This window comes from Gemmobacter nectariphilus DSM 15620, from assembly GCF_000429765.1.
In the GTDB taxonomy this organism is placed as follows: domain Bacteria; phylum Pseudomonadota; class Alphaproteobacteria; order Rhodobacterales; family Rhodobacteraceae; genus Wagnerdoeblera; species Wagnerdoeblera nectariphila.
Genome location: NZ_AUCM01000012.1, coordinates 1 through 100,603 on the forward strand (window position 1 = coordinate 1; position 100,603 = coordinate 100,603).

A 100,603-nucleotide genomic window follows, 5' to 3' on the forward strand; every position below is an offset into this window, starting at 1 on the left:
CTTCTGGCGCTTGACGTAGGGCTTCACGTAGGACGCGACCATCAATCGGACTTCGTGGCCTAGGGCAGAAAGTTCCCGCGCCCAATGGTGCGCGGAGGGGCACGCCTCCATGCCAACCAAGCACGGATCCAACCTCCCAAAGAACTCGAGCATCTGAGAGCGCCGCACCTTTCTGGTGATGACAACTTTTCCGTCAGCATCGACAGCGTGGACCTGGAAAACGCTCTTCGCGAGATCGAGGCCAATGATCATTCCGGACATATCCAACCACTCCTTCTTCTCGGGGAACCGTTGAAACCAGATTCGACGGTTGGGGTCGGGGTGTCCACATCATCAAATCAGGTAACCCTCGGCGATCAGCCGGCGAAGGTCTGCTAGCCAGGGACGACAACGCCTTCCTTGAAAGCAAGGAAGCACCTCGGTTCTGCGCCGCTTGCCTGCCCGCGCATTCCAAACAGGGGGCGTTCCCCGAAGCAGACGCTGATGGTCATGGACCGGGCACCATGGATCGCACATGCACACGCAGCCGCCACAGGCACCCTGGCATCATCTTGCCCCAAATACCCAAGCCCGGCCCCAAACCCCACGCGCCGGCAAGGGTGAAGCGAGGCTTGCCCCCGCTTTGCCTGACGCTTGACGCCAAAGCGCGCCCCCCGCGAGATCTCCGATGACTGCGCAAGGCCAACTGCTTCTCCCGCCATCCCCTACCACCAGCGGCCGGGGCATGGCGCAGGCGGCGCAGGCCGCGCCGCCGAGCGGGGGCTCGATGCCCCCCGAGGCGGCCCACCCGTCAGCGGCGCGGCTTGCCGCCCCAGGTGCCAAGCCAGGCGGTAAACCGCCCCCAGACACCGCGGGCACGGTCGCGGGCCTGATCGGCGCGGGCGTCGATCTCGTCGATCGTATCGCCCACCTCATCGACCAGCGGGTCGATCATGCGTTCGCGAAACTGCGCCAGCATCCGCCAGATCAGCACCACAAGCGCGGCCAGCAAGGACAGGATGATGATGCTCATCCAGGGGATGATCGTTGCATCCGGCCCCGAGACCTCACGCAGGCTGATCGCATTGGGGAAGATCGTGAAGAACTCGTTCCGCCAGCCGTAATGGGTGACCGCCACCCATTTCGGCGCCTCCTTGGTGGACACAAGTTCCGTCGCCGTGGTCTGCAGGTTGTAGCTGTTCAGCTTGAAATAGGGCGGCCAGCCCCAGCCGGTATCCTCGTTGCGATAGACCATCGGCTTGCCGTTCGGCTGCACGGTCTGGATGAAGAACACATCGCGCGTCAGCCCGTCGGTGCCGGCGCCCACATCGGGGCCCGCCCAGAAGAACGAATTCTCGCCAAAGTCCATGCGCTTGCTGTCGGTGCCGACAATGCGCACGATGTCATGTTGCGGCAGGTTATAGTGCAGCACGCTGCCAATCAGCAGCGCCACCATCGCCAGCACCCCCCACTTGACGAACCGCAGCTTGCCTTCGCGCTGCATCATCAGCCAGCCGAACAGCCCGACGACAGCAACCGCGACGACCAACCAGACCAACCACTGCATCCCACTCTCCGCTTTGCTGTCTGCGCCCGGCGCGCAGGCTCACCCGAAGTTCAGCACATAGACCAGAACTGAAATCACCACCACCGGCACGATATAGACGCCCCACAGCAGCCGACGGCGCAAGGATTTCTGGTATCGTGCCATCCCCTCCTCGATATAGGCATCGCGCTCGCCAGTCCCATGGCCGCTGTCCCAGCGTTTTTCCAGCCGCTCGCGTTCCAGCGAGCGGGCATAGACCGAGATCAGCACATACAGCACCGACAGAACGATCAGCAGAAAGAACCCCAGCCGGATGAAGCCGATCATGTCCGCCCTTTCCTCAAGGCGCCCCAGGGGCCGACCGCCTGGATCGGCGTGCCGGTCCAGGGCCCGGCGGGCCGCGGTGCGGGGCGCGGGGTTTCGTCCATCGCAGGTTCGGGGCCGAACAGCGCGGCCCGCGCCCCGGCCTTGTCGATCTTGTATTCCCGTTCCAGAAACTCGGCCACCCAGCCGCGCTTGGCATCGGACCACTGGGCATAGCTGTGATAGAACAGCTCCTTGTGGCAGATATACAGCTGGCGCACATCCAGCGGCGACAGCTCCGACAGCAGCATGTTGACCAGCCCCTTGTCTGGCCCCTGAGCGGCGCGCAGCAGGTAGAAATAGGCAGGGTGGTCCGATCGGATCTCGGGCCAGTCGCCCCCGGTCTCGGCCCAGCGCAGCACGGCGGCCAGGCCCTTGAACTCTTCGGGCAGCGCGGGGCCCAGCTTGCGGGCGATCTGGCGCAGATCGCCGCGGCTGGCCCCCGCCAGATCCAACCCCAGCTTGTCCGCCGCCGCGACCAGCACGAAATCCATCTTCTGGCGCAGCAGCGCGGCCGTATCGACGCCGCGCGCGGTGACGATGCTTTCGACAAGGCCGTTCTTGCCCAGCCAGTCGGCCAGCATGTTCCGTTGCCGCAGCCAGATCACTTGCCCGATCGGCAGCGGGCCAAGGCTTTCAGGCGGCGCCACGGTGATCGCCGCAGGCGCTGCGACCTTGCGGAAGATGTAGAGCCCGCCGAAATGGCTGGTCCAGTAATTCGGCTGCTCAAAGCTCATGGCCGGCAGCGCGATGGGCACCCGCGTCACATCGCCGGTCTTTTTCGCCAGCCCGATCATGTCGGCGATCAGCACATCGTCGCGCCAGCCATCGGGTTCGGTGCGGAACCGCTCGATCAATTTCGTCAGCTTGCCGGCATCCGCGACATGATGGCCAATGGTATCGGCCTCGACCGTGATACGGCGGATGTCGAACAGTTTCGCGGGGTTCGACAGCTCGTAGACCGAGTTTTGCAGCTCGCCCGCCACCGCATCCCGGGCGGTCAGGGCAAAGAGCTGCGATTCATTGGCATCGATGAACTGGCGCAGGATGCCGCGCGCGGTCGAGAACTTGGCATTCAGCAGCGGCGCATGTTTTTGCGCGGTGGTCAGCAAGATGAACTGCCGGTTGGCACCATCGGGGTTGAGATACAGATCATCGCCCAGCTCGTCCCCGACCTCGGGCGAATAGCCGGAAATGTCGATGTGGAAGTCCTGAAGCTGCGTCTCGCGCCCGGTCAGTGCCTTGAGCGCGCGGTTGTAGCGCGCGACGAGGGCGGGGCTGGCGATTTCCACCAGATTGCCGAACATCAGGCCTTTTTCGATGAGGCGTTTCATGGGCGGGCTCCGAAGCGGCGCGCAAGCCGGATTGTCATCAGGGCGGCCAAGGTCCAGACCATTGCCAGAATCGCGAGGTCGCCCAGCAGAAAGGGTAGCAGGTCGCCCCGCCACAACGCGCCAGCGGGCAGCGTCAGCACGACATCCTCGGACCAGAGCGCAAGGGCGCTGACCAGCGTGGCCAGCACCACGGCGACCGCTCCCATCTGGCGCACCCGTTTGCCATCGGGCCGCCGGGCGGCGCCGATCAGGGCGCGAAAGGCGGTCAGCACGATCAGGACCGGCGCCGCTATGGCCAGAAGGCCGGGGGTGGCGGCGGGATAGGCCATCAGGCGTTCCTTCCGTGTGGCCGTTGTGCTTTGGTCTCGGCCCGCCGTTCTCGGGCTGCGAGCACCAACACGAGGACTGTCACCGCTGCGAGGGGGAAGCCTATCACGGCGATGGCAGAGGCGCCCTCGAGCTCGGAGAGCATCACAATCGTTATCACGCTGGGAAAAAACGTGACGGCGCCACCTGCCTGCGTTGCCCAATGCCAGCGCAGCCATGTGCCGGAGGGCAGCCGCGTCCAGACGCGGCGCGCCGTCCACAGGGCCAGGGGCAACCCCGCCAGATTGACCGCGCAAAGCAATATCATGCCATTCACCCCCGCCCCTCCAGATACCGCCGTTTCGCTTCCTCGGCCCGCCCCATATCCCGCACCATATTGCTGATCGCCACCTCGTCCGACTTGTCGGCATAGCGGAATTCGCTGTCGGCGTAGCGGTTGATTTCCTGCACCACCATCTCGACGGTGATGGGCCGGATCATCTCGCGCAGCATCTGGACCTTGCGGTCATAGGGCTGGAACAGGAACAGGTCGGGCTTTTCCATCCACTCGTCCGGCAGGTCCACATCCATCGCCCGCACCTTGATGGCATCGGTGATGTTCTTGATCGCGCGGCCGGTAAAGCGGGGGTCGGCGGTCTGGATCGCCTTGAGGTAGCTGCCCAGCTTGGCCAGCGTGTCGAGCGGGCCATCGGCCGTCACACGATCCCAGACCTTGCGCAGCCCGTCCTCGTGCGGGCGGTTGTGCGAGGCAAAGCTGTCGGCCACTGCGCGCTGGATCGCCTGGGCGGCGTAAAGCTGATGCTCGCCCAAGGGGATCGCATGGTTCTTGCCCAGAAGCAGGGTCAGGATGTCGATGTAATCCGCGCGCGATTGCGGGCCATCGACCAGGAACCGGGCGCCGGCGCGCTGGCGCAGGGCATCGTCGACATTTTCCGGGAAATTCGAGAACATGCCAAAGGTGCAATTGCCGCGCACCACGGTATTGGCGCCGGCAAAGGCCTCCATGAACACCGCCGTGACCTCTTGTTGGCCGGCGGATGACTGGCGATCGCCGCGCTTGCCGGCGATCTGGTCGATATCGTCGATGGTGCCAAAGCCGATCACCGCAGGGTCAAGGATATTGGCGATGAAGGATTTCGCATTCTGGGCGGATTTGCCCTGATAGCTGTCGATCTGGTCGATGCTGAAATTCTGATAGCGGAACGGATAGCCCGCCGCCTTGCAATAATCGTTCAGCAGCCCCGCCATCATCTGGATCAGCGTCGTCTTGCCGGTGCCCGGCGCGCCATCGCCCATGAAGGTGAAGATGAAACCGCCCAGTTCCGCAAAGGGGTTGAGCTTGCGGTCGAAATCATAGGCCATCAGCATCTTGGCCAGTTTCATCGCCTGATATTTGGCGATGTGATTGCCGATCACCTCGGAGGGCTTTTTGAAAGCCATGGTCAGCACGGTGCCGCGCGTCTTGGCCGAAGGGGCGAATCCGGCGATGCTGAGCCCATCCGCCTCGATGTGCCAGCTGGCCCCGGTGAAGGCGCCAAGGCGGGGGGCGGTTTCGGCGCGGGCCTGGACCTTGGCCATCAGACCTTCGGCATAGGCGGCAAGCATGGCCAGAAGGCGCGCATCGTCGCTGGCAAAGGCTGCGATGTCCTGATCGAGCTCCCACAGGGCGCCATGGAGCGCAAGCACGGGATTGTCGGTCAGAACCTCGTCGACCCCGCCGATCTCGACGGTGGTTTCGCCCAGCTGCGGGGCGATCAGGAAGGCGAGGCTATTGGCAAAGGTCTGCAGCACGACGAGCGCCTCGGCCGCCAGCAGTTCGGTGAACTCGGCGCGGCGCGCATCGGGCAGCGGGCTGGCAAGGTTGGCCTTTTTCAGCTCGGTCAGCCCGGTGCGTTCGGCAAAGGTCTGGCCCATGGCAAGCGCGATGGCCAGCGCCCGGCGCAGCGACTGGGCGGCGGTGGCGATGGCGGGGGTGGGAAGGCCATCCTCGGCGGCAGCCTCGATCCGGTCGAGCAGGTGGACGCTGCCCGGCCGGGCCGTCGGGCGCGTCACAAGGCCCGGGGTGGTCGAGCGGAACCGCGCGCGCGCGGGAGTGCCGGGCGAGCGTTCGGGGGCGGTCTCAGGGCTGCGCGGCTGGGTCAAGCGCGGCGCGTGGTCGAACCCCTGAAGCAGCGCGAGCGCGGGGGCGTAATGGGCGCGGATCGCATCTTCGCGCAGTTCCATCGTGTCGCGGGGGCTGGACATGGCAAGCTCCGGTCTGGGGCGGAGAGGCCGGGGGTTTCACCCCCGGACCCCCAGGGTATTTGGAAAAAGGCAAAGCAGCCGGTCGGGGCATGGGGCGGCGGGCGGCGGCGCGACGGACGCGCGGGCGGGTGCCGTGGTTCGCGAGGCAGGGCAAGACTGCGGGGTGGCGGCCATCTAGCGCACCTTCATCACATGGCCGCTGGGAGAGACGACAAAGCGGGTGACATCGTGAAAGCCGGGCGGGTTGCGTTCGGCCAGCACCTGATAGGGAGTTTCGGGCAGGATGACGAAGCGGTCGGTCGCGCTGGCGCCGGTTTCCGCGCCGCGCCCCATGAAGGGGTCGAGCGCGAAGGTCTGGCGTTCGGCGGTGGAGAACCAGCCGGTCTTTTCCATCTGGCTGCCCGAGGAGACCAGCCGTTCCAGTGTCCAGACCAGGGCCCAGTCCTGGCCTGTGGGGGCCCTGGCCTCGGCCAGCACCTCGCCGATGGGGCCCGATTGCAAGGTGAAGACCGAGGAATACATCGGGCCAAGATGCAGCCGTTTCAGCACCTTGGGGTGCAGGTCGTCGAAATCGGTATCAAGACCCTGGGCGATGGTCAGCAGTTTCAGCCCGTTAAGCGATTGCGCCATCAGATGCGATTGCACCGCAGGCCAGCGGCGGTCATCGCGCGGCAAGGCGGTGCGGCCCGAATCCTCGATCTCCATCAGGTAGATCACCGGCAGGTTGACCAGCGTGTCATAGACCGCCCAGGACAAGAGCCAGGTGCGCCGGTGGCCATCGACGCCCGAAAGCCACTGGGCCTGGACATCGTTGCGGGCAAGGAACAGCCCGCCCTGCACCAGCATCTGATAATAGAGCCGCTGGGCCAGCGCATATTGCAACCCGGTCGGGATGGTCTGGTCCCCGACGATCTGGCGGACCATGCGGTCCTTCAATTCGTCCTCGGAGGGCATGTCGTTCAGATGGCCCATGGCCTGGGCGGCATCATTGGCCATGAACAGAAGTTCCGAGGCCACCGGAAAGCCGCTTTCATGGCGATCAAAGGCCAGGCGCTGGCGCAGGCCCGGCCCTTCGGCGCGGCCCGTCATCAGGTATTTCAGCGACAGCGCCTGAAAGCTGCGCTGAAGCGCCTCCATATAGGTCGCGATCTGGCGCAGCTCGGGCCGCGTCAGGTGGCCGTCGCGTTCAAGCTCGGCCGCGACCCGCGGCATATGGCCGGTGATGCGGTCGAACTTGGCGAAATAGCGCCGGGCGGTCAGATCGTCATAAAGCTCGGTATGGTCGGGGGCGGGCTCGGGCATCGCCGCGGATCACTCTTGCCCGTAGAGATTCTTGTCGTGCTTCTCGACGATCTTCGCAAAGCGGCGGGCAAAGCGTTCGTCGGCCTTGGCCTTCTGTTCCAGCACCTTGCGGGCAAAGACCATGTGATCCTCGTGCGCTTCCAGCATGTCGGCCATGCGCTGGTTGGTGGCGGTGCCGATGGCGGCCATGGCGGCCTGCGCCTCCTTGTCGGTCTGCACACCGATTTCGTTGATGCGGTGGGCGACGTCCTGCTGCTGCGCGGTCTTGAGCGACTTGACCAGCGCGTCATAGAGCACCACGCGCTGCTTGGTGTCGGTTTGCAGCTTGTTGATCAGCACCAGCTGGGTCGCCGCCTGGTTGGTCAGGCTGTCGACCCAGGTCTTGCCCTTTTCGATATAGCGCTCGAGCGTCTGGGACTTGGCCAGCATGACCTGTTCGTCCTGCACCAAGGCGTTGTGGCGCGCGTTCAGCGCCGCCAGATCGGTTTCCAGCTTGGTGCGGGCGGCCGCGTCCTGTTCCATCGAGATGCGATTTTCCAGCTCGATCAGCCGGGGGTCCATGGCCGCGATCTCCGCCCGCACGGCTTCCAGCTGGCCAACCACGGCCTCGCGCTCGGCCAGGGTTTCGCCCAGATTGCCCTCGACCTTGACCTTCTGGGTGTTCAGCAGGTCGAGCTGCGATTGCAAGAGGCGCACGATCACATCGGATTTTGCGATCAGATCCTGCAATTTCGTGTCGATCGAGGCCGAGCGCAGGCGTTCTTGCCGCATCGATTCGGATTTGCCGCTGGAAAAGACGCCGACAAAGCTTTCCCAGCCGGTCTTGCTGCGCATCTCGTCGAAATCCTTCGAGAAGGCGGCGGTCACATCGTCCAGCCCCATGATCAGCTCGGCGATGTTCGCGTTCATCAATTCGGTGTGCTGGTGGACATCTTGCAAGGTCGCCGTCTCGATGTCGATCTCGGGGCCGCCTTCGGCAATCTTGGCGCGCGCGGCCTCGACCTGAGCGGTGATGGCGGAAATGCGCGATTGAGCCTTGGCGATCTCCTGCTCGCTCTGGCGGATCGCTGCGTCGAAATCGGCCATGAGGCCCCCCTGTAAAAATATGTCAAACTGATCTGGGAACGGTTATGGCAAATTGCATCCCGACCGTCATCCGCTTTCGCACTCTTGCAGATGGCACCGCGCTGTCGCATCGTGCGAGCATCATGACCGAAGAACGCATCCTTGCCGAAATCACCGCGCGCCGCGACGATCTGATCGCGCTGACGCAAGACCTGATCCGCATCCCGACGCTGAACCCGCCGGGGCGCAACTACCGGGAAATCTGCGACTATCTGGCCGCAAGGCTGGAGCCGCAGGGGTTCACGGTGGAATTCATCCGCGCCCATGGCGCCCCTGGCGACAGCGAGACCTATCCGCGCTGGAACCTGCTCGCGCGGCGCGAGGGCGGGCTGGCCGGGGAATGCGTGCATTTCAACAGCCACCATGACGTGGTCGAGGTCGGCCACGGCTGGACCAAGGATCCCTTTGGGGGCGAGTTGGAAGATGGCAAGGTCTATGGCCGCGGCGCCTGCGACATGAAGGGCGGGCTGGCCGCCAGCATCATCGCCGCCGAAGCCTTCATCGCCGCCTGCCCCGAATTCAAGGGCGCCATCGAGATTTCCGCCACCGCCGACGAGGAATCGGGCGGTTATGGCGGCGTGGCCTACATGGCGCAAAAGGGCTATTTCAGCCCCGAGCGCGTCCAGCACGTCATCATCCCCGAGCCTCTGCACAAGGACCGCATCTGCCTGGGCCATCGCGGCGTGTGGTGGGCGGAAATCGAGACCAAGGGGCGAATTGCCCATGGGTCCATGCCGTTCCTGGGCGACAGCGCCATCCGCCACATGGGCGCGGTGCTCGAACAGATGGAACATCAGCTTTACCCGCTGCTGACCACCAAGCACACCGCCATGCCGGTGATCCCAGCCGGGGCGCGGCAATCGACGATGAACATCAACTCGATCCACGGCGGCGAGCCCGAACCCGAAGCGGGGTTCACCGGCCTGCCCGCGCCGTGCGTCGCCGACCGCTGCCGCATCATCATCGACCGCCGCTTTCTGATCGAGGAAGACATCCGCGACGTGAAGGGCGAAATCTCGGCCCTGCTGGAACGGGTCAAGGCAGAACGGCCGAACTTTGAATACGAGGTGCGCGATCTGTTCGAGGTCCAGCCCAGCATGACCGACGAATCCGCCCCCGTGGTGCGGACCGTGGCCGGCGCGATTGCCAAGGTGCTGGGGAAACATGCGGAATATGTCGTCTCGCCCGGCACCTACGACCAGAAGCACATCGACCGTATCGGCAAGTTGAAGAACTGCATCGCCTATGGGCCGGGCGTTCTGGATCTGGCGCACCAGCCCGACGAATGGGTCGGGGTCGATGACATGATGGACAGCGCCCGCGTCATGGCGCTGACCCTGAAAGAGTTGCTTTTGTAAGCGCGACATGGCGTGATCGCGCCATGACAACATCGGGGCGCAGACCCCGCGACAAGGAGGCTAACCTTATGTTCAACCGCCTGAAACTCTCGGTGGCGGCGCTGGCCCTGATGGCTGGCACGGCCATGGCGCAAGACAGCGTCACCGTGGGCCTGGTGCTCGAGCCGCCAAACCTCGACCCGACCTCGGGCGCGGCGGCCGCGATCCGCGAAGTCACCCAGATCAACATCTACGAAGGCCTCACCCGCTTTGGCCCCGATGGCGCGATCCAGCCGCTGCTGGCCAAAAGCTGGGACGTGACCGAGGGCGGCAAGGTCTGGACCTTTCACCTGCATGACGGCGTGAAGTTCCACGACGGCACCACGATGGACGCCGAAGACGTCAAGTTCAGCCTGGAACGCGCCACCGCCGAAGGCAGCACCAACGCGCAGAAGCAGCTGTTCGCCAATATCGAAAGCGTCGAGGTGGTGGACCCGCTAACCGTCAAGGTCACGATGAAATCGCCGACCGGCAATTTCGATTTCAACATGGCCTGGGGCGATGCGGTGATCCTGGGCCCGGAATCGGTGGCCAGCAATGCGACCAACCCGGTCGGCACCGGCGCGTTCAAGTTCGTGAAATGGACCAAGGGCGACAGCATCGAGCTGGCGGCGAACCCCGATTACTGGGGCACCAAGCCGGCGCTGACCTCGGCGACGTTCAAGATCATCGCGGACCCGACCGCCGCCTTCAACGCGATGATGACCGGCGAGGTGGATTATTTCCCGAACTTCCCGGCCCCCGAGACGCTGGCGCAATTCGTCGGCAACCCGGAATTCCAGGTGCTGGAAGGCTCGACCGAGGGTGAAACCATCCTCGCGATGAACAACAAGCAATCGCCGCTGGACAATGTGAAGGTCCGCGAAGCGGTTGCCCATGCGATCAACCGTCAGGAAATCATCGACGGCGCCATGTTCGGCTATGGCACGCCCATCGGCACCCATTTCGCGCCGCATAACCCCGATTACGTCGATCTGACCGGCCTGTCGGCCTATGATCCGGCAAAATCCAAGGCCCTGCTGGCCGAGGCGGGGGTGTCGAACCTGAAACTGCGTCTGGCCCTGCCGCCGCCGACCTATGCCCGCCGCGGGGGCGAGATCATCGCCGCCCAGCTGCGTGCCGTCGGCATCGAGACCGAAATCTCGAACCTCGAATGGGCGCAGTGGCTGGAACAGGTGTTCAAGGGCAAGGACTTTGACCTGACCATCATCAGCCATGTCGAGCCGATGGACATCGGGATCTATGCCCGGCCGGAGTATTACTTCCAGTATGGCAAGCCCGAGTTCAAGGCGATCATGGACGAGCTGGCCGTGACGGTGGATGGCGCGAAACGCTCCGAGCTGCTGAAGGCCGCCCAGGAAATGATCGCCAAGGACTATGTCAACGGCTATCTGTTCCAGTTGGCCAAGGCCGGTGTCGCCAAGGCGGGGCTGAAAGGCCTGTGGGAAAACTGGCCGGCGCCGATCGACGATCTGACGGCGATGAGCTGGGAAAAATAAGCCGGCGGGGCGAAAGTCCCCAAGGCGATGGCGGGGGGCTTCGGCCCCCCGTATTCATTTTGGCGCTTGCCTTCGGGGGGTCTGCACCCCGTTCGCGCGGCGGCGAGGGTCATCGGCGCTTCGGCGCCCCGTTCGCAGGTCTGGCACCTCATGGCGGTGGGGCGCGAGGTCGGGAGGACCTGCGCCCTGGGTCCAGGGTCGGGCAACGGCCCATCGAGCCGCCCGGATCGCAGGCGCCGCCGGATGTGCGGCCGGGCCAGGCCATTGGAACGGGGCGCATGCGGCCCTGGCGCGGCCCCTGGGTCGGAGGGGCCAGCGCCCCTTGGCAGACCGCTGGAGGGGTTTCACACCCCTCCGCGCCGGTTGGTTCTCGAACCAATGGCGCGACCTGCCGTCGCCTCCCCGTGGGGTATTTTCGGAAAGGTGATGGGGAAGCAGTGTGGCGAACCCACGCGCGCGGCAGGTGCGCCATGGCTCGGCCCGCCGCAGACGGCCGGGCCATCGGGGGCGCCGCCTGTCAGATCCGGCGCAGCGCGATCACCGCGTTCAGCCCGCCAAAGGCGAAGGCGTTCGACAGCACCGCATCCACCCGCGCCGTGCGGGCGACATTCGGCACCACGTCCAGCGCGCATTCCGGGTCCGGCTCTTCATAGCCGATGGTGGGCGCGATCACGCCCTCGTTCAGCGCCATCAGGCAGGCCAGCAGCTCCACCGCGCCGGTGCCGCCGATGCAATGACCGTGCATCGACTTGGTGGAGGAAATCATCAGCCGGTCGGCATGGGGGCCAAAGGCATGAGCCACGGCGGCGCATTCGGTCTTGTCATTGGCGGCGGTGCCGGTGCCATGGGCGTTGATATAGCCCACATCCGACGGGTTCAGCCCCGCATCGCGCAGCGCGCCGGAAATCGCGCGTTCTGCCCCCTGGGCCGAGGGCATCACGATATCGCCTGCATCCGAAGACATGGCAAAGCCCGCCACCTCGGCCAGGATATGCGCCCCACGCGCGCGGGCGTGGTCGTAATCCTCGAACACATAAACCCCGGCGCCTTCGCCCTGCACCATGCCATCGCGGGTCATGCTGAAGGGTCGGCAGGCGGTGCGCGACATCACGCGCAGGCCTTCCCAGGCCTTGATGCCGCCAAAGCACAGCATCGCCTCGGAGCCGCCGGTCACCATGGCGGTGGCGGCGCCCGAGCGCACCATCTGGAACGCGAGCCCCATGGCATGGTTCGAACTGGCGCAGGCCGTGGCCACGGTAAAGGTCGGGCCGCGCAGGTTCCATTCCATGCTGACATGGCTGGCGGCAGCATTGTTCATCAGCTTCGGGACCACAAAGGGATGAACGCGGTTCTTCCCGTCCTCATAGACCGCGCGGTAGTTTTCATCCCAGGTGTTCACCCCGCCCCCGGCCGTGCCCAGCACGACACCCGAGGTCAGCGACAGCTGGTCGTCGAACACCAGGCCCGACTGGGTGATCGCCTCGCGCGCGGCATGCAGGGTGAACTGAGTGAACCGGTCATAGAGCGCGATCTGCTGGCGGTTGAAATGGGCCTCGACCTCCCAGCCGCGCACCTGGCCGCCGATGCTGATCGACAGCCGCTCGCGGTCGCGGATGTCCAGCGGGCCGATGCCGCAGCGCCCCTCGCGCATCGCGGCCAGGGTGCCCGGCACATCCTGCGCCAGCGCATTCACCGTGCCCGCGCCGGTGATGACCACCCGTTTCATGCGTGCTGGTCCGCCACCAGCTTTTCCACCGCCGCAACGATCGAGGCAACGGACGAGATGTCGAAGTCGCTTTGCGAAGGGTCGTTCGCGTTGAAGGGCACGGACACATCGAACGCCTCTTCGATGGCGAAGATCGACTCGACCAGCCCGAGGCTGTCGATGCCCAGGCTTTCCAGCGTGCTGTCCATCGTCACATCCGCCACATCCAGAACCGCCTGTTCCGCGATGATGGCAATAACCCTGTCCTTGACGCTCATGTCCCCTCCGTATCGGCACCGTCCTTTTGCACGGATCCTGTAACAATTTTCCGAAGCTCTGCCACCGTCTGCATCAGGCGCGGCAGGCGGCGCAGCGCCTTGTTGATCTCGACCTGGGTTTCCATCTTGACCGCAGGGCTGCCAAGGATCACCCGCCCGGCAGGCACATTGGTGAAAATCTTGCTGGCGCCGCCGGCGATCACGTCATTGCCGACAAAGATATTGTCCGACACGCCGCATTGCCCGGCCAGAACCACCCGGTCGCCAATGCGCGAGGACCCGGCAATGCCGACCTGCCCGCATAACAGGCAATCCTGCCCGACCTGCACGTTGTGGCCAATATGGACCATGTTATCCAGCTTGGTGCCCCGCCCGATCCGGGTGGCGCGGATCGTGCCACGGTCGATGGTGGCATTGGCGCCCAGTTCCACATCGTCGCCAATCTCGACCCCGCCGACCGAATGGATGCGCAGCCAGCTTTGCGCGCGGATCTCCTCACGCTCGCCAAGGGTGGACCGGATTTCCTCGACCCCCGATTTCTCGGGGGTGACAAAGGAAAACCCGTCGGATCCGACAATCGCGCCGGGCTGGGCCACCAGCCGGTCCCCGATGGTGACATGGTGGCAGATGCGCACGCCCGAATGGATCAGCGCATCGTCCCCGATCACCGCGCCCCGGGCAATGCTGGCATGGCTGGCGATCCGCGCCCGCGCCCCGATGCGCACATCGCGCCCGATGACGACAAAGGGGCCGATCGCCGCCCCCTCGCCAATCATGGCCGAGGGATCGACCACCGCCAGCGGATGGATGCCCGGCGCCAGATCGGGGCCGGGATCGAAGGCGCGGGTGATCCCCGCCATGGCCAGACGCGGACGCGGCACGAAGATCGCGGCCTTCAGCCCCAGCGCCTGCCAGTCGGCGCCCGGCCACAGAACGGCGGCCTGCGCCGCGCCTGCCGCCAGCCCGTCTGCATATTTCGCATCCATCGCCAGCGCCAGATCCTGCGCCCCCGCCTGCGCCGGTTCGGCCGCGCGGGTAACGATCAGGTCAAGATCGCCCGCAGCTTCGGCGCCCAGCGCGGCGGCAATCTGGCGGATGGTATGGCCCATGGTCTTTCCTTATGGCCCGGAAGGGGCCTGCCCTTCGATGTAGGGCAGCCCCCGTCGCAAGGAAAGCCCCGTGCCCGCTCAGGCCACCGGCATCCGCGATTCCGCCATGCCGACATACCAGGAAGACCCTGCCGGAATGATGCTGTCGTCAAAGTCATAATCCGGGTGATGCACGCTGGCCGTATCGCCATTGCCGACCAGGATATAGGCGCCGGGGCGCTCTTCCAGCATATAGGCGAAATCCTCGCCCCCCATGGTGGGCGCGACCTCCAGCACCGGCTGGCCCGAGATCTCGGCGGCGACAGCGCGGGCGTGGTCGGTCTCGTCCGGGTGGTTGGCCATGACCGGATAGCCTTCGATATAGTCGATGTCCGCCGTGGCCCCATAGGCGGCGGCGGTATTGCCGACAATCGCGCGGATCCGCTGTTCCGCCTGGGCGCGGGTCTCCTTGAGCAGCGTGCGCACCGTGCCCTTCAGCTGCACCGATTGCGGGATCACGTTGAACGCCTGCGAGCTGGTGACAAAAGAGGTCACTGACACCACGATCGAATCCAGCGGATCGGCATTGCGCGAGGCGATGGATTGCAGCGCCAGCACGATCTGCGAGGCAACGACCGTCGGGTCCACCGTATCATGCGGCTTGGCAGCATGGCCGCCCCGGCCGGTGATCGTGATGGTGAAGGTGTTGGTCGCGGCAAAGAACGGGCCGGGGCGAATGGCGAACTGGCCCGCCGGAATGCCCGGCCAGTTGTGCATCCCGTACACCTCCTGCACGCCCCAGCGATCCATCATGCCGTCCTGGCACATGGCACGCGCGCCGGCCCCGCCTTCCTCGGCGGGCTGGAACATCACGACGACCGTGCCGTCGAAATTCCGCGTCTCGGCCAGATATTGCGCGGCGCCCAGCAGCATGGCGGTATGGCCGTCATGGCCGCAGGCATGCATCACGCCCGGCGTCTTCGAGGCATGGGGCAGCCCCGTGGTCTCGGTGATCGGCAGCGCATCCATATCGGCGCGCAGACCCACCACACGGCCAGATCCGGTCTGGCGGCCGCGGATCACCCCGACCACGCCGGTTCGGCCGATGCCGGTGACCACCTCGTCACAGCCAAAGGCGCGCAAGCGGTCGGCCACGACCCCCGCCGTGCGATGCACCTCATACAGAAGTTCGGGGTTTTCGTGGAAATCCCGGCGCCAGGCGGCGATCTCGGGCTGCATTTCGGCAATACGGTTCTTGACAGGCATGATGTCCTCCTCAGGCCGACAGGGGCATACGGCGTTCGACCAGCGTGGCGAACCAGCTGCAGCCATAGGGAATGGCCTCATCGGCGAAATCATAGGCAGGGTGGTGGCAGAATGCGCTGTCACCATTGCCGATCAGCATATAGGCGCCGGGCCGCGCTTCCAGCATATAGGCGAAATCCTCGGCCGGCATCTGCGGCGTCACATCGTTGGTCGGCTTGCCCGTCACCTCTTCGGCAATGGCTGCGGCAAAGGCGGTGTTTTCCGGCGTGTTCATCGTCACCGGATAGCCGCGCTTGTAATCGACCGTCGCGCGCGCCCCGAAGGCCTCGGCGATCGAGGCGGCAATCGCCGGGATCCGTGCCTCGGCCAGATCGCGCAAGCTGGGGTCCAGCGTGCGCACCGTGCCCTTCATCACAACGGTCTGCGGGATCACGTTATGCGCCGGGCTGTCGGTCTGAAAGGTGCAGACCGAGACCACGATGGAATGCAGCGGATCGGCATTGCGCGACACCACCGACTGCAGCGCCACCACGATATGGCTGGCGACCAGCGTGGTATCCACCGCCTTGTGCGGCATGGCCGCATGGCCGCCCTTGCCCATCACGGTGATCTCGATCTCGTCGGCCGAGGCCAGCAGCGCCCCCGGCTTGATCGCGAATTCCCCGACCGGCAGGCCAGGCGAATTGTGCATCCCATAGACCTCCTGGATGCCCCAGCGATCCATCAGCCCGTCCTCGACCATCGCAAGGCCACCGGCCCCGCCCTCTTCGGCCGGCTGAAAGACCAGAACGACGGTGCCATCGAAATTGCGCGTCTCGGCCAGGTATTTCGCCGCGCCCAGCAGCATGGCGGTATGGCCGTCATGGCCGCAAGCATGCATCAGGCCAGGGGTCTTCGAGGCATATTCCGCCCCGGTGATCTCGGTGATCGGCAGCGCGTCCATATCGGCCCGCAGCCCCACCACCTTGCCCGATCCGGTCTGACGGCCCCGGATCACGCCGACAACGCCGGTCTTGCCGATGCCGGTGACCACCTCGTCACAGCCGAACTCGCGCAGCTTGTCGGCCACCACCCCGGCAGTGCGATGCACATCATACAGCAGCTCGGGGTTCTCATGGAAATCGCGGCGCCAGGCCGTGATTTCGGGCAATAGCTCGGCGAAGCGGTTCTTGATCGGCATATCCGGGTTCCCTGTCGGTGCCGGGTTCGCCCCCGGCCTCTGATTGCGGAAAGGTGGCGCAACCGCCGATGGGTTGCAACCCCGGCCCCTGCGGCACCCTGCGCGGCGGCCACGGTCCACCGCCGCCGCCGTCAGGACCGCCCCGGCTTCATCTTGCCCCAAATACCCCCGCCGGAGGCACCGCGCGGAACGCGCGGCCCGGCCCAAAGGAAGGTGCACGCGCCTGCGCGGGCAACCGCCCTGCGGGAGCACCCTAGAGGATGATCGAGGCCCCCTCGGTCGCCGCCCCTGCCTCGGCCCGCAGCCGCGCGAACAGCTCGCGCCCGGTGCCATGGGCATTGCCCGACAAATCCGCCACCACTGGCGCCCGGTCCAGAACACCGGGGGTCAGCACCTCCAGCAGCCCTGCCCCGGCATCAAGCCGAATCACATCGCCATCGCGCAGCTTTGCCAGCGCCCCGCCATCGGCCGCCTCGGGGCAGACATGGATCGCCGCCGGCACCTTGCCGCTGGCCCCCGACATCCGCCCGTCGGTCACCAGCGCCACCCGCAGCCCGCGATCCTGCAGGACCGCCAATACCGGCGTCAGCGCGTGCAGCTCCGGCATTCCGTTGGCGCGCGGCCCCTGAAAGCGCACGACCACCACCACGTCATCGGTGAACTCGCCGCGCCGGAAGGCGGCCTTGACGGCCTCCTGATCGTGGAACACCCGAACCGGGGCCTCGATCACATGGCGATCTGCCGGCACCGCCGATACCTTGATCACCCCGCGCCCCAGATTGCCAGACAGCTGCGCCAGCCCCCCCGTCGGGGCAAAGGGATCGGCCGCCGGGCGCAGGATCCGCGTGTTCAGGCTCTCGCGCGGGGCGTCCTGCCAGGCCAGCTTGCCCCCGATCAGCTTGGGATCGCGGGCATACAACTCCAGCCCGTCGCCCGCCACGGTCACCACATCGTCATGCACCAGCCCGGCTGCCAGCAATTCGCCAATCAGCCAGCCCATCCCACCCGCCGCGTGGAAATGGTTCACATCGGCCAGCCCGTTCGGATAGACCCGCGCCAGCAACGGCACGGCAGCGGAAATATCCGCGAAATCCTGCACATCCAGCACGATGCCTGCCGCCCGCGCCATGGCCGGCAGATGCAGCACCAGATTGGTGGACCCGCCCGTCGCCATCAGCCCGACGATCCCGTTGACAAAGGCCCGCTCGTCCAGAATCCGTCCTGCGGGGCGGAAATCGTTCCCCAGCGCGGTGATCGCCGCCGCCCGCGCCACCGCCGCATCGGTCAGCGCCTCGCGCAGCGCCGTGCCCGGATTGACAAAGGCCGCCCCCGGCAGGTGCAGGCCCATGATCTCCATCAGCATCTGGTTGGAATTTGCCGTGCCATAGAACGTGCAGGTGCCCGGCCCGTGGTAGCTGGCCATCTCGGCCGCCAGCAATTCCTCACGCGTCGCATCCCCGGTGGCAAAGCGCTGGCGCACCTTGGCCTTTTCGTAGTTCGGCAGGCCCGATGGCATCGGCCCCGAGGGCACGAAGATCGCCGGCACATGGCCAAAGCTCGCCGCCGCCATCACCAGCCCCGGCACGATCTTGTCACAGATCCCCAGCCACAGCGCGGCGTCATAGCAATCGTGGCTCATTGCAACGCCGCCCGCCAGCGCGATCACATCGCGCGAGAACAGCGACAGCTCCATCCCCGGGCGGCTTTGGGTGACCCCGTCGCACATGGCCGGAACGCCCCCCGCCACCTGCGCCGTCGCGCCGGCCGCGCGGGCCGCCGCGCGAATCCGCTCGGGGTAATGCTCATAGGGCTGATGGGCCGACAGCATGTCGTTATAGGCGGTGACGATCCCGATATTCGGCGCCCGCCCGCCCGCCAGCGTCGCCTTGTCCGCCCCGCTGGCCGCAAAGGCATGGGCCGCGTTGGAACAGGCCAGATGCGCGCGCGCCGGACCCGCCTCGACCGCCTGCGCCAGCCGCTCCAGATAGGCCGCGCGCAGGGCTTCCGACCGTTTGCGGATACGGTCGGTCACGGCACGAATGCGAGGGTCGAGCGGCATGGCGCCTCCTGGCCGGACTGGATCGTCGGGGGTCCATGACACATACGCCGCTAGCGCTAACCTTTCAAGAACGCCCCTTGGCCCGGCACATCCGCGCCTGCGCCATGCACAGACAGCATGGCGGTTCTGCGGCGCAGCATATTGTGCAGCCGCAGCAATTCGCCCATCTTGGCACCAGCAAAATAGACATGAAACCCGGAGTTCACGCCATGAACGATCTGTCCCCCGAACGCCTGCAAGCCATCGAAGCCCAGGCCCGCGAAATGCGCGCCCGTGAAGTGCGCCGCCTTGCCGTCGCCTTTGTGGCGCTGGTGCGCCGCGCCTTTGGCCGCGACACGCAGACCCGCACCGCCTGAGACTGCCCCGGCCGTCTTGAGGAACGAAAGCCCCCGGCCAGCGCCGGGGGTTTTCGTTTTCGGGCCGCCAGTCATGTTTCCGCCGCGATCATGTTTTCGCCGCAAGGGCTTCTCAATCCTGACACTTTCTGCTAGGCTCGACCCTATCGAGCAGAATGGGGCGTCAGACCCCGGAAAGACATGATTATGAAAGCCATTCCGGTGACCGTGGCCGTCATGGGCCTCGTTTGCGTTGGTGCCTGCAAGGCACCGGAAACGACCAACCGCTTTGACAGCGGCGACCTTCTTCTTTCCACACCCTTCCAGATGTCCGCCACCCGCGAAGACCGGGAATTGACCCAGTCGCTTGGCGCCGTCTCGATGAAGGACCAGCTGCGACCCGGCCAGGAACTGCAGTTTTCCGACCACGCTCGCAGGATCATCGCGGCTTACGCCAACTGACCCCTTTTGCGGCGACGCGCGGCAAGGTAGACGGGGCCATGAGTGCCCCCAGCTACCCCCCCGTCCGCCTGCGGCCCAAGGCCGAAGCCCGTGCCATTCGTCACGGCTTCCCTTGGGTCTATTCCGATGAACTCGTGACCGACCGCCGCACCCAGGCGCTGCCCCCCGGCGCGCTCGCGGTGCTGGAAGACGCCGATCGCCGCCCGCTGGGGCTGGTCACGGTGAACGTCAAGTCCCGTATCATCGCCCGCATGCTCGACCGCGACCCCGAGGCCGTGCTGGACCAGGCCTGGTTCGCCGCCCGGCTGCGCCGCGCCCTTGCCCTGCGCGAGACATTGTATGACGCGCCGTTCTATCGACTGGTCCATGCCGAATCCGATGGGCTGCCCGGCGTGGTGATCGACCGCTTCGGCGATGCGGCGGTGATCCAGCCCAATGCTGCCTGGGCCGAGACCCATCTTGATGCGCTGCTGGCCGCGCTGGTCGAGGTGACGGGAGTGTCGACCGTCATCAAGAACGGCTCTGGCCGCGCGCGCGGCCTTGAAGGGCTGGCCGAGGAAACCGCCCTGCTGCGGGGCGCGCTGTCTGGTCCGGTGCCGGTGCCGATGAACGGGGCCATCTACATGGCCGACCTGCTGGGCGGGCAAAAGACCGGCCTGTTTTATGACCAGCGCCCGAACCATGCCTTTGCCGCCCGCCTTGCCCGCGGGCGCCGCGTGCTGGATGTCTTCAGCCATGTCGGCGGCTTCGGCCTTGCCGCTCTGGCGGCAGGGGCCGACCATGCGCTGGCGGTTGACGGATCGGCCCCCGCGCTGGACCTGGCCCGGCAAGGCGCCGAGGCGATGGGCGCCGCCGCCCGGTTCGAGACCCGTCAGGGCGATGCCTTTGACGTCCTCGAATCGCTGGGCACCGAGGGGCAGCAGTTCGGCCTTGTCGTCTGCGACCCGCCGGCCTTTGCCCCGGCGAAACCCGCCCTCGAAGCCGGCCTGCGCGCCTACGAACGCGTCGCCCGCCTTGCCGCCCCGCTGGTCGAACCGGGCGGCTATCTGGTGCTGTGTTCGTGCTCGCATGCGGCCGATCTGACCGCCTTTCGCAATGCAAGCGCCCGCGGCATCGGGCGCGGCGGTCGGCGCGGACAGATCCTGCACACCGGCTTTGCCGGGCCAGACCACCCGGTTCTGCCGCAACTGGCCGAAGGCGGCTATCTCAAGGCGCTGGCCTTCCGGCTGGACGGCTGATCCCACCCGCGCCGGCACACGACAGGCGGCTTCGGGCGCAGCGCCCCCTTGGTCCGTTGCGCCCGGTGGCATCGGTAGAGTGGGTATTTGTAGAAAGGTGAAAGGGAAAGCGCATCGCCTGCCCTTTCGCCTTGATGCAAATATCCCCGCCGGAGGCTCCGCACGCGCCGACACGCCGCGGCAGGGGATAAGGCGCCACCAGGCCAGCCGCCCCGGCTCAGCCCCCGGCCTTTTCTTCCAGCTCCAGCCATTCTTCCTCGGCCGCAGACAGGGCAGCCTGACGTTCTGCCAGCATGTCCGAGGCCTTGCGCGCCTTCACCGGCTCGGCGGTGAACAGATCGGGGGTGGCCAGCAGATCGGTCAGCTTGCCGATCTCGGCCTCCAGCCGCGCGATGATCGCGGGCAGATCGTCCAGCCGCTTGCGTTCGGTGAAGCTCAGCCCCGCTTTCGGGGCAGCCGGCGCGGGTTTCGGGGCTGGCGCAGCTTTGGCCGCCGCCACGGGCGCCACAACGGCTGCGGGGGCCGACAGCGCCCGCTGCGCCTGCATGTCGGTCCAGCCGCCGGCATAGACGATCGCGCGCCCCTGCCCTTCGAGCATCACGGTCTGGGTGGCCACCCGGTCGATGAAGTCCCGATCGTGGCTGACCAGCAGCACGGTGCCCGGATATTCGCCCAGGATGTCCTGCAACAGATCCAGCGTCTCGACGTCCAGATCGTTGGTAGGCTCGTCCAGGATCAGCAGGTTCGATTCCCGCGCCATCAGACGCGCCAGCAACAACCGCGCCTTTTCGCCGCCCGAAAGCGACTTGACCGGCGCCCGCGCCTGACGTTCGTCGAACAGGAAGTCCTTGAGATAGCCCACCACATGCTTCGGCACGCCCCGCACAAGCACCTGATCGGAACTGCCCGACACCCGCATCTGCGGATCGTTGGTCAGGCTGTCCCACAGGCTTGCCTCGGGATCCAGCTGCGCGCGGGTCTGATCGAACACCGCGATTTCAAGCCCGGTGCCCAGCGTGACCGATCCCGCATCGGGGGCCATCTCGCCGGTCAGCAGTTTCAGCAGCGTCGTCTTGCCCGCGCCGTTCGGGCCGACAAAGGCCACCCGATCGCCCCGCATCACCCGCAGGCTGAAATCGCGGATCACCGGGCCCTGACCAAAGTCCTTCGTGATCCCGACTGCCTCGATCACCCGCTTGCCCGATTGCGGCCCGGACTCCAGCTCCAGCGCGGCGGTGCCCTGACGGCGGATTTGCGCCGCGCGTTCGGCCCGCAAGGCCTCGAGCGCGCGCACCCGGCCCTGATTGCGCTTGCGGCGGGCCGAGATCCCCTCGACCGCCCATTTCGCCTCGGCCTTGATCTTGCGGTCCAGCTTGTGGCGGGCGGCATCCTCTTCGGCCCAGGTCTGCTCGCGCCATTCCTCGAATCCCTCGAAGCCCTGCTCGCGCCGGCGCGCCTCGCCCCGGTCCAGCCACAGCGTCGCGCGGGTCAGCCGGCGCAGAAAGGCCCGGTCGTGGCTAATCAGCACAAAGGCCGCGCGGGTTTCCAGCAGCTGGGTTTCCAGCCATTCGATCGCGGCAATGTCCAGATGGTTCGTCGGCTCGTCCAGCAGCATCAGCTCGGGCGCCTCGGCCATCAGCCGCGCCAGCGCCGCGCGGCGCCGCTCTCCGCCCGAGGCGGTGGCGACCGGCGTTGCCGGATCAAAGCGCAGCCCTTCGGCCGCTGCCTCGACCTTCCAGCCCTCGCCTTCGGGCAGGCCGGCTGCGGCGAAATCGCCAAGGGTGGCAAAGCCGGACAGATCGGGGTCCTGCTCCATATAGCCCACGGTCACACCGGGCGGGACCACCCGGCTGCCAGCATCGGGTTCGACGCTGCCGGCCATGATCTTCATCAGGGTCGATTTGCCCGATCCGTTGCGGCCCACAAGGGCGACCCTGTCGCCTTGCTGGACAACAAGATCGAGCCCGTCAAAGACAGGATTACCGCCGAAGGTCAGCGAGATACCGGAAAGTTGCAGAAGGGGTGCGCGTGCCATGGCCAAGCGGTTAGGGCCGCGCGCGACGAACGTCAAGCGCCTCGGATTTTCCTTGCACTATTGCCGAATCCTGCGATGCTGTCGGCCGCGACGTCTTTCTATTCGACCTCCTGTCTGCCCAAGGCCGCCAGCTATCGACCTGACATGACTGAGCCACGCCGTCGCAATTCCGTGGACGGCACAACGACAGGAGATATCACGATGGCCAAGGGCACCGTGAAATGGTTCAACACCACCAAGGGCTATGGCTTCATCGCCCCCGAAGGTGGCAGCAAGGACGTGTTCGTCCACATCACCGCGCTGGAGCGTGCGGGCATCCGCGGTCTGAAGGACGGCCAGCCGGTCACCTTCGACATCGAGAAAAGCCGTGACGGCCGCGAATCGGCGACCAATCTGGCGCTGGCATAAGCCGGCATCGCCTCGCGAAAGCCATACGGAACGGCCCCTGCACCGGCAGGGGCCGTTTTGCATTGAAGGGGCGGACTTCGCCGCGTGGCGCTGTCGCAATCGGCGTTGGGGGCGGCGGGCGCCGCAACGCGCGCCGCGGGGGATCACTGATCTGCCAGTTCCCAGGTCACGTTGACATTGACGGAATAGGTGACCTCACCGCCTTCGACCGGCACGGCCTCGGCCGCCATGGCGACCGCGCCCTTGCGATACATCGGGACCGGATCGGGGGCGCCGCCGCTTTCGCTCATCTCGACGATGCGGCCCAGCTTCACGCCAGCGGCGCCTGCCATCATCGTGGCCTTGCGCATTGCCTCTTGCACCGCCTTGACACGCGCCTCGTCCAGCGCGGCCGTCGCATCAGCAAGACCGAAGCTGAGCCCGTTGAAGGTGTTCGCCCCGTCCCCGACCGCCTTGTCCAGAACGCCCCCAAGCACCGCCAGATCGCGCACCCGGACGGTCAAGGTGTTCGACGCCTCATAGCCGACGACCTTGGGCGGCTGACCATCGCGCGAATAATCCATGCGCGGCCCAAGGTTCAGCCCCGAGGTCTGAAGGTCGCGATCCGCGATGCCGCTTGCCTTGAGCTGCGCCAGCACGGTGGCCAGCCGCGCGCTGTTCTCGGCCAATGCCTCGGCGGCCGTGGCGCCCTGGGTGGTCACGCCCAGCGTGATCACGGCCATGTCGGGGCGTGCATCCACCCGCCCCTCGCCGCTGACCGAAAGACGGCCCTTGGTCGCATCGGCCAGGGCGGGCATCGCCACCATCGCCGCCGCCAGAGTTGCCGCCAGCACCGTTACCTTTTTCAAACGCATATCGGTTCTCCTTCTAGGACCGATTTCGTGTTTGTGAGACCCTTCCACAAGGAATCACTGGCAGAATTCCTTTCTTTCGGCGATTTCCTGCTATAGGGAACTGGACGTGTGATGCCGCTCTGTCGCCGCGCCACCCGACCATGTAAACAGTGGACGCATGAAGCCATCTTTCGCCTTGACCTTCAGCCAGGACAGCGTCGGCCTGCTTCATCGCACGCCGTCGGGCTGGCATTCCATCGGAACCGTCGACCTGGCCGATCCGGATCTGGCCGGGGCGCTGGATTATCTGCGCCGCTCGGCGCTGGGGCTGGAGCCGCAGGGGTTCGCCACCAAGCTGGTGATCCCGAACGAGATGATCCTCTATTCCACGGTCGAGGCACCGGGCCCCAAGGCCGCACAGCGCCGGGCGCAGATCGCGGCCGCGCTGGACGGGCGCACACCCTATGACCTGGCCGACCTGGCCTTCGACTGGTCCGGCACGGGCGATACGGTGCAAGTCGCCGCCGTCGCCCGCGAAACCCTGGTCGAGGCCGAGGCATTTGCGGTCGAACACGGGTTCAACCCGGTGTCCTTTGTCGCCATCCCGGAGCCGGGCGGCTTTGCGGCCGAGCCGTGGTTCGGCCTGACCGCTGCCGCGCCGGGACTGCTGGCCGAAGGCGAAAAGGTGGTGCGCGATCAGGATCCGATCCGCATCGTTCAGCGCAAGGCCCGCACCAACGCCGTGCTCGAAGAGCCGGCCGCCGAAGACGCCGTGCAGGCGGTTCCCGAAGCCGATGCCCCCGCGCCGGTGGCCGAGGCCGCGACCGAACCTGCGCCGACCCCCGAAATCGCCCCGCCCAGCGAACCCGAGCTTGTGCCGCAGCCCGAGCCGGCGCCGGCGCCCGAGCCGCTGCCCGATCTGCCGCCCGCAGATCCCGCGCCGCAGCCCGAGCCCCTGCCGGTTCCCCCACAGCCCGATCCCACGCCCTCGCCTGCCCCCGCGCCCGAGATCGCGCCGGAACCCGAACCGCTGCCCGAGCCCGAGCCGCTGCCGGTTCCCCCGCAGCCCGAGCCCGTGCCGCCCGCCGAGCCGGTCATGGTGCCCCCCTATGCCGACCCGGCGCCCGCCGAAATCCCGCCAGAGCTGGGCGCGGATGATGGCGATCAGACCCAATCCTGGCCTGGCGAGGCTGACGCCGACCCGATGGCCGCGGCCAAGGCCGCGCTTGCCGCCTCGCTGACGCCCGCCGCGGTCCCCGAGGCCGCCCCGGCGCCCAAGGCACCGCGCCCGATGATGGCGCCTGTTGCTGCGGATGATGACCTGCCGCCAGCGCCCTCCAGCCAGATCCTGCGCGCGGTGACAGCCGCGCGGGCCGAGCCTGGCGCGCCCAAGCTGACCGACAAGGTGCAAAAGGCGCTTGGCAAGGCCTCGCGCAGCACCAAAGGCAAATCGAAGACCCCGGTTCAGCGCCCGATCGCAGCCCCGCCGCCGCCGCCTTTGCCGCCGTCGGCCACCCAGCCGAACGTGCCGCAGCCCAAATCCGAGGCCGAGGCGATGACCGTCTTTGGCCAGCGCCAGCAGAAGATCGGCGGCAAGCCGAAGTTCCTTGGCATCGCGCTGACGGGGGCGTTGCTGGCGCTCTTGCTGGTGATCGCCGTCTGGGCTGCGATGTTCCTCGACGCGCCGCAAGATGCGGCGGTCACGCCGGAAACGGCGGCCGAGGCGGTGGCCGCGGCCCTGCCACCGGCCGAGCCTGACGCGGGGGCCGAGGCCACGCCCGATGTGACCGAGCCGGGCACCGCCACCACCCCCACCGCCGAACCCGCGCCGGAAACGCTTGCCGCGACCGAAGAGCCCGAGGCGGTCAGCGCGCCAGAGCCTGCCCCGGCGCCGGCCGCCCTGTCCGAAACCGCCCCCGACACCTCGGCCTCTGCCAGCACGGCAACCGCGCCGGTGCGCGGCCTTGAAGGCGGGCGGATCGACGAACTGACCCTGCCGCTTCCCGATCAGGCTTTGGGGGCAACGCCGCAGGCCCGCCTGGCCGCAGCCCCGGGCAGCAGCAATGCCGACCTGCCGCCGTCGGCCCCGGTGGTGCTGCCGGCCTACGGCGCGCTGTATCAGTTCGATGCACAGGGCAATATCCTGCCGACCCCCGAAGGGGTGATCACCCCCGATGGCGTGCGCCTTGTGGCTGGACGGCCCGCGATCATTCCGCCGCGCAGCCCCTTTGCCTCGACGGCTGAACCGGCACCGCCTGCGGTCCCCGAAACCGCGACCGCGACGGCCCCCACCGCAGCCGCGCCAGGCGCGATTGCAATCCTGCCGACCGCCCCCGAAACCGTCAGCGCCTTCCAGCCCGATGCAGAGCTGTCGGGCAGCCGCCGTCCGCGCAGCCGGCCGGCCGGTCTGGCACCCGCCGCACCGACGCCCGCGCCAGCCGCCGAGGAAGGCGCGCTTCCGGCGTTTGACGCGGCCGATACCCGTCTTGCCAGCCGCCGCCCGCCCGTGCGCCCTGCGGCCATTGCCGCAGCGGCGACAGCAGCCGCAGCGGCCGAACAGACCCGCCGCCTTGCGGAGGCCGCCGCAGCCGCAGCTGCCGCCGCTTCGACCGCCGCCGCGCAGACCGAAACAACCGCCAGCCTTGCCCCGACCCGGCGCCCCCCGGTGCGCCCGGCCAGCCTGACCCGGTCGGTCGAAACGGCAGTCGCTGCCGTGCAGCCGCGCGTCGCCACGCCTGAACCCGCCGTCAGCCGCCAATCCCCGTCTGGCCGCAGCCGCGACGGGGACATGTTCGACGATGGCGAACCCGATACCCCGCAATCCGCGCCCAGCATTCCGACCCGCGCCTCGGTCGCGCGGCAGGCGACGGTGGCCGGGGCGCTGAACCTTGGGCGCACCAACCTGATCGGCGTGTTCGGCACCTCGAACAACCGCTATGCGCTGGTGCGCGAAAGCAGCGGCCGGCTGGTCAAGGTCAAGATCGGCGACCGGATCGACGGTGGCCGCGTCACCGCCATCAGCGCCAGTGAGCTGAGCTATCAGAAGGGCAGCAACACCGTCCGTCTGGCAATGCCGCGCACCTGAGCCCGGCCCATTGGGCCAGGCACGGCGTTCCATGGCATTCGGCCCGAACGCCCGCCCCCCTGAACTGTCCGTTATAGCGCGGCTGCAATCGCATCCAGCTGCGCCGCCAGCGCCCCCGGCATCGACAGGAACGGCGAATGCGAGGCCTCGAGGTGGCTGACCCGCCCCTCTGGCAACCCTTCGGCCATGGTGGCCTGATACTCGGGCGGGATCGCCCGGTCGCCCGCACAGCGAATGTAGAACTGCGGCACATCGCGTGAGCGGTCGGTCAGCACCAGCGGGGTTTCCTGCGGAGCAATCGGTTGCGGGGTCTGGCTGGCCAGCGCCCAGGCCACGGTGTCCGGCGCGCAATCGTGATAGAACAGATCCGCATGGGCGGGATCAAAGCGGAACACCTTGCCCTCGACCCGGATGGCCGGCAGCAGCGGCTGACGCGGCCCGGCGCGGCGCATGTCGCCCAGCGACAGGCTAGACACCGGACGATAGGCGCACAGATAGACCAGCGCCCGGATCTGCGCGGGATCGCGCTCGGCCGCGGCGGTGATCGGATAGCCCCCCATCGAATGACCAACCACGATGGCGGGCCGGTCCAGCGTGTCACAGATCGCGCAGGCATAATCGTCCAGCGTCACCCCGTCTCGCGGCGTCTGGTCCTGCCCGTGTCCCGGCAGGTCGATGGCCTGCGCCGTATGCCCCAGCGCCTCCAGCGCGGGAATGGTGTCGCGCCAGCACCAGGCGCCGTGACAAGAGCCATGAATCAGCAGGAAATGTGCCATCAGTGATGATGCCCGTGGTTGTGGGGGTGATCATGCCCGCAGCAGCCCTGCGCATGGCCAACCCGTTCAAGGAACTGCGCCAGCCGCGCGGCATAGGCCTCGGGGGCCTCGACGCAAGGCAGATGTCCGGCGCCGCGGATCAGGTGGAATTCGGACCCCCGGATCAGATCGGCCGTTTCGCGCACCAGATCGGGCGGGGTCGATCCATCCTCGGACCCCGCGATCGCCAGTGTGGGCAAGGTCAGGCCCGAGGTCGGGGTATAGAAATCGGTCCCGGCAATCGCCGCGCAGCAGCCGACATAGCCCTCCAGCGGGGTGCGGACCATCATGTTGCGCCAGCCTGCCAGCTCCGGCCCTTGCCGAAACGCGCGCGAGAACCAGCGCTCCATCACGGCATCGGCCATCGGCGCAAGCCCCCCGTCGCGGGCGGCAGCAATGCGCGTGTGCCACATCTCGGCGGTGCCGATCTTGGCCGCCGTGTTCGAGATCACCATCGCGCGCACCAGATCCAGCCGCTTGATGGCCAGACCCTGCGCGATCATCCCGCCGATGGACAGACCGACAAAGACGCAATCGCGCACCTCCAGCGCATCCAGCAGCCGCTCGGCATCGCGCACCAGCGCCCCCATGGAATAGGGGCCGGGCGGGCAGTCCGACAGGCCATGGCCACGCTTGTCGTACCGGATGTAGCGATAGCCTTGCGGCAACAGCGGGATCACCTTGTCCCACAGCCGCAGATCGGTGCCCAGCGAGTTCGCGAACACGACCGGGGCGCCCGCAGGATCGCCGTCTTCGCGCCAATGCAGGCGGATATCGCCCAGATCACAGATGTTCATGGACCCTCCCCGGAACAGGGCGCCAGTTCTGCGCAAATCCGCGCCGTGCGCAAGCCCCGGGATGGCCGCGCCCTGCCCTCAGCCCTCCAGCAGGGCAAGCGCGCGCTCAAAGACCGGCCTGTCGACATTGCCGCCTGATGCAGTGCAGATCACCGCATCGCCCTGCACCTGATCCGTGCAGAACAGCGCCGCCGCCAGCGCGACCGCCCCGCCCGGCTCCAGCACGATCTTCAGCCGCTGCCAGGCCAGTGCCATGGCGCGCAGGGCCTGTTCGTCGCTGACCACAAGGCCGGGACCGGCCAGACGTTGCAGGATGGGAAAGGTGATCTTGCCCGGCTCGGGCGTCACGATCGCGTCGCAGATCGACCCTTCCATCCGGGCATTGCGCTGCGGGCGACCTGCGGCCAGGCTGCGGGCAGTATCGTCAAACCCCTCCGGCTCGCAGGGCCGCACGCGCAGGCCGGGCGCCCGCGCCTCCAGCGCCAGCGCGATGCCGCTGGTCAGCCCGCCCCCGCCACAACAGACCAGAACATCCGCCTGCACCACGCCCGCCTCGGCCGCCTGTTCGGCAATCTCCAGCCCGCAGGTGCCCTGCCCGGCAATCACCATCGGCTCGTCATAGGGGCGCACCAGGGTCAGCCCGCGCTCGGCAGCGATACGCTGGCCGATCTCCTCGCGGCTTTCGCTGGCACGGTCATACAGCACCACCTCGCCCCCTAGGGCGCGGGTATTGGCGATCTTCAGCGCCGGGGCATCCTTGGGCATGATGATGACAGATGTCGTCCCGTGCAGCGCCGCCGCATGGGCCACGCCCTGCGCATGATTGCCGCTGGAATAGGCCAGAACGCCGCGCGCCCGCACCTCGGGCGCCAGGGCCGACAGCGCCGACCAGGCCCCGCGGAACTTGAAGCTGCCGGTATGCTGCAGGCACTCGGCCTTGACCAGCACCCGCCGCCCCGCAATCTCGTCCAGAAAGGGCGAGGACAGCAGCGGCGTGCGCCGCACATGGCCAGCAAGTCGGATGGCGGCGGCTTCGATGGCTGCAATATCGGTCATGGCGGGTTCCTTCGCACGAGTCGCCGCGCAGGCTACATCCGCGCCCTGCCGGGGACCAGACCCAAGCACACGGCCCCCATTCCCGAATACCACGCGCCCCTTTGCCTTTTCCAAATACCCCACGGGGAGGTCCGGAGGGGTGTGAAACCCCTCCGGGGCCTGCCACAGGCGCGCGATCACCGCACCAGGTGCAACCGCCCCTCAGGCCTGCAACAAGGCCCGCGCTGCCTCGCGTGCCGCGTCCGAGATATGGTCGCCCGAAATCATCCGCGCCACCTCGTCCACCCGCTCTAGCACCGACAGCGCCACCACGGTGGACAGGGTCATCTCGCCCTGCACCCGCTTTTCCACCCGCCAATGATGCGCGCCAAGGGCGGCCACCTGCGGCGAATGGGTGACGACCAGCACCTGCGCCTCGTCGGCCAGACGGCGCAGGCGGCGACCAACAGCATCGGCGGTCGCCCCGCCAACGCCGCGGTCGATCTCGTCAAAGATCAGCGTCAGGCCCGTCGCCCCTTGCGTCAGGCAAACCTTCAGCGCCAGCAGAAAGCGCGAAAGTTCCCCGCCCGAGGCAATACGGTTGAGCGGCCCCGAAGGCGCGCCCGGATTGGTCGCCACGGTAAAGGCCACGGCATCGGCGCCCTCGGCCCCCGGCGTGTCGGGGGTGATCACGGTGCGGAACACGGCGCGTTCCATCTTCAGCGGCGCAAGCTCGCCCGCCATGGCAGCATCCAGCCGCGTCGCCGCGCCGATCCGCAGATCGCTCAGCGCCTTGCAGGCGTCGCGGTGGGCGGCGCCGGCCTGGGCCTCGGCCGCCTCCAGCGCCGCCATGTCGCGGGCGGACCCGTCCAGCGCCGCCAGACGGCCGCGCAGCAGATTGGCCAGGTCACCCAGATCGTCCGCCGCCACCGAATGCTTGCGGGCCAGCGCGCGGATGGCGAACAGCCGTTCCTCGACCCGCTCCAGCTCGGCCGGATCCATGTCCAGCGCCTCAAGCGCGCGTTCGACCCCCGCCTGTGCCTCGGCCAGTTCGATCGTCGCGCGGGAGAGCGAGTCCAGCGGCGCATCCAGCCGCCCCTCCAGCGCCTCGGCGGCGCGCTCGGCCGCGCCTTCCAGCCAGCGCTGCGCATCGCGCACCGCGCCTTCGGCGCCCTGGATCGACAGGGCCTGAACGGCGCGGGCTACATCCTCGCGCACCTTGGCGGCGGCCTGAAGGGTGCGGCGGCGGATGTCGAGCAGCGCATCCTCGCCCGGCTCGGGGTTCAGCTTGTCCAGCTCGGCCACGGCATGGCGCAGGAATTCTTCCTCGGCCCGCAGCGCGGCAACACGGGACTCGGCCTCGGCCCGCGCCTTTCGGGCCTGGGACAGGGTGGACCAGGCCGCGCGCACCCGCGCCAGCAGATCGGCACTGCCGGCGAACTGGTCCAGCAACTGGCGGTGCCCGCGCGGGTCCAGAAGGCCGCGGTCATCATGCTGGCCATGCAGCTCGACCAAGCCGTCCGACAGGCTGCGCAGCAGCTCTGCCCCCGCACGGCGGTCATTGACCCAGGCCTGACGGCGCCCCTCGGGCGTCACGGTGCGGCGCAGGATCAGCCCGTCCTCGGCTGCGATCCCGGCCTCGGCCAGCACCTCATGCGCGGGGTGGCCAGGCGGCAGATCGAATTCCGCCACCACCTCGCCAAGGCTTGCGCCTTGACGCACCAGATCGGCCCGCCCGCGCCAGCCCAGCACAAAGCCCAGACAGTCCAGCAGGATCGACTTGCCCGCCCCCGTCTCGCCGGTCAGCACGTTCAGACCCGGCTGGAACGTCAAGTCCAGCCGGTCGATCAGCAGCATGTCGCGGATCATCAGCGAGCGCAGCATATCCCGTCAGCGCACGAGGGATCGCCCCGCGCCCTGCCCCATCAAAGCCATTTGCCCTGCACGGACTGGCGATAGACCGTCCGCAGCCAGCTTTGCCCCTTGGCCTCGGGGTTCAGCCCCTTGCCGGTCAACAGACGATAGCTGTCGTCATAGAAGGGCGAGCCCTTGAAGTTGTGCCCCAGGATCGCCGCCGCCGTCTGCGCCTCGTCGTTCAGACCCAGCGCAAGGTAGCTTTCCACCAGACGGTGCAGCGCCTCGGGCGTGTGGGTGGTGGTCTGGAACTGTTCGACCACGACGCGGAAGCGGTTGATGGCCGAGGTATAGTGCCCCTGACGCAGGTAGTAGCGCCCGATCTCCATTTCCTTGGCGGCCAGATGGTCGAAGGCCAGATCGAATTTCAGCATGGCCGACTTGGCATATTCGCTGTCGGGGTATTGCTCGATCACCGTGCGCAGCGACTGCAGCGCCTGGAAGGTCAGGCCCTGATCGCGGCCCACCTCGTCGATCTGGTCATAGTAGGAGATCGCCAGGATATACTGCGCCCAGGCCGCATCCTCATCGCCCGGATAAAGATCCAGATACCGCTGCGCCGCTGCCCGCGCCTCATCGTAGTTCTTGCGCTTGTGCTCGGCATAGGCCTGCATCACCACCGAACGCTTGGCCCATTCGGAATAGGGATACAGCCGTTCCACCTCGGCGAAATAGCGCCCGGCGTCCGGGCGGCGCGGGCTGGTCTCCAGCGCCTTTTCACCCAGCGCGAAGATATCCTTGGCCGACATTGATTCGAGATCGACCTGCCGCTGTTTCGACGATGCGCAGCCGGCAAGAACCGCCACCACCAGCACCGCACCGATCAGCCTTGCCTTGTTGGCCCGCCCTGTCATCGTTCCGTCTGCTCCTGCGGCCTGGCAACCCATTGGAATGCGCGGGTTGCACCGGGCCTGCCGCTGCCTCTTGCCGTTCCCTAGCACATAAAAATCCGGGGCGCAAAACGCCTTTCGCCCTGTCGGGGCGGTCAGATGGCGATGCGTGGCAGGTCGGCCCGGGTCACGCCCACGCCGGGCAGCTTGCCGCCCGAATGGCTGTTGCATTCCACCCAGGCAAAGGCGCCGCGGGTTGCAAACAGCGCGCGCAGCAGGCGGTTGGTCATGGCATGGCCGGCGCGGATGCCGACATAGCGGCCCAGAATCGGCCCGCCGGCCAGCGACAGATCGCCCATGGCGTCCAGCATCTTGTGGCGCACCGGCTCGTCCTGGTGGCGCAGACCGCCGGGCGACAGGATACGGTCACCCTCGACCACGACGGCATTGTCCAGCGTGCCGCCCAGGGCCAGCCCGTTGGCGCGCATCGCATCCACATCGGCCTGACGGCAGAAGGTGCGGCTGTCGCACAGCTCGCGCACGAAGGTGCCGTTCGACAGGTTCAGGTGCTTTTCCTGGCGCCCGATGGCCGCATCGGTGAAGTCGATGGTGAACTCCATCTCGATGGCATCCGAAGGCTCCAGCCGGGCGACCGCCTCGCCCTCGCGCACCTCGACGGGGCGCAGGATTTTCAGCGCCATCACCGGGGCCGCCTGTTCGACGATGCCGACGGCAAGAAAGCCGCGCACGAAGGGCGCCGACGAGCCGTCAAGGATCGGAACCTCGGGGCCGTCGATCTCGATGAGGGCATTGGAAATGCCGCAGCCGGCCAGCGCGGCCATCACATGCTCGATCGTCGAGACGCTGGAGCCTTGCGGGTTGGCCAGCAGGGTGCACAGCCTGGACTGCACCACCGCATCCCAGCGCGCGGGAATGCGGGCAATGTCGGCCGACAGGTCGGTGCGCAGGAAGACGATGCCGTGATCCACAGGCGCAGGTTTCACGATCATGCGGACCGCAGAACCCGAATGCAGGCCGACGCCGTCAAACACGACCGCCGAATGAAGGCTGCTCTGCACGTTTCACCCCATGTACGCCGTCTGACGCGGCGGATTGCTTGATGCGACAGGCCTTGGCCCGGCACCGCGCGGCGGATCGTCCCCACGACCTTTTCGCGCAAATGTTAAGTAATCGACAGGAGCGCGGTCAGCAACTCACGCTTTGCGACGGTGTGTAACAGGCTTGAAACATTTGGCAGCAAACCGACAAGGCATTGATAAAAAAGAAAAAGGCCGGGCGAGCCCGGCCTTGGTCAGGGGCGCGCGGCCTTAGTTGGCCTGTCTGCGCAGGAACGCCGGAATTTCGATCCGGTCCTGTTCGTGGTCCTGCTCGTCATCATAGGCGGCATGGGCCGGAGGCTGGGGCTGGGCACGCGCGGTCGCCTGGGCGGCCTGCGGCGCGGCATCGCCGTGACCCGACATCCTGCCGATCAGCGAGCCAAGACCAAAGCGCGAGCGCGCAGGCTCTTCGGCGCGCGGCTGGGCCGGCTGCGGCGCCGCGGCGCGCGGCTGATGCGCCGGGGCTGCTGCGGACGGGGTCTTGGCGACCGCATCGCGCAGACGCGCGAGCGCCTCGGGCGAGGGGGTGCCGGCCGGCGAGCGGCGCGGGGCGACAAAGGTGCTGGCATCGGCCTCGATCGAGGGCGGGGCCGGGCGGGCTGCCGGCTGGGGCTGCGGCGCGCGCGTCTGGTAGACCGGCGGCGGCACTTCGGGTTCGGCCTGCTGATAGGTCGGCTGGGCGCGCGGCGCGGGGGCGGGCTGGTGGAACAGATCCTGTTCCGGCAGCTCGGCCTCGACCGGGGCCTGCGGCTGGGCAGGCGCCGGCTGGAAGGCGGCGACCGGCGCGGGGGCGGGTTGCGGCGCGGGGGCAGGCGCGGCAGCGGCGGGCGCGACGAACCCCTGGGGGGCGCGGGGCTGGGCCTGCTGCGGCAACTGGCGCGAGGCGGGCGGCGCCATGTTGGCATGCGAGGCGTCGATGCCGGTGGCCACGACCGAGACGCGGATCTTGCCTTCCATCGTCGGGTCCATCGTCGAGCCGACGATGATGTTGGCGTCGGGATCGACCTTTTCGCGGATCAGGCCCGCGGCCTCGTCCAGCTCGAACAGGGTCAGGTCATAGCCGCCGGTGATGTTGATCAGCACACCCTTGGCGCCGTGCAGGCTGATTTCGTCCAAGAGCGGGTTGGCGATGGCCTTCTCGGCAGCCTCGACAGCGCGGTTCGCGCCCTCGGCCTCGCCGGTGCCCATCATGGCCTTGCCCATCTCGTCCATCACCGAGCGCACGTCGGCAAAGTCGAGGTTGATCAGGCCCGGCTTGACCATCAGATCGGTCACGCCCTTGACGCCCTGATAGAGCACGTCATCGGCCATGGCGAAGGCTTCGGTGAAGGTGGTCTTTTCATTCGCCAGCCGGAACAGGTTCTGGTTCGGAATGATGATCAGCGTATCGACGACCTTTTGCAGCGCCTCGACGCCTTCTTCGGCCTGACGCATCCGCTTGGCGCCTTCAAAGGCGAAAGGCTTGGTCACGACGCCGACGGTCAGCACGCCCAGCTCCCGCGCGGCCTGCGCGATGATCGGCGCCGCACCCGTGCCGGTGCCACCGCCCATGCCGGCGGTGATGAAGCACATGTGCACGCCTGCCAGATGGTCAACGATCTGCTCGATGGATTCTTCGGCGGCAGCGGCCCCGATCTGCGGCTTGGCGCCGGCACCCAGCCCTTCGGTGACGCGGGTGCCCAGCTGGACACGATGCGAGGCACGGCTTTGCGCCAGCGCCTGAGCATCGGTGTTGGCGACGACGAAATCGACACCCTCCAGCTGCTGGTCGATCATGTTGTTGACCGCATTGCCACCAGCACCGCCCACACCAAACACCGTGATCCGGGGTTTCAGCTCGGCGCTCTCGTCATTCACGATAAGATTCAAAGCCATTGTCCTGCCGCCTGCCCTTGTTTCGACTGTGTCAGTCCCGGCCCTGTCCCGAAGGCCGCATTTTCACTGATTCTATCCACAGCCAGCCCGCGCGTCACGCGAAAAACGACCACTTTGCCCCAAATATTGAGCCATTCGCGACCAGACCAGCGGGATTTCGCCACATCTACGTCATCTAGCGGTTACCAGTTATCCCGGAACCACCGCATGGCGCGCCGCAGCGAACGGGCAGGATAGCGCTCGGCCGGGATCTCGAAATCCCACCATTCGTCCTGCGGATGCGCGGCAAACAGGCAAAGGCCCACCGCACTGGCAAAGGTCGCCCCGGCGGCCGCCTGCGGCAGCCCCTGCACCCGCAGCGGACGGCCCAGCCGGACCCGTTGCCCCAGGATGCGGGCCGCCAGCCCGTCGATACCGGGGATCAGGCTGCCACCGCCGGTCAGCACGATCTGCTGGCTGGGCAGGTGTTCGAACCCCGCTGCATCCAGACGCGCGCGGACCTCTTCAAGGATTTCCTCGACCCGCGGGCGCATGATGCCGATCAGCTCGGTCCGGCTGATGCGGCGGCGATCCTTTTCCCAATCGCCGGTATCGGCGGTCAGCTCGATCATCTCGCGGTCGTCCATGCCGGTTGCATGAACCCCGCCGTGAAAGGTCTTGATCCGCTCGGCCATGGCCAGCGGGATTTGCAGACCCATGGCGATATCGCGGCTGACCAGATCGCCGCCCATGCGCACGGCATCGGCATAGATCATGTGCTTCTTCATGAAGATCGAAATGCCGGTCGCGCCGCCGCCCATGTCGATGCAGGCCGCGCCCAGTTCCTGTTCGTCCTCGACCAACGCGGCCAGCCCGGCGACATAGGCCGACGAGGCAATCCCCGCCACCTCGAGATCGCAACGTTTCAGGCAGTGCAGCAGGCATTCCACCGCCGCGCGCTCGACCGACAGCAGATGCATGTCGACCGACAGGTTGTGCCCGATCTGCCCGCGCGGATCGGCCAGACCCGAGCGGGTGTCGAGCTGGAAGTTCACCGGCTGGGCGTGCAGCACCTCGCGCCCTTCGCCAAGGTCGGGCATCTCGCACGAGGCAAGCACGCGGGCGATATCCTGTTCGGTGACCACATTGTCAGCCAGCCGCTGCGCCCCGGCCAGACCATAGCTGCGCGGCCCTGCCCCCGAGAAACAGGCGATCACATGGTCCACCCGCTGACCGGCGGCCTTTTGCGCCGATTGCACGACCGTGCGGATGGCCCGCTCGGCCTCTTGCAGCCCGTCGATTTCCCCGAACCGGATCCCGCGCGAGCGGGTGGTCGCAGCGCCGATCACCCGGAACTGCGATTGCCCCGCCATCGGGCCGACGCCATCGTCCGAGCGGAACTGGTCCGGCCCGTCAAAGCGCAGGATCAGGCAGGCGGTCTTGGAGGTGCCCACATCCAGCACGGCGATCACGCCGCGCTGCATCGCCGCCTTGCGCATCTGCCGCATCGCGCGCTGGGACTGGTAGAGATCGGTCACGGCACTCATCCTCCGGTTTGGGCAAGTCGGATCTGGCGCAGGGTATCGGCCCCTTCGGCAGACAGGCGCAGGGTGGGGCGGCGGTCGCTGCGCAGATCGACCGCCGTGATGTCTCGGGACAGGATGCCTTCGGCCTGATCGAGGGCGATCAGCCGCTCCAGCGCGCGGACCGGGTTGTCCTCGGGCAGCAAGATACGCTGGTCACGGTCCAGCACCAGATCCCAGCGGCGCTCGCCCATGCGCACGAGCCCGCGCAGGCGCGGCACCAGCGGCCCCGCGGCCTGCACCAGCGCCAAGGCCTCGGGGGCGGATGCGGCCGCACCCTCGCCCGCGATCAGCGGCAGATCGCCGCGCAAGCTGCGCGCCCCGATCCGCGCGACCCGGTGCCCGCCGGCATCCACCAGCCAGACCCCATCGGGCGCGCGCCAGACCAGCGCGGGCAAGCGTTCGGTCACGTTGATCTGCAAGACGCCGCCCGCGACGATGCGCAGATCGGCCCGTTCCACCGCATCAAAGGTCTCGACCAGCGCGCGCGTCTCGCCCAGGTCGATCCCGAACGAGGATTTCGGCAGATCGAACCCCAGCCCGGCGCGGATCGCCTCGGCCAAGAGGGGCGAGGCGCCTTCGATCGAGACAAGGTTCACCATGAACTCGGGGCGGTTCTGGAATTCGCTGCGCAGCTCGGCATAGGTGTCGAACAGCGCCTGGCGGCGGCCCGCATCGGCCATCCACAGCCCGGCCACCGCAGCGGTCAGCGCCAGCGGCAGCCCTGCCCGCACGGCCAGGCGAAAGGCGGGCGTCAGCCACATCCGGTTCAGGCGATAGGCCCAGCGGGACGGCGCCGGGTCGCGGCGCTGGGGCGTCTCTCTCAGCGCCCGCATGAGGCATCCTCCACCAGCCAGGCGCACAGATCGGGGAACGGGATCCCGCAATGCGCGGCCTGTTCGGGGGCCAGCGAGGTGGGCGTCATGCCCGGCTGGGTGTTGGTCTCCAGCACGATCAGCCCGGCGATGCCGCGCGCCTCGTCCCAGCGGAAATCGGTGCGGCTCAGCCCGCGGCACCCCAGCGCCCGATGCGCGCGCAGGGCATAGTCCATGCAGGCATCGTGGATCGCCGCCGGCACCTCGGCCGGGATCACATGGCGCGACCCGCCCGGCGTGTATTTCGCATCATAATCATACCAGCCATCGGTGATGATATCCGTCACCGCCAGCGGACGGTCGCCCAGCACGGCACAGGTCAGCTCGCGCCCCGGCACATAGGTTTCCACCATCACCTGCGCCGGCATCTCGGCGCCCAGCCTTGGCGGGCGGTTCGCGCCTTCGGGTACGATGTAGACACCGACCGACGACCCTTCGTTATAGGGTTTCACCACATAGGGGGTCGCCATCAGGTGCCGCGCCTCGACCTCGGCCTTGTCCGCGATCAGGCTTTCGACAACCGGCAGACCGGCCGCGCGATAGACATCCTTGGTGCGCTGCTTGTCCATCGCCAGCGCCGAGGCCAGCACCCCAGAATGGGTATAGGCAATGCCCAGCCATTCCAGCAGGCCCTGGACGCAGCCATCCTCGCCCCAGCGGCCATGCAGGGCGTTGAAGGCGACATCGGGCTTGATCTCGGCCAGCCGCATGGCCAGATCGGGGCCGCAATCGACCTCGATCACCTCATAGCCTGCCGCACGCAGAGCGGTGGCGCATTCGCGCCCGGACGACAGGGAAACCTCGCGCTCGGCCGAGGGTCCACCCATCAGAACTGCCACTCTGGCGGCTGTCCTGCCCGAACTGCCCGCCATCTTCTGCCTCTGGGGCCTTTTCGGCCCTTGTTATGCTGCCGGGGTCTTGGCCCCTTTGGTCGTTTTCAGGCGGCCGGTTCGCCGACGCGCATGATTTCCCATTCTAGCCAGATTCCGGCCGTCTGGAAAACCCTGTTTCGCACCTCTTCGCCAAGTGATTCGAGATCCGTGGCCGTCGCGCCACCCGTGTTGGTCAGAAAATTGGCATGTTTTTCCGACATCTGCGCCCCGCCGATCCGCGCGCCCTGCATGCCCGCGTCCTGGATCAGCTTCCAGGCCTTCAACTCGTGGGTGTCATCGGCCCTGCCCGTGCTGGAAAAACCGGCCGGATTTCGAAAGGTCGATCCGGCAGTGCGGTCCTTGACGGGCTGGCTGGCATCGCGCCGGGCCAGCTGATCCTCCATCCGCTGCTGCAATGCGGCAGGATCGCCCTCGCATGCGCGGAAAACCGCCGATACCACAATCGCGCCCTCGGGCAGATGCGATTGACGATAGCGCAGGTCCAGCGCGGCGGCGGGCAGAACCTCGACCTTGCCCTGCCGCGTGACCACGCGCACCTCTTCCAGCACATCGGTGACATAGCTGCCATAGCAGCCGGCATTCATCCGCACGGCGCCGCCGATGGTGCCGGGGATGGTGCGCAGAAAGGTCAGATCGCGCCCCGCTGCGGCCGCCAGCTGCGCGACCCGCGCATCCAGCGCCGCCGCCCCGGCGATCACCCGATCGCCCTGCACCTCGACCCCGGCAAAGGCGCGGCCCAGCCGGACGACCACCGCCCGCAGGCCGCCATCGCGCACGATCAGGTTGGACCCTGCGCCCAGCGGAAACACCGGAACGGCCGGGTCCAGCGCGGCCAGAAAGGCGCAAAGATCAGCCTCGTCCGCAGGCAGCACCACCGCATCCGCCGGCCCGCCAACCCGCAGCCAGGTCAGATCGGCCATCGCCTTGCCCTCGATCAGACTGCCCCGCAGCGACGGATAACCGGCCATAGCACACTCCTGCCCGCCCATCCCCGACAGGCGGCTTCATCTGTCCAAAAATATCCCGCGGGGGTGCGGGGGCGCGAAGCCCCCGCCGCAACGATAGCCACAGGGCGCAAGGCGCGGCAGACCTAGCCCCCGCAGCCGCCCGCGACAAGCCTTAGCAGCCCTGAAACCGCGCCGGGCGCTTTTGCAAGAAGGCCGCGACACCTTCGCGGAAATCCGCCGTGCGGGCGCATTCGCCTTGCAGCCGCGCCTCCAGCGCCAGTTGCCCGGCGTGGTCATTGTCCCCGGCGGCACGCAGCGCGGCCTTGGCCCGCACAAAGGCCTGGGTCGGCCCATCGGCCAGGAACCGCGCCCGCGCCTGCCAGACTTCGGCAAAGGCATCGTCCGCCGCCGCTTCCCAGATCAGCCCCCAGTCGGCGGCCTGCCGGGCGGTGATGCGGTCGGCGAACAGCGCCATCCCCATCGCGCGCGGCATGCCGATCTGGCGCGGCAGCCACCAGGTGCCGCCCGCATCCGGGATCAGGCCGATCCGGGTGAAGGCCTGCAGGAAATAGGCGCTTTCCGCCGCGATCACCACATCGGCCGTCAGCGCAAGGCTGGCCCCGGCCCCCGCTGCAGGACCGTTCACCGCAGCGATCACCGGCACGGGGCAGTCCATCAGGGCGCGCATCATCGGATCATAGGTCTCCTTGAGCCCCTGTTCCGCGTCGAACACCTCGGCTTGCGCCGCCTCGGACAGATCCTGCCCGGTGCAAAAGGCCCGCCCCTCGCCGGTCAGCACGACGGCGCGCGCCTTGCCCCCCGCGCGGTGCAGCGCATCGGCCAGTTCGGCGCACATCTGCCGGTTCAGCGCATTCATCACCTCGGGCCGGTTCAGCGTGATCCGCGCCAGCCCGCCATCGACCTCGTAGCGGATCGCCTGATAGTCCATCTTATGCCTCCCTGTTGCCGGGGGCATCATGCCGGTTTCCGCGCAGCGCGGAACCCCGACCTTGCGTCAGGTCTTGAGGATCTCGTCGAGCCGCGCCTTCTCGGCCTCGCTCAGGGCCTCGACCGGGGCGGTATCGGCCACCCGGCGGCGGCGCAGATACAGGGCAGCCGCCCCAAGCCCCAGAACCAGCATCGCCGGCCCCGCGATCCACAGCAGAAGGTTCGACCCCGAGGCGGTCGGCCGCAGCAGCACATATTCGCCGTAACGGTCGACGATGAATGCCACCACCTCGGTGTTGCTGTCGCCCGCGACCAGCCGCTCGCGCACCAGAAGCCGCAGATCGCGCGCCAGTTCAGCATTCGATTCGTCGATGCTTTCGTTGCGGCAGACCAGACAGCGCAGATCCTTGGAAATCTCGCGCGCCCGCGCCTCCATCGCCGGATCGGGCAGCACCTCGTCAGGCTGCACGGCCAGCGCGGGACTGGCCAGCAGCGTCAGGGCAAGGACAAGCCATTTCATTCCGCAGGCACCCCCTGCGGCGATTTGCGCGCCCCGGCAGCAATGCGATAGCGCCGGTCGGACAGGCTGATCAGCCCGCCAAGCGCCATGATGATGCACCCGCCCCACAACCAGTTGGCCAGCGGCTTGATATAGCTGCGCACCGCCCAGCCGCCACCATCCTGCGGATCGCCGATCACCAGATAGACATCGCGCAGGAAGCCGTAATCGATCGCGGCCTCGGTCGTCGGCATTCCGGCCACCGGATAGACCCGCTTTTCCGGGAACAGGGTAAAGGTCTTGTCGCCGTCCACCACGCGCATTTCGGCCATGGTGCTGCGATAGTTCGGCCCGCGTTCCTCGTGCACATCGACAAGGGTGATGGCATAGCCGGCCACGTCAAAGGTCTCGCCCTCCTTGACGACGCGAATATCCTCGACCTGCCAGGCGGTCAGGGCCGCAACGGCAAAGATCGTGATGCCAAGGCCACCATGCGCCACCGCCTTGCCCCAGTCGGCCCGCGGCAGACGCGTCAGGCGGCCCAGCCTGGCCCCCAGATCGCCGCGCCCGCAGCGCTGCCACAGATCGGCCGAGGCGCCCAGCACCACCCACAGCCCCAGCGCCAGCCCCACCGGCCCCAGCGCGCTGCGCCCGGTCTGCATGGCAAAGGCCAGCGCCCCACCCGCCAGCGACAGCGCCAGCACCCCCCACAGGGGGCGCATGGCCCGGCCCACATCGGCGCGCTTCCACGGCAGGATCGCCCCCAGCGGCAACAGCAGTGCCAGCGCCACCACAAAGGGCGTGAAGGCTGCGTTGAAGAACGGCGGGCCGACGGAAAGCTTGCGGTCCCACAGCATCTCGGCCACCAGCGGCCAGATCGTCCCGATAAACACCACAAAGGCAGACACGGCCAGCAGCACGTTGTTCATCACCAGCGCCGATTCGCGGCTGAAGGTGGCAAAGACCCCCTTGGCCTCCATGATGCCGGCCCGCGCGGCATAAAGCGTCAGCGCCCCGCCGACAAAGACCGCAAAGATCAGCAGCACGAAGATGCCCCGCTCGGGGTCATTGGCAAAGGCATGGACAGAGGTGATGATCCCCGAACGCACGATGAACGTGCCGATCAGGCTGAACCCGAAGGCCAGGATCGAAAGCAGGATGGTCCAGCTTTTCAGCGCCTCGCGCTTTTCGACCACGATGGCACTGTGCAGCAGCGCGGCAGCGATCAGCCAGGGCATGAAGCTGGCGTTTTCCACCGGATCCCAGAACCAGAACCCGCCCCAGCCCAGCTCGTAATAGGCCCACCACGACCCCAGCGCGATGCCGATGGTCAGGAAGACCCAGGCCGCCAGCGTCCAGGGCCGCACCCAGCGGCCCCAGGCGGCATCGACCCGCCCCTCGATCAGCGCAGCCACCGCAAAGCTGAACGCCATGCTCAGGCCGACATAGCCCAGATACAGGAACGGCGGGTGAAAGGCCAAACCGGGGTCTTGCAGCAGCGGGTTCAGATCCTGCCCGTCCAGCGGCGGAATGGCGATCCGGTCGAACGGGTTCGAGGTCAGCAGCATGAAGGCCAGGAACGCGACCCCGATGGACCCTTGCACCCCGATCACCCGCGCCTTCAGCGTCGGCGGCAGATTGCCCCCGAACCAGCTGGCACAGGCGCCGAACAGCGCCAGGATCAGCACCCACAGCAAGAGCGATCCTTCGTGATTCCCCCACACGCCCGAGACCTTGTAGATCATCGGTTTCAGCGTATGGGAATTCGCCACCACGATCCGCAAGGAAAAGTCCGAGGTGACAAAGGCATGGGTCAGCGCCGCAAAGGCAAAGCCCAGCAGCAGGAATTGCGTGACCGCCGCCGGATCGGCCACGGCCATCCAGCCCGGCCAGCCCTTCCAGGCCCCGATCAGCGGCATCACGGTCTGCACCAGCGCAATGGCCAGGGCAAGGGTCAGGGCGAAATGTCCGAGTTCTGCGATCATGGGCAGATCATAGCCGCAGCCGCCCGCCCCGCCAATGCCCTGCGCGCCCATGTCGCGGGGCGGGCGAAACAGCCCTGTCCGCGACGCGCCGCTCCCTTGCTTCCCCTTCATCTGTCTGGAAATATCCTGCGGGGGTCCGGGGGCGCAAAGCCCCCGGTGCCTCGGGTGCAGCATGGCAACCGCCGCGATAGAGCGGACGGGACACGGGGACGGATATGGCAAACGAATGGCTGGCACTGTCGGCAGCGGAACTGGGGCGCGGAATCGGGGATGGCTCGATCCACGCCGTCGAATTGACCGAGGCCTATCTGGATGCGCTGGCCAGCCATCCCGACACGCCGCGCATCTATGCCCGCCTTACCCCCGAACGCGCGCGGGCCGAGGCGATGGCCGCCCATGGCCGGGCCAAGGCCGGTCTGCGGCGCGGGCCGCTGGACGGGGTGCCGGTCAGCTGGAAGGATCTGTTCGACACTGCGGGCACGCTGACCGAGGCCGGATCGGCCCTGCTGGCGGGGCGCCGCCCCGAACGGGACGCGACCGTCCTGGAGCGCGCAACGCGCGCGGGCCTTGTGTGCCTTGGCAAGACGCACATGTCGGAACTGGCCTTCTCGGGCCTTGGGCTCAATCCGGTGACGGCGACGCCGCCCAATATCAACGATCCCGGCGCGGTGCCGGGCGGCTCGTCCTCGGGGGCCGCAGCCTCGGTCGCCTTCGGGCTGGCACCGGCCGCCATCGGGTCGGACACTGGCGGATCGGTGCGCATCCCCTCGGCCTGGAACGACCTTGTCGGGCTCAAGACCACCCATGGCCGCCTGCCGCTGACCGGGGTTGTGCCCCTGTGCGAAAGCTTCGACACCATCGGCCCGCTGTGCCGCACGGTCGAGGATTGCGCGCTGATCCTTGCCGCACTCGAGGGGGGCAAACCCGCCGACCTTGCCGGCACCAGCCTTGTCGGCACCCGGCTGGCCGTGCTGGAAACCGCCGCGCTGGACGATCTGCGCCCCGAGCCGGCCCGCGCCTTCGATGATGCGCTGGCCCGCCTGGCCGCCGCTGGCGCCAGGATCGAGCGGATCGCCGTGCCCGCCGTGACCGAGGCGCTTGGCCTGTCGCCCATCCTGTTCACCGGCGAGGCCTGGGGCATCTGGCGCGACACCATCGAGGCGGCACCGGACAAGATGTTCCCGCAGATTTACGAACGCTTCCGGGGCGGGGCCAGCGTGACGGCGGCCGATTTCGTGGCCGGCTGGCGGCGGCTGCGGGTGCTGCGCGCCCAATGGGCGGCCGCAGTCGCCGGGTTCGACGCCGTGCTGACCCCCACCTCGCCCATCCTGCCGCCCGATGCGGCGCGGCTGATGTCGGACAGCGCCTATTACGTCACCGAAAACCTGCTGGCGCTGCGCAACACCCGGATCGGCAACCTGATGGATTGCTGCGCGCTCAGCCTGCCGACCGCGGTTCCGTCCTGCGGGCTTCAGCTGCTTGCCCCGCCGCTGGCCGAGGAACGCCTGCTGCGGCTGGGGCTCGCGGCCGAAGCGGCACTGCGCTGATCTTGCGGCGGTGCAGCGATTGACTAACGCCTGCCCCCGCGTCACAACATCTCCAGCGAAATTGGGAGCGAGGACTTATGAACAAGGTCTATGCATCCGCGACCGAAGCCCTCGACGGGCTTCTGTTTGACGGGATGACAATCGCCGCGGGCGGCTTCGGCCTGTGCGGCATTCCTGAACTGCTGATCGCCGCGATCCGCGAAAATGGCGTCAAGGATCTGACGGTCGCCTCGAACAACTGCGGCGTCGATGGCTTTGGCCTGGGGATCTTGCTGGAATCGCGCCAGATCCGAAAGATGATCTCGTCCTATGTCGGCGAGAACGCGGAATTCATGCGCCAGTATCTCTCGGGCGAGCTGGAGCTGGAATTCAACCCGCAAGGCACGCTGGCCGAACGGATGCGCGCGGGCGGCGCCGGGATCCCCGGCTTCTACACCGCGACCGGCGTTGGCACCGTGATCGCCGAGGGCAAGGACCACAAGGATTTCAACGGCAAGACCTATATTCTTGAAACCGGCCTTGTGACCGACCTGTCCATCGTCAAGGCGTGGAAGGCCGATCCCTCGGGCAACCTCGTGTTCCGCAAGACCGCGCGCAACTTCAACCCGCCCGCCGCGACCTGCGGCAAGGTCTGCGTGGTCGAGGTCGAGGAAATCGTGCCGCTCGGCTCGATCGACCCCGACCATATCCACCTGCCGGGGATCTATGTGCACCGCATCATTCAGGGGCAGCACGAGAAACGCATCGAACAGCGCACCGTGCGCAAGCGGGAGGCCGTGTGATGGGCTGGGATCGGAACCAGATGGCGGCCCGCGCCGCCCAGGAACTGCAAGACGGCTGGTATGTGAACCTGGGGATCGGCATTCCGACCCTGGTGTCGAACTATATCCCCGAGGGGATCAGCGTGACGTTGCAATCGGAAAACGGGATGCTGGGCATGGGCCCCTTCCCGTTCGAAGGCGACGAGGATCCCGACCTGATCAACGCGGGCAAGCAGACCATCACCGAACTGCCGCAGACGGCGTTCTTCGACAGCGCCACCTCCTTCGCGATGATCCGCGGCGGCAAGATCGCCATGGCGATCCTGGGCGGCATGGAAGTGTCCGAGGAAGGTGACCTCGCAAACTGGATGGTGCCGGGCAAACTGGTCAAGGGCATGGGCGGCGCGATGGATCTGGTCGCCGGCGTCGGCCGCGTGGTGGTGGTGATGGACCACACCAACAAGGCGGGCGAGTCGAAAGTGCTGAAGTCCTGCACGCTGCCGCTGACCGGCAAGGGCGTGGTGGATCGCATCATCACCAACCTGGGCGTGCTGGACGTGGTGCCGGGCGGGCTGAAGATCGTCGAATGCGCCGATGGCGTGACCGAAGACGAACTGCGCAAGGCGACCGAGGCAACGATCGTCGGCTGAGCCGCAGTCCTTCCGCGATCCGAAGGGGCTGCAAATGCGGCCCCTTTTTCATTGTAACCCGGCCGTGTGCAGGCGGAGAGTGCGGAAGCCTCCGGCGGGGATATTTTTATCAAGGCGAAAGTGGCAGCGTCGCTTGCAAAAGTGAACACGACGGCACAGCCGGAAAGCGCGGCGCGTCCAGCTGACCCGGCTGCCGCGCGCGGGGTGGAGATCCCCGCGATGGCTTCGAGCGCGCCTTGAGGATTGGGCACGGCAGCTCGTCAGTCAGCGCGAGATCGCATTTCGTCGAACCTCACTGAACGAACGCGCCGGGCCGGGGCATCGACCGCGCGGCAGGCAAGATCGGGTAGCATGATCTGGCTGGTGCCGCACCGAAACAGGCAACGGTCTGGCGCCCTGCCTCGGGCCATGGCGGCCGTCCATGGGGGAGGCAGGGCGTTTCGCCTTGACGGTCATCGGCGTCCCCGCCTGCACCGCACCATCAGATTGGCAGAGCAAGGTTAACAAAGTCTTTTCGCCTTGATCCAAATATCCTCGGGGGGTGAATTGGCCCTTGGGCCAAGAGGGGGGCAGACAGCCCCCCTTCCTCGGCATCAGCTTGAAACGAGGCTGGGGGCTGCGGCCCGCTCGGCTCTCGGAAAAAGCCCCGCCATGGTCAGCCCGCGTGTCAGGTTCAGCACCATCAGGCCCGCCCAAAGCCCATGATTGCCCAGCATCGGCACAAGCAGCACCAATGCGCCCGCATAGCACACGACCGACAAGGCCATCGTGTTGCGCATCTCGCGTGTCAGGGTGGCACCGATGAAGATGCCGTCGAACATGTAGCTGGCCACCGCGATCACCGGCATGACGATCAGCCAGGGCAGATAGGTGCGCGCTGCGGACTGAACCTCTGGCGAGGTGGTCATCACATCCACGATCATCGGCCCTGCTCCAAGAAACACCAGCCCCAGCAGCAGGCTGCCGCCCACCGCCCATTGCGAGGCCCGGACCGCGCCCTGCCGGACCAGGCGCGGCTGGCGCGCGCCGACCGCTTGTCCGACCAGCGCCTCGGCGGCAAAGGCAAAGCCGTCCAGCGCATAGGCGGTGATCTCTGCGAATTGCAGCAGGATCTGGTTGGCCGCCAGCGTCACATCGCCAAAGCCCGCGCCCAGGAACAGGAAGGTGGTCATGCTGCCCTGCAGCAGCACCGAGCGCAGCATGATGTCGCCGTTGACCGCCAGCATGCGCCGCCAGGCCGCCCCCGCCATGAGGCGCGAGCGGTCGGCCCAGGCGCGCCCGGCAAAGGCACCCCGGCACAGCCACAGCCCCAGCGCAAGGCCGCTGTATTCCGCGATCAGCGTGGCGCTCGCCACCCCTGGCACGCCCCAGCCAAGACCCAGCACGAACCACAGATCCAGCCCGACGTTCAGCCCGTTCATCACCAGTTGCAGCACCAGAACCGCCCGCGTGCGTTCCTGCGCGATCAGCCAGCCGGTCACGGCATACAGCGAGATGGTGGCCGGCGCGCCCCAGATGCGGATGGCCAGATACTGCCGCGCCAAGCCCTCGACCTCGGCTGAGGCCGGGGCCAGGCGAAACGCTGCCCAGGCCAGCGGGGCCTGCAACAGGATCAGCATCAGCCCCGCCAGCGCCCCGATGCCAAGGCCCCGAAGCAGGATCGCGCCGGTTTCCGCGCTGTCGCCCGCCCCATGCGCCTGCGCTGCCAGCCCCGACGTGCCCATGCGCAGAAAGCCGAAGATCCAGTAGACCGAGGCAAGCACGATCGCCCCGACCCCGACCGCCCCGATCGGCGCCGCCTGCCCCAGCTGCCCGACGACGCCGGTATCGACAGCGCCAAGGATCGGCACTGTCGCGTTGGACAGCACGATGGGCAGCGCGATCGACAGCACGCGCCGGTGGGTGATGTCGCTCATTCGGCCGAGGTCCGCTCCGGCATCAGGAAATGCCCGGTCGCCTGGGCAAACAGGCGCGTGCGGTTGTCCTGCCAGGCCTCGACATGGACCGAGGCATAGCGCCGGCCCGAGCGGTTGACCCGCGCCCGCGCATAAGCATCGCGCGGCAAGCCCGAGCGCAGGTAGTCGACGGTGAAGTCGATGGTCTTGGGCAGGCGCGGCAGATGCGTGGGGTGCAGAGTGGTCGGATCAAGCCGGCCTTGCTCCATCTCTTCCCACAACGATTGCCAGGCCAGTTCGATGATCGCCGTGGTTTCCAGAAAGCCCGCTGTTGCCCCGCCATGCAGGGCGGGCAGCAAGGGATTGCCGATCAGGCTTTCGTCAAAGGGCATGATCGCTGTCAGCTCGTCGCCGCGGCGGTCGAACTGAAAGCCCATGAACTGGATATAGGGCACACCATTGACCAGCGCGCGCAGCGCGGCATCGCGGCGTTGCTTGACGATCTGGACGGGTTCGGGACGGGGGCGTTCGGTCATTTTGCGGCGGCCCGGCTGGCTTCGTTGGTGAAGGCGCCGTTGGCCGTGGCCACGGGGCGCGAGCCGTCATCGTCGGTCGCGACGGCGCGGATGAAGGCGACCGAGCGGGTCATGTTGTAGCAATAGGCCTCGGCCCGGATGCGCTGGCCGGGGGTCGCGGGGCGCATGTAGTCGATCCGCAGGTCGAGTGTCGCCGTTCCCCCGGCGCTGCCGGGGTTCAGCGTGGCGGCAATGCCCGATGCGGTATCAAGCAGCGCATAGACGGCGCCGCCATGCACCACCCCGGTGGCCGGATCCCCGACCAGCCGTGCATCCCACGGCATGGACAAGGTGACGCGCCCGTCGTCGGACACAGAGTCAAGGCGCATCGACAGTGCGCGGGCATGGGGCAGCAGGTCTAGAAACTGCTGAGGGGTGAAGGGGCTGGCCATCGTCGGGGCTCCTGCTGGTCTGATTGCCAGTTGGCACCGCAGCGCCGGCCTGCGCAAGCCCCCATTGCCGCGCCGCCATGCCCCGAACGCGCGATTGCGCAGGCGCAGCAATCGGCCTAACGTGCCGGACGGGGGGAAGGAGACCGGCATGTCCGACACGCGTTTGAGCTTCAAGGAGATGTGCGCCCGTTTCGACGTGACGCCACGCACCCTGAGATATTACGAGTATATCGAATTGCTGGCCCCGCAAAAGGAAGGTCGCGCCCGGTTCTATGGCCCGCGCGAAATTGCGCGCATGACGCTGATCCTGCGCGGACGCCGCTTCGGCTTTGGCCTGGAAGAAATCCGGCAATGGCTGGAAATCTATCAGAAAAAGGGCACTGCGGCCCAGTTCCGCGCCTTTGTCGCCATGGCCGACCGCCAGATGCTGGAAATCGACCGCCAGATTGCCGAACTGGGCGTTGCCCGCGACGATCTGGCAGCGCTGAGGGCCGAAACACTGCGTGAACTCGACGCAATTTCGGGGGCCGAGGCTTGATCGCCATGCAGGCCCCCCATACTGTGCCGCAAGACACCCCCGCGCCTGCATCGGACCAGATGACCCAATCCGCAGACCAAGCCCCCCCGCCGGCTCCGCCGCAGGACGACATGCGCCGTCTTCAGGTATGGTTTCTTGGTATCATCGCCTTTGCGGTGATCCTGTTCCTGCTGGTGCAGGCCAAGTTCCTGCTGATCTCGCTGGCCATCGCGATCATGCTGTTCTCGCTGACCTCGGATGCCATCAGCTATATCCAGCACCTGCGCTTTGGCGAGGCGCGGTTTTCCGTCTGGGTCGCCAGCCTGCTGGCGGTGCTGCTGATCGCCTCGGTGCTGATCTCGCTCTCGGCACTGATCCTGACTCAGGCCAACACGGTGGTGTTCACCGTGATGCAATATGCCGATCCGGCACAAAAGGCGGTGGCCACGATGTTTTCGTGGATGGGCGCCGATGTGGAACAGGCGGTGCTGAACTGGCTGAAAGGTGTGCAGATCGGCCCCTGGCTGGCCACCATGGCAGGCCAGGCCGGCAACATCGCCTCGGGCGCCGTGCTGGTCACGCTGTTCGTGGGCTTCCTGTTCCTGGAACGGCTGTGGTTCCGGCCCAAGCTGGTCAGCCTGATGGGCGATGCCGAACGCGCCCGGCGGGTCGAGCGGATCATCTCGTCCATCGTGCACCGCGTGAACCGCTATCTGATCGTCAAGACAGTGGTCAGCCTGGTGACCGGCGCGCTGGTCTATGCCGTGATGATGGCCTTCGGGCTGGAACTGGCGGTTGCCATGGGCGTTCTGACCTTTGTGCTGAACTTCATCCCGAATGTCGGGTCCATCGTCGCCACCATTGCCGTCGGGCTGGTCGCCTATGTGCAGACCGGCGATCCCTTCAGCGGGCTTGCGGTGCTGGCCATCGTGACCGGCATCCAGTTCGTCGTGGGTCAGGTGCTGGACCCGCTGTTCCTGGGCAGGACGCTGCAGCTGTCGTCCTTTGGCATCATTGCCTCGCTGGCGTTCTGGGCCGCGGTCTGGGGCATTCCGGGCATGTTCCTGGCGGTGCCGATCATGGTGTCCATCATGATCGTCTGCTCGCACATTCCCCGCCTGCGCCCCGTGGCCGTGCTGCTCTCGCGCGAGGGGCTGCCCGAGACCGATGTCGATCACCCGATCACCCGGCGCGACCAAAGCGCTGCCTGACCCTGCACCTCTGGACCTTTCGCTCCAAGGGTGATTGGGTAAGCCAGCAAATTGGAAGGAGAGGCGCCATGGCGTTCGGCACGAATATCCGCACCTGGTTCGATGGCAAATGGCACGATGGCGACGTCATGGTGATGCGCGCGGCCGATCACGGGATCTGGCAAGGGTCCAGCGTCTTTGACGGCGCCCGCTGGTTCGACGGGATGGCCCCCGATCTGGACCGCCACTGCGCCCGCGTAAACCGCTCGGCCGAAGCCATGATGATGACGCCGAACGTGGATCCCGATACCATGGTGCAGATCGCGCTCGAGGGGCTGAAGGGCTATGCCCCGGATGCCGCCGTCTACATCCGCCCGATGTATTGGGCCGCGCATGGGTCCGAGGTCGGGGTCGCGCCGCTTGCCTCGTCCACCGTCTTTGCCATGAGCCTTGAACAGGTGCCGATGCCCGGCGCGCAGGACAGCACCACGCTGACCCGCACCCGGTTCCGCCGCCCCGTGCTGGAAAGCGCGGTCTGCAATGCCAAGGCCGGGGCGCTTTATCCGAACAACGCCCGGATGCTGGTCGAGGCGCAGAAGAAGGGCTACGGCAACGCGCTGGTCGCGGATGTGATGGGCAATGTGGCCGAAACCGCCACCGCCAACGTGTTCATGGTCAAGGATGGCGAGCTTTTCACCCCGATCGCCAACGGAACCTTCCTGTCGGGCCTGACCCGTGCGCGCCACATCCAGAACCTGCGCGGCGAAGGGTTCAAGGTGCATGAATCCGTGCTGACCTTCGAGGATTTCGAAGGCGCGGACGAGGTGTTCCTGTCGGGCAACTTTGCCAAGGTGCTGGCGGTGCGCGAATTCGACGGCACGCAGTATCCGGCCCCCGGCCCGGTGACGCGCAAGGTGCGCGAGCTGTATTGGGACTGGGCCCGCACCGACGCGGCCCGCCGCTAAGCGCACGCCCGGCATGGCCGGAAAACCCGGCCATGCCCGCACGGGCGCCCTGCCCAACGCGGGCGCTTGATGCTGAATCTCGTTCAGCAGTTGACTTCATGCCAAAAACTTGCCTGATTTTCATCAGGGCGTGCTGAGGAGACAAGGCCGGCGCCCGGTTGCCGGTGCGTGATGCTCTGATCTGGCCCATGTGTTGCGGGGACTTGGCCCGCCGGGCCACCCTGTTCCCTGCGTAAGTCCAAGGGCTGGGGGAAGATGTCGATACTGGTTCACGAAGCAAGCAAAAGGCTGGAGCGCCTGCCGCTGGCTGCCGCGCTTGAGTTCGACAATGGCGAACGCATCGGCGCGGCAAACCCGCGTGTCACGCTGCGCCTGCCTGACGAAAAGACGCTGCTGCTGTTCACCGCCAACCGGCTGGACGTGATCGCGGATGCCATCGTCGAAGGCAAGGTCCAGATCGAAGGGCGGATGCGCGACCTGATGGCGATGACCGCCGGGTTGATCCGCCCGATGGGCGGGGCGGTGCAGGCAGGCTGGCTGCAACGGTTCGTCTACGGGCTGCGCTCGGCCCGGCTGCACACGCGCAGCCGCGATGCCGGGCAGATCAGCTTTCACTACGATGTGTCGGACGAGTTCTACAAGCTGTGGCTGGATCCGCGCCGGGTCTATTCCTGCGCCTATTATGCGACGCCGGACATGACCCTGGCCCAGGCGCAAGAGGCGAAACTGGACCTGATCTGCCGAAAGCTCGACCTGCGCGCGGGCGAGCGGTTTCTGGATGTCGGCGCGGGCTGGGGCGGTCTATTGCTGTGGGCGGCGGAAAATTACGGGGTCGATGCCACCGGGATCACGCTCTCGCACAACCAGCACGCCCATGTGAACCGGCTGATCCGCGAAAAGGGCCTCGAGGGCCGCGTGCGGATGGAGCTGCGCGACTATCGCGACCTGCCCGAGGATCAGCCCTATGACAAGGTCGCCTCGGTGGGCATGTTCGAACATGTCGGGCGCGCCAACCTGCCGGTCTATTTCCGCAAGCTCTATGCCCTGCTGCGGCCCGGCGGGCTGCTGATGAACCACGGAATCACCTCGGGCTTTCTGGACGATGCCTCCGTCTCGGGCGGGCTTGGCAATTTCATCGAGAAATACATCTTCCCCGGCGGCGAGCTGTTCCACATCTCCTATGTCCAGCGCGAAATGGCCGCCGCCGATCTGGAGGCGGTGGATACCGAATCGCTGCGCCCGCATTATGCCCGCACGCTCTGGGCCTGGTCCGACACGCTGGAAGAGCGGCTGGACGAGGCAAAGAAGGTTCTGACCGAAAGCCATGGCCAGGAACGGGGCGAGCAGACCTTGCGGGCCTTCCGGCTGTATCTGGCCGGCTGCGCGATGGCTTTCGAGGAGGGCTGGGTCTCGCTGCACCAGATCCTTGCAACGCGGCCCGATGGCTCCCTCGACACCGGCACCTTGCGGGGGGCGCAATCGGTCTATCCGTTCCAGCGCAAGTATATCTATGCCGACCGGGGCAAGTAGCCGGCGCACAAACGTTCTGGATGGTCGGGGGGCGGATGGCGTTGGCGGACCGGGGTGCCGCGAACGGCTCCCCGGATCGTTGGCGGCCGGGGGCAACGCGGACATCTTTGACGATGGCATGAAAGCCGGCGCCTGATGGCCAGGGCGCAGGCCCGCCCTTTCACCATTTGTGAAAGATGAAGAACGCCCCCGCCGCGATGAAGGCAAAGCCCAGGATGTGGTTCCAGGCCAGCGGCTCTTTCAGATACAGCACCGAAAAGCCGGCAAAGACCGTCAGGGTGATCACCTCTTGCACGGTCTTCAGCTGGGCGGCGTTGAAGTGGCCATAGCCGATGCGGTTGGCCGGCACCATCAGCAGGTATTCGAAAAAGGCGATGCCCCAGCTGGTCATGATGACCCAGACCAGCGGCGCGCTGCGGTCCTTGAGATGGCCATACCAGGCAAAGGTCATGAAGACATTCGACATCAGCAGAAGGCCGATGGTGACGACGGGCACGGGCAGCGACATGGGGGGCTCGGGCAAAGGGGGGCTGAGCATGTGCATATCCGCTGGCGCGGCCGCGTCAATCGGGCGTCGCGGCCAGGGCGCGGCCGCGTGCCTGCACGGTGTCGTGATCAGCTGGCCGGGCCTTGGCCTGCAACCTGCAGCCAAGGCCCGTCCCTGCCCCGGCAAGCCCACGATGGCCCGGCCGCGGCTTGGGCGCAGGGCGGCCGGGCCCGCCAACGGGGTTTCCAAAGGGGCCGCGAAAGGCCCCTTTGGGCGGGGGGCGCGGGGGGCCGCGGCCCCCCGCATTCCCCCTGCCCCCTTGAAACCCGGGCCATCATGGGCAATCTGTCAGGGCAAGCCGCCGAAGGAACCCGCATGGCCCTGCCCGTCAAGGACCAGCTCAGATATTGGGGCATCGCTGCGGCGGTGCTTTTGTTCGTGCTGTGGGCGCTGGGGGATGTCATCCTGCCCTTTGTCGTGGGCGGCGCGATCGCCTATTTCCTCGACCCCGTGGCCGACCGGCTGGAACGGCTTGGCCTCAGCCGGGTCGCCTCGACGACCGTGATCTCGCTGGGGGCGCTGCTGGTGCTGGTCGCGCTGGTGCTTGCGGTGATCCCGACGCTGATCAACCAGCTTACCGCGCTGGTCAACGCCGCCCCCGACATCGTCAAGCGCTTGCAAGAGTTCCTGACCACGCATTTCCCCGACCTTGCCGACAATACCTCGACGATCCGCCAGTCGCTGGCCGAGATCGGCGACACCATCAAGTCCAAGGGGCTGGAGCTGGCAAATACCCTGATCGGCTCGGCCATGGGGGTGCTGGATGCCGTGCTGTTCATGGTGGTCGTGCCGGTCGTGGCCTTTTACATGCTGCTGGACTGGGACCGGATGGTGGCCCGGATCAATGCGCTGCTGCCCCTGGACCATGCCCCGGTGATCCGCCATCTGGCGTCGGAAATCGACCGCGTGCTGGCCGCTTTCGTGCGCGGGCAGCTGTCGGTCTGTCTGGTGCTGGGCACTTACTACGCGGTGGCGCTGGCGCTGGCCGGGCTGCAGTTCGGGCTGGTGGTCGGGGCGATTGCCGGGGCGATCACCTTCATTCCCTATATCGGCGCGCTGGTCGGTGGTGCGCTGGCCATCGGGCTGGCGCTGTTCCAGTTCTGGGGCGACTGGCTGTCGATCGGCATCGTTGCCGGGATCTTTGCCCTTGGCCAGTTCCTCGAAGGCAATGTCATCACCCCGCGTCTGGTCGGCAATTCGGTCGGCCTGCACCCGGTCTGGCTGCTGTTCGCGCTGTCGGCCTTTGGCACGCTGTTCGGCTTTGTCGGCATGCTGGTCGCGGTTCCGGTCGCGGCGGCCATCGGGGTGCTGGTCCGTTTCGCATCGAACCAATATACCGACAGCCGCCTCTATCGCGGCCTTGCCGCCAATCCCCCTGCCGACGAGGGGCCGGGCGTGTGAACAGACAACTGACGCTGGACCTGCCGCTGCGCGAGTCGCGGGGGCGCGAGGATTTCTTTGTCAGCCCGGCCAATGCGCTGGCGCTGGCCGCGCTGGACGACTGGCAAGGCTGGCCTGCGGGCAAGGCGGTGCTGGCCGGCCCTGCCGGCTGCGGCAAGACCCACCTGGCGCATATCTGGGCCGCCGCCACCGGCGCGCGGATCGTCGCGGCCAGCGCACTGGCGCATGCCGACCTGCCCAGCCTGGCGCGGACCGCCGTTGCCGTCGAAGATGCCGAACGCATCGGTGGACGGCCCGAGGCCGAGAATGCCCTCTTTCATCTGCACAACATGATGGCCGCGGCGGGCCTGCCGCTGCTGATCACCGCAGCCGGCCCGCCGCGCGACTGGGGCCTGCGCCTGCCCGATCTCGCCAGCCGGATGCAGGCCGCAACGCTGATCCGCCTTGATCCGCCCGACGACCCCTTGCTGCACGCCGTGCTGGCCAAGCAGTTCGCCGACCGTCAGGTCGTCATTCCTGCCGGGCTGATCGAATGGCTGGTGCCCCGCATGACCCGATCCTTCGCGGCCGCCCGTGACCTTGTCACCGCGCTGGATGCCCGATCCCTCGAAGAGGGCACTCCGATCACCCGCCAGATGGCTGCCGACTGGCTGGAAGGTGACAGCCTGTTCCCCGATCTCGACTAGATCCGTTGCGGCGCGGGCGCTGTCGTCATATCCCTGTGACATTCCAGCCCCAGACAGGCGCCATGACCCAGGCCGATTTCCTCACCGCCCCGTTCCCCGCCCCTGCCGACCTGCCCGAGGCCGAACTCCTTGGGCCGCGCCGGTTCTTCAACCGCGAACTCTCGTGGCTCGCCTTCAACTGGCGGGTTCTGGACGAGGCGGCGAACCCGCGCGTTCCGCTGCTGGAACGGCTGCGCTTCCTGTCGATCTCGGCCACCAACCTCGACGAATTCTACACCGTGCGGGTCGCGGGCCTGCGCCAGCTGGCGCGGTCGGGCAAATGGCTGCCCTCCGAGGATGGCCGCAGCCCGGTCGAACAGCTGCAACTGATCAACGCCGATGCCCGCGATCTGATGGCGACGCAGCAAAAGACCTTCAAGGTGCTGACCAAAGAGATGGAAGAGGCCGGGATTTCCATCCTGACCCGCGCGCGGCTGACACAGGGCGACCGCGCCTTCCTGCATGATCACTTCCTGGCGCAGGTGTTCCCGGTGCTCTCGCCGCTGGCGATCGACCCGGCGCACCCGTTCCCCTTCATCCCCAACACCGGCTTTTCGCTGGGCCTTGAGCTGGAACGCACCTCGGACCGGCGCAAGCTGCAGGCGCTGTTGCCGATCCCCGGCCAGATCGCCCGCTTCGTCACCCTGCCCGCGACCGACGGCCGCCACCGCGTCCTGCCGCTGGAGGAGTTGCTGCTGCTCAACCTCTCCAGCCTGTTCCCCGGCTACGACGAGATCAGCCATTGCACCTTTCGGGTGCTGCGCGACAGCGACCTTGAAGTCGAGGACGAGGCCGAGGATCTGGTCCGCGAATTCGAAACCGCCCTCAAACGCCGCCGCCGGGGCGAGGTGATCCGGCTGAAAATCTCGGCCGGCGCGCCGCCTGCGCTGCGCGCGCTGATCATGGACGAACTCGACGTGACCGAGGACGAGGTGGTCGAGGTCAAGGGCCTGCTGGGCGTTGCAGACCTCAAGGAACTTGTGCTGTCCTCGCGCCCCGATCTGCTGTGGCCGCCCTTTACCCCGCGCGTGCCGGAACGGGTGACCGACCATGACGGCGACATCTTCGCCGCCATCCGGCAAAAGGACATGCTGCTGCATCACCCCTACGAGACCTTCGACATGGTGATCCGCTTCCTGCAGCAGGCGGCGCGCGATCCCAATGTGCTGGCGATCAAGCAGACGCTCTACCGCACCTCCTATGACAGCCCCATTGTCGATGCGCTGTGCGAGGCGGCCGAGGCCGGCAAATCCGTCACCGCGCTGGTCGAGCTCAAGGCCCGCTTCGACGAGGCCTCGAACATCCGCCAGTCGCGGCGGCTGGAACGCGCGGGCGCCCATGTGGTCTATGGCTTCATCCGCTACAAGACCCATGCGAAAATCAGCACCGTGGTGCGCCGCGAAGGCGACAACCTGGTCACCTATACCCATTTCGGCACCGGCAACTATCACCCGATCACCGCCCGCATCTATACCGACCTGTCGCTGTTCACCTGCAACCCCGCGCTGGGGCGCGATGCGACCAAGGTGTTCAACTACCTGTCCGGCTATGCCCAGCCCGAAGGGCTGGAAAACCTCGCCATTTCGCCCACCACACTGAAGCCGCGCCTGCTGGAGCTGATCGCCGCCGAGGCAGATCACGCCCGCCAGGGCCGCAAGGCCGAGATCTGGGCCAAGATGAACAGCCTGATCGACCCCGAGGTGATCGACGCGCTTTACGCGGCCAGCCAGGCCGGGGTGCGCATCAGCCTGGTGATCCGCGGCATCTGCGGGCTGCGCCCCGGCATCAAGGGCCTGTCGGACAACATCCGGGTGAAATCCATCGTCGGGCGGTTTCTCGAACACAGCCGCATCGTGTGCTTTGGCAATGGCCATGGCCTGCCATCGAAACAGGCGCGGGTGTTCATCAGCTCGGCCGACTGGATGGGCCGCAACCTCAACCGCCGTGTTGAAACTCTGGTCGAGGCTGTGAACCCTACCGTCAAGGCGCAGATCGAAAGCCAGATCATGGCCGCCAACCTTGCGGACGAGGCGCAAAGCTGGATCCTTGGCCCCGACGGGCGCTATCTGCGGCAACTCGACGCTCCCGATGGCAAGCTGTTCTCCTGCCACCGTTTCTTCATGGAAAACCCCTCGCTGTCCGGCCGGGGCAGCGCCGGCGCCGCCGATGTGCCGCGCCTTGCGCATTCCTGGGATTGACCGCAGCCCCCGGCCGCCGCATCTTCACCCGTGATGGGCCTGCTGCATCATCTTGCTGAAAATACCCCGGGGGGAGGGGCGGCCCGCAAGGGCCGGCCCGTGGGGGGCAGCGCCCCCCGCCCCGGCTGCCAAACCGGACTGCCCCATGAGCGATGATTTCGAACCCTTCGGCCGCCCGCTGTTCGAAGACCCCTCTGCCCGCGCGCTCAGCCGGGTCGGGGTGGTCGATGTCGGCTCGAACTCGGTGCGGATGGTGGTCTTTGACGGCGCCGCCCGCAGCCCGGCCTATTTCTACAACGAAAAGGTCATGGCCGGTCTGGGCAAGGGGCTGGCCGAAACCGGCCGGCTCAATCCCCAGGGCCGCATCCGCGCCATGGCGGCGCTGAAACGCTTTGCCCTTCTGGCCGAGGGGATGAACATCGCCCCCCTGACCGTCGTGGCCACCGCCGCCGTGCGCGAGGCCGAGGATGGCCCCGCCTTTCAGGCCGAGGTCGAGGCTGAAACCGGCCTCAAACTGTGGATCATCGACGGGAACGAAGAGGCGCGGCTCTCGGCCCAGGGGGTGCTTCTGGGCTGGCCCGAGGCCGGCGGGATCGTCTGCGACATCGGCGGCAACTCGATGGAACTGGCCCGCATCGGCAAGGGCGAGGTCGGCACCCGCATTTCCACCCCGCTGGGCCCCTTTCGCCTGCAACAGGTGCAAGGCGACGCTGCCGACCGCGCCAGGCTGATCGAGCGGGTGCTGCGCAAGGCGCGCGATACCATCCAGCCCAACCACGACCGCATCTATCTGGTCGGCGGCAGCTGGCGCGTCATTGCCCGGCTGGACATGGAACGGCGCGGCTATCCGCTGACGGTGCTGCACGAATACCGCATGACACCCGAAAACGTGCTGGAAACCATCGACTGGATCGGGCGCAACGATCTGGCCGGGCTGCGCGCCCGCACGGGCGCCTCGTCCGAGCGGATGGAACTTGTGCCGCTGGCCTGCGAGGTGCTGGGCGCGCTGGTGCGGCTGTTCAAGCCCAGGGAAATCGACGTCTCGTCCTACGGGATCCGCGAGGGGCTGCTCTATGAACAGATGCCCGACAAGCTGCGCCGGCGCGATCCGCTGATCGAGGCTGCGCGCATGGCCGAGGCGACACAGGCCCGCATCCCCGGCTTTGGCAAGAAGCTGTTCGCGTTCCTGTCGCCGCTGTTCAAGGGCGTCAGCGACGAGGAGATGCGGCTGGTCAAGGCCGCCTGCCTTCTGCATGACACCACCTGGCGCGCGCATCCCGACTACCGCGCCGAGGTCTGTTTCGACAATGCGACGCGCGCCAATCTGGGCGGACTGGACCATCCGGGCCGGGTGTTCCTGGGACTTGCGCTGCTGCACCGCTACAAGAACAGCCGCGCCGGGTCGCGCTTTGCCCCGCTGTTCTCGCTGCTGACCGAAGACCAGCTGCGCAAGGCGGAAATCCTGGGCAAGGCCATGCGATTTGGCGCCATGTTCGCGCTTGGCGATCCGGCCGAAGCCGCCGCCCTGTCGTGGGAGCCGAAAAAGCGCGTGCTGGAACTGGCCCTGACCCCCAAGGGTCAGGCCCTGTTCGCCGAGGTCGCGCAGGCCCCCTTTGCCGCCCTGTCGCAAGCGATGCGGGCAACGCCCAAGGTTACGGCGGCAAAATAGCGGGTTTGATCCGCATCAAAGCCGCCCCCCTTCTGCCGGGCTAGGGTGACTTTGTCGATTGGAAGAAGGAGCGCGACATGTCGAACACCCCGCATCTCTTGGCCGATGAATTCCCGGCCGAGGCTCAGAAGATCCAGGATCTTCAGGCGGCGAATCCCCGTTTCGACAAGATCTGCAAGGAATACGACGAGGTGAACCGCGCGGTGCACCGCGCCGAGATTCGCGTCGATCTGATGTCCGAAGAGGACGAACAGGAGCTGCGCCGCAAGCGGGCGGCGCTCAAGGACCAGATTGCCCGCTCGCTGGCCGAGGCCTGATCGGCCCGCCGCAGCGGCCCCCGAGACATCGCAAGGCCCCCGTGGTGTTCCACGGGGGCCTTGTTACTGGGGCATACTCGCAATCCACTCGGTCAGACAACGCGCAGGGCGCGGCGCGGTTCCCTCAGGCTGTGGCCGGGCGCATCGCACCTGCTGCAGCACGCGGCGCGCGGCTGCGGCCATACCGCGACACGGCCAGGCCTTCGGGGTCGATTTCCGGCGCACGCCCGTCGATCAGATCGGCCAGCAACCGGCCCGACCCGGCCGCCATGGTCCAGCCCAGCGTGCCATGGCCGGTGTTCGTCCACAGGTTGGCCAGCGGGGTGGCGCCCACGATCGGGGTGCCATCGGGCGTCATCGGGCGCAGCCCGGTCCAGAAGGTCGCGGCCTTGAGATCGCCTGCACCGCCAAACATTTCGGTCAGCGATTTTTCCAGCGTCGCGCGGCGGCGATCGTTCAGCGAGGTGTCAAAGCCCGCGATCTCGGCCAGGCCGCCCACACGGATCCGCTCGCCCAACCGGGTGATGGCGACTTTGAAGGTTTCATCCATCACGGTCGACACCGGGGCGCGGTCGTAATCGGTGATCGGCACGGTGATCGAATAGCCCTTCAGCGGCTCGACCGGCAGGCGAATGCCCAGCGATTTGGCCAGGAAGGGCGAGAGCGAGCCAAGCGCCAGGACATAGCTGTCGGCGGTCATCAGCCCTTCCGAGGTCTCGACCCCGCTCACCCGCCCGCCTTCGGCCCGGATCGCGTTGATCGTCACGCCATAGCGGAAGGTCACGCCAGCCTGAGCAGCCTTTTCGGCCAGGGCATTGGTGAACTTGAAGCAATCGCCCGTCTCGTCGCCCGGCAGGCGCAGCCCGCCCGCGATGCGATGCGCGGCGCCCGCAAGCCCAGGTTCGGCCGCGATGCAGCCGGCGCGGTCCAGAACCTCGAACGGCACGCCATCGGCCTTCAGCACCGCGATGTCCTTTTCCGCCGCCGCGACCTGCTTGTCGGTGCGGAACACCTGCAAGGTGCCTTGCTGGCGTTCATCAAAGCGCACGCCGGTCTCGGCGCGCAACTCGGTCAGGCAATCGCGGCTGTATTCGGCCAGGCGGACCATGCGGCTCTTGTTGCGGGCATAGGCCGGGCCGGTGCAGTTCGCCAGCATCTCCAGCATCCAGCGGATGCGGTCGGGGTTCATCGTGGGGTGCAGCACCAGCGGCGCATGGCGCTGGAACATCCATTTCATGGCTTTCAGCGGAATGCCGGGGGCCGCCCAGGGGGCCGAATAGCCGGGGCTGATCTCGCCCGCATTGGCAAAGCTGGTTTCCAGCGCGGGGCCCGGCTGACGGTCGATCACCGTCACCTCATGCCCGCGCCGGGCCAGATACCATGCCGACGTAACCCCGATAACACCTGCACCAAGAACGATGATCCGCATGAGAGCCTCTCCTGTTCGCACGACTGGAAAGGTAAGACATGCAGACCTGAATTTCCTCGCTTTGTGCGAGGCGGAATCGATGCGAAATCGCAGAAACCTTCGTCATAGCGCCACAGAGCGACGAAAACTTGTGCGATATGCAGGAACCGCGCAAGCCTGTCCGGCCGCAGATCAGATTCGGCAGTAATCCTGCTTTCGCGTCCAGGCGGCGATTTCGGCGCGCTTGGTGGCGTTGCGCATCGGGCTCCAGTCGGCGGCCAGGCCGCCCCATTCGCCCGGCGCACCCGCCACCACGCCTGTCCGCTCGACCTGGCGCGAGGCAATGTTGACGGCACAGGCAAGGTTCGCCTTGCCATCATAAAGCGCCGTCGCATCGCAGCCATAGGCCCGGGCCGTCGCCGGCGTGATCTGCAAAAGGCCGCGATACTTGCCGCCCGCCCCTGCCGCGCGCGGGTTCCAGGTGCTTTCATGCTTGGCCAGCGCCGAGAACAGCCCCATCCAGAAGGCCTTGCGGTCCGCCTCGGTCGCATCGGTATAGGCCGGGCAGAAGGTCTCGATATCCGCAGGATCGGTGTCGATCAGCGCGCGTCCCTTGCTGGAAATCGCGCTCAGCGTCGCATGGGTCCACTGGGTCGCCTCGGGCCGGTGATCCCAGCGGGCCGCCGGGGCATCGGTGTTGGCTCCTGCGCCCATCGTGCAGGCCATGGGCAGGGTCAGGGCAAGAAGGGCGGCGATCAACGGACGCTTGCGTGAGGGCATTGGACGGTTCCGACAGCACCGGACCCTTTGCCCGGCCCCAAGCCTGTCGCCCGCCATGGCCCGACCGCGCAAGCCCACCCTGCCCGCAACCAGCAAAACAAGCGGAAAGTTGCGCGTAAATGGCCGCGCAAGGCCCGCCGGGCCGCCACAATCCTGCCGCAACACCCGACGACCTTGGGGCTGGAACCAGAATCAGGGGGCAAGCATGGCTTTCACAGACGAGATCGGGCGCCAAGGTCGCGCCGCCAGCCAGCGCCGCAGCCTGCTGGATGTGCTGGGCCTGTTCCGGCGCGCGCAGGCCCCGGCAAAGACGGCCCCTGCAGATCAGTCCTATGGCCTGGTGACCGAGGCGCTGATCGACGCCGATGTTGCCCGCATGGCCAGCTTCGGATCATGGACCGCCCTGCGCGAGGAGTTGCGCGCCCGCGACCAGTCCTGCCGCGGCAATCGCCCCTGATCCGGCCCCATCGCCACCGACAAGCACCTTGAAGCGCCGCGCCCCAACGACTAGGACAGGGACACGCCGCAGAAAGGGACGCCCATGCTCGACCTGACCTTCCAGCCGCCGCAAGCCAAGGTGATCGCCGGGGCCAAGCATGACTGGGAACTGGTGATCGGGATGGAAATCCACGCCCAGGTGTCCTCGAACGCCAAGCTGTTCTCGGGCGCCTCGACCACCTTCGGGGCCGAGCCGAATTCCAACGTGTCCTTTGTCGATGCGGCGATGCCGGGGATGTTGCCGGTCATCAACGAATTCTGCGTCGAACAGGCCGTGCGCACCGGCCTTGGCCTGAAGGCCGAGATCAATCTGCGCTCGGCCTTTGACCGCAAGAACTATTTCTACCCCGACCTGCCGCAGGGCTATCAGATCAGCCAGCTTTACCACCCCATCGTGGGCGAGGGCGAGGTGATCGTCGACATGGCCCCCGGCATCGCCCGCCGTGTGCGCATTGAACGGATCCACCTGGAACAGGACGCCGGCAAGTCGATCCACGACATGGATCCGAACCTGTCGTTCGTCGATTTCAACCGCACGGGCGTGGCGCTGATGGAAATCGTCAGCCGCCCCGACATTCGCGGCCCCGAGGAAGCGGCGGCCTATGTCGGCAAGCTGCGCCAGATCCTGCGCTATCTGGGCACCTGCGATGGCAACATGCAGAACGGCAACCTGCGGGCCGATGTGAACGTGTCGGTCTGCCGGCCGGGCCAGTATGAGAAGTATCAGGAAACCCAGGACTTCTCGCATCTGGGCACGCGCTGCGAGATCAAGAACATGAACTCGATGCGCTTCATCCAGGCCGCCATCGACTACGAGGCCCGCCGCCAGATCGCCATCATCGAGGATGGCGGCACGGTGGTGCAGGAAACCCGCCTTTACGACCCCGACCGGAACGAGACCCGCTCGATGCGCTCCAAGGAAGAGGCGCATGATTACCGCTACTTCCCCTGCCCCGATCTTCTGCCGCTGGAAATCGAACAGGCCTGGGTCGACGATATCGCCGACCGGATGCCCGAGCTGCCAGATGCGAAAAAGGCCCGCTTCATGGGCGATTTCGGCCTGACCGACTATGACGCCTCGGTGCTGACCGCCGAGCTGGACGCGGCCGACTATTTCGACGCCGTCGCCAAGGGCCGCGATGGCAAGCAGGCCGCGAACTGGGTCATCAACGAGCTGTTCGGCCGCCTGAACAAGGAAGGCCTGTCGATCACCGACAGCCCGGTTTCCGCCGCGCAACTGGGCGGTCTGCTGGACCTTCTGGGCGCGCAAGTGATTTCCGGCAAGATCGCCAAGGACCTCTTCGAGATCCTTTGGACTGAGGGCGGCGATCCCGCCGAAATCGTCGAATCGCGCGGCATGAAGCAGGTGACGGACACCGGCGCCATCGAGGCCGCGGTGGACGAGATCATCGCCGCCAACCCCGCGCAGGTGGAAAAGGCGAAACAGAACCCGAAACTTGCGGGCTGGTTCGTCGGCCAGGTGATGAAGGCCACCGGCGGCAAGGCCAACCCGGCCGCGGTGAATGAATTGGTGGCTAAGAAGCTGGGGCTCTGATCGCGCGAGAGGAAAACGTAGGGCGGGCATGAGCCCGCCAGTCTGCGCCTCAGTCTTCGCATGAACAGCTAGCTGCGTCCTGTGCGGCGGGGTGAACCCCGCCCTACTGATCCGTCGGCCAGGTGACGAGGGCGACCGGCGGCAAGGCCGCGCCGACAGCGCCGAATGAGCTAATGAAGAAGATTCGAAGGCTTTAGGCCCCGGCCGCACCCAGCGAATGTTTTAGGACGACCCGCCCTTTGTGCCTGACATAAGGGGGGCAAAAGGACGAGTTTGCGCCGCGAATGGCTGGCAATGCCATGTTACAAAGTCGCTACCCTTGGTTCCACGGCAGGCGGCTTCTCCAGCCGCTCCAATATACCGCAGCAGCAGCAACCATGCCCGCAACCGCGCATGGAACGCCAAGTATCAGCATGGCTTGCGCAGGTGCGCGCAGAAGCACAAAGCATGTCGCGCCCCACCCCGCCACGGTGCTCGACAAGATGGCAGCCTGATATTCTCGCAAGCCCAGGCGCCAGCAGAGGGTGCGCGTCGCGATCCAGCACAAGATTGCAGGCGGGAGCGTAAAGTGCAGGGTGAGAATTGCAGCGTACATGATCAACAGCCAACTATCCCATAACGCGGCTGGCCCATTGCCCAGGAACACCAGGGTAATCGACAACATCAAAGCCGACAGCCCCATGCCAAGCGGCACAAGCAGCCACAGACGCCAGTCAATCCCTGCGATCTCGGAAAATCTCGTTCGTCGTTCCGCCGACGCTTCGCTCTCGGAGGCGTATTGCAAAGCAGGGAGGCCCGGCGCCGACTCGATCACCACATTCGGTTCGGAACCCAGCTCGAGTTGAGGCGCGACCTTGCCCGTCATCTCGCCCCTACCTCACAATCACCTTCGCCCCCGGCTGCACCCGGTCATACAAATCCACCACATCCTGCTGGATCATTCGGAAACACCCCGACGACGCATTGGTCCCGATGGTCTTCCATTGCGGGGTGCCGTGGATGCGAAAGCCGGTGTCGTGGCCGTCCTTGTAAAGATAGATCGCCCGCGCGCCCAAGGGGTTGGTCGGCCCGCCTGGCTGGCCCTCGCGCCAGCGTTCCAGTTCCGGCTGGCGCTTGATCATCTCGGGCGGCGGGGTCCAGGTGGGCCACTGCGCCTTGCGGGCGACCACCGTCTCGCCCGCCCAGCCAAAGCCCTCACGCCCCACCCCGATGCCATAGCGCAGCGCCGTGCGCTTGTCCTGCACCAGATAGAGATGCCGCGTCTGGGTATCGACCAGGATGGTGCCCGGCGCTTCCTCGGGCAAGGGGTTCGGCACCAGCGTGCGCTGATAGGCCGGGGGCACCTTCTGCGCATCCAGCGCTGGAATGTGGTGTCCCGCGTCCATCGTTGCCACATAGGCCACGGGCCTCGGTTCTTCCTTGACCTCGACAAAGGTGCCGGTTTCGGGATCGAAGGTGCAGGCGGCCAGCAGGGCCAGGGCAAGGGCCGGGACAAGGGGGCGCATCAGAAACTCCGGTGGTTCGCACCGGATGAAGTCTAGGCCCGACGGCGCGGAAGACAAAGGGAATTCCCGCGCCGTCTTCCCCGCTCACAGGCTCGTGCGCAGGTGCCACAGTTCGGGGAACAGCTCGACCTCGAGCATGCGGCGCAGGTATTGCACCCCGGCGGTCCCCCCGGTGCCGCGCTTGAAGCCGATCACGCGTTCCACCGTGGTGACATGGTTAAAGCGCCAGCGGCGGAAGTAATCCTCGAAATCGACCAGCTTCTCGGCCAGCTCATAGGCCTCCCAATGGGCGCGCGGGTCACGGTAGACGGTTTCCCACACCGCCTGAACGCCCTCGTGCGGGGTCCAGTGGGCGCGCAGATCGCGGCTCAGCACGTCCTGCGGCACCGGCAGGCCTTGCCGGGCCAGATAGCGCAGCGCCTCGTCGTAAAGGCTGGGGCGGGCAAGCTCGGCCTCGAGCAGGGCGACCAGGTCGGGGCGATGGGCATGGGGGCGGATCATCGCCAGATTGCGGTTGCCGACGGCAAATTCGATCAGCCGGTATTGATGCGACTGGAACCCCGAGGACTGGCCCAGCCCTTCGCGAAAGGTGGTGTAGTCGCTGGGCGTCATGGTGCGCAGCACGTCCCAGGCGCTGTTCAGCTGCTCGAAGATCCGCGCGATGCGGGCCAGCATCTTGAACGCCTCGCGCGCCTTGTCCGCCGCGATGGCCGCCCGCGCGGCGTCCAGCTCGTGCAGGGCAAGACGCATCCACAGCTCGCTCGTCTGGTGCTGGATGATGAACAGCATCTCGTCATGGGCGCCCGTCAGCAGCCGCTGGCTGGACAGGATGCGGTCGATCTGCAGGTAGTCGCCATAGGACAGGCGGCCATCAAAGGACATCTGCGCGCCTTCGCTGGCAGGGTCGTAGGGGGTTTTGGTCATGTCGGTTTCCTGTTGGCTGGAGGGGGCTGTCAGACGACGGCCGCATCCTGCCGACACAATATGGAAACCGATCCCAGCCGCCGCCACAGACACGCCCAGCCCGATGGCCGGCACAGGGGCGGAAGGCCCGCCCCCTTTCGCCTTGATCCAAATATCCCCGCCGGAGGCATCTGCCCCATCCGCGCGCGCAGGTGGCGGGGTCGGCTGCCTCCGGCGGGGGTATTTGGAGAAAGATGAAGCATCAGGCTCAGGTCACCTTGGCGCGGGTCTTGTAGTCTGGGCGGTCCCAAAGCCGGTTGTCCATGACATCCTTGAGGATCGCCACCGCAGCCTGCACATCGCCCCCGTCGATGTAAAGCGGCGTCAGGCCAAAGCGCAGGATATCCGGCGCGCGGAAATCGCCGATCACCCCGCGGGCGATCAGGGCCTGCATGATCGCATAGCCCTCGGGGTGACGGAAACTGGCCTGCGAGCCGCGCATCGCATGATCGCGCGGCGTGACCAGGGTCAGATCCGGGCAGGCCGCCTCGACGCCCGCAATGAACAGGTCGGTCAGCTGCAACGAGCGGGCGCGCAGATCGGCCAGCGACACGCCGTCCCACACATCCAGCGCGGCATCCAGCGCGGCAAGTTGCAAGATCGGCGGGGTGCCGACGCGCATGCGCTCGATCCCGCGGCCGGGGCGATAGTCGAGATCGAAGGCAAAGGGCGCCTCGTGGCCCAGCCAGCCCGACAGTGCCGGGCGCGCGGCTTCGGCGTGGCGCGGGGCAACATAGATGAAGGCGGGACCGCCAGGGCCGGAATTGAAATACTTGTAGGTGCAGCCGACCGCGAAGTCGACGTCGCACTCGGCCAGCGCGCAATCCACCGCCCCGGCAGAATGTGCCAGATCCCAGACCGCCAGCGCCCCCATCGCATGGGCCCTGGCGGTGATCGCCTTCATGTCGTGGCGCCGCCCGGTGCGATAGTCGACCTCGGTGATCAGCGTCACGGCCACGGTCTCGTCAATGGCGTCCATCACCTCTTCGGGGGCGACGGTGCGCAGCTGATACCCCTGCCCCAAAGTGCGCACGAGACCATCGGCGATATAAAGATCCGACGGGAAGTTCCCGGTATCCGACAGGATCACCCGGCGCGCGGGGTTCATCTCGAGCGCCGAGGCCAGCGCCTGATAGACCTTGATCGACAGCGTGTCGCCCATCACCACGGTGCCGGGCGCCACACCGATCAGCCGGGCGATGCGGTCGCCGACGCGGGCGGGCATGTCCATCCAGCCGGCGCGGTTCCAGCCGGTGATCAGCATCTGGCCCCATTCATCGGTGATCGTGCGCGCGACCCTTTCGGCCACGCCCCGAGGCAGCGGCCCCAGCGAATTGCCGTCCAGGTAGATCACGCCCTCGGGCAGGTCGAATATCGCCTTGGTGGCGGCAAAATCGGTGGCCATGGAACACTCCTTCGTCCTGCGGCTGATCAAAGCGCAAAACGGCCTTCATTTCAAGTTTGAACCAAATGGCCCGGGCACCCTGTGGCCCCCGGCCGGGGCGCCCTACATCCAGTCGGCCTCGTCCGGCATCAGAAAGAGGTCGGTGTCTTCAGTCCGGGCGCCGGCCGCAGTCAGCAAGGCATGGACCTGCCCGCGATGGTGGGTCTGGTGGTTGAAGAAATGCACCACGCACAGCGCCATGGGGCGCGACACCGCCCGGCCGATGCTGCCCGAATGCCAGAACAGATCCCCTTCCAGTTCTGTCTGGGTGATCTTGCCGGCCCAGCCAAGGATGCGCGCATCCGTCGCCTGCCGCTCGCGCCGCCAGTCTTCCCAATCGGCAAAGGCCTCGGCACTGTCGGCTTGCCGGGCCAGCGGGCGAGGGCCGCCGTCAAACCGGCTCATCCAGATCAGATCGCCCCACAGAAGATGCGACAGCGTGCCCGAGATCGACCCCCAGAACGCCCCCCGCCCCTTGCGCCGCGCCGCCGGATCCAGCGTCTCGGCCGCCTGTACGATGCAGCGGTTCTGCCAGCGATTGTAGCGCGCCATCATCGTGCAATAGTCGGGGCTGATCACTGCAAGGAACCCTTCACACCCAGCGGGCCCGCGTCTGGCCCCCCGGCCCGGGCAATCCGGCCGGTTCCGGACGATTTCTCCATGAGGAGTTGCAGGCTGGCAAGTGCAAACCCGCATCCATGAGTTGCGCGGTGGGCCGGTGCGGAACCGGGGGGCTTGCGCGGGCCGCCCTGTCCGAGACTGCACAGAATTGCACCGGATCGCGCGACTTGGGGCACAGCACGGCCCAACGCCCTGATGCGGCGCAGAAACTTCTTGAGCCGTGGCCGGGGCTATTCTACGCATCGAAGTGGCACTTCACTTCACAACGATGGACCTGACATGATCCGCAAACACGCCCTTCTGGCCTCTGTGACCGCGCTGGCCCTGACCGCACCGGCCATGGCGGCCGATCCGCAACTGACCATCTTCGACTGGGCCGGCTTTGAGGTCGATGGCCTGTTCGAGGAGTATGTCGCCAAGCATGGCACCACGCCCACCTTCGCGCTGTTCGGTGACGATGACGAGGCCTTCCAGAAGGTCGCCTCGGGCTTCAAGGTCGATGCCGTGCATCCGTGTTCGCAGATGGTGTCGAAATACCGCGACGCCGGGCTGATCGAGCCCTGGGATACCTCGCGCCTGACCTCGCTGGCCGATATCGACCCGGCCTTCCTCGACTCGCCGGTGTTCAAGGACGACAAGGGGCTGTGGTTCCTGCCCAGCTACTGGGGCGCCACGGCCGTGGCCTACAACACCAAGGAAGTCCCGGCCGAGGATGTCTCGACCCTGCAGATCTTCGTCAATCCGAAGTATCAGGGCCGCACCTCGATGCCCGACAGCTCGGATGATGTCTGGGCGCTGGCCTATCTGGCCACCGGCGTGACCGACTGGACCGACATTTCCGAAGCGCAGTTCCAGGCCGCCGCCGCCTGGCTGCGCGAGGCGCATCAGAACGTCTATGCCTATTGGGCCGACCCGTCGGAGCAGACCCAGCAGATGGCCTCGGGCGCGGTGCTGGTGTCGTGGTCGTGGAACGATGGCGTGGCGCTCTTGCAGGCCGAGGACTACCCGGTCGGCTTCCAGCGCGAGGCCAAAGAGGGCTCGTCGACCTTTGTGTGCGGCTTCGTCAACATGAAGGACGGCCCCGGCTCGGAAGACAAGCTCTATGACTTCATGAATTCCTGGCTGCGCCCCGAGGCCGCCGTCGCGCTGATGGACGAGCTGGGCTATGGCCATTCCAACGTCAAAGGCATGGCGCTGAAATCGCCCGAAGAGCTGGAGCGCGCCGGCCTTGGCCCGGTCAAGGCCCCGACCCTGCCGCAGGTGCCGAACGATCCGCAGCTGCGTGAACGTCAGCTGGCCGAGTTCGAAAAGATCAAGGCCGGGTTCTGAGAATCGGCAATCCGATGAGAAACGGCCGGGCATCTGCCCGGCCGTTTGCTTTTGGTGCAGGCAGAGCGGGGGTTTCACACCCCCGCACCCCCGTGGGATATTTGTGGACAGATGAAGATGTCAGAGCGCGGCGCAGGCACCTGACAGCCAGGCGCGGGTTGAAGGATCGACCAGCGGGCCAAGGTCTGCCAGCACCCGGGCGTGGTATCGGTTTAGCCAGTCGCGTTCCGCCGGGGCCAGCAGATCGGCGCGGATCAGCCGGCGGTCGATGGGCGCAAGGGTCAGGGTCTCGAACTCCAGCATGGCGCGGGCATCGCCCCCTGGCAGGGGCGCGGCCTCTTGCACGACGACAAGATTTTCGATGCGGATGCCGAAGGCGCCTTCGCGGTAATAGCCAGGCTCGTTCGACAGGATCATCCCCGGCTCCAGCGGCACGTCGGACAGGCGGGAAATCCGCTGCGGCCCTTCGTGGACCGACAGGAAGGCGCCCACGCCATGGCCCGTGCCATGGTCGTAGTCGCGCCCCTGGACCCACAGGTTGTAGCGCGCCAGCGCATCGAGGTCGCGGCCTGTCAGCCCCTTGGGCCAGCGCGCGCGGCAGATGGCGATCATGCCTTGCAGCACGGCCGTAAAGGCCTCGGCCGCACCTTCGGGCGGGGTGCCGATGACCACGGTGCGGGTGATGTCGGTGGTGCCATCGCGATACTGCCCGCCGCTGTCGACCAGCAGCAGGCTGCCGGGTTCAAGCGCGCGGTCCGTCCCTTCGGTCACGCGATAATGGACGATGGCGCCGTTCGGCCCGGCACCGCAGATCGTATCAAAGCTGATGTCATGCAGCTGGTTGGTTGCGCGCCGGAACCCTTCCAGCGCTGTCACGACGCCGATCTCGGTTTGCCGCGCGCCGTTGCAGACGGCCTGGGCCTGATCGTCCAGCCAGCACAGGAAACCGGCCATCGCCACGCCATCGCGCAGATGCGCGGCGCGGGTCGCGGCAATTTCTGCCGGGGTCTTGCGCGCCTTGGGCAGACGGCAGGGATCGTCCCCCCAGACCACCTCGACCCCGGCCTCGCGCAGCTCGGCCGACACCGCCTGCGGCGCCGAGGCACGATCGACGCGCACCGGCCCCGGAATCGTGCGCAAACCGGGCACAAAAGCCACCGTGGGGCGCAGCGTGACATGGTCCCCCAGCGCGGCACGCACCTCGGGGCCGAACTTCTCGGGCTCGGCAAAGAGGGTGACGCGGCCATCGTCATGCAGCACGGCAAAGGCTTGGACCACCGGATTGCGCGGCACATCCGCCCCGCGGATGTTCAGCAGCCAGCAGATGGAATCGGGCAAGGTCAGCACCGCGGCCCGCTGGCCGGCCTTGCGCAAGGTCTCGGCCAGCCGCGCCCGCTTGGAGGCCGCGCTTTCCCCTGACAGGTCCTCGGGATGCGCCCAGACCTGACCATTCGGAGGTGCCGGCCGGTCGGTCCAGATGGCATCGACCAGATTGCGCATCGGCCGCAAAGTGACAGGGTGGCCCTCTAGCGCCGCCTCGATCCGCGCGATCTCGTCAGCGCTGTGCAGCCAGGGGTCATAACCGACGACGCCTTCAGCCAGAGTGTCGCGCAGCCAGGGGCCGGCCTGGGTCTCTGGCCAGTTGACCGGCGTGAAGCAGGGCGCAACCTGGACGCGCACCTGAAGCCGGTAGCGACCGTCGATGAAAACCCCGGCCATGTCCGGCAGCACGATGCAAAAGCCGGCAGACCCGGTAAAGCCGGTCAGCCACGCCAGCCGCTCGTCGCAGGGCGCGACATATTCGCCCTGCCAGGCATCCGCGCGCGGCACCAGAAAACCGGCAAGCCCCTCGGCCGCCATGGCGGCGCGCAGGGCCTGCAAACGCGGCGGGCCCTGATCGAGCGAGGTCGTGGCGGTGAAGGTCTGCAGCATCATTGGCCCCCTGTGACGCGCCATGGGGCGCGGTATCCGGCAGCAAGGTTGCACCAAGGCCGGGCCAGCGCAATGGTCCGGGAACCGGCTGCGGCGCGATCCCCCCGCCTGAGCCCCGGGAATGGGCGCGCCCCGCTCGCAGCGGTCCCGCTGGACTGACCGTCCAAGACCTTCGCTGCGGCACATTAGGGAGCCTCCGGCGGGGATATTTTCTTCAAGGCGAATTTGGAGGCTAGAGCCTTCCCCCCTCGGTCACCACTGGCCAGTCAACCACGTTGACAACCCCAAGCCGCACGCCCCATCACCTTCGACAAATACCCCCGCCGGAGGCACGCCGTGCGGAACGCACGGCGCCCGGCCCAAAGGGCGGCGCCGCGCCTTCGGGCGCGGCATAGCCCTGCGGGAGCGCCCGGTTTGTCGAAGACTGCCCCTGCCCGGCCATCCGGGCACCTAGCGCCAGCCAGAGACCTTGGACATGCCCAGCACGCGCGCGCGCTTGCGCGGGTCGCTGTCGAACAGACCTGCCAGTTGTTCGGTCATCGCGCCGGCCAGCTGCTCGACATCGGTGATCGTCACCGCGCGTTCGTAATAGCGTGTCACGTCATGCCCGATGCCGATGGCGATCAGTTCCACCATCTTGCGCTTTTCGACCATGGCGATCACATCGCGCAGGTGCTTTTCCAGATAGCTGGCCGGGTTGACCGACAGCGTGCTGTCATCGACCGGGGCGCCGTCCGAGATCACCATCAGGATCTTGCGCTGCTCGCGCCGGGCCAGCATCCGGCGGTGCGCCCATTCCAGCGCCTCGCCGTCGATGTTTTCCTTGAGCAGGCCCTCTTTCATCATCAGGCCAAGGTTGTCGCGGGTGCGCCGCCAGGGCGAATCCGCCGACTTGTAGATGATGTGGCGCAGATCGTTCAGCCGGCCCGGCTGTTGCGGGCGCCCTTCGGCAAGCCATTTCTCGCGGCTTTGGCCGCCTTTCCAGGCGCGGGTGGTGAAACCCAGAATCTCGACCTTGACCGCGCAGCGTTCCAGCGTGCGGGCCAGCACGTCGGCGCAGATCGCCGCGATGGAAATGGGCCGGCCGCGCATCGACCCCGAATTGTCCAGAAGCAGCGTCACCACCGTATCGCGGAACTCGGTGTCCTTTTCCATCTTGAAGGACAAGGGCGTCGTCGGGTTGGCGACCACACGGGCCAGGCGGCCGGCATCCAGCGTGCCCTCTTCAAGGTCGAACAGCCAGCTGCGGTTCTGCTGCGCCTGCAGGCGGCGTTGCAGCTTGTTGGCCAGCCGGCTGACGGCGCCCTTCAGCGGCTCCAGCTGCTGGTCCAGATAGGCGCGCAGGCGTTCCAGTTCCGCAGGTTCGGCCAGATCCTCGGCGCGGATTTCCTCGTCGAACTGCAGGGTAAAGGCGCGATAGTTCGGGTCGGCATCCGACAGCGCGGGGGGCGGGGGCGGCTCGGGCGGGGCGTCGGGGGCCGGGTTGTCGGCCTCTTCCATCTCGTCCAGATCGTCGCTTTCCTCGGTCGAGACCTGGGCCTGCGCCGCGTCCTGCTGGTCTTCCTGGCTGCGCTCGGGGTCGGCGTCGCCTTCCTCGTCTTCCTGTTCCTCTTCGGACCCGGCGTTGTCGGGGTTGTCGTCCTCTTCGCCCTCTTCCTCGGACTCGTCCTGATTGTCGTTCTGGTCCGGGTCGTCGCCCAGCTGATCGCCATAGCCCAGATCGGCGATCACCTGCCGGGCCAGCCGGGCAAAGGCCGCCTGATCGGACAGCACGTCATCCATGTTTTCCAGCGTGCCGCCAGCCTGCGCCTCGATGAAGCCGCGCCACAGATCCATCACGTTCTGTGCCCCGCGCGGCAGCGGGCGGCCGGTGGCCAGGCTGCGCACCAGATAGCCCGCCGCCACCGCCAGCGGCGCATCCGAGGCCTGGGTGATCTGGCCATAGCCCTTGCGGTCTGCCTCGGCCGCGATCTTGGCGTCGATGTTGATCGCCGTGCCGGGCATGGCGCGGGCGCCCACCGCCTCGCAGCGCGCGGTTTCCATCGCCTCGTAGATGTCGCGCGCCAGCTGGCCGGTCGGCATGTAGCGGCCGGCCGTCGCCTCGTCGTGATACTTGTGGCGCAGGGCAAAGGCATCGGCCGTGCCGCGCGCCAGCAGAACCTCGTCCCGCGTCATGCGGCGCGAGACCTGCGGCAGGCGCATCGTGTCCTTGGTCATCCCCGCCGGGTCGACCGAATAGGTCACGGTCAGGTCGGGGTCATCCGCCATGGTCCGCGTTGCCTCGGCCAGGGCCTTCTTGAAGGGATCAGCGGGGTTGTCGGCGGGCTGTTTCATGGCCCGAACAATACACCCGGCAGAGCCAAGCGCAAGGATGCGTATGCGGCGGTTTTTCCTGCCAAGGGGCAGCTTCGTGCACAGATGCACAGAAGGGGGGCCGTTGCAGCGAATTGAACAAATGCCGGCCCGGGTGCAGATCCAGCCCACACGCATCAACCCGCGACAAGGATTGCCAGAATGTCCAAGCTCAAGATCGCCGTCATCATCGGCTCGACCCGTCCGACCCGCTTTGCCGACATCCCCGCCAAGTGGATCCTGGATCAGGCCAATGCCGTTCCGGAAATCGAGGCGGAAATCGTCGACCTGCGCGACTTCCCGCTGCCGTTCTTCGACGAGGCTGCCTCGAACCTGTGGGCGCCGTCGCAGAACGAAGTGGCCGTCGCCTGGCAGAAGAAGATCGCCAGCTATGACGGCTACATCTTCGTGGTCGCCGAATACAACCACTCGATCACCGGCGCGCTGAAGAACGCGCTGGACCAGTCCTATGTCGACTGGAACAAGAAGGCCTTTGGTGCCATCGCCTATGGCGCGATGGGCGGTGCCCGTGCGCTGGAGCATCTGCGCGCCATCGGGATCGAGCTGCACATGGCCTCGACCCGCTCGGCGGTTCACATTGCGACCGGCGATTTCTTCAAGGTCCACCCGGGCTTTGGCGGCTCGGGCAACCTGGCCGACATCGAAGCCTCGATCGCGCCGAGCGCCAAGGCCATGCTCGAAGAGCTGGTGTTCTGGGCAGGTGCCGCCAAGGCCGCACGCGGCTGAATTTCCCTGTGAGTACGAGTGCGAAGGGGCGGTCCACCGCCCCTTTTTCTATGAAAGACCAAGGATCGCGGCGCAGTCGCGCTCCAGCCGCAGGGCCTGACGGCGGGCAGCCTCGTTGCGCCCGAAGGCGGCTGCCTGAAGCAGCGCGGCATGGGCGTGTTTGGCCTCGATGCGCAGCGACAGGGCAAGCGGCGCCTCGGCCGGGGCCGAGGCCGCCTCGACCAGGTCCAGCATCCGGGCGCGCAAGGCCTCGGTGCGGTCCGAGGCTGGCGGATCGGTCAGCCATTGATGCTCCATCAGCGCCGACAGCCGCCCGGCGCATTGGGCAAAGCGGTAAAGCGGGGATTCGCGGTCCAGCAGGGTCTGTCCGGCGCCTGCAAGCGGCGTCAGGGCAAGGCAGGCCACGACGGGAAAAGTTCGCAAACCGCACATGATTGCATCATGCGCGCGAAATTGCCGCCGATCAATTGGTCAGTCTGGAAACTTTTGCGACATCATGCCCGTCTGGCGGGGCAAGTCAGATCGCAACCTCGTCCAGCGACACCTCGCCCCGCGCAAGGCGGGCCAGCAGGGCGACATGCACATCCAGCGCGTCGATCACGGGATAGCCCGTGTCCTGCCCGTCAAAGGCAAGGTTCAGGTCGGTCCCCGCCAGCACCACCGCATCGGCGCCGGCAGCGATCATCCGCGCGCCTGCGTCCAGAAAGGTTGCCCGCTGGTCCGCCAGGCAGGTGCCGGCAACCGCAACATCCTGATAGGTCTGGCCCAGATGGTCGATCTCGTCCTCGAGGGCGATGGCGCGGGTGCGGGTCAGCTGGCCATACAGCCGGGTCCGCATCACGACACGGGTGCCCAGCAGGCCGACACAGCCGATCCCTTGCGCAGCAAAGAAATCATCCAGCGGCGCGACCGCCGAAACCACCGGCAAGGGCGACAGCGCGGCGAATTCGCGGGCACAGAAATGCGCGCCAAGCGAGGTCAGCGCCACACAGTCGCACCCGGCCCCCTTCAGGCTTTCGGCCAGCGGCAGGAAGGCGCGGGCCTGTTCCTCGCGCCGGTCGGCAAGGTTGTTGCGGATGAGGTTCTGAATGTCGCCATGCGCGATGGTCAACGGAAACGGCCCGCCGACGGCCGCCGTCAGGCGTTGGTAATAGACCACGGTTGCGGCAACGCCGATGCCGCCGATCAGCCCGATATGCATGACTTCCCCCAACGAAAAGGGGGCGCGAAACCGCACCCCCCGAAGACGTTCCAGCCGCAAGCGGCCGCGATCACTTCATCGCCTGGCTGGCCGCCGATTCCGGCAGTTCCTCGCCAAAGCAGCGCTGATAGAATTCCGCCACGGTCTGGCGTTCCAGCTCGTCGCATTTGTTCAGGAACGACAGCCGGAAGGCATAGCCGACATTGCGGAAGATCTCGGCGTTCTGGGCCCAGTTCAGCACGGTGCGCGGCGACATGACGGTCGAGAGGTTGCCGTTCATGAAGGCCGTGCGCGTGAGGTCCGCAACAGTCACCATCTGGCTGATGGTCTTGCGGCCCTTTTCGTTGTTGTAATGCGGGTTCTTGGCCAGGATGATCGCGGCTTCGGCATCATGCGACAGATAGTTCAGTGTCGCCACCAGGCTCCAGCGGTCCATCTGCGCCTGGTTGATCTGCTGCGTGCCGTGATAAAGGCCGGTGGTGTCGCCCAGACCCACGGTATTCGCGGTGGCGAACAGGCGGAAATAGGGGTTCGGGGTGATGATCTCGTTCTGGTCCAGCAGCGTCAGCTTGCCATCATGTTCCAACACGCGCTGGATCACGAACATCACGTCCGCGCGGCCGGCATCGTATTCGTCGAACACGATGGCAACGGGGTTGCGCAGCGCCCAGGGCAGGATGCCTTCGTGGAATTCGGTGACCTGCTTGCCATCCTTGAGCTTGATGGCGTCCTTGCCGATCAGGTCGATCCTGCTGATGTGGCTGTCAAGGTTGACGCGCACGCAGGGCCAGTTCAGCCGCGCGGCGACCTGTTCGATATGGGTCGATTTGCCGGTGCCGTGATAGCCCTGGATCATCACGCGGCGGTTGTAGGCAAAGCCGGCAAGGATGGCGAGCGTGGTATCGGGGTCGAACTTGTAGGTCGGATCGATTTCCGGCACACGGTCGGTGCGTTCTTCGAAGGCCTTGACCTTCATGTCGGTGTCGATCCCGAAGACCTCGCGGACCGAGATTTCCTCGGTCGGTTTCACGCCCGTATAAGCCATGCCATCCGCCATTCGTTCCGTCCCGCCCCTTTGGCGTCTTGCGGTTTGTGGAACATATCGGCGAGGGGTGCAAGGGGAAGGCGGCGCGAAAGCGGGCGGGCGGGGAAAAGGGGGCCTTCCGCCCCCTCTGCGCGCAGGCGCGCATTCACCCCCGAGGGTATTTGGAAAAAGGCAAAGCGAACGACGTTCAGAACCGGCGGTGGCGCACGGCCTGCCACAGGACGACCAGCAGATAGGCGAGCCCGAGTGCGAACATCAGCAGCCAGAACCGGCTGAGCATGAGCCCGACCAGAAGTGCCGCGCCCACCAGCACATAGACCGCCTTGTCGCGCGGCACCCGCAGGCCCTTGGCGGACGGGGTGGGAATGCGGCTGACCATCAGCACCCCGACCAGTCCCAGCCAGAGCGCGACCAGGACGGGTGCGTCGTGCAGATCGGCAATGCCGGCAAAGGTCGCGAAGATCGGCAGCAGCGCAAGGCCTGCCCCGGCCGGGGCCGGCACGCCGACGAAGTGGCGCGGGGCATCGGGCGTTGCGCGCATCACGTTGAACCGCGCCAGGCGCAGGCAGCAGCAGATCGCATAGACCAGCGCAAAGACCCAGCCGAAGCCCGGATCCTCGGTCATGCCGAAGCGAAAGACGATGATCGCCGGGGCGACGCCGAAGCAGACAAAATCCGACAGCGAATCCAGTTCGGCGCCGATCTGGCTGGTGGCGCGCAGGCGGCGGGCGACCAGCCCGTCCAGCCCGTCGATCAGCGCGGCAAAGACGATCAGTCCGGTCGCCAGCGAAAAGCGCGCGTCAAAGGAAAACCGGATCGCCGTCAGCCCGGCACAGAGGCCCAGGATGGTGATCAGGTTCGGCACCAGCAGCAGGAACGGCAAGGATTCGCGTCGGTTCGCCATGGGTCAGATCATCCGGGCGCGGCGCGGCGCGGGGCCGGCGGTCAGATCGGCAAGGATGGTCTCGCCTGCCACCGCCTTCTGGCCCACCGCCACCAGGGGCGCGACACCATCAGGCAGATAGACATCGACGCGCGAGCCAAAGCGGATGAGGCCAAAGCGCTCGCCCGTGTCCAGCGCCTGCCCGGTCTGCGCCCAGCACAGGATGCGACGCGCGACCAGGCCCGCGATCTGCACCACGCCCACCTCGCGCCCGTCGTCCAGCGTCAGCACAAGGCCGTTGCGTTCGTTGTCGAGCGAGGCCTTGTCGAGCGAGGCATTGAGGAACTTGCCTTCGACATAGGCGAGCTTGGTGACGGTGCCGCCGATCGGGGCGCGGTTCACATGGCAGTCGAACACATCCATGAACACCGAGATGCGGGTCAGTTCAGCCGCCTGCATCCCAAGTTCGGGCGGGGTCGGCACGCGCTCGATCATCTGGACGACGCCATCGGCGGGGCTGACCACCAGACCGGCCTGTTGGGGAACCGCGCGCTGCGGGTCGCGGAAGAAGGCAAGGCACCAGATGGTCAGCACGGTGCCGATCCAGCCCAGCGGCTCCCACAGCAGGAAGAGCACCAAGGTGACCACGGCGAAGATCGCCACGAACTTGCGCCCCTCGGGGTGAAGGCGAACCTTCATCCGGGCGAATGCGGAACCGCCGGCCATGCTGTCTCCTGTATCATGAGCGGTTGTGTTTAGCGGCGATTGGGGCGGCGGATCAAGTCCCGGCAGTGGTCAGGCTGTCGAGAGGGGCGATCTGATCGGGGGTATGATCGGGCAAGGCGCACAGGATCCGCGCCTCGCGCAGCCACAGGCCGGCCTTGCGGCGCGGCGCCGGATCGGCGCCCGCATAGGACAGGCGGTAAAGGCGCTGGGGCGGCACCTCGCGGACAGGACCGAAGCGGGCAATGGCGGCCGTGCGGATCCAGCTGGCAAGGGCGGCTTCTTCGGCCGTGGTCAGCCCCTCGGTCGTGCGGGCCACCGGGACCAGCCTGTTGCCCGCGCGCACGGCAAAGGTGAGCGCCGCAAGCCCCTGCCCGCCTGGCGCAAGTTCGACATGGACCAGCACCGCATCGGTCGTGCGGGGTGGCGGCGGCCAGTCGTGCCAGGCTTCGGCAAGGCCCGCGTCATGGCGTCGCAGCCACAGACCGCCAGCAGCGCGGTGGCGGTGCAGCGCCTGCCAGTCGGGCGCCATCAGCGGCGGCGCCAAGGTCAGCGCGCGCCCGGCGCTGTCCGGCGCATCAGGCCAGGGGATGCCCGTCTGTATCAGCTGCGCGAGGCATTCACGGCGGTCTGATAAGGCGTGGTCGGCCAGCGGCTGGCCACGCCATTCCAGCAGATCAAGCGCGCGCAGCTGTCCGGGGCGGTCCTCGACGGCCTCGATCACGGTGCCCTCGGGCAGGCGCTGGACAAGGGTAGCCAGCTGGGGGCGGTCGGGGGTCATCAGGCGCCCGTCCTCGGCCCACAGATGCGCGGCGCCGGGGCGGCGGATCAGTTGCAGGCGGGGCCCCGCAGGGCGCGGCAGGGCAAGCCAGTCGCAGGCATGGCCGGTCGGTTCCAGGAAACGCGCCAGCGGGACAAAGCGACAGGGCGCATGGGCTGCACCTGCCGGTTGGGTCAGCGCGGCAAGGCCGGCCGCTGCGATCCAGCCCGCGGCAAGGCGCAGGGCGATGGTCGCCGCATCGGCGCCCCGCGCCATTGCCACGGCACGGGCAAGGACCGGGGCGGGCAGCGTGGTGCGAAAGGTGCCGGTGGCCAGCCGGATCGCCGGCACGCGGGCCTCTGGTGGCAGTGGCGCCAGCTGCGCCAGGATCGCCGCCGCATCCGCCCCCGGCAGCGCGGCAAGATACCCTGTCAGCGACAGCCCTGACGGCGGGTCGGGCCATGGCAAGAGGTTCGCGATGGCCTCGGTAGTGCTGCCGGCAGTGGCTAGGCTGGCGTCGAACAGCCAGTCGGGGATCGCCTCGGCCGCGCAGGCCGCCCGGCGCAAGTCGGCAGGTGCGACGGCGCGGCGCGGGCGCTGGCCTGCCAGCAGGCCAAGGGTCACTGCGGCCTCGGCATCGTCCAGCCCTTGCAGGTGATTGGCCAGAAGGGCTGCGGGGTCGGCTTTGGTTTCGAGTGCGGCAAGAAGCGCGGCAAGGCGGATCATCGTGGCCCCCTGCCCGGTTCCGTCCGTGCAGCCGGCCCTATCCGCCGGGGGCATCTGGCGGGCCGCCTGCGCTTGACGGGCCGCGGGCTTGCGGCTGGCCGCCGGGAGGGCTGTCTGCCCTCCCGGACCCTCCCGAGGATATTTGGGGACAGATGAAAGGGGGGTGCAGCGAAAGGGCAGCAGGTCATGGCCGCGCAAGTCCCTGGGCCAGTGGCGCGGCGTCAAGCCCCTGGCTGCGCAGCCAGCCGGCAAGCGGCTGTTCGAACCCGTGGGTGACCAGAACGCGGCTGGCGCCGGTCGCGCGGATCGCGGCACCAAGGCCAGGCCAGTCGGCATGATCCGACAGCGCAAAGCCCGTGCCCCCGCCGCGTTGGCGGCGGGTGCCGCGCAGGGCCATCCAGCCCGAGGCCATGGCGGTGCGGGTGCCGGCGGGCAAGGCCGCCGAGGGCACAGCGATCAGCAAGGCACCTGGGGGCAACGGCCGGTCACCGGCCCAGGTTTCGGCGTCCGGCAGCCGGTAACCCGACGCGGCCAGCACCGCAGTGGCGGCCGCCGCACCAGGATGCAGCAGGACCGGCCCCGGCCCGGTCCCTGCCAGCAGGTGCAAGAGACGCTGCGCCTTGCCCAGCGCATAGGCCGCGATGGACACCGCCGCGCCCTCGGACGCGGCTGCAGCCCACCAGTGGCGGATCGCCTCGGCCAGCCGGGCCTGGGGTGCCCAGCGAAAGACCGGCAGGCCGAAGGTGCTTTCGGTGATGAAGGTGTGGCAGGCGACTGGCTCGAACGGTTCGGCAAGGCCATCGTCTTCGGTCTTGTAATCGCCCGAGACGACCCAGACCTCGCCGCCCACCTCGATGCGCAGCTGCGCGGCGCCGGGCAGATGGCCCGATGGATGCAGGCTGACCGTCGCGCCGCCGATCCGCAGGCGTTGACCGAAGGGCAGTTCCTGCACGGTTACCCTGCCCAGCCGCTGGCGCAGCATCGCCGCCGTGCCTGGGGTCGCCAGATAGGCCGCCGCGCCCGGGCGGGCGTGGTCGGAATGGGCATGGGTCACGATGGCCAGCGCCACCTTGCCCGACGGATCGACATGAAAGCCGCCCGCCGGGCAGCACAGCCCGTGCCGGTCACGGACAAGAAGGGGGTCGCGGATCATCCGGACACCATAAATCCGCCTGGACAAAAAGGGAACAGCCTGAGACCGGGCCGCGCGCGGCCGCGCCTGCCGCGACCGGGCCAGCGCGGCCGGCAAGGACGGCCGGGCAAACCCTGCGGTCAAGATGCCGGTTTTTCACGCGCCAGCGCAGGATCAATCAGAGATCTGCCCAGTCCACAGGCAGGTCCGCAGCGCAAAACCTGAATGATCCATCAATTTCGCCTAAAATTTGCGCACCCGCCTGCAAGTCAGCCACATGCTGCCCGCGGGGGCTTGTCCTTTCGCGGCGTGCAGTGATTGACTGGACCCAAGGCGTGCATCAGGGGGCATCGTGGCCGAGTTCTTCAACGAAATGTTCCAGAAAGGGCAGGTTCGCCCGCCCTATGCCCGGCTTCAGGACTGGGTGGCGGCCATGCCGGCCGAGCTGCGCCAGATGAAGCAGGCCGAGGCCGAGGAGCTGTTCCGCCGCATCGGCATCACCTTTGCCGTCTATGGCGAAGGGGGCGATCCGGACCGGCTGATCCCGTTCGACATGTTCCCGCGGGTTTTCACCAACCAAGAATGGACCCGGCTGGAACGCGGCATCAAGCAGCGGGCGCGCGCGCTGAACGCCTTTCTGGCCGATGTCTATGACCGGGGCGAGATCGTGCGCGCAGGGCGCATCCCCTCGCGGCTGGTCTATTGCAACGAGGCCTATGAAAAGGCCGTCGCAGGCATCAAGCCGCCCAAGGGCGTGTTCAGCCATATCGTCGGCATCGACCTTGTGCGCACCGGGCCGGACGAGTTCTATGTGCTCGAGGACAATTGCCGCACCCCGTCGGGCGTGTCCTACATGCTGGAAAACCGCGAGATCATGATGCGGATGTTCCCTGACATCTTCCGGGAAAATCGCATCCAGCCGGTCGATGGCTATCCCGAGGCGCTGCGGCGCACGCTGGCCTCGGTCGCGCCGATGAAATGCGACCGCGAGCCGAATGTGGTGATCCTGACGCCAGGGCATTTCAACAGCGCCTATTACGAACATTCCTTCCTGGCCGACCTCATGGGGGTCGAGCTGGTCGAGGGACAGGATCTGTTCGTCGAGGGCGAGTTCGTCTGGATGCGCACCACCGAAGGCCCGAAGCGGGTGGATGTGATCTACCGGCGCATCGACGACAGCTTCCTTGACCCGCTGTGCTTTCGCCCCGATTCCATGCTGGGCGTGCCGGGCTTGATGGATGTCTACCGATCGGGCGGGGTCAGCATCTGTTCGGCGCCGGGCGCGGGTGTGGCCGATGACAAGGCCGTCTATACCTATGTGCCCGAGATGGTCCGGTTCTATCTGGGCGAAGAGCCGATCTTGCAGAACGTCCCCACCTGGCAATGCCAGAAGGCGGACGATCTGAAATATGTGCTGGAAAACCTGGGCGAGCTGGTGGTGAAGGAAGTCCATGGCTCGGGCGGGTACGGGATGCTGGTGGGTCCGAAATCGACCACCGAGCAGATCGAGAGCTTCCGCCAGCGTATCGTCAGCGATCCGGACAACTATATCGCCCAGCCGACGCTGGCCCTGTCGACCGTGCCGACCTTTGTCGAGGAGGGCGTCGCGCCACGGCATGTGGATTTGCGGCCCTATTGCCTGGTGGGCGAGCGGATCGAGCTGGTGCCGGGCGGGCTGACGCGCGTCGCACTGCGCGAAGGCTCGCTGGTGGTGAACTCGTCGCAAGGCGGGGGGGTCAAGGATACATGGGTGCTGGCGGAATGATGCATGCGGCCTGCAAGCTGACGCGGTCGGCAGCGGGGGCTTCGCGCCCCCGCACCCCCGCGGGATATTTGTGGACAGATGAAAGGGCGGCCGGGCGCGGGGGGGTAGCATGCTGAGCCGGACGGCTGATAACCTCTACTGGCTGGCGCGCTATATGGAGCGGGCCGAGACAGCGGCGCGGGCGCTGGAGGTCGGCGCGCGGATCGCGCTGCTGCCCAATGCCGGGCAAGGCTATCGCAACGAATGGGACGCGCTGTTGCAGGCAGGTGGCAGCGCCGACGAATTCGCCCGCAAATACGGCGAGGCGGTGCAGCGCAACATTGAAAGCCATCTGTTCTTTGATCGCGACAATCCCGGATCGGTTGCCAGCTGCATCACCCGGGCGCGCGAGAACGGGCGGATCGTGCGGACCGCGCTGTCGGTCCAGGTGTGGGACGCGCTGAACACCGCCTTTCAGGAATTGCGCCAGCTGGAGCGCACCCCGCGCAGCGATCTGTCGTCGTTCACGCTGACCGAATGGACGCTGCGCCATGCCGCGCTTGTGCGCGGGGCCATCGATGCGACCTTGCTGCGCAATGATGGCCACGACTTCCTGAATCTTGGCTTTCTGCTCGAGCGGGCGGATAATACGGCCCGGCTGCTGGACGTGAAGTATTATGTCCTGCTGCCGCGGGCGGACTTTGTCGGATCGGGGCTGGACAATTACCAGTGGACGACGCTGCTGCGGGCAATGTCCTCGCATCGGGCGTTCCACTGGGCCTATGGCGGCGAGGTGACGGCGGCGAAGATCGCGCATTTCCTGATCCTCAACAGCCAGTGCCCGCGTTCGCTGATCACTTGCGCCGAAGGGGCGATGCTGCATCTTGACCGGCTGGCGCGGCGCTATCATCGTTCGGGTCCGGCGCAGGATCTGGCGCGCGGGATGCTGGGGGAGCTGGCCGAGATGAAGGTCGAGGACATCTTCGAGGAAGGGATGCACGAGTTCCTGACGCGGTTCATCGGTGAGGTGTCGGGGATCGGCCAGGCCGTGCATGACGCCTATCTGAGCGGGGATGTGCGATGAGGCTCTCGGTCGAGCATGTGACGCATTACCGCTATGACCAGCCGGTGCGGGCGGCCGTGCAAAGCCACCGGCTGCAGCCGTCCAGTTGCGATGGGCAGCGGGTCATCGCGTGGGAGGTCGACGTCTCGGGCGGGGTCCGGGGCGGGGGCTTCCGCGACGGGGCGGGCGACTGGGTGCAGGGCTGGACGGTGGCCGGTCCGGTTTCGGACATCACGGTGACGGTGCGCGGCGTGGTGGAAACCACGGATATGGCGGGCGTTCTGCGCGGGCACCGGGAAACGGTCCCCGCCATGGCCTATCTGCGCGAGACGGCCCCGACCTGGGCCGATTCCGGGCTCAAGGCGCTGGCCCGATCGGTGACGGCGCCTGACCGACTGTCGCTGGCGCATGGCCTGTCGGCCATCGTGGCCGAGGCGATCGCCTATCGTCCCGGCTCCACCGATCCGCATACCACCGCCGCCGAGGCACTGGCGCAAGGCGAAGGGGTTTGCCAGGACCATGCCCATGCGCTGATCGCCTGCGCACGGGTGCGCGAGATGCCGGGGCGCTATGTCTCGGGCTATCTGCTGGCCGATGCCGATGGCAAGACCCACGAGGCGGCCCATGCCTGGGCCGAACTGTGGGTCGAGGGGCTGGGCTGGGTCGGGTTCGATCCTGCCAACCGCTGCTGCCCGGATGAGCGCTACATCCGGCTGGGATCGGGGTTCGATGCCCGCGATGCCGCGCCGATCCGGGGCATCGCCCGTGGTCCTGGCGAGGAAACCATGGATGTGACGGTCGCGGTTCAGGCCGTGCAATCGTCGCAGCAGTCGCAGCAATAAGGATCGGCAGGCCTGCAACAGCGCTGGTATTTCCGGCGCGGTGCCGGGGCGCGCCTGCCGGGCCTGTTTCCGCGCCGCAGAAATGCGGTTAGATCCTGCATGGGAACAGAATCGGATTTGTGACGATGACCTACTGCGTCGGCCTGCTGCTGAACAAGGGAATGGTGCTGCTGTCGGATACCCGCACCAATGCCGGGCTCGACAACATCGCCACCTATCGCAAGATGTTCACCTTTGAGGTGCCGGGCGAGCGGGTGATCGTCATCATGACCGCCGGCAGCCTGTCGGTGACGCAGACCACCATTGCCCGGCTGCGCGACATGAACGATTCGCCCGATGCGGATTCGACCAATTGCATCCTCAAGGCCCCCACCATGCTGGCCGTGGCCGAGATCGTCGGCTCGACCCTTGCCAAGGTGCGCGGCGAGATTCAGGAAAAGCTGTCGGCCATGGGCCAGGGTGCCAGCGCCAGCATGATCGTCGCCGGCCAGCGCAAGGGCGGCGGGATGCGGATGTTCCTGATCTACCCCGAGGGGAATTTCATCGAGGCGACCGAGGACACCCCCTTCCTGCAGATCGGCGAGCACAAGTACGGCAAGCCGATCCTTGACCGCGTCGTCACGCCCGCAACCAGCCTGCTGGACGCGCAAAAAGCCGTGCTGCTGAGCATGGATTCGACGCTGCGGTCCAACCTGTCGGTCGGCATGCCGCTTGATCTGTGCGTGATCGAAAAGGACACGCTCGAGGTTGGCATGACGCGGCGGATCGAGGCCGGCGACAACGATTTCCGCGCCATGTCCGAGGCCTGGTCGAACGCGCTGCGCGACGGGTTCCAGAAAATCGAGATCTAGCTGCGCGATGTTCGGCTCTGGCATCCGGCGGATCAGCCAGGGAACGCATCGATCCGGCCCTGATGGCCGGATTTCGCGTTCGCCCTGCCCCATGGTCTTGCCGCGTTCATGACAAGGCTGCCTTCAGTTGATCGTGGCCGGGTCTGTGCCGGGCAAACATGGCGGGCGCATAGCCCTGATAAGCAATCGTCCTCGCGGCACCTGCGCGCCTGAATGGCCCCGAAGTCTTGTGGGCACCTTCGCACGTCATATTTTGCCGCCGTTCGCACGTGACGGGCGCCAAGGCGCTTGCCCCGATCAGCAAGCAACCGCTGACCGCCGCCCGACTGGATGGGATCATGGCATGGCGAAATCGTGCAGGATGCGCCCAGGCTTGCCATGGCGGCCCTTGCACCTCCGTTCCTCGGCGAGTGCGAAGACCCCGAGATCGCGCAGAAGACCCGACTGATATCCCTGCGCGGCGCGAGCGGCGAGTGCTGGCAAGACCAGGCAGTTCCCCGATCGCCCACCGTGCAAGAACGAGAAGAGCCCCCTTGCAGGGGCTTGCTCGTAAATCTCTGGATTATCAGGGATTTCTGGCTCCGGCGGTAGGGATCGAACCTACGACCAATTGATTAACATTAGAAGATTTTCGCGTTTCCGACATTATCGGAAAGTAACGATCTGCCAGAATGGCGGCGCATAACCCATTATTATATTGCACAAAATCGGTAAACATGCGTTTCTCATGGTAACGGAGGGTTCCGCCTACTCTGTTCCCCAGTTTGTTCCCCAGAAGGACCATTTGATTATGAAGCTCAGCGCCCAGCTGGTGGACAAACTCCAGCCAACCGATCGGCGACAGGAGATCCCTGACGACCTCTGCACCGGCCTTTATCTCGTGGTCCAGCCGACCGGGAAAAAGGGCTGGCAGGTCAGGTATCGTCACGGCGGCACCCATCGCCGGATGACCCTTGGCCCCTACCCTGTCCTGTCGCTGGCCGAGGCCCGCGCACGGGCACGCAACGCACTGGCGGCAGCGACCGAAGGACGCGACCCGGCGGCCGAAGTCAAGGCGGCCAAAGCCCCCAAGCCCGAGAGCGACCGCGACAAGGTGAAGGCCCTGATCGACCAGTTCGACCGGCGCCACCTGTCCACGATCAAAAGCGGCAAGACCGTGCGCCAGCAACTCTACCTGCACGTCATTCCCAAGTGGGGCGAGCGCGACATAAACACCATCACCCGGCGCGACGTGGTGGACCTGCTGGATGGTCTGGTGGATGCCGGCACGCCCACGGCCGCAAACCGGATGCGCGCCTATCTGTCCAAGTTCTTCGGCTGGTGCGCGGATCGCGACGTGATCGAGGTTCCGCCCACGCTCAAGGTCAAGGCCCCCGTCAAGGAACGCAGCCGCGAGCGGGTGCTGTCGGATGACGAAATCCGCTGGTTCTGGGCCGCCTGCGAGGCAACGGGCTACCCCTGGGGACCACTGGGCAAGGCCCTGCTGCTGACCGGCCAGCGCCTGGGCGAGGTCACCGCAATGTCAGATGCCGAGATACATGGGGACACATGGCACCTGGCCTCGACCCGCACCAAGAACGGCCGGGCGCATGACGTGCCGCTGTCCCCTGCCCTGCGCGCGGTGCTGGACGGCATCACCCGCGTGGCCGATGACAAGGGCAAGGTGCATTTCATCTTCACGACCACGGGCACCACACCCGTTTCAGGCTTCCGCAAGGCGATGCGGCACCTGGCCGATGCGATGGCAGCCGCAGCCGAGAAGGAACGTGGCGAGCCGGTGGCGATCCCGCATTGGACGTTCCACGATCTGCGGCGCACCATGGCCACCCGGATGGCGCGGCTGGGCATCCCCGTGCGCGTCACCGAAGCCGTCCTGAACCACGTCAGCGGCACCGGGGGCGGCATTGTCGCGGTCTACCAGCGGCACGACTATGCCGACGAAAAGCGCCACGCGCTGGACGCCTGGGCGCGGCTGCTGGCCGAGCTGGTCGAGGGCACGGCGGGGAACGTGATCAGGCTGCGGATGATGCCGAGCTAGCTGCCGCTTCGGCCTTAATTGCTTCGTAAGTGCTGATGACACTTGCGCGGTCAAGGACCATGAACGGCGTGCTGCTGTCCGATATACTGACGAAGGCCCACCTCTTGAAGAATCGCTCTGCATCCGCGTTCGCAGCATTCAGGGACAGGGCGAAGATCCTGCCGAACTTGTTCATGGTTTCGGCCGCGATAGCGAACACATCCACCATCAGTGTGGTGGAATGCTTCTTCTTCTGGTGGTTCGAATGAACCGCAAGGTGATCGAGATACAGAAATGTCTGATCACCAGCGTAAACCGACTCTGTGTCAATCATCTCGCCGGCCGCAGGAACCTTCACTGACATGCTGTGAAAGCCCAGAACGTCGTCACCATCATAGAGCACCCGAACGCGGCACTCTGGCAGGGCCTTGTGATGGACCTTGTATGCCTTCTTCCCGAACTTCTCGATGTCCCGATAGCCACAACGAAAACTGGCCAGACAGTAGGGGCCCCGCACCTCTTCAATGATCTGTGACATGCGGGGCAGACGTGCCTTAGCGGGCGCGGTGGACGGTGTTAAAGGACTTCGCCGCGCTCTTCAGGAGGGCCGCGTTTGGCGTCAGCGAGCCGCCGCGAGCCTTCTTCGCATCGCGAATCGCCGTCTTGAGAAACTTGTCCGTAATGATCTTCGTGAACATGCGCCGCCCGAGGACGGGCGCGATCAGCACATCATCCACCCAAGCCTTCAGCTTGATTCCATGCGGTTTTTTCACGGCGGCCATGTCAGCCTCTCACAACTCTTCGAACTGGACGGGAACTTGACGTCAAGAAATCTTTCTTCCCCACTATCGCCGACATAGTGTCCGGATCAAGTGAAATGAACCTCATTGCTCAACATCGTTACTCTTGACAGTCTGACAAAGCGTAAACTGTGCGGGCGCGATTCGGTTCCTCTGGGGCTGGGTGCGCACGGGCGGGACTACGGTTACCATAGCGCTGCCCGGCAGGAAACCGGGGGCTGCCCGTGGCGACCAAGTGTGCAGGCGAGCGACCGAGCTTCCGCAATAACCGGGTATTGCGCTGTCATGCTGTCAGCCCGAGCGAACGCGAGGTCGGGCTTCTGGTGACGCGGCTGTATGACAGGCAGCTGTTCACCGTCGAGGCGCTGGCGGACTACCTGCGCAACAGGTGCCGCTGGGCCGAGTGAGTGATCGGGGTAGATCAGCCCCCCCCCTGTGGACCACCCCTTGCGGTCTAAGTTCCCGGGTGAAGGGGCTGCGGATTGTCCGGACTAAGATCCGCCGCATCAACCGCGATCACACGCGATAGCATCCCGTTTGTCTAATCTCTACGGGTTGCCATTTCTCGAAAATATTTCTCAATCATTTCAACGGCGTCCAAACCTGTCAGGAGATCCTGCTGCTGGTTGAGCTGATCCATTTCCCGCGAAATCCGAAGATACTCGTCTGCGACTTCATGCCACTCTGGCGTGCCCTTTGTGGCGTTCGACAACTCCCAAAGCTCGTCCAGCTTCGACCTCTTGGCTTGGATCTGATCCTCTAGATCGAGCCACTTTTGAGCCTCCGGCGAGGCTGGCGCAGGATATTTTTCCTCTAGCGTTGCCACGATCTCGGCGTTCATGCTGCGGTTGTTTGCCTCTGCGGCAGCCTTGATCCTGTCCCGCATCCCGGCTGGCGGGCGAATAACTATTTGCCCAGCCTCTTCGCGCTTGCTCTTGGTCATTAGAATCCCCCGGGCCACATAGTCACACTTTGTGCCTATATCACCGCTTGACGCAATGCGCACAGAATGTGACTATGCTCACACAATGTGACCATGTTGGGGCATTGTTCAGCCCAAGAGGTGACTATGAAAATAGTTCAAGTCGGGGTTCGGTTTCCGGCCGATGTGAAGGCGTGGCTCGAAGATCAGGCACGCATCAACAGGTCGAGTCAGAACTCGGAAGTGATCCGTTCGATTCGGGAACGGATGAAGGCAGCGGGGGAAGATCTTGGCGGACACGCCCCCGCCGCCGGGACGGATCGCAAAACGAACCATCGGGGGGCACATGACCACGCTGGCGAATGACGCGCAAGCCCCCCTGCCCCGCATGTTGCCCTCGGGCGCGGTGCGCACGATCTGCGGGGGTGTCTCCAAGGTGACCCTGCACCGCTGGATGAACCGCCCCGAGCTGGGCTTTCCCAAGCCCATCACCATCGGCCAGCGCAACTACTGGCGCGAGGCCGACGTGATGGCCTGGCTGAACGCGCGCGAGGTGACTGCATGAGCGAACTGCATGATCACATCCGGCAACAGGCCGATGCCGCCGAGCTGCTGGCCCGCATCATCGACACGCTGAACATCGCGATCGACTTGCCCGATCGCAGGGACTTCATGTTGCGACTGATCGAGGAAGCGCAGGAAATCGGCCATTCGCTGGCTGATAACCTTGGCTGGGACATGCTTCCGAAAGGTGGTGCGGAATGACGATGGATCATCTGCCCACTGCCCTGCGCATCGACTGCGTCGGCAGCGCCGCGCAGGACGCAAGCAATATCGCCGATCTGGTCGATACCCTGTTCGCGGGTCAGGACTGGCCCGCTGACAGCATCGTTCCCGGTTCGCTTTGTGCAATCTCGGACATGCTGCGGATCCTCGCATGGAACCTTGGCAGGCTGAATGAAGCCCAGCTGCGGCAGCGGTCGGCGCAGGTTCCCGTAGTGGCCCACTCGGATGACCCCAGCGCCACCCGCCCCCGCGCCGGCTTTGCGCAGAATGCCGACTGGCTGCCCCCGGTCTCTGACACATGGGTGATGCCATGAGCGCCGCCAAGCTGTTGTTGACGCTGGATGGCCGGCACTCCGAAGCCTATCTGGCCTATAGCATCGGGATGCTGGTTAAAACCGCGCGTCATGCCCTGGCATCCGTGGAGTGCATTGACCTCGACGAAATCGAAGCCCGAGACCACAGCGTTGCCGAAACCCTGGCGATTGCCGAGGCCCTGGTCTGTGTCCTGCACGAGGCGGTGGCTGGGCTGGGTGCCGACGGTCAGTAATGCGAGGCTTCGGCGTGGATCGTGGCTTCGTGGGTGGCGAAATACCGCTTCATATCTGGAGCGATGACAAGGCGCGTTTCCGGTGGCTGGAGGCCATCCGGGGGCGTGGCGCGCTGTCACCGATGGCGCGCCTGTTGGCGCATGAACTGGTCCTGCGACGTGCGAACTACAAGACCGGACAATGCAACCCGAGCCCCACAAAACTGGCAGAAGACCTCGGCTGTTCGGTCGATACGATCAAGCGGTCGATGGCCGATCTGGTCGAATCCGGGTGCATCCGGCGCCTGTCAAAGGGGCCGGGATCCGGGCGGACTGCCAGCATTGTGTTCCTCTTCCAAGCAGAAATCGTGCCGTTTCCGTCCCAGAAAAAGGGGGCAAAAATGCCCCGTTTAGAGCAAGAAAAGGGGGCAGAAATGCCCCCAATCGACGAGAAAAAAAGGGGGCAAATCTGCGTAAAAAAAGGGGGCAAAAATGCCCCCCAGAACCATAGAAGAGAACCATACACACGCGCGCACGCGCGAGGCGGCGACATTCAGACCGAGGCGCAGGCCATCGCTGACCGCCTGTCGGCTGGAGAGAACATCCCGGCGTTCAAGGTCACCAAGACCCTTGCCCGGGAAATCGTCAGACTCGGCCGCTTCACCGAAGACGAGCTTTGGCGGAAGTGGCAGATCGAATGCTGAGAAAGGAACGGCATATGCCGAACGTCTACACGAAGATCCCGGCCGATCCCGATCGGCTGATCGGGCTGCCCCAGATCGCTGCCATCTGCGGGCTGAGCGCACCGACGCTTCGGCGCATGGCGCAGGAGGGGACCAACGCAATTCCCGTGCGCCGTGTCGGCGGGCGCTGGTGGGCATCGCGCAAGGCACTGGCCGCATGGGTCGAGGCCCAGACCGGCCGGCAACCCCAATAGCCATGTCCGAATTCCGGACACGGACACCAAACCAAATTTCAAGGGAAAGCCGATGAAACAGGAAGACAGGGCTGAGCTGCTGCGGCGCCTCGATGCCGAGGCGAAGGTTGCCGGGGACGCGGTGGCCGAGGTGATCGGGCAGTTGACTGTGCAGGGGCTGGACCCCTTCGCCATCCTGGCCGGTGCCCATGCGCAGATCGTGGTTGGCATGGCCATGGTCTGGGGTGATGAGCTGGCGGCGCAGCGCCTCGAAAGCGCAGCTGGTCGGCTGCGCAATCCGCCAACGGTCGAGGATGTGGCGCTGGCGATGGTGGCGCCAGCCGGAACGGCCTGACCCGGGGGGTGGTTCTGGACTTTGCGCCCTGGCTGGGGACCGGCGCGGGGAACCAAGCGCGATAGAGGGCCGAAATAGGCTTTTTATCAATGAGTTATGAAGATTGACGGGCAAGGAGACGGGGAAGTGGGCTTCGAAATGGGAAAATTCCAGAAGGCGGATGCGGACAATCCGCCCCTCGATCGCAGGCGCGCGGATGAAGTGCTGGAGCCGAACCGGCCGATCTGGGGGCTGGAGGAAATCGGCAAGGTGCTGGGGCTGTCGGTGAACAAGTGCCGCGAACTGGCCAAGGATCCCCGGGTGCCGATCTACAAGCCCGAGGGCAGCGGCCGCCACTTCGCCTACAAGTCCGAGCTGGTGGCGTGGTTGCGCGCCGCGAAAATCTGACGGGCAGCACGACTTTGGAGGACTTTGTAGGTTTCTGGAGGGTGACGACCACGGCGGGCAGCGCGCATAAACTGGTCTATGCGTATCTGGCCCTTTTCCCGCAAGGCTTCCGAGCCTGAAACCAAGTCCCTGACCACGGCAGGATCGTGGGAAGAGCTGTTCGGCGTGGCTGCCCCGACCGCTTCCGGCATCGCGGTCAGCGCAGGCGAGGCGCTGCGGGTGCCGGTGGTGGCAAACGCGATACAGCTGATCAGCGAGGCGGTGGCCTCGCTTGACGTGATGGTGAAGCGGATCGAGGGCGGCGCGGAAATCGACGTGCCCGGCCATCCGGTTCTCGCCCTTCTGCGCGATGAGGCGAACGAGTGGACCAGCGGGTTCGAGTTGATCCGCCAGATCGTCGCGGATGCCCTCATGTCCGACCTGGGCGGCATGGTCTGGGTCAACCGGGTGGGCGACGAGCCGCGCGAGCTGCTGCGCTACCGCGCCAACCTGATCTTCGATCTGGACACCGACAACGGCGAACGGCGCTACCGGCTGGGCGGCCGGGTGATCCCGGCGCGCGACGTGATCCACCTGCTGCCGCCGCTGGGCCGTGCCCCGCTGTCGCTGGCGCGCGAGGCCATCGGAATCGCGGTGGCACTGGACCGCCACGCGGGGCGGCTGTTCACCCGTGGCGCCCGCCCGAGCGGCGCGCTGATGATGCCGGCGGGGGTGAAGGAAGAAGCCATCAAGGCCGCCCGCGCGGCCTGGCGCGCCGCCCATGAAGGCGAGGATCAGGGCCGCACGGCGATGCTCTACGATGGCATGACGTTCCAGCCTTTTACCTTCGCTTCCACCGATGCGCAGTTCCTCGAGAACCGCCGGTTCCAGATCGAGGAAATCGCGCGGGCGTTCAACATTCCGGCGCCGATGGTGGGCGATCTGAGCCGGGCCACCTGGTCGAACAGCGAACAGAAGGGCCGCGAGTTCCTGAGCTACACGCTGGAGCCGTGGCTGCGCGGGCTTGAAGGCGCGCTGCGCCGGGCGTTGTTCTCGGATGCCGAGCGGGCAACCCATGTGATCCGGTTCGATCGTGACGACCTGACCCGCGCCGATCTGGCGACCCGCGCCACCACGATCAACAGCCTGATCGCCAGCCGCACGATCAACCCGAACGAGGGCCGCGACTGGCTGGGCCTGCCCCCGCGCGAGGGCGGCGACGAGTTCCTGAACCCCAACATTTCCCAGACCCCGGCGACCCCACCCGCCAAAGAGGACCCGACCGATGGAACTGCATGAGATCGAGGCCGAGGCGCAGGACCACGACCGGGGCCGCGACTTCGACCTTCTGGATCCGGTGACGGGCAAGGGCGTGGGGATCACCCTGCGCATTGCAGGCCCGGACAGCGCCACGCAAGCGCGCGCCCGTCTGAGGATGATGGACGAGCTGGCCGAGGCCGCCGACGATGCCGGAATGGTCAACGCAGCCGCCCGCGAGAAGGCGCGGCTGAACAGCCTGGCCGCCTGCGTTCTGGGCTGGAACGTGCGCGAGGCGGGCGAGCCGGTGCCCTTCACCCATGGCAACGTGCTGCGGCTTCTGCGCGCGGCCCCGTGGGTGCAGGCGCAGGTTGACAGCTTCGCGGCCGACCGTGCCGCCTTCCAGGGGCTGCGCTGATGGACCGGCTGGAAATCAAGGCGCAGTTCGCCGTTACCGAGGATGGCACGATCGAGGGGCTGGCCTCGGTGTTCGGCACCCCCGATCGGGGCGGCGACGTGGTTCATCGCGGGGCCTTTGCGGGCGCTTCTTTCCCCATCCCCATGCTGGCCAGCCACGACCAGAAGGACGTTATCGGCGTCTGGAATTCGGGCGAAGAGACCCCGGAAGGCCTGCGCGTCAAGGGTCAGATCACGGTCAGCGTCCAGCGCGGGCGCGAGATCCTCGACCTGATCCGGGCCAAGGCCATGGGCGGGCTTTCCATTGGCTACATGGCCACCAGCAAGACCCCGCGCCGTGGCGGCGGGCGAGACCTGCACAAGATCGACCTGTTCGAAATCTCCGTTGTCGCCATACCGATGCACCCCGGCGCGCGCATCACGTCAGCAAAGGAACACCCCATGACGGAAAAGACCGAGACCCCGGACATTGCGGCGCTGGAAGCCAAGATGGCCGACCTGGAGAAGAAGGCCGACACCACGGCGCTGGTGGCCCGCCTCGACAAGCTGGAGGCCAAGGCGAACCGGCCGCAGGGCGGCGCGGATGATCCGAAGGAGCCGACCGCCGAACGCAAGGCCTTTGCCGCCTATCTGCGCCTTGGCGATGCCATCACGGCCGAGGAACAGAAGGCGCTGAACCAGTCCAGCGATCCGCAGGGCGGCTATCTGGCGCCGGCCGAGCTGTCTTCGGAAGTGATCCGCGATCTGGTCGAGTTCTCGCCCATCCGGGCGGTGGCCGATGTGCGCGGCACCACGGCACCCTCGACCATCTACCCCACGCGCGGCGACAGCACCAACGCCCGCTGGGTGGGCGAGACCCAGGCCCGCACGGCCTCGACAATCACCTTCGGGCAGAAGGAAATCGCGGTGAAGGAACTGGCCACTTATGTGGACATTTCCAACCGGCTGCTGGCCGATGCGCCGCAGGCCGAAACCGAGGTGCGCAGCGCGCTGGCCGAAGACTTCGGCAAGAAGGAAGCCACGGCCTTTGTCTCGGGCGAAGGCGTGCTGGAGCCTGAGGGCTTCATGGTCAATGCCGACATTGCCTATACGGCGAACGGCCATGCGGCGAACCTGTCGGCCGATGCGCTGATCAACCTCATGTATGCGATGCCCGCGACCTATCGCAATGCGGGCGCCTGGGCGATGAACGGCACCACGCTGGCCACGGTCCGCAAGCTGAAGGATGGCGACGGCCGTTTCCTGTGGCAGCCGTCCTATCAGGCCGGGCAGCCCGAAATGATCCTCGGCCGCCCGGTGGTCGAGATGGTGGACATGCCCGATATTGCCGCCGACGCCTTCCCCATCGTCTATGCCGACTTCAAGGCCTACCGCATCCTCGACCGGGTGGGCCTCGACGTGCTGGTCGACCCCTACACCCAGCGCACCAATGGGATGACCCGGATCCACGCCACCCGCCGGGTGGGCGGGGGCGTCCTGCAGGCCGCCCGGTTCCGCAAGCTGAAAATGGCCACCTCGTAAGGAGCAACCGCCATGCGTGATCTGTATTCCAACATCGCGGCCACCCTGGCGCTGGCCCCTGCCGTGCAGGCGGCGGCCGCCACGGGTGCCACCATCGACCTGCAAGCCGCCCGTTCGGTGGCCTTCGTGGTCAACACCGGGGCCATCGAGGGCGATGGTGACTTCGGGGTGACCATTCAGGAAAGCGACACCACGACCAGCGGCGACTTTGCCGATGCGGCGGCTGCGGTGATCGACACCGACGCCCCGGACACGCTGGAGGCCTCGGCGAGCTATCGCCTCGGCTATCGCGGGTTCAAGCGCTATGTGCGCCTGTCGCTGACCAAGGCCGGCGGCACCAGCATCGCGGCCGGCGCCGTGGCTGTGACCGAACCCCTGACCCGCCCGGTGGCCTGATGCCCACGGCCGCGCCCAAGGTCTGCGCCTGCGGCAAGGTGGTGCCCCCTGGCGGGCGCTGCCCCTGCCGGGCCAAGGCCGATGCAGAGCGCAAGGCGCGGTTCGACAAGACCCGCCCCAGCGCCACCGCGCGGGGGCTGGGCGCTGACTGGCGCAAGCTGCGCGCGGCGCATCTGGCAGCGCATCCCCGCTGCTGCCGCTGCGGGGCGCCTGCTGCCGAGGTGGATCACGTCGTGCCCCGCCGGGAAGCCCCCGATCGGCGGCTTGACCCGACCAATCTGCAATCCCTCTGCACCCCCTGTCATTCCGGCGCCAAGCAACGCGAAGAGCGCCGCCAGTTCGGGAGAACACCCCAATGACCATTTACGCGACGAACGGCGCCAAGCTCTATATCGGCGGGGCGCTGGCGGCCAAATCCACCGACTTCGTGCTGACGGACTTTGCCAGTCAGACCTGGGTGGAAGTCGGCGAGACCGAGGGCCTTGGATCGGTCGGCGATGCCTCGGCGGAAATCACCTTCGACGGAATCGCGGCGAACCGCACCCGGCGCCTGAAAGGCACCCGAAACGCCGGCACCATGGAGGTTGTCTGCGGCATCGACTATGACGATAATGGGCAGATTGCCTTGCTGGCAGCCGAAAAGACCATCCACGATTACGCCTTCAAGCTGGTGCTGAACGATGCCCCGCCGGCCGGCACCCCGTCCGAGCGCTACTTCGTCGCCAAGGTCGGCAGCGCGGTGGAAGCCTTCGACACGGCGAACAACGTGATGAAGCTCAACGCCTCGCTCTGGGTGAACAGCAACGTGGTCAAGGTCAACGCGGCGGCCTGATCCATGCTTTACCCCGTCGCCGGCAGCCGCATCTTCATGGCCGATTTGCCCGGGTTCGAACCGAGCGCGGTGCCGTCTGGCGCCTGGGTGGAAATCGGCCAGGCCGAGGCTTTCGGCACGCTGGGCGGCACATGGCGCATGACCGACCTGGAACCCGCGCTGAACTTCCCTGACGGCCTTCCCGCTATGTCGCATCTGAAAACCTACATGGAGCGGCCGGTGATGCAGATCGTTCTGGGCAATGACCCGACCGATGCCGGGCAGGCGCTGCTGTGGAATGCGTGGCGTGCGTTGGAAGCGTTCCCGTTCCGCATCGTCTTTCCCGACGGGGCGACCCGGCGCAGCTGGTCGGCGCTGGTGATCGACCTGCAAGAGGTGTTCGACACGGCGAACAGCGTGATCAAGGTGCAGGCCAGCCTGCGCCCGGTCTCGGAAATCCTGCGCAGCGAGGCGCCCTGACATGGCCTATGTCACGACCGACCAGATCCGCGATCACCTGTCCCTGACCGATGACATGGCCACGGCCAATGCCGCGCTGCTGGCGCGCAAGCTGGCGGCGGCGCAAGGCCATGTGGAACGGATGCTGGGCTATACGCTGGCGGCCCGCTTCATCGACCCCCAGGCCGAGCCGGTGCCGGATGATGCGCGCGAGGCGTTCCCCGCACCCTTGGGCGAGGCGATCCTTCAGCTGGTCGCCTGGTGGTTCGAGAACCGCGAGACGGCCGGGCCTGGCGCGCGCGAGCTGCCCTTTGGCGTGCGCGAGCTGATCACCGAATACCGGGACTGGAGCTTCTGATGGCGAACGATGGCGGCCTTGCCAGTTTCCAGCGGCGCATGAGGGCGATTCCGCAGGCGGCGCGCGAAGCCGTGCAGCCGACACTGGTGCGCGAGGCGGAAAAGATCGCGGCCACCATGCGCCACCTTGCCCCCGACGATCCCGCGACCCCCGCCCCCGATCTGAAATCCAGCATTGCAGTCACCGGGCCGGGCCAATCTACGCCACCCTATTCCCAGCCGGGCGGCGCGATGGTGGTGCCCGAAAACGCGGTGGCCATCACCGCAGGCAACACCGATGTGCGCTATCCTCATCTGCAAGAACACGGCACCAGCAAGCACGCGGCGCAGCCGTTCTTCTGGCCGGCCTTCCGGCTGCATCGCAAGAAGGCCCTTGCTGCGATCAAGCGCGGCATCGGCAAGGCCGTGAGGGAGGCAAGATGAGCGCGGAACTGGCGGTGCAGGTGGCGCTGCGGGCGCGGCTGATCGGAACCCCGGCCGTGGTCGCACTGGTGCCGGCGGCGGCGATCCTCGACACCGGGCAGCGGCCGGCGCTGTTCCCGGCCATCATCCTGGGCGAAAGTCAGGCGGTGGACGAAGGCGACAGCATCGCCCGTGATCGGCTGCGGGTTTACCATACCGCCCATGTCTGGACCCGCGAAACCTCGCTGCAAGGCGTCAAGCGCATCTGCGGCGCAATCCGCGCGGCGGTTGCTGTGGGGCGCCTCGACCTTGGCCCGGGGTTCCATTGCGCCGATCTGCGCGTGTCTTCCATGCGGCAGATGCGCGACCCGGACGGCGAAACCTCGCATGGCGTGGTGACGATCGAGGCGCTGGTGAAGGAGCTGGCGCCATGACCGCCGGGCAGCGCAAGCACCTGATCACCGTGCAGGAAGGCCCCCGCCAGCCTGGACGCGGCGGGCACCCCCTCGATGACCTGGACCGACAAGGCGCGCCTCACGGCCGAGATCGTGCGGCAGGGCACGACCGAGTTCATCCGCGACTTCGGCGCGAGCGATGAAACCGTGATCGTGTTCCGCACCCTCTGGCCGGGCGAGATCACCACGGCCGATCGGGTGCGCCATGCGGGGCGCAGCTTCAACATCCGCGAGGTGGTGCCGCTGGGGCGCGGCTTTGCGCTGGAGCTGCGCTGCATCGCCTTCAACGGGGTAGACTGACATGCGCGGCGCCAAACCGGAAATCCGCCCCGACCTGGACGCGATCCTTGACCTGACGGCGCCCGGCTGGCTGTCGGCGGATGCGCGCGAAGAATGGGACCGGGTGGTTCCGGTGCTGTCCGCGCGCCGCATCCTGACCCTGGCCGACCTTGGGCAGGTGGAAAACTACTGCATGGCCATGGGGCTGGCCCGCGAGATGGAGCGCGAGATCCAGCGCCTGGGCGCGGTGCAGAAGGTCTACAAGATCGACAAGGACGGCGAAGCCCTGCTGGTCGGCATGAAGCGCAATCCGGCCATCGGCATTCAGTCCGACGCCATGACGCGGGCGCGGCTGCTGGCGGCGGAACTTGGCTGCACCCCTGTTTCCCGGTCTCGGCCAACGGTCGAAGATACCGAAGGCCAGCGCGATCTGTGGTCCATCATTCCCGGGGGTGGCTGATGCTGCGCCCGGCCTGGATTGATGATGGCAGCGAAATCCCCGATCCTCTGGGGCATGGCGAGGCGGCGGTGCAATGGCTGCGGATGCTGCGTCACCCAAAGAGCCGCCTGCCTGGGCGGGCGCTGTGCCTCGACCCATGGCAGGAACGCATCATCCGCCGCATCTATGGCCCGCGCCACCCGGACGGCAGCCGCATCGTGCGCCGCGTGGTGCTGCTGTTGCCGCGCGGCAACCGCAAGACGGCGCTTTGCGCGCTGATCACCCTGCTTCATCTGATGGGCCCGGAACGCGGCTTCGGCAATCGGGTGTTCTCGGCCGCTGCCAGCCGGGAACAGGCGCGCGAGCTATACCGGGAAGCGGCGCTGATCGTGACCGGCGATCCGCAGCTTGGCCGCTATCTGTCCATCAAGGACTACACCTCGGAAATCCTCTGCGGCCGCATCGGATCGTCCTATCGGGCGCTGTCTTCCGAGGGCCTGTCGCACCATGGTCTGACCCCCAACGTGGTGATCGCCGATGAACTGCACGTCTGGCAGGGTCGGCCGGGGCTGAACCTTTGGGAGGCCCTGACCTCGGCGCTGGTGAAGGTCTCGGAAACCCTTCTGAACCGCCCCGGGTTTACCGGAGGGTGGTTTGTTCAATGACTAGGCGACCATATCGAGTGTGTTCAGGTTTGCATAGAACGCCTCCTCTGCTTCTGCGGGCGGGATGTATCCGATGGGTCCGAGCAGGCGACGGTTGTTATACCAATCGACCCACTTCAGGGTTTCCCATTCGACTTCGCGCATCGATTTCCAAGGGCCGATCTGGTTGATGACTTCGGTCTTGAACAGGCCAATCACGCATTCGGCCAGCGCATTGTCGTAGGCGTCACCGACGGTGCCTGCTGAAAGGTCGATTTCGGCTTCGGCCAGCCGTTCAGTGTATTTGATCGACA

The 100,603-nt window shown here is 66.7% G+C and carries 103 protein-coding genes and 1 pseudogene; 50 read left to right on the plus strand and 54 right to left on the minus strand.

The window, feature by feature from the left end; genetic code table 11:
- The 8 genes and pseudogenes from G481_RS26485 to G481_RS0113130 all read right to left on the minus strand — a co-directional run.
- Positions 1-261: pseudogene (locus tag G481_RS26485) on the minus strand (IS110 family transposase); the annotation flags it as partial.
- Between the two features lie 529 nt (positions 262-790).
- Positions 791-1,465, minus strand: a complete 675-nt coding sequence (locus tag G481_RS0113095; protein ID WP_028030440.1) for a DUF1523 family protein — start codon at positions 1,463-1,465, stop codon at positions 791-793.
- Between the two features lie 120 nt (positions 1,466-1,585).
- Complete coding sequence (locus G481_RS0113100) at positions 1,586-1,852, minus strand: hypothetical protein (protein WP_028030441.1); 267 nt, start codon at positions 1,850-1,852, stop codon at positions 1,586-1,588.
- The gene (locus tag G481_RS0113105) at positions 1,849-3,222 is read right to left on the minus strand and encodes a DUF6638 family protein (protein WP_028030442.1); all 1,374 of its coding nucleotides are present in this window, start codon (positions 3,220-3,222) and stop codon (positions 1,849-1,851) included. The genes G481_RS0113100 and G481_RS0113105 overlap by 4 nt, the downstream gene beginning before the upstream one ends.
- Positions 3,219-3,551 (minus strand): hypothetical protein, encoded by a 333-nt coding sequence (locus G481_RS0113110; RefSeq protein WP_028030443.1) that lies wholly within the window; start codon positions 3,549-3,551, stop codon positions 3,219-3,221. The genes G481_RS0113105 and G481_RS0113110 overlap by 4 nt, the downstream gene beginning before the upstream one ends.
- Before the next feature lie 310 nt (positions 3,552-3,861).
- The gene (locus G481_RS0113120) at positions 3,862-5,793 is read right to left on the minus strand and encodes an AAA family ATPase (RefSeq protein WP_028030445.1); all 1,932 of its coding nucleotides are present in this window, start codon (positions 5,791-5,793) and stop codon (positions 3,862-3,864) included.
- 174 nt (positions 5,794-5,967) lie between these two features.
- On the minus strand, positions 5,968-7,095 hold the full coding sequence (locus tag G481_RS0113125; RefSeq protein WP_028030446.1) for a hypothetical protein: 1,128 nt from the start codon (positions 7,093-7,095) through the stop codon (positions 5,968-5,970).
- A 9-nt stretch (positions 7,096-7,104) separates the two neighbouring features.
- Positions 7,105-8,181 (minus strand): hypothetical protein, encoded by a 1,077-nt coding sequence (locus tag G481_RS0113130; protein WP_028030447.1) that lies wholly within the window; start codon positions 8,179-8,181, stop codon positions 7,105-7,107.
- Between the two features lie 122 nt (positions 8,182-8,303).
- Here G481_RS0113130 and G481_RS0113135 point away from each other — a divergent pair, with 122 nt between their 5' ends.
- Both G481_RS0113135 and G481_RS0113140 read left to right on the plus strand, forming a co-directional pair.
- Positions 8,304-9,578, plus strand: a complete 1,275-nt coding sequence (locus tag G481_RS0113135; RefSeq protein ID WP_028030448.1) for an acetylornithine deacetylase/succinyl-diaminopimelate desuccinylase family protein — start codon at positions 8,304-8,306, stop codon at positions 9,576-9,578.
- 68 nt (positions 9,579-9,646) lie between these two features.
- Positions 9,647-11,116, plus strand: a complete 1,470-nt coding sequence (locus tag G481_RS0113140) for an ABC transporter substrate-binding protein (RefSeq protein ID WP_028030449.1) — start codon at positions 9,647-9,649, stop codon at positions 11,114-11,116.
- A 517-nt stretch (positions 11,117-11,633) separates the two neighbouring features.
- Here the strand turns inward: G481_RS0113140 and G481_RS0113145 are convergent.
- From G481_RS0113145 to edd, 6 genes are all read right to left on the minus strand, one after another.
- Entirely contained in the window at positions 11,634-12,842 is a 1,209-nt protein-coding gene (locus tag G481_RS0113145) for a beta-ketoacyl-[acyl-carrier-protein] synthase family protein (protein ID WP_028030450.1), read from the minus strand.
- On the minus strand, positions 12,839-13,099 hold the full coding sequence (locus G481_RS0113150; RefSeq protein ID WP_028030451.1) for an acyl carrier protein: 261 nt from the start codon (positions 13,097-13,099) through the stop codon (positions 12,839-12,841). The genes G481_RS0113145 and G481_RS0113150 overlap by 4 nt, the downstream gene beginning before the upstream one ends.
- Positions 13,096-14,208: a UDP-3-O-(3-hydroxymyristoyl)glucosamine N-acyltransferase gene (locus tag G481_RS0113155; RefSeq protein WP_028030452.1), complete on the minus strand. Its 1,113-nt coding sequence runs from the start codon at positions 14,206-14,208 to the stop codon at positions 13,096-13,098. The genes G481_RS0113150 and G481_RS0113155 overlap by 4 nt, the downstream gene beginning before the upstream one ends.
- Before the next feature lie 78 nt (positions 14,209-14,286).
- Positions 14,287-15,453: a M20 aminoacylase family protein gene (locus G481_RS0113160; RefSeq protein ID WP_028030453.1), complete on the minus strand. Its 1,167-nt coding sequence runs from the start codon at positions 15,451-15,453 to the stop codon at positions 14,287-14,289.
- A 10-nt stretch (positions 15,454-15,463) separates the two neighbouring features.
- Positions 15,464-16,633: a M20 aminoacylase family protein gene (locus G481_RS0113165; protein ID WP_028030454.1), complete on the minus strand. Its 1,170-nt coding sequence runs from the start codon at positions 16,631-16,633 to the stop codon at positions 15,464-15,466.
- Between the two features lie 253 nt (positions 16,634-16,886).
- Complete coding sequence (gene edd / locus G481_RS0113170) at positions 16,887-18,692, minus strand: phosphogluconate dehydratase (protein ID WP_028030455.1); 1,806 nt, start codon at positions 18,690-18,692, stop codon at positions 16,887-16,889.
- Positions 18,693-18,901: 209 nt separating this feature from the next.
- Between edd and G481_RS25915 the strand changes: the two genes are divergently transcribed.
- From G481_RS25915 to G481_RS0113190, 3 genes are all read left to right on the plus strand, one after another.
- Positions 18,902-19,048: an RSP_7527 family protein gene (locus tag G481_RS25915; protein WP_154664605.1), complete on the plus strand. Its 147-nt coding sequence runs from the start codon at positions 18,902-18,904 to the stop codon at positions 19,046-19,048.
- Positions 19,049-19,234: 186 nt separating this feature from the next.
- A complete protein-coding gene (locus G481_RS0113185; protein WP_154664606.1) occupies positions 19,235-19,489 on the plus strand; it encodes a hypothetical protein in 255 nt (84 codons plus the stop codon).
- A gap of 38 nt (positions 19,490-19,527) precedes the next feature.
- Positions 19,528-20,727 (plus strand): RSP_2647 family RNA methyltransferase, encoded by a 1,200-nt coding sequence (locus tag G481_RS0113190; protein WP_028030457.1) that lies wholly within the window; start codon positions 19,528-19,530, stop codon positions 20,725-20,727.
- A 217-nt stretch (positions 20,728-20,944) separates the two neighbouring features.
- On the opposite strand, the gene G481_RS0113195 is transcribed toward G481_RS0113190, so the two are convergent.
- Positions 20,945-22,762, minus strand: coding sequence for an ABC-F family ATP-binding cassette domain-containing protein (locus tag G481_RS0113195; protein WP_028030458.1), 1,818 nt, complete (start codon positions 22,760-22,762; stop codon positions 20,945-20,947).
- A 201-nt stretch (positions 22,763-22,963) separates the two neighbouring features.
- Between G481_RS0113195 and G481_RS0113200 the strand changes: the two genes are divergently transcribed.
- Positions 22,964-23,170 (plus strand): cold-shock protein, encoded by a 207-nt coding sequence (locus G481_RS0113200; protein ID WP_028030459.1) that lies wholly within the window; start codon positions 22,964-22,966, stop codon positions 23,168-23,170.
- Positions 23,171-23,313: 143 nt separating this feature from the next.
- On the opposite strand, the gene G481_RS0113205 is transcribed toward G481_RS0113200, so the two are convergent.
- Positions 23,314-24,024 (minus strand): SIMPL domain-containing protein, encoded by a 711-nt coding sequence (locus G481_RS0113205; protein ID WP_028030460.1) that lies wholly within the window; start codon positions 24,022-24,024, stop codon positions 23,314-23,316.
- A gap of 157 nt (positions 24,025-24,181) precedes the next feature.
- Between G481_RS0113205 and G481_RS26890 the strand changes: the two genes are divergently transcribed.
- Positions 24,182-27,088 carry a hypothetical protein gene (locus G481_RS26890; RefSeq protein ID WP_154664607.1) on the plus strand — a complete coding sequence of 969 codons (2,907 nt, stop codon included), beginning with the start codon at positions 24,182-24,184 and terminating at the stop codon, positions 27,086-27,088.
- Between the two features lie 71 nt (positions 27,089-27,159).
- Here G481_RS26890 and G481_RS0113215 read toward each other — a convergent pair whose 3' ends face one another.
- The 14 genes from G481_RS0113215 to G481_RS0113280 form a co-directional block, all read right to left on the minus strand.
- Complete coding sequence (locus G481_RS0113215; protein WP_028030462.1) at positions 27,160-27,864, minus strand: alpha/beta fold hydrolase; 705 nt, start codon at positions 27,862-27,864, stop codon at positions 27,160-27,162.
- On the minus strand, positions 27,864-28,700 hold the full coding sequence (gene pcaD / locus G481_RS23775; RefSeq protein ID WP_051294527.1) for a 3-oxoadipate enol-lactonase: 837 nt from the start codon (positions 28,698-28,700) through the stop codon (positions 27,864-27,866). The genes G481_RS0113215 and pcaD overlap by 1 nt, the downstream gene beginning before the upstream one ends.
- 78 nt (positions 28,701-28,778) lie before the next feature.
- The gene (locus G481_RS0113225; RefSeq protein WP_028030463.1) at positions 28,779-29,756 is read right to left on the minus strand and encodes a threonine ammonia-lyase; all 978 of its coding nucleotides are present in this window, start codon (positions 29,754-29,756) and stop codon (positions 28,779-28,781) included.
- Between the two features lie 201 nt (positions 29,757-29,957).
- Positions 29,958-31,619, minus strand: a complete 1,662-nt coding sequence (gene recN / locus G481_RS0113230) for a DNA repair protein RecN (RefSeq protein WP_028030464.1) — start codon at positions 31,617-31,619, stop codon at positions 29,958-29,960.
- Between the two features lie 41 nt (positions 31,620-31,660).
- Positions 31,661-32,503, minus strand: coding sequence for an outer membrane protein assembly factor BamD (locus G481_RS0113235; protein ID WP_028030465.1), 843 nt, complete (start codon positions 32,501-32,503; stop codon positions 31,661-31,663).
- 131 nt (positions 32,504-32,634) lie between these two features.
- Positions 32,635-33,558: a UDP-3-O-acyl-N-acetylglucosamine deacetylase gene (gene lpxC, locus G481_RS0113240; protein WP_028030466.1), complete on the minus strand. Its 924-nt coding sequence runs from the start codon at positions 33,556-33,558 to the stop codon at positions 32,635-32,637.
- 249 nt (positions 33,559-33,807) lie between these two features.
- On the minus strand, positions 33,808-35,472 hold the full coding sequence (gene ftsZ, locus G481_RS0113245) for a cell division protein FtsZ (RefSeq protein ID WP_028030467.1): 1,665 nt from the start codon (positions 35,470-35,472) through the stop codon (positions 33,808-33,810).
- 182 nt (positions 35,473-35,654) lie between these two features.
- Positions 35,655-36,989, minus strand: coding sequence for a cell division protein FtsA (gene ftsA / locus G481_RS0113250; protein WP_028030468.1), 1,335 nt, complete (start codon positions 36,987-36,989; stop codon positions 35,655-35,657).
- Positions 36,990-36,994: 5 nt separating this feature from the next.
- Complete coding sequence (locus G481_RS0113255) at positions 36,995-37,870, minus strand: cell division protein FtsQ/DivIB (protein WP_028030469.1); 876 nt, start codon at positions 37,868-37,870, stop codon at positions 36,995-36,997.
- Entirely contained in the window at positions 37,858-38,781 is a 924-nt protein-coding gene (locus G481_RS0113260; protein WP_084450914.1) for a D-alanine--D-alanine ligase, read from the minus strand. The genes G481_RS0113255 and G481_RS0113260 overlap by 13 nt, the downstream gene beginning before the upstream one ends.
- 65 nt (positions 38,782-38,846) lie before the next feature.
- Complete coding sequence (murB, locus tag G481_RS0113265) at positions 38,847-39,770, minus strand: UDP-N-acetylmuramate dehydrogenase (protein WP_028030471.1); 924 nt, start codon at positions 39,768-39,770, stop codon at positions 38,847-38,849.
- A gap of 151 nt (positions 39,771-39,921) precedes the next feature.
- Positions 39,922-40,698, minus strand: coding sequence for an enoyl-CoA hydratase-related protein (locus G481_RS0113270; protein WP_028030472.1), 777 nt, complete (start codon positions 40,696-40,698; stop codon positions 39,922-39,924).
- Positions 40,699-40,764: 66 nt separating this feature from the next.
- Entirely contained in the window at positions 40,765-41,217 is a 453-nt protein-coding gene (locus tag G481_RS0113275; RefSeq protein WP_028030473.1) for a cytochrome c-type biogenesis protein, read from the minus strand.
- Complete coding sequence (locus G481_RS0113280) at positions 41,214-43,181, minus strand: heme lyase CcmF/NrfE family subunit (protein ID WP_028030474.1); 1,968 nt, start codon at positions 43,179-43,181, stop codon at positions 41,214-41,216. Before G481_RS0113280 ends, G481_RS0113275 begins: the two co-directional genes overlap by 4 nt.
- A 215-nt stretch (positions 43,182-43,396) precedes the next feature.
- On the opposite strand from G481_RS0113280, the gene G481_RS0113285 reads away from it, so the two are divergent.
- The 3 genes from G481_RS0113285 (at position 43,397) to G481_RS0113295 (ending at position 46,139) form a co-directional block, all read left to right on the plus strand.
- Positions 43,397-44,728: an amidase gene (locus tag G481_RS0113285; protein WP_028030475.1), complete on the plus strand. Its 1,332-nt coding sequence runs from the start codon at positions 43,397-43,399 to the stop codon at positions 44,726-44,728.
- A 77-nt stretch (positions 44,729-44,805) separates the two neighbouring features.
- A complete protein-coding gene (locus G481_RS0113290) occupies positions 44,806-45,510 on the plus strand; it encodes a CoA transferase subunit A (RefSeq protein ID WP_028030476.1) in 705 nt (234 codons plus the stop codon).
- Entirely contained in the window at positions 45,510-46,139 is a 630-nt protein-coding gene (locus tag G481_RS0113295) for a 3-oxoacid CoA-transferase subunit B (protein WP_028030477.1), read from the plus strand. The genes G481_RS0113290 and G481_RS0113295 overlap by 1 nt, the downstream gene beginning before the upstream one ends.
- Positions 46,140-46,732: 593 nt before the next feature.
- On the opposite strand, the gene G481_RS0113300 is transcribed toward G481_RS0113295, so the two are convergent.
- Genes G481_RS0113300 through G481_RS0113310 form a run of 3 tightly spaced genes read right to left on the minus strand, consistent with a single transcriptional unit; the run spans position 46,733 to position 49,001 of the window.
- Positions 46,733-48,055 (minus strand): MATE family efflux transporter, encoded by a 1,323-nt coding sequence (locus G481_RS0113300; RefSeq protein WP_028030478.1) that lies wholly within the window; start codon positions 48,053-48,055, stop codon positions 46,733-46,735.
- The gene (locus tag G481_RS0113305) at positions 48,052-48,570 is read right to left on the minus strand and encodes a PaaI family thioesterase (RefSeq protein ID WP_028030479.1); all 519 of its coding nucleotides are present in this window, start codon (positions 48,568-48,570) and stop codon (positions 48,052-48,054) included. Before G481_RS0113305 ends, G481_RS0113300 begins: the two co-directional genes overlap by 4 nt.
- Positions 48,567-49,001 carry a PaaI family thioesterase gene (locus G481_RS0113310; RefSeq protein WP_028030480.1) on the minus strand — a complete coding sequence of 145 codons (435 nt, stop codon included), beginning with the start codon at positions 48,999-49,001 and terminating at the stop codon, positions 48,567-48,569. The genes G481_RS0113305 and G481_RS0113310 overlap by 4 nt, the downstream gene beginning before the upstream one ends.
- A 148-nt stretch (positions 49,002-49,149) precedes the next feature.
- Between G481_RS0113310 and G481_RS0113315 the strand changes: the two genes are divergently transcribed.
- The 4 genes from G481_RS0113315 (at position 49,150) to G481_RS0113330 (ending at position 53,203) form a co-directional block, all read left to right on the plus strand.
- Positions 49,150-49,539, plus strand: a complete 390-nt coding sequence (locus G481_RS0113315; protein ID WP_028030481.1) for a MerR family transcriptional regulator — start codon at positions 49,150-49,152, stop codon at positions 49,537-49,539.
- A gap of 110 nt (positions 49,540-49,649) precedes the next feature.
- A complete protein-coding gene (locus G481_RS23780) occupies positions 49,650-50,729 on the plus strand; it encodes an AI-2E family transporter (RefSeq protein ID WP_035026025.1) in 1,080 nt (359 codons plus the stop codon).
- Between the two features lie 68 nt (positions 50,730-50,797).
- A complete protein-coding gene (locus G481_RS0113325; protein WP_028030482.1) occupies positions 50,798-51,673 on the plus strand; it encodes a branched-chain amino acid aminotransferase in 876 nt (291 codons plus the stop codon).
- Positions 51,674-51,928: 255 nt separating this feature from the next.
- Positions 51,929-53,203, plus strand: a complete 1,275-nt coding sequence (locus G481_RS0113330; RefSeq protein WP_028030483.1) for a class I SAM-dependent methyltransferase — start codon at positions 51,929-51,931, stop codon at positions 53,201-53,203.
- Between the two features lie 160 nt (positions 53,204-53,363).
- Here the strand turns inward: G481_RS0113330 and G481_RS0113335 are convergent, their stop codons facing one another.
- Entirely contained in the window at positions 53,364-53,711 is a 348-nt protein-coding gene (locus tag G481_RS0113335; RefSeq protein WP_035026027.1) for a DMT family protein, read from the minus strand.
- A 354-nt stretch (positions 53,712-54,065) separates the two neighbouring features.
- Here G481_RS0113335 and G481_RS23785 point away from each other — a divergent pair, with 354 nt between their 5' ends.
- From G481_RS23785 to G481_RS0113360, 5 genes are all read left to right on the plus strand, one after another.
- Positions 54,066-55,151: an AI-2E family transporter gene (locus G481_RS23785; protein ID WP_035026028.1), complete on the plus strand. Its 1,086-nt coding sequence runs from the start codon at positions 54,066-54,068 to the stop codon at positions 55,149-55,151.
- Entirely contained in the window at positions 55,148-55,837 is a 690-nt protein-coding gene (locus G481_RS0113345; protein WP_028030485.1) for a P-loop NTPase family protein, read from the plus strand. The genes G481_RS23785 and G481_RS0113345 overlap by 4 nt, the downstream gene beginning before the upstream one ends.
- A 62-nt stretch (positions 55,838-55,899) precedes the next feature.
- Complete coding sequence (locus tag G481_RS0113350; RefSeq protein ID WP_028030486.1) at positions 55,900-58,074, plus strand: RNA degradosome polyphosphate kinase; 2,175 nt, start codon at positions 55,900-55,902, stop codon at positions 58,072-58,074.
- Positions 58,075-58,219: 145 nt separating this feature from the next.
- A complete protein-coding gene (locus G481_RS0113355; RefSeq protein ID WP_028030487.1) occupies positions 58,220-59,743 on the plus strand; it encodes a Ppx/GppA family phosphatase in 1,524 nt (507 codons plus the stop codon).
- A gap of 77 nt (positions 59,744-59,820) precedes the next feature.
- Positions 59,821-60,060 (plus strand): HP1242/YdcH family protein, encoded by a 240-nt coding sequence (locus tag G481_RS0113360; RefSeq protein WP_028030488.1) that lies wholly within the window; start codon positions 59,821-59,823, stop codon positions 60,058-60,060.
- 124 nt (positions 60,061-60,184) lie between these two features.
- On the opposite strand, the gene G481_RS0113365 is transcribed toward G481_RS0113360, so the two are convergent.
- The gene (locus tag G481_RS0113365; protein WP_028030489.1) at positions 60,185-61,489 is read right to left on the minus strand and encodes a D-amino acid dehydrogenase; all 1,305 of its coding nucleotides are present in this window, start codon (positions 61,487-61,489) and stop codon (positions 60,185-60,187) included.
- Between the two features lie 171 nt (positions 61,490-61,660).
- Positions 61,661-62,248 (minus strand): transglycosylase SLT domain-containing protein, encoded by a 588-nt coding sequence (locus tag G481_RS0113370; protein ID WP_028030490.1) that lies wholly within the window; start codon positions 62,246-62,248, stop codon positions 61,661-61,663.
- A gap of 205 nt (positions 62,249-62,453) precedes the next feature.
- Here G481_RS0113370 and G481_RS0113375 point away from each other — a divergent pair, with 205 nt between their 5' ends.
- Both G481_RS0113375 and gatB read left to right on the plus strand, forming a co-directional pair.
- Positions 62,454-62,705, plus strand: coding sequence for a hypothetical protein (locus G481_RS0113375; protein ID WP_028030491.1), 252 nt, complete (start codon positions 62,454-62,456; stop codon positions 62,703-62,705).
- A gap of 84 nt (positions 62,706-62,789) precedes the next feature.
- On the plus strand, positions 62,790-64,301 hold the full coding sequence (gene gatB / locus G481_RS0113380; RefSeq protein ID WP_028030492.1) for an Asp-tRNA(Asn)/Glu-tRNA(Gln) amidotransferase subunit GatB: 1,512 nt from the start codon (positions 62,790-62,792) through the stop codon (positions 64,299-64,301).
- Between the two features lie 313 nt (positions 64,302-64,614).
- On the opposite strand, the gene G481_RS26705 is transcribed toward gatB, so the two are convergent.
- The 5 genes from G481_RS26705 to G481_RS0113405 form a co-directional block, all read right to left on the minus strand.
- On the minus strand, positions 64,615-65,166 hold the full coding sequence (locus tag G481_RS26705; RefSeq protein WP_028030493.1) for a hypothetical protein: 552 nt from the start codon (positions 65,164-65,166) through the stop codon (positions 64,615-64,617).
- Positions 65,167-65,173: 7 nt separating this feature from the next.
- Positions 65,174-65,806: a L,D-transpeptidase gene (locus G481_RS26710; RefSeq protein ID WP_035026030.1), complete on the minus strand. Its 633-nt coding sequence runs from the start codon at positions 65,804-65,806 to the stop codon at positions 65,174-65,176.
- Between the two features lie 84 nt (positions 65,807-65,890).
- On the minus strand, positions 65,891-66,730 hold the full coding sequence (gene kynA, locus G481_RS0113395; RefSeq protein ID WP_028030495.1) for a tryptophan 2,3-dioxygenase: 840 nt from the start codon (positions 66,728-66,730) through the stop codon (positions 65,891-65,893).
- A 247-nt stretch (positions 66,731-66,977) separates the two neighbouring features.
- Positions 66,978-68,174, minus strand: a complete 1,197-nt coding sequence (gene kynU / locus G481_RS0113400) for a kynureninase (protein WP_028030496.1) — start codon at positions 68,172-68,174, stop codon at positions 66,978-66,980.
- Between the two features lie 102 nt (positions 68,175-68,276).
- Complete coding sequence (locus G481_RS0113405) at positions 68,277-68,792, minus strand: DinB family protein (RefSeq protein ID WP_028030497.1); 516 nt, start codon at positions 68,790-68,792, stop codon at positions 68,277-68,279.
- Positions 68,793-69,113: 321 nt separating this feature from the next.
- On the opposite strand from G481_RS0113405, the gene G481_RS0113410 reads away from it, so the two are divergent.
- Entirely contained in the window at positions 69,114-70,163 is a 1,050-nt protein-coding gene (locus tag G481_RS0113410; protein ID WP_028030498.1) for an ABC transporter substrate-binding protein, read from the plus strand.
- Between the two features lie 120 nt (positions 70,164-70,283).
- Here the strand turns inward: G481_RS0113410 and G481_RS0113415 are convergent, their stop codons facing one another.
- Both G481_RS0113415 and cobT read right to left on the minus strand, forming a co-directional pair.
- Positions 70,284-72,095, minus strand: a complete 1,812-nt coding sequence (locus G481_RS0113415; RefSeq protein ID WP_028030499.1) for an aminopeptidase P family protein — start codon at positions 72,093-72,095, stop codon at positions 70,284-70,286.
- Positions 72,096-72,545: 450 nt separating this feature from the next.
- Positions 72,546-74,429, minus strand: coding sequence for a cobaltochelatase subunit CobT (cobT, locus tag G481_RS0113420; RefSeq protein WP_028030500.1), 1,884 nt, complete (start codon positions 74,427-74,429; stop codon positions 72,546-72,548).
- Positions 74,430-74,609: 180 nt separating this feature from the next.
- Between cobT and G481_RS0113425 the strand changes: the two genes are divergently transcribed.
- Positions 74,610-75,194, plus strand: coding sequence for an NADPH-dependent FMN reductase (locus tag G481_RS0113425; protein ID WP_028030501.1), 585 nt, complete (start codon positions 74,610-74,612; stop codon positions 75,192-75,194).
- 48 nt (positions 75,195-75,242) lie between these two features.
- Here G481_RS0113425 and G481_RS23790 read toward each other — a convergent pair whose 3' ends face one another.
- From G481_RS23790 to G481_RS23795, 7 genes are all read right to left on the minus strand, one after another.
- A complete protein-coding gene (locus G481_RS23790) occupies positions 75,243-75,626 on the minus strand; it encodes a hypothetical protein (protein WP_051294528.1) in 384 nt (127 codons plus the stop codon).
- An 85-nt stretch (positions 75,627-75,711) separates the two neighbouring features.
- Positions 75,712-76,395, minus strand: a complete 684-nt coding sequence (locus tag G481_RS0113435) for an aspartate/glutamate racemase family protein (protein WP_028030502.1) — start codon at positions 76,393-76,395, stop codon at positions 75,712-75,714.
- 70 nt (positions 76,396-76,465) lie between these two features.
- Positions 76,466-77,452 (minus strand): cobaltochelatase subunit CobS, encoded by a 987-nt coding sequence (gene cobS / locus G481_RS0113440; protein WP_028030503.1) that lies wholly within the window; start codon positions 77,450-77,452, stop codon positions 76,466-76,468.
- A 175-nt stretch (positions 77,453-77,627) separates the two neighbouring features.
- Positions 77,628-78,344, minus strand: coding sequence for a CDP-diacylglycerol--serine O-phosphatidyltransferase (gene pssA, locus G481_RS0113445; protein WP_028030504.1), 717 nt, complete (start codon positions 78,342-78,344; stop codon positions 77,628-77,630).
- A 3-nt stretch (positions 78,345-78,347) separates the two neighbouring features.
- The gene (locus tag G481_RS0113450) at positions 78,348-79,049 is read right to left on the minus strand and encodes a phosphatidylserine decarboxylase (RefSeq protein WP_028030505.1); all 702 of its coding nucleotides are present in this window, start codon (positions 79,047-79,049) and stop codon (positions 78,348-78,350) included.
- Between the two features lie 52 nt (positions 79,050-79,101).
- Positions 79,102-80,532 carry a DNA ligase-like domain-containing protein gene (locus G481_RS0113455; protein ID WP_028030506.1) on the minus strand — a complete coding sequence of 477 codons (1,431 nt, stop codon included), beginning with the start codon at positions 80,530-80,532 and terminating at the stop codon, positions 79,102-79,104.
- 184 nt (positions 80,533-80,716) lie between these two features.
- Entirely contained in the window at positions 80,717-81,685 is a 969-nt protein-coding gene (locus G481_RS23795; RefSeq protein ID WP_035026032.1) for a ligase-associated DNA damage response exonuclease, read from the minus strand.
- A 352-nt stretch (positions 81,686-82,037) separates the two neighbouring features.
- On the opposite strand from G481_RS23795, the gene G481_RS0113465 reads away from it, so the two are divergent.
- The 5 genes from G481_RS0113465 (at position 82,038) to G481_RS0113490 (ending at position 88,202) form a co-directional block, all read left to right on the plus strand.
- Positions 82,038-83,429, plus strand: a complete 1,392-nt coding sequence (locus G481_RS0113465) for a circularly permuted type 2 ATP-grasp protein (protein ID WP_028030507.1) — start codon at positions 82,038-82,040, stop codon at positions 83,427-83,429.
- Positions 83,430-83,538: 109 nt separating this feature from the next.
- Positions 83,539-84,492: an alpha-E domain-containing protein gene (locus G481_RS0113470; protein WP_028030508.1), complete on the plus strand. Its 954-nt coding sequence runs from the start codon at positions 83,539-83,541 to the stop codon at positions 84,490-84,492.
- A complete protein-coding gene (locus tag G481_RS0113475; protein WP_028030509.1) occupies positions 84,489-85,313 on the plus strand; it encodes a transglutaminase family protein in 825 nt (274 codons plus the stop codon). The genes G481_RS0113470 and G481_RS0113475 overlap by 4 nt, the downstream gene beginning before the upstream one ends.
- A gap of 125 nt (positions 85,314-85,438) precedes the next feature.
- Positions 85,439-86,164 carry a proteasome-type protease gene (locus G481_RS0113480; protein WP_028030510.1) on the plus strand — a complete coding sequence of 242 codons (726 nt, stop codon included), beginning with the start codon at positions 85,439-85,441 and terminating at the stop codon, positions 86,162-86,164.
- A gap of 790 nt (positions 86,165-86,954) precedes the next feature.
- Complete coding sequence (locus G481_RS0113490; protein WP_028030512.1) at positions 86,955-88,202, plus strand: tyrosine-type recombinase/integrase; 1,248 nt, start codon at positions 86,955-86,957, stop codon at positions 88,200-88,202.
- On the opposite strand, the gene G481_RS0113495 is transcribed toward G481_RS0113490, so the two are convergent.
- Together G481_RS0113495 and G481_RS0113500 are read right to left on the minus strand one after the other, a co-directional pair.
- Positions 88,177-88,719, minus strand: a complete 543-nt coding sequence (locus tag G481_RS0113495; protein WP_028030513.1) for a GNAT family N-acetyltransferase — start codon at positions 88,717-88,719, stop codon at positions 88,177-88,179. The two genes, G481_RS0113490 and G481_RS0113495, sit on opposite strands and share 26 nt — an antisense overlap.
- Before the next feature lie 16 nt (positions 88,720-88,735).
- Complete coding sequence (locus G481_RS0113500; RefSeq protein WP_028030514.1) at positions 88,736-88,963, minus strand: hypothetical protein; 228 nt, start codon at positions 88,961-88,963, stop codon at positions 88,736-88,738.
- A 242-nt stretch (positions 88,964-89,205) separates the two neighbouring features.
- Between G481_RS0113500 and G481_RS25920 the strand changes: the two genes are divergently transcribed.
- Entirely contained in the window at positions 89,206-89,388 is a 183-nt protein-coding gene (locus tag G481_RS25920; RefSeq protein WP_154664609.1) for a hypothetical protein, read from the plus strand.
- 134 nt (positions 89,389-89,522) lie between these two features.
- On the opposite strand, the gene G481_RS23800 is transcribed toward G481_RS25920, so the two are convergent.
- Complete coding sequence (locus G481_RS23800; protein WP_035026033.1) at positions 89,523-89,924, minus strand: Arc family DNA-binding protein; 402 nt, start codon at positions 89,922-89,924, stop codon at positions 89,523-89,525.
- Positions 89,925-90,249: 325 nt separating this feature from the next.
- Between G481_RS23800 and G481_RS0113515 the strand changes: the two genes are divergently transcribed.
- From G481_RS0113515 to G481_RS0113615, 21 genes are all read left to right on the plus strand, one after another.
- Positions 90,250-90,468 carry a helix-turn-helix transcriptional regulator gene (locus tag G481_RS0113515; protein WP_051294529.1) on the plus strand — a complete coding sequence of 73 codons (219 nt, stop codon included), beginning with the start codon at positions 90,250-90,252 and terminating at the stop codon, positions 90,466-90,468.
- A complete protein-coding gene (locus tag G481_RS0113520; RefSeq protein WP_028030516.1) occupies positions 90,465-90,668 on the plus strand; it encodes a hypothetical protein in 204 nt (67 codons plus the stop codon). Before G481_RS0113515 ends, G481_RS0113520 begins: the two co-directional genes overlap by 4 nt.
- Positions 90,665-91,003, plus strand: a complete 339-nt coding sequence (locus G481_RS0113525; protein ID WP_028030517.1) for a hypothetical protein — start codon at positions 90,665-90,667, stop codon at positions 91,001-91,003. Before G481_RS0113520 ends, G481_RS0113525 begins: the two co-directional genes overlap by 4 nt.
- Entirely contained in the window at positions 91,000-91,236 is a 237-nt protein-coding gene (locus tag G481_RS0113530; RefSeq protein WP_028030518.1) for a hypothetical protein, read from the plus strand. Before G481_RS0113525 ends, G481_RS0113530 begins: the two co-directional genes overlap by 4 nt.
- A gap of 14 nt (positions 91,237-91,250) precedes the next feature.
- Positions 91,251-91,919 carry a helix-turn-helix domain-containing protein gene (locus G481_RS0113535; RefSeq protein ID WP_161630526.1) on the plus strand — a complete coding sequence of 223 codons (669 nt, stop codon included), beginning with the start codon at positions 91,251-91,253 and terminating at the stop codon, positions 91,917-91,919.
- A gap of 14 nt (positions 91,920-91,933) precedes the next feature.
- Positions 91,934-92,152, plus strand: coding sequence for a helix-turn-helix transcriptional regulator (locus tag G481_RS23805; protein ID WP_035026036.1), 219 nt, complete (start codon positions 91,934-91,936; stop codon positions 92,150-92,152).
- A 52-nt stretch (positions 92,153-92,204) separates the two neighbouring features.
- Positions 92,205-92,486, plus strand: coding sequence for a hypothetical protein (locus G481_RS0113545; RefSeq protein WP_028030520.1), 282 nt, complete (start codon positions 92,205-92,207; stop codon positions 92,484-92,486).
- 126 nt (positions 92,487-92,612) lie between these two features.
- The gene (locus G481_RS0113550) at positions 92,613-92,873 is read left to right on the plus strand and encodes a DNA-binding protein (RefSeq protein WP_425402463.1); all 261 of its coding nucleotides are present in this window, start codon (positions 92,613-92,615) and stop codon (positions 92,871-92,873) included.
- A gap of 78 nt (positions 92,874-92,951) precedes the next feature.
- Complete coding sequence (locus G481_RS23810) at positions 92,952-94,151, plus strand: phage portal protein (RefSeq protein ID WP_035026038.1); 1,200 nt, start codon at positions 92,952-92,954, stop codon at positions 94,149-94,151.
- Positions 94,138-94,527, plus strand: a complete 390-nt coding sequence (locus G481_RS0113560) for a hypothetical protein (RefSeq protein WP_028030522.1) — start codon at positions 94,138-94,140, stop codon at positions 94,525-94,527. Before G481_RS23810 ends, G481_RS0113560 begins: the two co-directional genes overlap by 14 nt.
- Positions 94,527-96,047, plus strand: coding sequence for a phage major capsid protein (locus G481_RS0113565; RefSeq protein WP_035026041.1), 1,521 nt, complete (start codon positions 94,527-94,529; stop codon positions 96,045-96,047). The genes G481_RS0113560 and G481_RS0113565 overlap by 1 nt, the downstream gene beginning before the upstream one ends.
- Positions 96,048-96,059: 12 nt before the next feature.
- Positions 96,060-96,443, plus strand: coding sequence for a hypothetical protein (locus G481_RS0113570; RefSeq protein WP_028030524.1), 384 nt, complete (start codon positions 96,060-96,062; stop codon positions 96,441-96,443).
- Positions 96,443-96,802, plus strand: a complete 360-nt coding sequence (locus G481_RS0113575) for an HNH endonuclease (RefSeq protein ID WP_028030525.1) — start codon at positions 96,443-96,445, stop codon at positions 96,800-96,802. Before G481_RS0113570 ends, G481_RS0113575 begins: the two co-directional genes overlap by 1 nt.
- Positions 96,799-97,275 carry a hypothetical protein gene (locus tag G481_RS0113580; RefSeq protein ID WP_028030526.1) on the plus strand — a complete coding sequence of 159 codons (477 nt, stop codon included), beginning with the start codon at positions 96,799-96,801 and terminating at the stop codon, positions 97,273-97,275. Before G481_RS0113575 ends, G481_RS0113580 begins: the two co-directional genes overlap by 4 nt.
- 3 nt (positions 97,276-97,278) lie before the next feature.
- Complete coding sequence (locus tag G481_RS23815; protein WP_051294530.1) at positions 97,279-97,734, plus strand: hypothetical protein; 456 nt, start codon at positions 97,279-97,281, stop codon at positions 97,732-97,734.
- A 1-nt stretch (position 97,735) separates the two neighbouring features.
- The gene (locus tag G481_RS0113590; protein ID WP_028030527.1) at positions 97,736-98,071 is read left to right on the plus strand and encodes a head-tail connector protein; all 336 of its coding nucleotides are present in this window, start codon (positions 97,736-97,738) and stop codon (positions 98,069-98,071) included.
- Positions 98,071-98,493 carry an HK97-gp10 family putative phage morphogenesis protein gene (locus G481_RS0113595; protein WP_028030528.1) on the plus strand — a complete coding sequence of 141 codons (423 nt, stop codon included), beginning with the start codon at positions 98,071-98,073 and terminating at the stop codon, positions 98,491-98,493. The genes G481_RS0113590 and G481_RS0113595 overlap by 1 nt, the downstream gene beginning before the upstream one ends.
- Positions 98,490-98,906 (plus strand): DUF3168 domain-containing protein, encoded by a 417-nt coding sequence (locus G481_RS0113600; RefSeq protein ID WP_028030529.1) that lies wholly within the window; start codon positions 98,490-98,492, stop codon positions 98,904-98,906. Before G481_RS0113595 ends, G481_RS0113600 begins: the two co-directional genes overlap by 4 nt.
- Before the next feature lie 51 nt (positions 98,907-98,957).
- Positions 98,958-99,227: a phage head completion protein gene (locus tag G481_RS23820; RefSeq protein ID WP_051294531.1), complete on the plus strand. Its 270-nt coding sequence runs from the start codon at positions 98,958-98,960 to the stop codon at positions 99,225-99,227.
- Between the two features lies 1 nt (position 99,228).
- Positions 99,229-99,666, plus strand: a complete 438-nt coding sequence (locus G481_RS0113610) for a phage terminase small subunit P27 family (protein ID WP_028030530.1) — start codon at positions 99,229-99,231, stop codon at positions 99,664-99,666.
- Positions 99,666-100,310, plus strand: a complete 645-nt coding sequence (locus G481_RS0113615; RefSeq protein ID WP_028030531.1) for a terminase large subunit domain-containing protein — start codon at positions 99,666-99,668, stop codon at positions 100,308-100,310. Before G481_RS0113610 ends, G481_RS0113615 begins: the two co-directional genes overlap by 1 nt.
- Here the strand turns inward: G481_RS0113615 and G481_RS0113620 are convergent.
- A partial coding sequence (locus G481_RS0113620) for an integrase core domain-containing protein (protein ID WP_028030532.1) occupies positions 100,311-100,603 on the minus strand: 293 nt, incomplete at its 5' end.

What these genes read in the sequence shown, in the direction of transcription:
- G481_RS26705 (WP_028030493.1), bottom strand. Translation starts at nt 65,166, where the DNA reads ATGACGGGCAAGGTCGCGCCTCAACTCGAGCTGGGTTCCGAACCGAAT.
- G481_RS0113195 (WP_028030458.1), bottom strand. Translation starts at nt 22,762, where the DNA reads ATGGCACGCGCACCCCTTCTGCAACTTTCCGGTATCTCGCTGACCTTC.
- G481_RS0113285 (WP_028030475.1), top strand. Translation starts at nt 43,397, where the DNA reads ATGGCAAACGAATGGCTGGCACTGTCGGCAGCGGAACTGGGGCGCGGA.
- G481_RS0113590 (WP_028030527.1), top strand. Translation starts at nt 97,736, where the DNA reads ATGGCCTATGTCACGACCGACCAGATCCGCGATCACCTGTCCCTGACC.
- G481_RS0113335 (WP_035026027.1), bottom strand. Translation starts at nt 53,711, where the DNA reads ATGTCGCTGCCCGTGCCCGTCGTCACCATCGGCCTTCTGCTGATGTCG.
- G481_RS0113465 (WP_028030507.1), top strand. Translation starts at nt 82,038, where the DNA reads ATGTTCCAGAAAGGGCAGGTTCGCCCGCCCTATGCCCGGCTTCAGGAC.
- G481_RS23800 (WP_035026033.1), bottom strand. Translation starts at nt 89,924, where the DNA reads ATGACCAAGAGCAAGCGCGAAGAGGCTGGGCAAATAGTTATTCGCCCG.
- G481_RS0113525 (WP_028030517.1), top strand. Translation starts at nt 90,665, where the DNA reads ATGACGATGGATCATCTGCCCACTGCCCTGCGCATCGACTGCGTCGGC.
- G481_RS0113565 (WP_035026041.1), top strand. Translation starts at nt 94,527, where the DNA reads ATGGACCGGCTGGAAATCAAGGCGCAGTTCGCCGTTACCGAGGATGGC.
- recN (WP_028030464.1), bottom strand. Translation starts at nt 31,619, where the DNA reads ATGCTGCGCTCGCTGATGATCCGCGACATGCTGCTGATCGACCGGCTG.
- G481_RS0113410 (WP_028030498.1), top strand. Translation starts at nt 69,114, where the DNA reads ATGATCCGCAAACACGCCCTTCTGGCCTCTGTGACCGCGCTGGCCCTG.
- G481_RS0113475 (WP_028030509.1), top strand. Translation starts at nt 84,489, where the DNA reads ATGAGGCTCTCGGTCGAGCATGTGACGCATTACCGCTATGACCAGCCG.
- G481_RS0113480 (WP_028030510.1), top strand. Translation starts at nt 85,439, where the DNA reads ATGACCTACTGCGTCGGCCTGCTGCTGAACAAGGGAATGGTGCTGCTG.
- G481_RS0113270 (WP_028030472.1), bottom strand. Translation starts at nt 40,698, where the DNA reads ATGGACTATCAGGCGATCCGCTACGAGGTCGATGGCGGGCTGGCGCGG.
- G481_RS0113545 (WP_028030520.1), top strand. Translation starts at nt 92,205, where the DNA reads ATGAAACAGGAAGACAGGGCTGAGCTGCTGCGGCGCCTCGATGCCGAG.
- G481_RS0113280 (WP_028030474.1), bottom strand. Translation starts at nt 43,181, where the DNA reads ATGATCGCAGAACTCGGACATTTCGCCCTGACCCTTGCCCTGGCCATT.
- G481_RS0113520 (WP_028030516.1), top strand. Translation starts at nt 90,465, where the DNA reads ATGAGCGAACTGCATGATCACATCCGGCAACAGGCCGATGCCGCCGAG.
- G481_RS0113160 (WP_028030453.1), bottom strand. Translation starts at nt 15,453, where the DNA reads ATGCCTGTCAAGAACCGTATTGCCGAAATGCAGCCCGAGATCGCCGCC.
- G481_RS0113330 (WP_028030483.1), top strand. Translation starts at nt 51,929, where the DNA reads ATGTCGATACTGGTTCACGAAGCAAGCAAAAGGCTGGAGCGCCTGCCG.
- G481_RS0113150 (WP_028030451.1), bottom strand. Translation starts at nt 13,099, where the DNA reads ATGAGCGTCAAGGACAGGGTTATTGCCATCATCGCGGAACAGGCGGTT.
- G481_RS0113205 (WP_028030460.1), bottom strand. Translation starts at nt 24,024, where the DNA reads ATGCGTTTGAAAAAGGTAACGGTGCTGGCGGCAACTCTGGCGGCGGCG.
- pcaD (WP_051294527.1), bottom strand. Translation starts at nt 28,700, where the DNA reads ATGAACATCTGTGATCTGGGCGATATCCGCCTGCATTGGCGCGAAGAC.
- G481_RS0113120 (WP_028030445.1), bottom strand. Translation starts at nt 5,793, where the DNA reads ATGTCCAGCCCCCGCGACACGATGGAACTGCGCGAAGATGCGATCCGC.
- G481_RS0113255 (WP_028030469.1), bottom strand. Translation starts at nt 37,870, where the DNA reads ATGCGGGCGCTGAGAGAGACGCCCCAGCGCCGCGACCCGGCGCCGTCC.
- G481_RS0113615 (WP_028030531.1), top strand. Translation starts at nt 99,666, where the DNA reads ATGCTGCGCCCGGCCTGGATTGATGATGGCAGCGAAATCCCCGATCCT.
- G481_RS0113530 (WP_028030518.1), top strand. Translation starts at nt 91,000, where the DNA reads ATGAGCGCCGCCAAGCTGTTGTTGACGCTGGATGGCCGGCACTCCGAA.
- G481_RS0113235 (WP_028030465.1), bottom strand. Translation starts at nt 32,503, where the DNA reads ATGACAGGGCGGGCCAACAAGGCAAGGCTGATCGGTGCGGTGCTGGTG.
- G481_RS0113225 (WP_028030463.1), bottom strand. Translation starts at nt 29,756, where the DNA reads ATGACCGATATTGCAGCCATCGAAGCCGCCGCCATCCGACTTGCTGGC.
- G481_RS25915 (WP_154664605.1), top strand. Translation starts at nt 18,902, where the DNA reads ATGAACGATCTGTCCCCCGAACGCCTGCAAGCCATCGAAGCCCAGGCC.
- G481_RS0113325 (WP_028030482.1), top strand. Translation starts at nt 50,798, where the DNA reads ATGGCGTTCGGCACGAATATCCGCACCTGGTTCGATGGCAAATGGCAC.
- G481_RS0113100 (WP_028030441.1), bottom strand. Translation starts at nt 1,852, where the DNA reads ATGATCGGCTTCATCCGGCTGGGGTTCTTTCTGCTGATCGTTCTGTCG.
- G481_RS0113105 (WP_028030442.1), bottom strand. Translation starts at nt 3,222, where the DNA reads ATGAAACGCCTCATCGAAAAAGGCCTGATGTTCGGCAATCTGGTGGAA.
- G481_RS0113415 (WP_028030499.1), bottom strand. Translation starts at nt 72,095, where the DNA reads ATGCTGCAGACCTTCACCGCCACGACCTCGCTCGATCAGGGCCCGCCG.
- pssA (WP_028030504.1), bottom strand. Translation starts at nt 78,344, where the DNA reads ATGGCGAACCGACGCGAATCCTTGCCGTTCCTGCTGCTGGTGCCGAAC.
- G481_RS0113610 (WP_028030530.1), top strand. Translation starts at nt 99,229, where the DNA reads ATGCGCGGCGCCAAACCGGAAATCCGCCCCGACCTGGACGCGATCCTT.
- G481_RS0113515 (WP_051294529.1), top strand. Translation starts at nt 90,250, where the DNA reads ATGACCACGCTGGCGAATGACGCGCAAGCCCCCCTGCCCCGCATGTTG.
- G481_RS0113580 (WP_028030526.1), top strand. Translation starts at nt 96,799, where the DNA reads ATGACCATTTACGCGACGAACGGCGCCAAGCTCTATATCGGCGGGGCG.
- G481_RS0113470 (WP_028030508.1), top strand. Translation starts at nt 83,539, where the DNA reads ATGCTGAGCCGGACGGCTGATAACCTCTACTGGCTGGCGCGCTATATG.
- G481_RS0113185 (WP_154664606.1), top strand. Translation starts at nt 19,235, where the DNA reads ATGAAAGCCATTCCGGTGACCGTGGCCGTCATGGGCCTCGTTTGCGTT.
- G481_RS23810 (WP_035026038.1), top strand. Translation starts at nt 92,952, where the DNA reads ATGCGTATCTGGCCCTTTTCCCGCAAGGCTTCCGAGCCTGAAACCAAG.
- G481_RS0113495 (WP_028030513.1), bottom strand. Translation starts at nt 88,719, where the DNA reads ATGTCACAGATCATTGAAGAGGTGCGGGGCCCCTACTGTCTGGCCAGT.
- G481_RS0113290 (WP_028030476.1), top strand. Translation starts at nt 44,806, where the DNA reads ATGAACAAGGTCTATGCATCCGCGACCGAAGCCCTCGACGGGCTTCTG.
- G481_RS0113595 (WP_028030528.1), top strand. Translation starts at nt 98,071, where the DNA reads ATGGCGAACGATGGCGGCCTTGCCAGTTTCCAGCGGCGCATGAGGGCG.
- G481_RS0113425 (WP_028030501.1), top strand. Translation starts at nt 74,610, where the DNA reads ATGTCCAAGCTCAAGATCGCCGTCATCATCGGCTCGACCCGTCCGACC.
- G481_RS0113200 (WP_028030459.1), top strand. Translation starts at nt 22,964, where the DNA reads ATGGCCAAGGGCACCGTGAAATGGTTCAACACCACCAAGGGCTATGGC.
- G481_RS0113360 (WP_028030488.1), top strand. Translation starts at nt 59,821, where the DNA reads ATGTCGAACACCCCGCATCTCTTGGCCGATGAATTCCCGGCCGAGGCT.
- G481_RS0113355 (WP_028030487.1), top strand. Translation starts at nt 58,220, where the DNA reads ATGAGCGATGATTTCGAACCCTTCGGCCGCCCGCTGTTCGAAGACCCC.
- G481_RS0113310 (WP_028030480.1), bottom strand. Translation starts at nt 49,001, where the DNA reads ATGGCCAGCCCCTTCACCCCTCAGCAGTTTCTAGACCTGCTGCCCCAT.
- G481_RS0113455 (WP_028030506.1), bottom strand. Translation starts at nt 80,532, where the DNA reads ATGATCCGCCTTGCCGCGCTTCTTGCCGCACTCGAAACCAAAGCCGAC.
- edd (WP_028030455.1), bottom strand. Translation starts at nt 18,692, where the DNA reads ATGCCGCTCGACCCTCGCATTCGTGCCGTGACCGACCGTATCCGCAAA.
- G481_RS0113570 (WP_028030524.1), top strand. Translation starts at nt 96,060, where the DNA reads ATGCGTGATCTGTATTCCAACATCGCGGCCACCCTGGCGCTGGCCCCT.
- G481_RS23790 (WP_051294528.1), bottom strand. Translation starts at nt 75,626, where the DNA reads ATGTGCGGTTTGCGAACTTTTCCCGTCGTGGCCTGCCTTGCCCTGACG.
- G481_RS0113490 (WP_028030512.1), top strand. Translation starts at nt 86,955, where the DNA reads ATGAAGCTCAGCGCCCAGCTGGTGGACAAACTCCAGCCAACCGATCGG.
- G481_RS0113215 (WP_028030462.1), bottom strand. Translation starts at nt 27,864, where the DNA reads ATGGCACATTTCCTGCTGATTCATGGCTCTTGTCACGGCGCCTGGTGC.
- G481_RS0113275 (WP_028030473.1), bottom strand. Translation starts at nt 41,217, where the DNA reads ATGAAATGGCTTGTCCTTGCCCTGACGCTGCTGGCCAGTCCCGCGCTG.
- G481_RS0113600 (WP_028030529.1), top strand. Translation starts at nt 98,490, where the DNA reads ATGAGCGCGGAACTGGCGGTGCAGGTGGCGCTGCGGGCGCGGCTGATC.
- G481_RS0113130 (WP_028030447.1), bottom strand. Translation starts at nt 8,181, where the DNA reads ATGGCCGATTTCGACGCAGCGATCCGCCAGAGCGAGCAGGAGATCGCC.
- G481_RS26710 (WP_035026030.1), bottom strand. Translation starts at nt 65,806, where the DNA reads ATGCGCCCCCTTGTCCCGGCCCTTGCCCTGGCCCTGCTGGCCGCCTGC.
- G481_RS23785 (WP_035026028.1), top strand. Translation starts at nt 54,066, where the DNA reads ATGGCCCTGCCCGTCAAGGACCAGCTCAGATATTGGGGCATCGCTGCG.
- G481_RS0113365 (WP_028030489.1), bottom strand. Translation starts at nt 61,489, where the DNA reads ATGCGGATCATCGTTCTTGGTGCAGGTGTTATCGGGGTTACGTCGGCA.
- G481_RS26890 (WP_154664607.1), top strand. Translation starts at nt 24,182, where the DNA reads ATGAAGCCATCTTTCGCCTTGACCTTCAGCCAGGACAGCGTCGGCCTG.
- G481_RS0113135 (WP_028030448.1), top strand. Translation starts at nt 8,304, where the DNA reads ATGACCGAAGAACGCATCCTTGCCGAAATCACCGCGCGCCGCGACGAT.
- G481_RS23805 (WP_035026036.1), top strand. Translation starts at nt 91,934, where the DNA reads ATGCCGAACGTCTACACGAAGATCCCGGCCGATCCCGATCGGCTGATC.
- kynA (WP_028030495.1), bottom strand. Translation starts at nt 66,730, where the DNA reads ATGACCAAAACCCCCTACGACCCTGCCAGCGAAGGCGCGCAGATGTCC.
- G481_RS0113350 (WP_028030486.1), top strand. Translation starts at nt 55,900, where the DNA reads ATGACCCAGGCCGATTTCCTCACCGCCCCGTTCCCCGCCCCTGCCGAC.
- G481_RS0113125 (WP_028030446.1), bottom strand. Translation starts at nt 7,095, where the DNA reads ATGCCCGAGCCCGCCCCCGACCATACCGAGCTTTATGACGATCTGACC.
- G481_RS23815 (WP_051294530.1), top strand. Translation starts at nt 97,279, where the DNA reads ATGCTTTACCCCGTCGCCGGCAGCCGCATCTTCATGGCCGATTTGCCC.
- G481_RS0113450 (WP_028030505.1), bottom strand. Translation starts at nt 79,049, where the DNA reads ATGGCCGGCGGTTCCGCATTCGCCCGGATGAAGGTTCGCCTTCACCCC.
- G481_RS23795 (WP_035026032.1), bottom strand. Translation starts at nt 81,685, where the DNA reads ATGATCCGCGACCCCCTTCTTGTCCGTGACCGGCACGGGCTGTGCTGC.
- G481_RS0113155 (WP_028030452.1), bottom strand. Translation starts at nt 14,208, where the DNA reads ATGGGCCATACCATCCGCCAGATTGCCGCCGCGCTGGGCGCCGAAGCT.
- G481_RS0113305 (WP_028030479.1), bottom strand. Translation starts at nt 48,570, where the DNA reads ATGACCGAACGCCCCCGTCCCGAACCCGTCCAGATCGTCAAGCAACGC.
- cobS (WP_028030503.1), bottom strand. Translation starts at nt 77,452, where the DNA reads ATGGCGGATGGCATGGCTTATACGGGCGTGAAACCGACCGAGGAAATC.
- G481_RS0113165 (WP_028030454.1), bottom strand. Translation starts at nt 16,633, where the DNA reads ATGCCGATCAAGAACCGCTTCGCCGAGCTATTGCCCGAAATCACGGCC.
- G481_RS0113110 (WP_028030443.1), bottom strand. Translation starts at nt 3,551, where the DNA reads ATGGCCTATCCCGCCGCCACCCCCGGCCTTCTGGCCATAGCGGCGCCG.
- G481_RS0113260 (WP_084450914.1), bottom strand. Translation starts at nt 38,781, where the DNA reads ATGGCGGGCAGTTCGGGCAGGACAGCCGCCAGAGTGGCAGTTCTGATG.
- G481_RS0113435 (WP_028030502.1), bottom strand. Translation starts at nt 76,395, where the DNA reads ATGCATATCGGGCTGATCGGCGGCATCGGCGTTGCCGCAACCGTGGTC.
- G481_RS0113575 (WP_028030525.1), top strand. Translation starts at nt 96,443, where the DNA reads ATGCCCACGGCCGCGCCCAAGGTCTGCGCCTGCGGCAAGGTGGTGCCC.
- G481_RS0113315 (WP_028030481.1), top strand. Translation starts at nt 49,150, where the DNA reads ATGTCCGACACGCGTTTGAGCTTCAAGGAGATGTGCGCCCGTTTCGAC.
- G481_RS0113140 (WP_028030449.1), top strand. Translation starts at nt 9,647, where the DNA reads ATGTTCAACCGCCTGAAACTCTCGGTGGCGGCGCTGGCCCTGATGGCT.
- G481_RS0113375 (WP_028030491.1), top strand. Translation starts at nt 62,454, where the DNA reads ATGGCTTTCACAGACGAGATCGGGCGCCAAGGTCGCGCCGCCAGCCAG.
- ftsZ (WP_028030467.1), bottom strand. Translation starts at nt 35,472, where the DNA reads ATGGCTTTGAATCTTATCGTGAATGACGAGAGCGCCGAGCTGAAACCC.
- G481_RS23780 (WP_035026025.1), top strand. Translation starts at nt 49,650, where the DNA reads ATGCGCCGTCTTCAGGTATGGTTTCTTGGTATCATCGCCTTTGCGGTG.
- gatB (WP_028030492.1), top strand. Translation starts at nt 62,790, where the DNA reads ATGCTCGACCTGACCTTCCAGCCGCCGCAAGCCAAGGTGATCGCCGGG.
- G481_RS0113500 (WP_028030514.1), bottom strand. Translation starts at nt 88,963, where the DNA reads ATGGCCGCCGTGAAAAAACCGCATGGAATCAAGCTGAAGGCTTGGGTG.
- G481_RS0113145 (WP_028030450.1), bottom strand. Translation starts at nt 12,842, where the DNA reads ATGAAACGGGTGGTCATCACCGGCGCGGGCACGGTGAATGCGCTGGCG.
- G481_RS0113295 (WP_028030477.1), top strand. Translation starts at nt 45,510, where the DNA reads ATGGGCTGGGATCGGAACCAGATGGCGGCCCGCGCCGCCCAGGAACTG.
- G481_RS0113560 (WP_028030522.1), top strand. Translation starts at nt 94,138, where the DNA reads ATGGAACTGCATGAGATCGAGGCCGAGGCGCAGGACCACGACCGGGGC.
- G481_RS0113190 (WP_028030457.1), top strand. Translation starts at nt 19,528, where the DNA reads ATGAGTGCCCCCAGCTACCCCCCCGTCCGCCTGCGGCCCAAGGCCGAA.
- kynU (WP_028030496.1), bottom strand. Translation starts at nt 68,174, where the DNA reads ATGGCCACCGATTTTGCCGCCACCAAGGCGATATTCGACCTGCCCGAG.
- G481_RS0113370 (WP_028030490.1), bottom strand. Translation starts at nt 62,248, where the DNA reads ATGCCCTCACGCAAGCGTCCGTTGATCGCCGCCCTTCTTGCCCTGACC.
- murB (WP_028030471.1), bottom strand. Translation starts at nt 39,770, where the DNA reads ATGGCCGGTTATCCGTCGCTGCGGGGCAGTCTGATCGAGGGCAAGGCG.
- G481_RS0113300 (WP_028030478.1), bottom strand. Translation starts at nt 48,055, where the DNA reads ATGAGCGACATCACCCACCGGCGCGTGCTGTCGATCGCGCTGCCCATC.
- cobT (WP_028030500.1), bottom strand. Translation starts at nt 74,429, where the DNA reads ATGAAACAGCCCGCCGACAACCCCGCTGATCCCTTCAAGAAGGCCCTG.